The sequence below is a fragment of the Bradyrhizobium sp. Arg816 genome, from assembly GCF_029989365.1.
GTDB lineage: Bacteria > Pseudomonadota > Alphaproteobacteria > Rhizobiales > Xanthobacteraceae > Bradyrhizobium.
Genome location: NZ_JAPRAQ010000029.1, coordinates 1 through 99,977 on the forward strand (window position 1 = coordinate 1; position 99,977 = coordinate 99,977).

The window sequence follows — 99,977 nt, forward strand, 5'->3', positions numbered from 1 at the left end:
TGACCGGTCTCGAACAGCATGGTCAGCATGCGACGCCAGAGGTCGCTCGCGCGCACGGTCTTGAAGACGCGCATGCCGCCGGCTTTCGCCCTGGCCTCATAGGCCTCGTAAGCCGACTTGAACGCCTCGCCGTAGAGATCGTGCAAATCGGGCGTCTCGTCCGGCGAAAACAGCGTCCATTCGCCATCGGCATCGACGCGCTGCATGAACAGGTCCGGCACCCAATTGGCCGTGTTCATGTCGTGGGTACGGCGGCGGTCGTCCCCGGTGTTCTTGCGCAGGTCGAGGAATTCTTCGATGTCGACGTGCCAGGTCTCCAGATAGGCGCAGACTGCGCCCTTGCGCTTGCCGCCCTGGTTGACGGCAATTGCGGTATCGTTGGCGACCTTCAGGAATGGAATAATGCCCTGGCTCTCGCCGTTGGTGCCCTTGATGTGGGCGCCGAGGCCGCGCACCGGCGTCCAGTCGTTGCCGAGGCCGCCGGAATATTTTGCCAGCAGTGCGTTGTCCTTGATCGACTTGAAGATGCCGTCGAGATCGTCGGAAACGGTCGTGAGGAAGCAGGACGACAATTGCGGACGCAGCGTACCCGAATTGAACAGCGTCGGCGTCGAGGCCATGAAGTCGAACGACGACAGCAGATCGTAGAACTCGATCGCCTTGGCCTCTCGGTCGATCTCGCGAACCGCAAGACCCATCGCGACGCGCATGAAGAAGGCCTGCGGCAATTCGATCCGCTTGCCGCGGACGTGCAGGAAATAGCGGTCGTACAGCGTCTGAAGGCCGAGAAACTGGAAGTTCAAGTCGCGCTCGGGCTTCAGCGCCGCGGCGATCCGGCCGAGATCGAAACGGGCCAGTTCCGGATCGAGCAGTTCGGCGGCGATACCGGTCTTCACATAGGCCGGGAAGTATTCGGCATAGCGGGTCGCCATGTCCGCCTGCGAGGCGGATGTCGGCAGGCCATGGACGTAGGACAGCACCTCGCCACGGAGTTTGTCCAGCAGCAGGCGCGCGCTGACATAGGCGTAGTTCGGCTCCTGTTCGACCAGCGTGCGAGCGGCCATGATCGAGGCCAGCGCGAGTTCGTCCTGGCTGATGCCGTCGTAGAGATTGCGGGTGGTCTCGGCGAGCACGGGTGCCGCGGAGACGCCGTCGAGACCGGCGCAGGCTTCGCCGATAATCAGCGCGAGCCGCTTGGTGTCGAGACCAACGCGCGAACCGTCGGCGAGCGTGACATGAAGTGCCGGCGCGACGGCGGACGTCGCTTCCGCGGCCGCCTCCTCGGCGCGCCGGCGCGACCGCTCCTCGCGGTACAGCACATAGGCGCGTGCGACCTTGTGGTGCTCGCTCCGCATCAAGGCGAGTTCGACCTGGTCCTGCACGTCCTCGATATGGAAGGTGCGTCCCTCGCCTGCCCGCCGCATCAACGCAGCGACGACTTCGGCCGTCAGCTGCTCCACGCTCTCGTGGACGCGACGCGAGGCCACCGCGCTGGTGCCTTCGACCGCAAGAAACGCCTTGGTCATGGCGACCGCGATCTTGGCGGAATCGAACGGCGAGACTTTTCCATTGCGACGGATGATCTGCATGGCCGGCTCGCTCGAAGCAGGCGCAAGCAATTGTGGACGCAAATGAACGATGGGTGCGGAAGCGGTGTCCGCGTCGTGCAGGTTCAGTGACATCAAAGGGCCCCGTGATGCGCGCGTTGTGTTTGAACGGGGCTGTAAGGAAGGACGCTGCTGAAACGCCGGCGGCAGAGTTGCCGGGCGGTGCATGCAAGCGACCGCCGGACACCCCGCCCGTGGACGTTCAGATTGTCGCGGCAGGTCTCCTGGCTCGCAGGTCGTCGCCCACTTCCCGTCTTCCCGGCGCGAAAGGCACCAGTGACAATTGTTCGGAAGCAGCTCGCTGCTGACAGTTGCGGGGGCAGCGCCGGAATTCCACGCTCTCGCGCGGTTCACCGGCTTCCCTCTTAGCCACTAAATCTTGCGATCCAGCGGAACCGTGACGCCCACATGTGGTGACATATGCAGCCGGGTGTCAACGATTCGTTGCGGGCCGGAAGCGGTGATCCCTGTGGAATGCGGGAATTCCCGCCCGGCGCGCGCAACCCTAGGGATGACGCACATCCAGCATTACGCGTTCCGCATCGCGCGCCCGAACGGATCGACCAGGCGGACGATCTCGCAGGCGGCGACGAGGCCGGCGAGCCAGACGGCGCTGGTCAGCCCGATGCGCGTCACGATGGCCGCAGTGAACGCGCCCTCTCCGCCAAGGAACGGCGTCGCGGCAAGCAGCGCGAGCTCATAGGCGGCGTAGGCGGCGACGAGCGCGATGGCCAGCATCAGCGGCATGCGCCCCTGCGGCAGCATACGAAGCACGGTCGATGCCGCCACGGTCGACAGCAACGCGGCAGCACCGATGACAAAGCCCCATGCGATGGTGCTGCCATCAATGGGATAATGCAGCACGCCGAAGCCGATGGTCTGGTTCACGAGCCAGGCGCCGGTGACGACGAGCAGCGCCGGACGTATCGGCAGCATTGCGGCGGCGACGACGGCAAACGCCGCAAACGGCGTCGCGCAGGCAAGGGCGAAGCTCGCGAGCGCGCATGACACCGTCAGCAGCGCAAAGCAGAACATCGGCGCGAGGCGCGACGCGACCGGGTGAAGGCGGAAACGGTCGGCGTGGGGCGGCAGGATAGTGACAGTCATGGAACGATCTCCTTGTGGGATTTGTAGCACATTTTTGCTGGAACGCGGCATCACGTCTGACTCAGTGAAGGGCGTCCATGGGATCTTCAGTCTCGGCTGGATCGCGCCGGTCGTGGGCGGCAAGCCAGGCGGCGAGTGTCGCGGCGTGCGGCTCCATGGCCGCCAATTGGCGCAAGGCCACGCGAACGGCGGCGCGCGCCGTGCGATCGGATGGAAACGTCACCGTCTCAGGTCCCCGCCCCTTCGCGACCGCTTCGACCACGGCGCCCTTGCACGCCGTTAGCTCCGGCAGCCCATAGAGGTCGAGCAGCGCCTGGAAGGCTGCGTGATGATCCGGCCGAAACGCGCGCTTGCGGCCGAGCTGATCGCGCAGCGAATGGGCCGGATAGAGATGCGCGCAGGGGATCCATCCCGCAGGCAGCGGCTCGGTCGCAGAATGGGTGCGGCGATGCGCGAGCAGCTTTGGCAGGACGTGGGTGTGCGGGCCGTCAGGGCTTCGCCCACCCGGCGGCGGGATCGGCTGGAATACCTCGGCGCGCCCGATGCGGCTGATGAAGACGCGGTGCGGATTGGCGGCCAAAATGATCCGCATGGCGTCGCTTTCGGGCGCGAACACGGATTGGCCCGTGCGGCTCCTGAGCGCGGCGACGGCATCGGCATCGCTGACGCGGATGCAGGCGTCGATCTGCAACGTTCCGAGGCCAAGGTCGAACAGGATGCCGCTGCGATCCCTCGTCAGGAGCGCCTCGATATCCGGACCGAGCTCGGTCAGCACGGTACGACCGCTCATGGCGCTGGCTTCACGCGGGAGACACAGCGCGATGCGGTGGCTCCAGCTCTCCGTGGTCGGCGATTCCGATGCGATCAGGCGCAGATCCGGGTGGGAGACAACGCGCATCCCACCCTTCTGTGTCACAACGCTGCCCCCGTTGCGCGACTGCTCCATGTCGAGGTCCTCACCGGGCTCGCGTGTGAACTCGGCAATGGCACCGAACGTGCCGATGCTCCAGCCGGCCTCAGCGTCGGCAAGCTGGCTTGCGATCAGGTCCATGAGCGGATCGGCCGTCGTCATGAGGCTTCTCTCTCTCGCTATCTGACGTCGTAATTCGCCAGGCGAATGCCGCCATAGACGCCCAGTCCCGGCTGCAGAAAGCCGGTCGGATTTTGATAGTGCACATCGGCGAGATTATCGACCCGGCCAAATACCTTCACCTGGTCGGTGACCAGATATTCGGCTGCGACGTTGACGACGGTGTAGGCCGGAGCCAGCAGACGCGGAATGCTGAAGTCGCGGTTACCATCGACGAAACTCCCGACGTGCAACACTGTTGCGGACAATGTGAGCGGGTCGATCGGATTCCAGATGACATTTGCGCTCCACTTCTCCTTCGGACGCCTCAGCAGCTCCAGTCCCGCCGTCGCATCCACCGCGCGGGTAAAAGTGTAGTCGGCACGAACGCGAAGCCGGTCAGTGATCGCAGCCGCGACGAAGCTCTCCGTGCCCTCCGTGATCGCCTTGCCGATATTGGTGTTGGTGCTCGTGAATGTCACGGGATCGAACGTGCTCTGGATCAGGTCCGTGATGTTGTTGCGGAAGTAGGTCGCCCCGATGCGAACGCGATCGCCAAACAAGGGTTGCTCGAAGCCGGCGTCGTATCCGACGCTTTCCTCGGGCCTGAGGTTGGGATTTGCAAAGAAGAAGAACGCGGGAAAGCTGACGTAAAGCTGGTTGAGCGTCGGCGCCTTGAACCCGGTGCCGTAGCTACCCTTGAACTTCGTATCCGTGACCGGCACGATCACGGCAGACGCCAGACGAAAGGTCGGATGCTCTCCAAACCGCTCGTTGTCGTCCTGCCGGACGTTGGCCGTGAAGAAGACGCGATCCCGGAACTGGGACTGCAGCTCCATATATCCGGCCTTGTTGACGTTTTGCGCCGAGACCGTCGCCGTTTGCAGTGTTTCGGTCTCATGCTCCGCACCAATGATGACATTGTTGTTGGGCGCGAGCTGGGTCGTGGTGTGCCAATCATACTTGACGCGATCGCCGGTCGTGATCGTGGGCATCACGTCGCCGGGCGAGACGTTGTGGTTCCAGTGGTTGGTGTAGTTGACGCCGAAATAGCTTTTCATCCGGTCGTCGAGAGCGGACCAAACCGCCTCCCCGCGCGTGAAGAGCTGGTGCACCGTCTGCGTGCTTTGCGCGGCCGCGGGAAAGCTCGCGAATGCGACGGGATCGAAGGTGTCTCCGGTAAAGCGCAGGGTGGCGTCAGTGTAACGCGCGACGCCGTTGAGCGTCAGGTTTTCGGTCAGTTCGGCGCCAAGCTTCGTCGAATAGGTCATGTTGTCGTAATAGTTGCCGATCGCCTTCTGCCCCGGCGGCAGCAATTCGACCGGCGTCACCGGCACGTCGTTCGCGCGGAAATGCGCGACGTTGAAGGCATAGTTGAAGTGGTCCTGTGAACCGCTCAGGCCTGCGGTTTGATTGAACGTTCCGAACGAGCCTCCCTCGACCGAGCCGGTCGCGCGAGCGGGACCGTCACCCTTCTTCGTTACGACGGAGATCACGCCACCCAGCGCATCTGCGCCGTAGAGACCGCTCTGCGGGCCGCGCAAAACCTCGATCTGCTGAATGTCGGAGGTGAGCAACTGGCCGAAATCGAACGAACGGTTCGGGTTGCCGGGATCGCTGACGTCGATGCCGTCGATCAGGACCTTGGTATGGTTGGAATTCGTTCCGCGCATGAAGATCGACGTCTGTCCGCCGGGACCGCCGGTCTGCACGAGGTTGAGGCCGGGAACCGCGCTCAGCGCATCGGATGCGGTCCGGCGCTGATCGCGCTCGATGTCTCTGGCGGTCAGAACGGTCACCGAGCTCGCAACCAGATTGGTCGGCGTGACAACGCCCGTCGGACTGACGACGACCGTCGGAAACAGGTTGGCGGCGGATACGCCGGCAACAGGGGGCGACGCCGGCAACAGCTCGGGTTTCGGCATGCGAGCCACGCGCCGCTGCTCGGGCTGGTCGGGCGCACGCCGCGCGACTTGCGGCTTCGTCGCACGTTCGGTCGGCGCAACCTCGACCGGCGGCAGCAGATCGGGCGATGCCGATTGCTGGGCCTGGGCAATGGACAGATCGAGCGAATACAGGGAAACGAACGCGACAAGGCCGGCGCAGAAGCGCCTGGCGGCAAAGACAATACGGGACACTCTTGTAACCTCGGTATGACGTCAGTGGCACGTCACAGCGAACGAGGTTTCACGGCGGAGCGATCGATTGCTCCGGTGAAGCTAATGTCTGTACTCCCCGACCGACATCTTCGCGTGTGACCACGGCTGACGGCAGGTCTCCTGGCTCGCGGGTCGTTACCTTACGTCGCCTTCCCAGGACCGAGATTCCCAGTGGCACATGACGAAAGATTCACCGCTTACAGTTGCGGGGGCAGCCGTGGCGTTGAGAATATCCCGGTATCGGGAAAACCTCGCACCACGTTCCCTTTTGATCTCCGTGAGGAGAACCGTCACCGGCCAATCTACGGGGCGGGCACGCGGAGAGTCAATCGGACGGTTGCATCACGGTCAGCGCGCCGCACCGGAGATTGAGCTGGCGCAATCAGGCCGGCTCCCGCTCCGAACGCGTCCTGATCATCGCCCGCTCGCCGGCATCGACGAGTTGGCCGATGCCGGTGCGGCCCGTGAGCGCGCAGCGGATGATGTTCTCGGCAACGGACCTGCGAAAGCAATGGTCCTCGCCGACCGGGCGATTGCGGCAGACCCGATCCAGCGCCAGCTTCATGTTGATCCGGGTGCGGGTGTCGAAATGCTCGCTGATCATTCGCAGGGCCTCGATGCGTTGATGTCGGAGCGGAAACGCGTGGGCGTAGGCCGGGTTCCAAAACCAGACCGCGCAGGGCGTTGCGCAGAGCTGACTAGGCCCGCCCTCTTGGTCTTGTGACGGGCGGGCTACGCCCGACCTCTTGGCCGCTGGGCCTGAGCCCAGGCCGCGGTGACGTCGCGCAGCGGAGCATCGCTCCGCCGGATCGGGGTCAGCTCACCGGAGGCCGAGATGATGGCGGTCTCCTCGCGGCGGCAGCGCGAGCATACGAAGCGGACCTCATGCGGCGACGCCGACCAGCTCGAACGTTTGACGTTGGCCGCCATCGGCCATGCATCGCAATGCGAGCACGACACCAGGAACCGACCGGGATCGAGCATACCCATTCCATAGGACTCCGCGTCCTGCCTGCCGCTTCAATGACTAACCCATGTGAATCGTTCCGGTGCCCGAGCACCGTCAGCCCGTCAGCTCCAGGCAGCGTCGCCGCTCAGTGGGCGCCCTTGAGGGTGCATGACGTGGAGCAGGTAACGGTGTTGCCGTGGTCGCACGCCTTGCAGGCGGCGACGCATTGGTTCATGTCGCGGGGATTGTAGGAGCTGTAGCTCCGCATCGCGCAGACCGGGGTCGAGCCGGTGATGTCCTGCTCCTGGTTGCAGGCGGCCGTCATGAGCGCGAAGATGAGGACTGCGACAAGGCGCATGGGATTGCCCTGGTAAGGAGCGGCAAAGCGACGTCAGCGAGATGCGCCGCACCGCAACGGATCTCGACATTCCCACCGCGAGCAATCATGGATCGTGACGCTCGCATCCCGAAGGATGCCCGCCAAACATTAAGAACGGATTGCAGCAGGCGTCAGGCCGCAGCCTTGGTCGCGATCACCTTCCGCATATCCACCGCCAGCTGACGATACTGCTCCGAGAGTCTCAGATAGAACTCGCGCTTGGTGCTGTCGGTGGCGAGCTTGGCAATCAGCTCGCATTCGGCGGTGAGCGTCTCGAACCGTTCCAGCCTGTCATGAAGTTCTGTCATCGGCGTGTCCCCGTCAAACGCCTCAAGGGACGACAAACCTAAGCCTGAGAAATAGGTCACGGCGAACATCGTTATCGAGTAGAAGCGTTTTTTCCGGCGAGGCCGGTGCCGGCCCGGCAACGACGGCTATTTCTGCTCCAGCCGCCAGGCGCCGTCCCAATTGGCGTCCGGCGGATTGGCCTCGAACTGCGCGATGCGGCCGAGCAGCGTGCGCGAGGGGCCGTCGCCGGGCACCGCTTCGAGCGCTGCATTGAACGCGGCGCGAGCCTCGTGGAAGCGCTGCGCGCGGTAGGCGGCGAGGCCTTCGGCGTAGCGCGCGCGCAGGCTCTCCTGCGGGACGCTGAGCCCGTGCGCCTTGCTCATCACCTCGAAAATGGCCTGCGGCGCGCTCTGGCCGGCCACTGCGAGACGATCGATCTCGCGCAGCTCGAGGTTAGAGCCGATCGCGTCCGCCGTCGCCTGCGCGATCAGGATCCGCGTGCCGTAGATCTTGTTGACCAGTTCGAGCCGCGAAGCGAGGTTCACGGCATCGCCCATCACGGTGAAGCTCATCATCAGCTCGGAGCCGATGCTGCCGGTCAGGACCTCGCCGGTGGCAATCCCGATGCGCAGATCGCAAGGGCCTGGCATGGCGCGGATACCGAGCAGGTCAGGCAATTGCTTCTGCAACGCCGGCACCTCATCGGCCATGTCGATGGCGGCGTAGCAGGCGAACAGCGCCGGCTCGTCCTCCTCGATGAAGGGAGGCCCCCAATAGGCCATGATGGCATCGCCGATATATTTATCGATAACGCCGCGATGGCTCCGGATCGGCGCGGACATCACCGTGAAATAGTGGTTCATGACCTTGACGAGGCCGCGCGGGGTCATGCCCTCGCTCATCGAGGTGAAGCCGCTCATGTCGGAGAACATGATGGTCATCACCCGGCGCTGGCCGTCGATGGCGACCTCCGGGCGGTCGATCAGCCCCTGCGCCACCTTGGGATCGATGTAGCGGCCAAAGGTCTCGCGGATCCGCTCGTTGTGCCGCAGCTGCTCGATCATGCGATTGAAGGCGGCGGCGAGTTCGCCGATCTCGTCCTGGGTCGAGACCGTGATGGTCTTGTCGAAGCGGCCCGCCTCGACCTCGCGGGTGCCGGCGAGCAACAGCCGCACCGGCCGTGTGATGCCGCTGGAGACGAGGAGCGCGAAAGCAAATCCGACGATCGCCGCGAGCAATGTCACGACACCCGAAATGATGATCGCCTGCCGCTGGCGACTGATCACCGTTGCTGTGCTGGCGAAGACCTGCTTGAGCATGTCGGCGCGGATCGCATCGATCTTCTGGTTGAACTGGTCGCGTATGGTGTCGAGATGCTCCAGCGTGCCGCGCGCCTCCGTCATCTGTTTGGCGTCGACCTCCTTGAGCAGCTTGGCGTGATCCTCGTTCATCGCCTGCCGCAGCTCGGTGAGGACGGTTTCGATGCGGGTCTCGATCCGCGCCAGCCCGGCATTGTCGGAAGGCGTCCTCTTGTCGTCGATGATCGCGTTGATGTGCGCGCGCGCGGCCTCGGCCTCCTCGTCGATCTTCCGATCGGCCTCCTCGAATTCGCGCAGGCGCGCCGCGTAGGCCTCCTCCTCCGAGGGCGCCTGCATCTTCATCATGACCATCCGCCGCAGCGCCACCGACCGCTCCAGCGAGCGGATGTTGGCGCGCGCCAGATGGCCGTAGGCCGGAATGTAGCGATCGGTCAGCTCGTCGAGCAGGACGCCGACCTGGCTCGACATCACCATCGAAAGAATCGCAGTGACCAGCATCAGGACGATCAATCCGAGGGCGATCCCGACGATCTTGCGCCTGATCGACTGGTTGAAAAGTGGCATGAGCGGTGGGGGTAAGAGCTGAAAGGACCGGTTGGGAACTCAATACACCGGTTTTGGCGGCAGGAACACGCGCAATCTGGCCCTTGCGACGCCCCTGACCGCACGCAACCGTCGCGCGAGCCCCGTTCGTTAACAAAGCTTAAAGACGCTCCCCTTTCCGCCATTTCGGAAGTTCTCGAGTTCCCATCGGTATTTTGCCGCATTGTTGAAGGAGCGTGAGGACTGCGAAACGATGTCGTGGCATCGTTTTGGGTGTCGTCTTTGATTCTCAAGCCGCATGTCGTCGCGGACCTTGGTTTGTAGTGGTTTCGCAGGGGGACCATCGAATGAACCAGTGCCTACGCTCGCTCGCGTGTGTCATTGCCGTGGCCGCTTTGGCCTTGATCCCAACCGAGCTGGCAGCGAAGAGCAGTCACAAATCGTCCGCGTCGAAGAAGACGCATGAGGCGAAAGCCGGCAAGCCGCGCCATGCTGCGGTCAAGTCGCGCCATGGCAAGCACGCCGAGGCCAAACGCAAGCCGAAGAAGGACGACGAGCCCTCGGACAAGCAGGCAGCCCCGCCGCTCACCGGCGACCTCGCCGCGCTGAAGGACGCCATCGATCTCGCGCGCAAGGGCAAGACCGACGATGCCAGCGCGGCGCGCGACCGCATTGCCGATCCGGCCGGACAGAAGCTCGCCGACTGGTTCATGCTGCGCCATTCCGAGAGCACAGCACCTTTCAAGCGCTACGCCGGCTTCCTCGCCGTCAATCCGGACTGGCCGAGCAACGCCCTGCTCCGCCGCCGCGCCGAAGCGCGGCTGTGGCAGGAGAAGAGCGACGCGGCGACCGTGCACAAATTCACGATGGACCGGCCGACCAGCGCCAAGGGCAAGTTCGCGCTCGCCCGCGTGCTCCTGAGTGAAGGCGACAATGACAGGGCTACGCGTCTGGTGCGCGAGGCCTGGCGTACGGACGAACTAACCGAGCGCAGCGAGGAGGATTCCTACGAGGCGTTCCGCGACCTCCTGACCGCTGACGATCATCGCGCCCGCATGGACAAGCGCCTCGGCGCCAAGGACTACGCCGCCGCAAGACGCGCGGCCAAGCGGCTCGGCGAAGATGCGCTCGCGATCGTCAAGGCCTGCTCGGCGGTCACCGGCAAGGCCAACAAGGCCAAGGATTACCTCGAGGACGTCTCGACCGAAGCACGCCGCGATCTCGGCTATGTCCTGTGCCGCGCGCAGTGGCATCTGCAGAACGACCGCATCGACGACGCCGCCGAGGTGATCCTGGCCGCCGCGCCCGACACGATGGCGGCCCAGGACACCGATGCCTGGTGGCGCGAGCGCCGCCTGCTCGCGCGAAAGCTGCTCGACCAGGGCAAGTTCAAGACCGCCTACGACGTGGTGCGTGCGGCGGCGGTGCCCGCAATGGAAGTCTATCGCGTCGACTACCACTTCATGTGCGGCTGGATCGCGCTGCGCTATCTCGACGATCCCAAGGCGGCCATGGTGCATTTCGCCGCGATCGATGAAGGCTCGGCCAATCCGATCGCGCTGTCGCGTGCGCACTACTGGCGCGGCCGCGCGGCCGAGGCGATGGGGGCGACGGCGGATGCGCGCATGAGCTATCAGGCCGCTGCGCGCTATACGACCGCCTATTACGGCCAGCTCGCACGTGCCAGGCTCGGCCTCGACGGGATCGAGCTGCGCCCGCCCTCGCCCGTGCTGGCCGCGGCCGACGCACAGCCCGCGGACGAGCGTGTGCGCGCCGCCGAGATGCTCTACGGCGTCGGCGAGCGCGACATGGTGTTCTATTATGCCGAGGATTTTGCCAAGGAGAGCACCGACGTCGCAGCGCTGGAAGCGCTCGGCGAGCTCGCCGGCCGGCGCAACGATGCGCGCGTGATGCTGGAGGTCGGCAAGTCGGCGCTGGCGCGCGGGCTTGCGCTCGACCATTACGCCTTCCCGACCATCGGCATTCCCGAGCACAAGCAGGTCGCGCCCGCGATCGAGACCAGCGTGATCTATTCGGTGGCACGCACCGAAAGCTCGTTCGACCAGCGCGACAAGTCACCCGCCAACGCGGTCGGCCTCATGCAGGTGACGCCGGAGGCGGGCCGCGATACCGCAAAGCGCTTTGGCCTGACCTACGACTGGGACAGGATGGTGTCAGATCCCGTCTACAACACGCAGATGGGCGCGGCCGAGCTCAGCGCGCTGCTGTCGGAATATCGCGGCGACCAGATCATGACCTTCGCCGGCTACAATGCCGGCCGCGGCCGGGTGCGCGAATGGGTGCAGACGCGCGGCGACCCGCGCGACCCCAAGGTCGATCCGGTCGACTGGGTCGAGCGCATCCCGCTGTCGGAGACACGCAACTACGTCCAGCGCGTGATTGAGAATGTGCTGGTCTACCGCGCCCGGTTCGAGGGCAGTGGCACAGCCACGGCGAAGTCCGAGCAACGCGTCACGACGCACGAAGTCAGCGCGACACCTACGGCAGCGGCCGCAGCCGCCGCGCCCTAGCTTCGCAACGCCGGGGCTGGACGCGGCGCGAAGCTGGATGCAGTGACTGCGGCCGACCACTCTGCGCGGCTCGCATCGTCAGGCTAGCCGTCACCTCCTTCCGTGGTCAGAAGGTTCGTGCGCGCGCAGAAATGCTTCCGTCAGGGCGCCCGAGAGCGCGCCGAATTGCATCATCCAGCTCCAGCTCGAAATGGCCGCGAACACCGTGATCACCTCGAGCGAACTGCGGTAAGGCCAGAGCGCTTCCATGCTCGTCGGCTGATATCGGCGGTAGCAATCATACTCGCAGTACTGCCGTTGCGTGGACACATGCCGGACGTAGCTCGAGCCCAGCGGCCGGGCGCACGCGCTGCAGGTCACGCCATGGCGCGGTTGGCCTTGATTGACGAGCATGAATTTCAACGTCCTGTCCTCCCCTGCCAGCAGCCGCATCAGCCGATGCGCCTCGCCCACCCGCCTGCTCAAGACGCCGCTTGCGCTCGCCTCTCGATCACCGGCGCCGCTTCGTGATGGAGCGCGTAACACGCGTAGCCGCAATAGGGCAGCAACGTCTTCGCGTCGCGCAGATAACCGCCGCTGATCTCCTCGCAACACCATAGACAAAATGTCTTGCGGAAAGGGGTCCTGCCGTTCACCAATATGAATCTCACGTGGCACCTCCCAACGCGAAGCAGTAGACCGTGTCGACCAGAGAGGCGGACGGCGGCGGCGCGCAAAGATGGTTGCGGCCGTCGGGATTGTCCCTGTTTCGCTCGACCTTCTGGGATGGAATGAGGATGTACTTGCCGTCTTCCCGGCGTCGCGCAAAGATCCGGCCGTCGACGTATCGCACCTCGGTCGGGTAGCAATCCGCGCTGTTGCAGCAGCTGAGCACAGGATTGTCGGGCATGTGCCAGCTGGAATAGAACTTCTCGTGCAGGAGCTGATCCTGGAGCGGATGATGACGGTGTGCACCATCCTGTCCGAGCTCGTCGGCCTTCACTCCCGCCATCAACGGAAGCGGCAGCGCGATCATCAAGAGGAGCTTGCAAGCATGGTTCAGCACGCAGCCTCCGGTTCAGAATTGCCGAATGGAGCCGATCGAAGGGTTAATCCTCATGCCGCCTGAGATCGAAACAACCATCGGCGGTCGCGTTCGCGGCGCGCCCTGAAGCGATCGACACATTTTCTGGAGCACAGCGGCGTTCGCCAGGAATAATATCGGATCAGGCCAAACTTGCCGCTACAGACAGCGCAGGCTTTTGCAGCAGGACCACGCTCGGAGTGTTCAGGCGTATCGCACATAATTCTCCTCCCGGCTCTCATGGTCGTGGCTTCGCGCGTGCGCTGACGCACGGCCATCCACGCTCGTCAGTGAAAAATGCGGTCTCTCAATCGCGACCAGCCAATCGTGCGGCAGGTCGGGCAATGGACGCAGGCCTATCGGCAGCACATCGAACTAATCGCCGGCTTGTGGCCTTGCACATCGCGTCCCCTCGATGGTTGTGAGACTAATCCGCATGCAACGGACGACTCAATTGTACGGAGGTAAATGTGCGCTATGACTTGGGATGCGCGAGCTATACGTAGGTTTGTCCCGTAGTTTTTCGGGCCTTCGCCACACATCGCAACGATACGGCGCAAGGCCGGCAGGCTGCACGGCTGCCGCGAGTTTCGGAGCGTAGTTCTACTTTGGTCGGAGGGAATTGCTCCCCTGGTTGCAAAGTGCTCTACTTGCTTCGGCTCCAGCGAGCCGGGACGCCCGCGATGATGCCTGGCCAAATCGCGAAATTTGGGAATTCGGCGGCGCAATTGCTGCTCGGCGGCCTCGCGGCGCTTCGATCTTTCGGCACCGGCGAGAAGGACAGTCCCGCGGTCGGCGGTGACTCGCGACAAGACATCGTCGACCTACGCGACGCCGTGAAGCAGTGGCGCGAGGTGTTCGAGCACAATCCGGTCATGTATTTCATGGTCGATCCGGCTGGGACGGTGCTCAACGTGAACACGTTTGGCGCCGCACAATTAGGCTACACGGAGGCCGAGTTGACCGGCCAATCCGTGCTGAACGTCTTTTTCGAGGAAGACCGCGACTTCGTCCGTCAATGCGTCGGATTGTGCCTGGAAACCGTCGACGAGTCGCACACCTGGGAGATTCGCAAGATCCGCAAAGACAGCTCGGTTCTCTGGGTCCGTGAAAACGCCAAGGCGATGCTGCGCGGCGACGGCACGCCGGTCGTGCTGGTCGCCTGCGAAGACATCACCCAGCGCAAGGAGGCGGAGGATGCGCTGCGGCAGAGCGAGGCCTACCTCGCCCAGGCGCAGGAACTGAGCCGCACGGGCAGCTTCGGCTTGAGCCCCGCGACAGGCGAGATCTTCTGGTCGAGGGAAACCTTTCGCATTTTCCAATGTGACCCGGCAATGCAGCCGAACCTGGGCTTCGTTTTTCAGCGCATCCATCCGGAGGACCGCGATGCGGTCCGCAAGACCCTTGATCGAGCCTTCCGCGAAGCGGAGGATTTCGACCATGAATATCGCCTGTTGATGCCGGATGGATCGATCAAATATCTCCATTCCGTGGCACGCGCGGTGAAACGTGCATCCGGGCGCATCGAGTTCGCCGGCGCTGTCACCGATGTCACGATTGCAAAGGAAACAGAACAGAGGCTGCGCCGCAGCGAGGCCTATCTGGCCGAAGCCCAACGCCTCAGCCATACGAGCAGCTGGGCCTGGGACGTGCGTCGTCAGGAGTTTGCCTACCGATCGGCTGAACTCTACCGCCTGTTCGGATTTGAGCCGGAGCAGACCAATGTCCCGGCGCGGGCTTTCCAGCAACGGATCCTCGCCGATGACTTTCGACGAATTGCCGACGTGGAACGCCGCGCAATCCACCAAGGGGAGCCCTTCGAAGTCGACTTTCGGATTGCGCGTCCGGACGGTTCGATAAGACGTGTCCATACGGAGGGACATCCTGTGAAGGGCGGCGATGGCGATGTGATGGAAATCATCGGCACGCACGTGGACGTCACCGAGCAGTTCGCCGCAAAAGAAGCACTGCAAAAGGCCTTTGACGAGCTCAAGCAATCCGAGCAGCGATTCCGCGACTATGCCGAAACCGCATCGGACTGGTTTTGGGAGACCGGGCCGGATCACCGCATCACCCGGATATCGGAACACGCCGATACGGCCAGTCCGGTGCCGACGGGCTTGATCGGGCTGACCCGTTGGGACATTCCGCCCGATGCCGAGTTCGAGCCCGAGAAGTGGGAGCAGCATCGCGCTGCGCTCGATGCCCACCTTCCGTTCCGCGACCTGGTTTACCGCAGCAAGGATCGCAACGGATCTCCGATTTACGTGCGCACCAGCGGCAAGCCCTTCCATGACGAGAATGGTAACTTCCTCGGCTATAGGGGCGTCAGCAGCGACGTGACGGCGGCGATCCGCACCGAGCAGGCCGAAGATGCCCTGCGCAAAGCGCAAGCCGAGCTCGCTCACGTCACGCGCATCACGACGCTCGGCGAGCTCACCGCCTCGATTGCCCACGAAATCAACCAGCCTCTTGCCGCTGTCATTTCCAATGCGGACGCCTGCATCGGTTGGCTCGGCCGCGACCCGGCCGATCTCGACGCTGCGCGTCGTTCAGTGGAATGGATCGTCGAGGACGCCAATCGGGCGAGCGAGGTGATCCGCCGGATTCGGGCGCTCGCGAAAAAGACCGAGATCGAGATGGTCCCAGTCGACATCAATCAGGTCGTAAGGGAGGTGATGGCCCTCGTTCGGCGCGAGCTCGCCACCCATGCCGTGTCGGTGCGGATGGAGTTGTCGTCCGGCCTGCCCAACATTTGCGGCGATCGGATCCAGCTCCAGCAGGTGCTGATCAACCTCGTCATGAACGGGATCGAAGCCATGCAAGCCAATGTCGAGCTCCCGCGCGAGCTGGCGATTCGGTCCAGTCGGGACGGCGACGGGCACTTGCTCCTTACCGTGACAGATCGCGGTGTCGGCCTTGACAGCGACGTGACAGACCGCATCTTCATGCCGTTCTTCACGACAAAGTCGAGCGGCCTGGGGATGGGACTATCAATCTGCCGATCGATCATCGAGGCTCATGCGGGCCGGCTTTCGGCATTTCCAAATGAGGGAAGCGGTGCAACATTCCAGATTGCCCTGCCCTTCCCACACGAGGCCGCGTCGTGACTGACCAGGCCAAGCCAACACAGGCGCAGGCACAGGCGGCGGCCGATGATCCGATCGTCCTGATCGTCGATGACGATCCGTCGATGCGGCGTGCGCTCACCAATCTCTTCCAATCGGTCGGCCTCAGGGTGGAGGCCTTCGGCTCGGCGGCGGAGGTCTTGGAAGCCAAGCCGCCGGTGGTCCCCAGTTGCCTCGTGCTCGACATCCGCCTGCCCGGCTCGAGCGGCTTCGACCTCCAGGCGGACCTCGTGAAGGCCGACATTCGCACGCCCATCATCTTCATCACCGGTCATGGCGATATCCCGATGACCGTCAGGGCCATGAAGAGTGGCGCCATCGATTTTCTGACCAAGCCGGTGCGCGACCAGGACATGCTGGATGCAGTCCAGGCTGCGATCGAACGGGATCGCAGGCGGCGCGATGCCGAGAAGTCGGTATCAAGCGTGCGCGCTCGCTTTGAGGGCCTGACGGCGCGTCAGCGCGACATTCTCGCCCTGGTTGCGTCCGGCCTGATGAACAAGCAAGTCGCGGCCGAGCTTGGATTGGCTGAGATTACCGTCAAGATCTATCGCGGGCAGATCATGCGGAAAATGGGCGCGAAGTCATTGGCCGATCTCGTCAGAATGACCGAGACGCTCGGAATCCCGCGCCCAAGGGGAAAGGTGCAAACCTAAGTATGCTTTTCAAGCTCGCCCCGAGGGCTCACCCTCCGGTGGGTGCTGCACCATGATCGGCGGCTCCCCGATCAGGAGCGATCATCTTGTCAGTCCTCTCGGTCATTTCCATCATTGACGATGATCCATCAGTCCGCCTTGCGACGAACAATCTCCTGACGTCGCGGGGATACACCGTCTGCATCTTTGGCTCTGCCCTCGAATTTCTCCAGTCGGCCGAACTGAAGACGACGTCCTGCGTGATCGCGGATGTGCAGATGTCGGTCATGGGCGGGGTTGATCTTTTGATGCATATGCGCGGCCTTGGTCACCGCACGCCGTTCATCTTCATGACCGCCTTTCCCGACGATGCCGTGCGCGACCGCGCGCTGAAAGCCGGCGCCATCTGCTTTCTCGCGAAGCCGTTTTCCACGCCGGCTCTGATCAATTGCCTGGAGCAGGCCCTGTCGAAGCACAGCGAAGCCAAGACGTAACGCGGCGCCGCGTGAACCTGATTGCTCCACAGGGTGCGGCGACTTGACGTTGTGGCCGCATCCGAAGAGGCAAGCCGCCTCAATCCACCTTGATGTCGGCAGCCTTGATAATCGGCCACCATTTTGCGATCTCGGCCTTCTGGCGGGCGCCGAGCGCTTCGGGCGTGAGCTGATCCTTGGGCGTCATCTCGAGGCCCTGGCTTTCGAGCTGCTTCTTCACGGCGGGATCGTTCAGCGCTTCCACGGCGGCCGCATTGAGCCTGGTGACGATCTCCTTCGGCGTGCCCTTCGGCACCCACAGGCCCGACCACAAAGTCATGTTGAAGCCTTTCAGCCCCGCCTCGGCAGCCGTCGGAATGTCCGGTGCCGACGAGAGCCGCTTGTCGTCGGTGATTGCATAGGCGCGGATCGTGCCGGCGCGGACCTGGTTGATGGAGTTGGAGGTCTGATCGATGATGACGTCGATCTGGCCGGCGATGAGATCGTTCAGCGCGGGCGCCGTGCCGCGATAGGGCACGTATTGCAGCTTGATGCCGCTGACGCTCTCGAAATAGACACCGGCGATATGGCTGCCGGAGCCCGCGCCGGCGGTGCCGGCGGTGGGCGGCGACGGCCGCGACTTCAGCCAATCGATGAGCTCCTTCAGCGAGGTCGCGGGCACCGCGTTCTTGCTCACCACGATCATCGGATTGCTCGGCAGCAGCACCACCGGCTCGAGATCGGCGACGAGGTCGTATTTGAGCTTGTAGACGGCGCCGTTGGCAACATGGGTGCCGAGATGCCCGAAGGAGATGGTGTAGCCGTCCGGCGCCGATTGCACGGCGCGCCCGACGCCGATCGAGCCGCCCGCGCCGGTGACGTTCTCGATCACCAGCGGCTGGCCGAGCGTCACCCGCATGCGCTCGGCGAGCACGCGCGCCATCGCGTCCGACGGGCCGCCGGCGGCGAAGGGAACGATGACGGTGATGGGATGCGAGGGATAGTCGTCGGCGCGGGCGACGCCGGTGAGAGCGAGGATACCGAGCAGCCCGGCCCAGATGGCCTTCTTCATTGTCTTCTCCCCAGCGATGTCTCTGTGTTTTTCTTCACCTCGCCCCGCTTGCGGGGAGAGGTCGAATTCGTGCGCAGCGCGAATTCGGGTGAGGGGATACAGGTCTCACGAATATTTCATTCGCGGAGAGAGGCCCCTCACCCACCTCTCCCGTAAGAACGGGGAGAGGGAGAGATTTCTAGAACTGCGTGTAGTCGATCGGCTTGTGGCGATCGAGCGTGCGGGTCACCGGCGGCAGCGGGTATTTCAGGCCGGTCGCGCAGTTGAACAGCATCACGCGGTCGGTCTTGCTGACGCGGCCGTCGGCGAGGCTGTCCTTGTAGGCGGCGTAGGTGGCGGCGCCCTCGGGACATAGCAGCAGCCCCTCCTCGCGCGCGACCTCGTTCAGCGCCGACGAGATCTTGTCGTCGTCGACCGCGATGGCAAAACCCTTGCTCTGACGCACCGCGCGCAGGATCAGGAAGTCGCCGATCGCCTGCGGCACGCGGATGCCGGACGCGATCGTGTGGGCGTCTTCCCAGCGCGTCGCATGCTCGGTGCCGGCATCATAGGCCCGCACCATCGGCGCGCAGCCCGACGCCTGCACCGCGACCATGCGCGGGCGCTTGGAGCCGATGAACCCGATCTTCTCCAGCTCGTCGAAAGCCTTCCACATGCCGATCAGGCCAGTGCCGCCGCCGGTCGGATAGAAGATCACGTCGGGCACGTCCCAGCCGAGTTGCTCGGCGAGCTCCAGGCCCATCGTCTTCTTGCCTTCGATACGGTACGGCTCCTTGAGCGTAGACGTGTCGAACCAGCCGACTTTTGCCTTGCCCTCGCCGACGATCTTGCCGCAATCGTCGATATAGCCGTTGACGCGATAGACGGTCGCGCCCTGAAGCTCGATCTCGCTGACGTTCACTTCCGGCGTGTCGGCCGGGCAGAAGATCGTGGTCTTGATGCCGCACGACGTGGCGTAAGCTGCGAGCGCCGCGCCGGCATTGCCGTTGGTCGGCATCGCCATGTGCTTGATGCCGAGCGCCTTGCCCATCGACACCGCCATCACGAGGCCCCGCGCCTTGAACGAGCCGGTCGGCAGGCGTCCCTCGTCCTTGACGATGATCTCGCCGCCGCCAAGCTTGGCGCCGAGCTTCGGCAGCCGGATCAGCGGCGTCGTGACCTCGCCGAGCGAGACGATGTCCTTGCATTTGCGCACGGGCAAGAGCTCGCGGTAACGCCACATGTCGCCGGGACGCTGGGCAAGCGCATCCTTGGTCAGCGCCTTCTTCACGCCCGCGAGATCGTAGCGCACCAAGAGCGGCTTGCCGGCCTTGGAGAGATTGTGGACCTGGTCGGCGGCGTAATGATCGCCCTCCATCGCGCATTCGAGATGGGTGACGAAGGTCGGGCGTTCGATGGTCAGGTTGTCGTTGTCGTGCATGGGTTGGTTTCCTTCTTATTTTGCAAACGGCTCTCTGCTCGTCATTGCGAGCGCAGCGAAGCAATCCAGAATCTTTCCGCAGAAGCCGTCTGGATTGCTTCGCTTCGCTCGCAATGACGACGGCGGGCGGCGATGGCGCCCATCAAATATTCAAAACCCTTCCATATGCATCGAGCACGGCTTCCTTCATCATCTCCGACAGGGTCGGATGCGGGAACACCGTATGCATCAGCTCTTCCTCGGTCGTCTCCAGGTTCATGGCGACGACGTAGCCCTGGATCAGCTCGGTGACTTCCGCGCCGACCATGTGGGCGCCGAGGAGCTGACCTGTCTTCTTGTCGAAGATCACCTTGACCAGGCCCTGGTCCTCGCCCAGCGCAATCGCCTTGCCGTTGCCGACGAACGGGAAACGCCCGACGCGGATCTCTCGGCCGCTTTCCTTCGCTCTGGCTTCGGTGAGGCCGACGGAGGCGACCTGCGGCTGGCAATAGGTGCAGCCCGGGATCAGGTCCTTGTCCATGGGATGCGGATGCAGGCCCTTGATGGCCTCGACGCAGATCACACCCTCATGCTCGGCCTTGTGCGCCAGCATCGGGGGACCGGCGACGTCGCCGATGGCGTAGATGCCGGGGACGTTGGTCTTGCCGTAGCCGTCGATGACGATACAGCCGCGATCCGTTTTGACGCCGAGCTTTTCGAGACCGAGATTCTCGATATTGCCGACCACGCCGACCGCCGAGATCACGCGCTCGAACTCGGTGGTGACGGGCTTGCCCTTGCCATCGTCGATGGTGGCGACGACGCTGTCGGCCTTCTTCTCCAGCTTCGTGACCTTGGTCGAGGACATGATCTTGATGCCCTGCTTCTCGAGGCGCTTGCGGGCCAGGCCGGCGATCTCGGCGTCCTCGACGGGCAGGATCTGCGGCAGCACCTCGACCACGGTGACCTCGGAGCCCATGGTGTGGAAGAACGAGGCGAACTCGATGCCGATCGCGCCGGAGCCGACGACCAGCAGCGACTTCGGCATCTTCTCCGGGACCATCGCTTCGAAATAGGTCCAGATCAGCTTCTTGTCGGGCTCGAGCCCGGGCAGCACGCGCGGCCGCGCGCCGGTTGCAATAATGATGTGCTTGGCCTGGTAAGCCCCCTCGCCCAGCGCACCCTTCGGGCCCTCGACGTCGGACTTCTTCACGGTGACCTTGCCGGGCGCGTCGATCGAGGCCGCGCCCCAGATCACGCTGACCTTGTTCTTCTTCATCAGGAAGCCGACGCCGTCATTCAGCCGCTTCGAGACGCCGCGCGAACGCTGCACCACCGCCTTCGGGTCGAACGAGACCTTCTCCGCCGACAGACCGTAATCCTTGGCGTGCTGCATGTAGTGGTAGATCTCGGCGGAGCGTAAGAGCGCCTTGGTCGGGATGCAGCCCCAGTTCAGGCAGATGCCGCCGAGATAGGACTTCTCGACGATGGCGACCTTGAAGCCGAGCTGGGCGGCGCGGATCGCGGTGACATAGCCGCCAGGGCCGGAGCCGATGATGATGACGTCGAAGGATGTATCGGCCATGGCGGCTCCCGTTCAACTCAAGCGGTCGTTGCGCCGCGGGCGCGGCGATTGCGGATGTAGGTTCTGATCAGCCATTCCGAGAGAATGGCGGCCGCCATGACGGCGAAGATGGTGAGCGCGATCGGCGCCCAAATGTTGCGCGACAGCGCCTCGCCGGCGAAGAAGGCGGAGTCAACGATGTCGCGGCCGAGCGGGCTGAGCGTGAGGATCAGCGAGACCAGCATCGAGATCCAGGGCCAGCGCGTCGTCATGCGCCATCTCAGACCATCATCATGACGGGATTTTCGATCAGCTGCTTGAACGCGCCGATCAGCTCGGCGCCAAGCGCGCCGTCGATGGCGCGGTGATCGCAGGACAAGGTCACGCTCATCATATGCGCGATCTCGATCTTGCCGCCACGGACGACCGGCCGCTCCTCGCTGGTGCCGACCGCCAGAATGGTTGCATGCGGCGGGTTGATCACGGCGGTGAAGTGGCTGATGCCGAACATGCCGAGGTTGGAAACGGCCGTGGTGCCGCCCTGGTACTCTTCCGGCTTCAGCTTGCGCGAGCGGGCGCGCGCAGCAAAATCCTTCATCTCGTTCGAGATGGTGGAGAGCGTCTTGGTCTCTGCCTTGCGGATGATCGGCGTGATCAGGCCACCGGGCATCGCCACGGCGACACCGACGTCGGAATGGTGGTGCTTGACCATGCCGCTTTCGGTCCAGCTGACGTTGCAGTTCGGGATTCTCTGGAGCGCAACGGCCATCGCCTTGATGACGAAGTCGTTGACCGAGATCTTGTAGAGCGGCTTCTTCTCCTTGTCCTTGGGAGCAGCCGCGTTGATCTCCTCGCGCGCGGCGAGCAGCTTGCCGATGTCACAGTCGATGGTGAGGTAGAAGTGCGGGACGTTCTGGATCGACGCAGTCAGGCGCTGCGCGATCGTGCGGCGCATGCCGTCATGCGGGACGATCTCGTAGGAGCCGGGCTCGAACAGCGACAGGATCTGCTTGTCCGACATGGTCGGCGCGATCGAGGGCGCGCCGGACGGCGCAGCGGCAGGCGCCTTCAGGCCCTTGCCGGACTTGGCCTGCTCGACGTCCCGCGCGACCACGCGGCCGTGCGGGCCGGTGCCTGTGACCATCGACACGTCGATGCCGGCATCCTTGGCGAGACGGCGTGCGAGCGGTGATGAGAACACGCGGCCGCCATGGCCGTTGCTCTGCGCGGCTGGAACTGCGGCTTGCGGCGCCGGTGCGGCGGCAGGCGGCGGCGCAGCCTTGGGCGCGGCAGGCGCAGCTGCGGGAGCCGGCGCGGCGGCGGGCGCTTCAGCGGCTTTCGGAGGTGCGGCCGAAGCGCTGGGCTTGGCGGCACCAGCCGCCTTCACGTCCTCGCCTTCGCCGGCGAGCACGGCGATCACGTCGTTGACCGGGACGTCCTGCGTGCCCTCGGGCACGAGGATCTTGGCGATCGTGCCTTCGTCGATCGCCTCGACCTCCATGGTCGCCTTGTCGGTCTCGATCTCGGCGATGACGTCGCCGGATTTGACCTTGTCGCCTTCCTTCTTCAGCCACTTGGCGAGGTTGCCCTTCTCCATTGTCGGCGAGAGAGCGGGCATCAGGATGTTGATGGGCATGCTGACCTCAAGAAGAACTTTTCAATACGTCGTCTCCGACAGCGAAGACGACCAGGTTTAGTTGCCGATGTCGCCCTGCCACAGGCGCTCGTTGGCAGGGATGGAACGCCAATTCTTCATCATGGTGATGGAGCGGTCGTCGGCAAGGTCGATCCAGGGGATGTCGAACTTGTCGAGGATGTCCTTGGAGCCCGGGAAGGTGACGGATTCCCCGATCACCACCAGCTTCACCTTGAACAGAGCGAGTGCGCCAGCACACATCGAGCATGGCGACAGCGTGGTGTACATGACGGTGTCGTGGAACGAGATCACGCCGGCTTCGCGCAGGCAGCTCATCTCGCCGTGGAGAATGACGTTCTTTTCCTGCACGCGGTTGTTGTGGCCGCGGGCAATGATCTCGTTGCCGCGCGTCAGCACGGCGCCGATCGGCAGGCCGCCCTGCGCGATCGAGGCCTCCGCCTCGCGGATCGCCTCCAGCATGAAATCGAAATGATGGGCTTCGATCGCCACGATCAGTGCCCCTTCCCGCGCGGTGTCGTCGTGCCCGTATCGGTTGGCCGTTCAATCTCCGCCTGGAACATCTCGAGGATCCGGCTCAGCGCGTCCTCCTCGGTGTATTCGCTCTCGCGCGCATAGGCGCGCGCCGCGTGGCGGGCGAGATCGACGAGCAGGAGGCCCCACATGTCGGGCTCCTCGAAGGCGCGCTGGAACGCCATCGACAGCCCGCCGTCCAGCACGAATACGCGCAGGATCTCGACCGCATCGTCGCGGGCGAGGACGTCGGGTGGCAATGGCTGCTCCTTCGGGCCCGCCATGGTCTACCTGTAGCAGACGGCTTTGGCGGCCTCGACCACTTCGGCTGCCGACGGCAGCGCGAGCTTCTCCAAGTTCGCCGCATAGGGCATCGGCACGTCCTTGCCGGAGACGCGCGCGACCGGCGCATCCAGATAGTCGAAGGCGTTCTCCATGATGCGCGCGGCGATCTCGGCGCCGACGCCGCTCTGCGCCCAGCCCTCTTCCACCGTGACCGCACGACCGGTCTTCTTGACGGAGTTGACGATGGTCTCGGTGTCCATCGGCCGCAGCGTGCGCAGATCGATCACCTCGGCCTCGATACCGTCCTTGGCGAGTTCGTCGGCAGCTTTCAGCGCATAGGTCATGCCGTTCGACCAGGAGATGATGGTGACGTGGCTGCCCGAGCGCACGATGCGCGCCTTGCCGATCGGGATCACGAAGTCATCGAGCTTCGGCACTTCGCCGGTATGGCCGTAGAGCACCTCGTTCTCGAGGAAGATCACCGGATTGGGATCACGGATCGCAGCCTTGAGCAGGCCCTTGTAGTCCGCTGCGGAGAACGGCGCGACCACCTTGAGACCGGGGACGTTGGAATACCAGGACGAGTAGTCCTGGCTGTGCTGGGCAGCGACACGTGCGGCGGCGCCGTTCGGGCCGCGGAACACGATCGAGCAGCCCATCTGGCCGCCGGACATGTAGAGCGTCTTGGCGGCCGAGTTGATGATCTGGTCGATCGCCTGCATGGCGAAGTTGAAGGTCATGAACTCGACGATCGGCTTCAGCCCGGTCATGGCGGCGCCGACGCCGATGCCGGCAAAGCCGTGTTCGGTGATCGGCGTGTCGATGACGCGCTTGGCGCCGAACTCCTGGAGCAGGCCCTGCGTCACCTTGTAGGCGCCCTGGTATTCGGCGACCTCTTCGCCCATCACGAAGACGTCGGCGTCGCGGCGCATCTCTTCGGCCATCGCGTCGCGCAGCGCTTCGCGGATGGTCTGCGTCACCATCTCGGTGCCGGCGGGCACTTCGGGATCGGGTTCGGCGACGGCCGGAGGGGCAGCCGCAGCCTTCGGCGCCGAGATCATCGGCTTGCCTTCGCCGACCGGCGAGCGGGATTCGGCGACTTCCCGCGCGACGCTCGGCGCGGGCGCGGCCGGCGCCTTGGCGAGATCGGCGGCGCTCTCGCCATCGGCGAGGATGGTCGCGATCGGCGTGTTGACGGCAACGTCGGCGGTGCCCTCGGGGATCAGGATCTTGCCGAGCGTACCTTCATCGGTCGCCTCGACCTCCATGGTCGCCTTGTCGGTCTCGATCTCGGCGATGACGTCGCCGGACTTGATGGTCTCGCCCTCTTTCTTCAGCCACTTGGCAAGGTTGCCCTTCTCCATCGTGGGCGACAACGCGGGCATCAGCACTTGAATTGGCATATCGACTCCAAAAGAAAGCTTGCGCGCGTTCAGCGATAAATGTCGGTCCAGAGCTCGGCGGCATCCGGCTCGGGATCATGCTGGGCGAAGTCGGCGGACGCATTGACGATGTCGCGGACCTCGGCGTCGATCGCCTTGAGATCGGCCTCGGTCACCTTGGCCGCGAGCAGTCGGTTGCGCACCTGCTCGATCGGGTCCTGGTCGTGGCGGACTTTTTCGACCTCTTCGCGCGTTCTGTACTTGGCCGGGTCGGACATCGAATGGCCGCGATAGCGGTAGGTCTGCATCTCCAGGATGAAGGGGCCCTTGCCGGCGCGGCACCAGGTCGCCGCCTCCTCGCCCGCGGCCTTCACGGCGCGGACGTCCATGCCGTCGACCTGCATCCCGGGAATGTTGAAGGACGCACCGCGCTTGGAGAAATCCTGTTGCGCCGAAGCGCGCGACACCGAGGTGCCCATGGCGTAGCGGTTGTTCTCGATGACGTAGATCACCGGCAGCTTCCAGAGCTCCGCCATGTTGAAGCTCTCGTAGACCTGGCCCTGGTTGGCCGCGCCGTCGCCGAAATAGGTGACGCTGACATTGTCGTTACCACGATAGTGGTTGGCGAAGGCCAGACCCGTGCCGAGCGAGACCTGGGCGCCGACGATGCCGTGGCCGCCGTAGAAGTGCTTCTCCTTGCTGAACATGTGCATGGAGCCGCCCTTGCCCTTGGAATAGCCGCCGCGCCGGCCGGTGAGCTCGGCCATGACGCCGTTGGCCTCCATGCCGGTGGCAAGCATATGACCGTGATCGCGATAGCCGGTGATGACCTGATCGCCCTGCTTCAGGGCCATCTGCATGCCGACCACCACGGCCTCCTGGCCGATATAGAGGTGGCAGAAGCCGCCGATCGCGCCCATGCCGTAGAGCTGGCCGGCCTTTTCCTCGAACCGCCGGATCAGGAGCATGTCGCGGAGCGCCTTGAGCTCCTGCTCTCTGGTGAATTCCGGGGGCGAACCGCCGTCGGTCTTGTCCTGTGGAGTGCTTGCGGCGGCTTTCTTGGGTGCGGCCATGGGAATTCCGGGTCAGAGAAAACTTCAGCCCTCTCTAACCCAAGTCAAACGCCCTTGGAAAGGACCGCGGCGGCATGGCGCGACTTTCATTATGCCGCACTGCAACGTGACCGAAACTTTGCAAAACCTTTGGCGCCGATCGGGCAACTTTAGCTCACCGGTCAGCAAAGGGAACGTGAGCAGGCAACGCAGAGAAATCGGACGCGGTGTTTTGTATCCGAAATCCCACGCGCGTCCGATTCGCCGTGCCGGCCTTACCAGCCCAACTCGCGCAAATACGTCGCACGGGCGGCAACGCCGGTATGCGTGAAGTCGCTGAAGACCCCATCGACGCCGAGCCGGTAGAATTTGAGATATTCAAGGCTCGGGTCGCCGCGATAGTCGGCGGCGAGATATTTCTTCTCGTTCCGAAACGTGAAGACATGCACGAAAAGACCGAGCTTGTGCGCGTCCGCGACAAGACTGGTCGCGTCCTGCGTCGAAGCCTCCGGCGTCGATCCCTTGTAGGGCGTGCCATCGGCGTTGCCGTCCTTCCACGGCGCGATCTTGAGCGGAACGATATAGGCCTTCCACGGACCGATGCCCTCGGCATAGGTCTTGATCTCGGCAAGCCCATCCGGGGTCAACATCGCATCGTACAAGCGCGCATCGCCCGCAACCGTCCAGTCGAACGGGCGCGAATTCGTGATGTTGTTGAGGAGGACCTTGCCGGTTTTGAAGTCGATTCCGTTGCCGTCGACGAGTTGGACCTGCCGCGTCTGAAGGCCGTGGCTGCGCATATATTTCAGGCTGCCGGGTTCGAAGCTCTGGACCAGGATGGGAGCGTCCTTGGTGTTGAGGCCGTTATCCCTGATGATCTTGATCAGGGCATCCTCGAGCGGACGGCTGCCGGCCACGCCGCAGCCATTGGCGATCGCCTGGGCATTGTTCCAGGTCGGGTTCTTGGTTTCGGGATAGACGAGGATGGACCGCCCGGTCTCCTTGCTCTTGACCTTGGCGATGTCGATGACGTCCTGGAAGCTGATGATCGGGAGCTTGCCGTTGAAGACTTTCGGCCGCTCGTTGGCCGCGTCATAGGTGGTGCCGCCGATCCATTGCTTCAGCTCGGCCATGGTGAAGTCGCTGATCGACCAATCGTTGGTATGATCCTCGCCGTCCACAATCAGCGACTTCAGCACCGATTTGGGATCGGCCGGGTCGCTCAGATCCGTCAGGTAATCGGCAGGCACGCCGGTGGCCGACGGGGCCTTGACGCGCACACCGGGCACGGTGCGCTTGCGGGCGGCGACGGCCGCATTGGTCTTCGCCACCTCGGCAATGTTGGTGTTGTCGCTCAGCCAGGGGTTATGACGCACGACCAGAACGCAATCCTTGGTCAGGTGCAAATCCTCTTCGAGCGCATCGGTCCCGAGCGCCGCGGCGAGGTCGTACGACGCCTCGGTCTCTTCAGGTACCAGGCCCGGCAGGCCGCGATGTCCAAGGACCAGTGGCGCCTTTCCATCGACGGTCAGGAAGGGTTTGGCGCCAGCCGGCGCCGGGCCGGACTGTGCAACTGCCATCGACAAGGGCAGCACCGCCGCGCCGAACAGCATCGCTGCGACACCCATTGTCCGTCCCGAACGACTGTTCCGCATCACCAAGCCTCCGTCTTTGCCCGGCATCGCTTCGAATGCCGCGGGCGCCGAACCGAATACGGTCGGCGCTGTCGTCTTGTCTCAAGACTCTGACAGACGGATGACGACGGAGGGGGCGGCGCAAGGTTGCGCCGCCCTCTCCTGCCCAATCAGATCTTGCCCGATCAGATCTTGCCCGATCAGAAGAAGCCAAGCTTCTTCGGGCTGTAGCTGACCAGGAGATTCTTGGTCTGCTGGTAGTGATCGAGCATCATCTTGTGGGTCTCGCGACCGACGCCCGACTGCTTGTAGCCGCCGAACGCGGCATGCGCCGGATACGCATGGTAACAGTTGGTCCAGACCCGGCCGGCCTGGATGGCCCGGCCGAAGCGGTAGCAGCGGTTGGCATCGCGACTCCAGACGCCGGCTCCCAGGCCATAGAGCGTGTCGTTGGCGATCGCGAGCGCTTCGTCATCAGTCTTGAAGGTCGTGACCGAAACGACGGGACCAAAGATCTCCTCCTGGAAGATTCGCATCTTGTTGTGGCCCTCGAACACCGTCGGCTGGACGTAGAAGCCGCCGGAAAGATCGCCGCCGAGCTCGGCACGACCGCCGCCGGCCAGCACCCTGGCGCCCTCCTGCTTGCCGATGTCGATATAGGAGAGGATCTTGGCGAGCTGCTCGCTAGATGCCTGCGCGCCGATCATGGTGTCGGCCGCACGCGGGTCGCCCTGCTTGATGGCGGCGACGCGCTTCAGCGCTCCCTCCATGAAGCGGTCATAGATATCGGCATGGACCAGCGCCCGGCTCGGACAGGTGCAGACCTCGCCCTGGTTCAGCGCGAACATCACAAAACCTTCGATCGCCTTGTCGAAGAAGTCGTCGTCCTCGGCGGTGACGTCGTTGAAGAAGATGTTCGGCGACTTGCCGCCGAGCTCGAGCGTGACCGGGATCAGGTTCTGGCTGGCATATTGCATGATCAGCCGGCCCGTCGTGGTCTCGCCGGTGAAGGCGATTTTCGCGATCCGCGGGCTGGACGCGAGCGGCTTGCCGGCTTCGAGGCCAAAGCCATTGACGATGTTGAGGACGCCGGGCGGCAGGAGATCGCCGATGATCTCGGCCCAGACCATGATCGAGGCCGGCGTCTGCTCGGCGGGCTTGAGTACGACGCAATTACCGGCGGCGAGCGCCGGCGCGAGCTTCCAGCACGCCATCAGCAGCGGGAAGTTCCAGGGGATGATCTGGCCGACCACGCCGAGCGGTTCGTGGAAATGATAGGCGATGGTGTCGTGGTCGATCTCGCCGATCGAGCCTTCCTGTGCGCGCACCACGCCGGCGAAATAGCGGAAATGATCGATCGCGAGTGGCAGGTCGGCGGCGCGGGTCTCGCGGATCGGCTTGCCGTTGTCCCAGGTCTCGGCAATCGCAAGGCGCTCCAGGTTCTCTTCCATCCGGTCGGCGATCCGGTTCAGGATCGCGGCGCGCTCGGCGACGCTGGTGCGTCCCCAGGCGGCCTTGGCGGCGTGCGCCGCATCGAGGGCGGCCTCGACGTCCTGCGCATCGGAACGCGCGATCTTGCAGACGATCTGGCCGTTCACCGGCGAGGCGTTGTCAAAGTACTTGCCGGAGATCGGCGCGACGAATTTGCCGCCGATGAAATTGTCATAGCGTTCGGCGAAGGGAACTTTTGTGACGCCGAGGAACTCCACCTTGTTCATTGATCACTCCCGATGTTTGCTGTTTGCGCAATTCGTCGCGTGTTCACGACTTGCGCCGACGATGTCGCGGGAGCGTTTTCCTGTCAGCCCGGGCGGGAGCGATGGCCGGGGTAACCTGTCGCAGTTCTGCGACAGTCATGGGCGAGGCGAAGGCTAAATGGAGTGCTCGCGGCATCCACATCGTCAATGCGAAAGCAGCGAAGCAATCCAGACTGTTCCCGCGGAAGGATTCTGGATTGCTTCGCTGCGCTCGCAATGACGAAGGAAGCTCAGTGCTTAACCTCGAACCGCTTCAGCTTCCGGTGCAGCGTGGCGCGACTGACGCCGAGCGCATTTGCCGCGGCCGACACATTGCCGCCGGCCCGCAGCAGCGCCCGTTGCAGCACCGCGCGCTGGCCGCCGGCGAGATGGTCATGCGCGATATCGCCGCCGAGCAGGTCAGCCGCGGGCACCGGCTGCAGCGCCCTGCCCGGCGCAATCCCGAGCCCCACCCGCGCGGAGCGGGTCGCGCCGATCACGAGATCATCCGCATCGACCGCGACGAGCCCGGTCGACTGGCCGTCGGCGCCTTGCGTCAGCACGATGCGGGCATGGGCGAAGGCGCGGCGAAACAGATCAGCCTCGATGCGCCTCGCCGCCTCACCTGCCGCGAGCGCGATCAGATTGGAAAACGCGTCAGTCCGGTCGGCGCGGCAGGAGGAGACATCGAGCACGCCCGCAAAGGCCGCCTCGTGGTCGTAGATCGGAACGGCGGTGCAGCTCAGAAGCGTGTTGCGGGTGAAGAAATGCTGGTCGCGGTCGATCGTCAGCGAGCGCTGCTCGACGACGCAGGTGCCGATGCCGTTTGTGCCTTCATGCTCCTCGCTCCAGAGCGCGCCGGTCCACAGGCCCCAGGATTGGAACGTCGCATCGTCCACCGCTGTGCCGCGGCGGTCGACCGGCACGCCCGCACCGTCGGCGAGCAGCACGCAGCAGCCGCTCGCGCCGACCGCCTGATAGAGCCGGTCCATCGCGCCTTGCGCGGCGGCGAGCAGCGGCGCGACGCGCTCGCGCGCCTGCCGCAACTCGACATCACTCAGCCGCATCGGCGCGCTGCGGCCGGCGGGATCGAGATGATGCAATCGGGACGAACGGCGCCATGAGGCCACCAGCGCCGAGCGTGCGGCCTGGCCTGACGCAATGGCGGCCTCGACGCGGGCCGCGTGATGCCGGGACATTGGCCCATTCATCACTGTTTCCTCCGGGTGGCAGTCTAGGCTGTGCCGGCGCGGCCCGGTTGATCTGCGTCAACTCAGGCCGACGACGGCAGAAGCCATGGGGCCGTTGGCGCGTTGCCGTCAAGGCGGCAGCCCGGTTCCAAGCCTACGACTTTCGGTAGAATTGCTACGGATTTCTGTAGCGGCTTTCGATGCTGGTTTCGAATGCAGCGGAAAGCGCTACTTCGCCGGGATCATCCGAACGAGATCGTGCGGATTGACATAATCGAGCTGATAGCGCGCCCGCTCGTCCAGCATGTCAGGATCGATCCGCGACGTCCGCAGCAGCGACACGCGCTGCTCGCTCTTCGCGCGCTCGCGCTTGAGCTGGGCCAGCTCGCTCGTCAGCGCGATGATCTCCTGGTCGAGTTCCTGACGGGCGTTGAGACCGTATTTGCCGGTGTAGGCGTTGACGCCGAAATAGCCGACGATAGCGGCCGCCATCGCATAGAGGGCAAGGCCGGTCAGGATCGATTTCAGACGCGCGCGGGAGACCATCTTGGGAAGATGCGGCAGGTTGGTTAAGGGAGTGCTAATCGCCTCCCCCTTCGCGTTCCAATCCCTGCCCCCGGCCGTCATGCCCGGCCTTGTGCCGGGCATCCACGTTCTTCATCACCACGGGCTAAGGCGTCGATGTCCGGGACATCTAGCGCGAAGACGCGCTTCGCGCTTTTGCCCGGCCATGACGAAGAAAAACCTCAGCCGTGGTGCTTGGCCACGTGCGCAGCAAACGCGTCGATATAGGCCTGGAGGACGGGCTTCAGGGATTCCTTGGTCAGGTTCCCCTCCGCATCGAAGGCATCGCCGACCGCGTTCAGATAAATCTCCGGCTGCTGCAGGATCGGACCGGCAATGCCCGGCAGGATATTCTGCAGCGTCTTGGCGGCGCTGACGCCACCGAGCGGGCCCGGCGAGTTCGAGATGATGCCGACGGGCTTGCCGTTGAACGAGCTCTTGCCATAGGGGCGCGAAGCGACGTCGATGGCGTTCTTGAGCACGCCCGGGATCGCGCGGTTGTATTCGGGGGTGACGAAGATGACGCCGTCCGACTTCTGCAGCTTCTCGCGGAAGGCCAGCCAGTCCGCAGGCGGCGCGCCCTCGAGGTCCTGGTTGAAGAACGAGATGCCTGCCAGCGTGACGACCTCGAGCTTGAGCGAGGCCGGCGCGAGCTTTGCGAGCGCATTGGCGATCTTCAGCGAAAAGCTGTCCTTGCGCAGGCTGCCGGCGATCACGACGATGTTGTAGGCCATGGATTGTCCTTGAGGGCTTGAGCGGAAGTTCCGGGCGGCACTTAAGCGATCCCGACCGATGGATGCAAGTGCATGAACCGGTCCCATTTGGAAACGCTGAGTTTCTCGAAAGCAGATGGTCGCCACGATCCAAAAACAATCAGGCCGCCCGAGGGCGGCCTGATGTTTCTCGCACACCCCTAGCCCTATTCAGATCGTCGGATTCCACGCCGACGGGATCAGGCGGTATTTCGCGCCATCCTTCTCGACATGCCCCACCGAGGGGAAGGTGAAGTGGAATCCGATCACGGTCGCTTTCTCGGCTACTACCATGTCGTAGAATTTGTGGCGGGTGGCCTGCGCCAGTGCCGGATCGTTGTCGAACGCCACGTGCCAATCCGGATTGCGCAGGAAGAACTCCGGAATGTTGGTGACGTCAGACTGGATCAGCACCTTCTTGTCGCCAGAGGCCACCGCGAACGAGGTATGACCCGGCGTATGGCCGGGCGTCGCGATCGAGGTGATGCCCGGCGCGACCTCCTTGCCCCACTCGTATTTCGTGACCTTGGATTCGAGCCCGGCAAAGGTCTTCTTCACGTTGGCGAAGTAGTTCTTCGTCATGTCGTTCGGAGCCTTGGCCGCGTTCTCGTCGCTCGCCCAGAACTCCCAATCCTTCCCCGGCACCATGATCTCCGCATTCGGGAAGGCCAGCGCGCCGTCGGCGAGACGAATGCCATTGGTGTGATCGGGATGGAGATGCGACAGCAGCACGACGTCGATGCTCTTGGGGTCGACGCCGGCGGCGGCGAGGTTCTGCAACGTGCGGCCGACCGCGCCCTTGCTCGGCTCTAGATTGGCAACGCCGTTGCCGGTGTCGATCAGGACCAGCTTCGAGCCGGTGTTGATAAGCTGCGGATTGAACGGCACCGTGACCATGCCCTTCGGCATGTAAGCCGCCTCGCCCGCGGCCAGCGCTTCCTCCTTCGGCAGGTTGACGACGAACTTGTCCGGCATCGGGAAGGTGCGCGCGCCGTCGTTGATCGAGGTGCACTCGTAGCTGCCGACCTTGTAGCGATAGAAGCCCGGCGCCTGCGCCCCGCTTTGCGGCACCGAGGCACTGGCAGTGGTCGGTCCAAGTCCGGTTACGGCCGCCGCGCCAATAGCCGCCGCGCCCGCGAGCAGGTCGCGGCGATTCAGATCAGTCATGGAAGTGTCCCCTTCTATGCTTTGCGGTTGCCCCGCTTTCAATTGCGGCGCGAATGTTCCCGCGCTTCGCTCAGAAGGCAAGTCCTTCTTTGGATGGTGTGCCGCGGCACATCACGAAGATTTATTCGGGTTGATGAGGAATTTTTCGCCGGTGGCCCGTTTGGCGTAGACCGCGATGTTGGCGGGATCGAGCGCCTCCTGAAGCGACACCACCTTGGTGTAGTGGCTGGCGAAGGTCGTCTTCAGTTCGTCGACGACGCGCTGGCGCAGCCTGGCTCCGTCCGCCTGCCCGATCTTCATCAGGAACGGAAACAGCAACCAGCCGCCGACGCCCCAGGCCATGCCGAAGCCGCGCGGCAGCTCGATCGGGCGGATATCGAGCGCGCCGTAGACGTAGACCTGCTTGTGCACGTTGGAGCCGTAGCGGCTGTATTCCTTGGCGGTCTTGTTGATCGCGGCTTCCATGCAGTTGAGGATGTCGCCGGCCAGCTTGCCGCCGCCGATGGCATCGAAGGCGATGGTGGCGCCGGTCTCGACCAGCGCATTGGTGAGATCGCCGAGGAAGCTCGGTGCGGTGGAATCGACGACGTATTTGGCGCCGATCTTGTGCAGGATGTCGGCCTGCTCCTTGCTGCGCACGATGTTGACCAGCGGAATGCCGTCCTTGATGCAGATCTTGTTCAGCATCTGGCCGAGATTGGAGGCGGCCGCGGTGTGCACCAGCGCCTTGTGCCCCTCGCGCCGCATGGTCTCGGTCATGCCGAGCGCCGTGAGCGGATTGACGAAGCAGGAGGCGCCTTCGGCCGGCGTGGTGCCCGCCGGCAGCGGCAGGCACTCGCGCACTTTCAGCGTGCGGTACTGCGCGTACATCGCGCCGCCGATCACGGCGACGGTCTTGCCCATCAACGCTTTCGCGGCATCGGACGAGCCGGTCCTGATGACGACGCCCGCGCCTTCGTTACCGACCGGCATGGATTCGTCGAGCCGGCCAGCCATCGCCCGCATCGCGCCCTCCGGCACCTTCGCGGTGATGACGGGAGCGTCCTTGGTGCCGGACGCCTTCGCCGTGCTCATATCGGCCGCGCCGACGAGGAGGCCGAGGTCGGACGGGTTGATCGGCGCTGCCTCGACGCGGACGACGACCTCGTCCGCGGCGGGCTCGGGAGTCGGCACGTCGACGAGCGAGATTTCCAGTTCACCGCTCGTCTTGATCAGCGAACGCAGTTGCAGTCCGGTCTTGCCGTCGCTCATGTCGATCCTCCCCTGTCCTAGCTGGAGCGCCGGCTTATGCCAGCGCCTTCAATGCCGCCTTGCCGCCGTAGAGCGCCTGCTTGCCGAGCTGTTGCTCGATGCGCAGGAGCTGATTGTATTTGGCGGTGCGGTCGGAACGCGCAAGGGAGCCGGTCTTGATCTGCCCGCAATTGGTGGCGACCGCGAGGTCGGCGATGGTGGAATCCTCGGTCTCGCCGGAGCGGTGCGACATCACCGAGGTATAGCCGGCCTTGTGCGCCATCTCGACGGCCGCGAGCGTCTCGGTCAGCGTGCCGATCTGGTTGACCTTGATCAGGATCGAATTGGCGCGACCGGCCTTGATGCCTTCGGCCAGGCGCTTGACGTTGGTGACGAAGAGATCGTCGCCGACCAGCTGGCACTTCTTGCCGATGAGGTCGGTGAGCTCCTTCCAGCCGTCCATGTCGTCTTCCGACATGCCGTCCTCGATGGTCACGATCGGATAGCGCGACACCAGGTCTGCGAGGTACTTGGCCTGCTCGGAGATCGAGCGGGTCTTGCCCTCGCCTTCGTAGACGTACTTGCCGTCCTTGAAGAACTCGGTCGAGGCACAGTCGAGGCCGATCACGATGTCGGTGCCGGCCTTGTAGCCGGCCTTGCCGATCGCGTTCATGACGAATTCGAGCGCGGCGTCCGCCGACGGCAGGTTCGGGGCGAAACCGCCCTCGTCGCCGACATTGGTGTTGTGGCCGGCCTTCTTCAGCTCGGACTTCAGGGTGTGGAAGACCTCCGCGCCGTAGCGCAGGCCCTCGGCAAAGGACGACGCGCCCACGGGGAGGATCATGAACTCCTGGAAGTCGATCGGATTGTCGGCATGCACGCCGCCATTGATGATGTTCATCATCGGCACCGGCAAGAGACGCGCCGAGGTGCCGCCGACGTAACGATAGAGCGGCATGTCGAGCGAGTTCGCGGCTGCCTTGGCGCAGGCGAGCGAGACGCCGAGGATGGCATTGGCGCCCAGCCGGCTCTTGTTCGGTGTGCCGTCGAGATCGATCATGATCTGGTCGATCTGGGCCTGCTGCTCCACATCGAGGCCGCTCAGGGCCTCGAAGATCTCGCCATTGACGGCGCCGACCGCCTTGGTGACGCCTTTGCCGAGATAGCGGGCCTTGTCGCCATCGCGCAGTTCCACCGCCTCATGGGCGCCGGTGGAGGCACCGGACGGCACCGCGGCACGGCCGAGCGCACCATCTTCCAGCACGACGTCGACCTCGACGGTGGGATTGCCACGGCTGTCGAGAATTTCGCGGCCGATGATGTCGATGATGGCGGTCATGATGTGCACTTCCGTTCGTTAGGGCTGATCGGTGCCGGGGGTCTTACACGGGCCGCAAGCAAATGTGAACGCTTGGACGGCGTGCTTCGACTGACGCGTGAGCGGGCTCGGACTATCCTTGAAGTCGCCTGCTCTGCGCGTCCAACCTCAATCTGAAACAGTCGGGGTAACGCCATGAACCGCCGCCAGTTTCTTGCCTCGAGCGCCGCCCTCCTCGCCGTCCGCCCAAGTTTTGCGCAGGAAGGCCCGTTCCGGGCAAAATACTTCCCCATCAGCGCCGGCATCGGCCTGCACGACCTCGCGCCCGCTCGCGACGGCACGGTCTGGTTCACGGCGCAGGGCAAGGGCATGCTGGGCAGGCTCGACCCCCGGGATGGCAGTTTCAAGACAGTCAGCCTCGGCCAGGGCGCCGCACCGCACGGCGTGACGATCGGCCCCGACGGTGCCCCCTGGATCACCGAGGGCGGCCAGAACGCGATCGCCCGGGTCGATCCCGGCGATCTCAAGGTCACGCTATTCCGCCTGCCCGAAAAATTCGCCTACGCCAATCTCAACACCGGCGTGTTCGACAAGGACGGTACCTACTGGTTCACCGGCCAGTCCGGCTATTACGGTCGGCTCAAGCCGGGATCGGGCGAGATGGACGTGTTCAGGGCACCCAGGGGTGTTGGCCCCTACGGCATCGCCGTGACGCCCAAGGGCGAGGTCTGATACGCCTCGCTGGCCGGCAGCCATATCGCGAAGATTGATCTTGCGACCGGCAATGCCGCCATTGTCGAGCCGCCGACGCCGAGCCAGGGGTCGCGGCGGGTCTGGTCAGATTCGCAAAGCCGGATCTGGGTCAGCGAGTGGAACAGCGGTCACGTCTCGGTGCACGATCCCGCCAACAGCTCCTGGAAAACCTGGAAGCTGCCGGGCGATCGCCCCCGTACCTATGCCGTCTATGTCGACGACAGGGACAAGGTCTGGCTCACCGATTTCTCCGCCAATGCCATTGTCCGCTTCGATCCCACGACCGAGCGGTTCAACGTTTTCGCCAGCGACAAGGCCAATGCCAATGTGCGCCAGCTCGACGGCCGCCCGGGCGAGCTCTGGGGCTGCGAGTCCGGCAACGACCGGATCGTCGTGATCCAGACGATCGCGGCTGGTTGACGACGGCGACATTTGCGTCCATCCCGACACCCTCTGGAGCGCGATCTTATCGCGCTCCGGTTTTTTAGTTGAGCATGATCTTTCGGAAAACCGGTGCCCACTTTGCGCTAACGCGGCCCTCCGGATCCGGATCATGCTCGAACAGGATGTGACGACGATGGCGAAAAAATCCCTCCAGCTCGGGCGCGCGGTCGAATGGCCGCACACACCGGAAGAAGCCCAACTCGACCGCGTGCCCAATCCGCAAAACGGCACGGACTATCTGGTGCGCTTCACCGTGCCGGAATTCACCTCGCTCTGCCCGGTCACGGGACAACCGGATTTCGCGCATCTGATGATCGATTACGCCCCCGGCCCGTGGCTGCTGGAGTCGAAGTCGCTCAAGCTCTACATCGCGAGCTTCCGCAATCACGGCGCATTCCACGAGGATTGCACCGTCATGATCGGCAAGCGCATCGCAAGCGAGATCAAGCCGAAGTTCTTGCGCATCGGCGGCTACTGGTATCCGCGCGGTGGCATCCCGATCGACGTGTTCTGGCAGACCGGCCGCGTGCCGAAGGGATTGTGGGTGCCGGAGCAAGGCGTCGCACCGTATCGCGGACGGGGTTAGTTGGAGACGAATGACGATGACATCGATATCAGCAACATTCCGCAACATTGCCTTCGGCGTTCTAACCGTCCTGTGGCTGACCGGCGCGGCCGAAGCTGCCGAGGTCCATGTGATGATCTCGGGCGGATTGACGGCTGCCTACAAGGCGCTCGTGCCGGAATTCGAGAAGGCCACCGGCAACAAAGTGCTAACGGAATATGGGCCGTCGATGGGGACGACCACCAATGCGATCCCGGTCCGGCTGGAGCGCGGCGAACCCGCCGACGTCCTGATCATGGTGGGCTATGCCCTCGCCGACCTCGCCGGCAAGGGCAAGGTCGAGGCCGGCAGCCAGGTCGATCTCACCAGATCGCCGATCGGCGTTGCCGTGAAATCGGGTGCGCCGAAGCCGGATATCGGCTCGGTGGAGGCGGTCAAGCGCGCGCTGCTGGCGGCCAAGACGATCGCCTATTCCGATAGCGCCAGCGGCGTCTACGTCTCGACCGAGATGTTCGACAAGCTCGGCATCGCCGACGTCATGAAGGACAAGGCACGCAAGATTCCCGCAACACCCGTCGGCGAGATCGTCGCGCACGGCGAGGCCGAGCTCGGCTTCCAGCAGATCAGCGAGCTGAAGCCCGTGAAGGGCATCGACATCGTCGGACCGCTACCGAACGAATTGCAGAAGATCACGATCTTCTCGGCCGGGATCGCGGCCGGTTCGAAGGAGCCCGAGGCCGGCCGTGCCTTGATCCAGTTCCTCGCCTCACCCGCAGCCAGCGAAGCGATCATCGCGAGCGGCATGGAGCCGATCGCGGCTGGTGGAGCGAAATAGCGCAGCGCTCCGCTGGACCGGCTCAACCAGGTGAGTTCGGTGCGCGCGTTACGTCACCGCCCCTCACCTTGCTGATGAAGCCGTCGACCTCCGACGTCAGCGAGGTCGACTGGCGCGACAGGTTGGCGGCGGCCTTCAGCACGCCGGACGCGGCGCGGCCGGTCTCGTTCGCCGCTGACGACAGGGTTCGATACTCCCGTCAGACCCGCGCGTCCGAGGGTGCCCGCGGCTTGAGCAGCCGGGCACAGACGAGGCCCAGCACCACCATGATCGCAGCGCTCGCGAGCAGGGTCGGCACCTTGCCGCCGTGCTGGAGGCCAAGGCCATAGGCGATCGGGCCAACGGTCTGCCCCATGAAGAAGAAGAACGAATGCAGCGACATCGCCGTTGCCCGCGCCCCGATCGACAGCTCGCTGGCAAACACCTGCAGGCAGCCGTGGATCATGTAGAAACCCCAGCCCATCGCCAGCATGCTGGCGAATTGCAGCTTCCATCCGGGACCGAAGGCGAGCACGCCGAGTTGCAGTCCGACGAGGCCCGCGCCCGCAATCATCATGCCCTTGACGCCGAGCCACGGCAGGAAGCGTGAGACCGTGAAAGTGTAGAACAGTCCGCCGATCGCAAAGCCCGCGATCACGATGCCCGCGATCGACGGCGACTTCTCGCCGAGATCGAACAGCAGCGCGGCGATGAACGGAAACAGGCCGAATACGCAGCAGCCCTCGACGAAGACCGCCGAATAGCAGTAGCGCGTGTTGGGGTTGGCGAAGATGGTCCGGTAGCCCTGCCGCAAGGCCTTCAGATCGGTCTTCGGCTGCGCCGTCAGCGCGGCACCGCGAAAGCCCGCGGCCACCGCAACGGCCGCGATCAGGCCGAGCGCGCCAAGCATCATGAGCACACCGCGCCAGCCGATGAGTTCACCGATGATGCCGGAGGCGGTCGCACCGAGCAGATTGCCCGTCATCGATCCCGCAAGCGTGCGGCCGATCGCGACCTGCCGCTTGGCGGGCGCTACGAGGTCGGCGGTCAGGCCGAGAGCGACCGGAAACACGCCACCGGAGGCGATCCCGGCGAGGATGCGGCTCGCGAACAGGCCCGAGAAGGTGGTCGCGACCGCGCCAAGAATGCAGGAAACGCCAAGCAGCGCCAGGCACAGTGTCATCAACCGCGCCTTGCCGAACAGATCGGCAGCCGCTCCGATCACCGGCTGAACCAGCGCGTAGATCAAGGCATAGCCGGCCGCGATGCTGGCGGCCGTCGTAATACTGATCGAAAAATCCTCAGCGACATGCGGCAGGACGGGATCGAGCGCACGCGTGGACAACGCCGCCGAGAAGCTCGCGAGCGCGATGATATTGATCGCGGGCGGAAACTTCTGGTCGGACGACGGCCCGATCGCAGGCTGGGACATCAGCGCGTTGTGCTTTTCGTCACCGCGTCGAATGCCATCAGCGTGCGGATCAGTCCTTCGAAATCGCGCAGCGGCACCATGTTGGGCCCGTCCGAGGGCGCGCGATCAGGGTCGGGATGGGTCTCGATGAAGACGCCGGCAACGCCGACCGCGACGGCGGCGCGCGCCAGCACCGGCACGAACTCACGCTCGCCGCCCGAGGACGTCCCCTTCCCGCCCGGCTGCTGCACTGAATGGGTGGCGTCGAAGATCACGGGCGCGCCGGTGGTGCGCGCCAGGATCGGCAGCGCGCGCATGTCAGAGACCAGCGTGTTGTAGCCGAACGAGGCGCCGCGCTCGGTGACGAGCACATTGGGATTGTTTGCGGTCGTGATCTTGGTCACGACATTGGCCATGTCCCAGGGCGCGAGGAATTGCCCCTTCTTGACGTTGACGACCTTGCCCGTCGCGGCGGCCGCCAGCAGCAGATCAGTCTGCCGGCACAGGAAGGCCGGGATCTGGAGGATGTCCACGGCTTGCGCCACCTCGGCGCACTGCGCGGCGTCATGCACGTCGGTCAGGACCGGCAAGCCAAGGGAGGCGCGGATCTCGGCGAAGATCGGCAGCGACTGTGCGAGCCCGAGACCGCGTGCTGCGGACGCGCTGGTGCGGTTGGCCTTGTCGAACGAGGTCTTGTAGACGAGGCCGATCTTCAGCCGCGCGGCGATCTCCTTCAGCGCGGAGGCCACCTCCAGCGCATGCTGGCGGCTTTCGAGCTGGCAGGGTCCTGCAATGATCGAGATCGGCAGATCATTGCCGAACTTGACCGTGCCAATGGTGACGACCGGCGCTGCTGAATTCGAAGAGCTCAAGGCAAATTCCCTCGTTTCGCCGCGACCATAGCGGCGATGAGGGGCGGATCAACCCCATCCGGCCCGGGCCGTTCGAATATCAGGGTTGCGCCAAGGTTCCTCGAAAGGCTCCCTGTGCCGGGAATGCCCTACTTCACCGACGAGAAGGCGGTCGGCGTCAGGATCTGGCTGACGATGTTGCCGACGATCTGGCCGTCGGCTTCCGACTTGGCCCGCGCCTCCATCCAGTCCGGATCGGTCATGAAGCTGCCCCACTTCTTCTCGCGCTCGGCGAGCGACTCCCACGCCAGGAAATAGGTCAGCTCCTGGTTGGAGTCGCCGATCAGCGTGGTGAAGAACCCGGCCTGGCGGATGCCGTGCTTCTCCCAGAGCTTCAGGGTTACCGTCTCGAACCGCTTCAAGAGCGCCGGCAGGCGGCCGGGCACGCAACGGTAGATGCGCATTTCATAGATCATTCCTGTTCCTCCCTGATGACGTCGGGCGTTATAGCGGCTGGCCGTGACGGTGTCTCCGGCCCTGCCCGATGCGGCCCGCGGCGTCTGGCGCATGGCTGCCGGCCCCGATCGCACCCGGTTCCCGCAATGCTGCCGCAATGATACTGCCGCTACAATGCTTAGGTTGAGGCTCAGGTGCGGATCATGCGGATTTTGCTCGTCGAGGATGAAGCGGAGATGGCCGGAGCGCTGGCCTCGGCGCTCAAGCGGTACGACATGATCGTCGATCACGTGCCAACGCTCGCCGAGGCGGAAGAGGCGATTTCCGCCGACGTGCACGCCGCCGTGCTGCTCGATCGCCAGCTGCCCGACGGCGACGGTCTTGCCCTGATTCCGAAACTGAGAGCGCGCGCCGACGGTGTGCCGATCATCGTGTTGACGGCGCGCGGCGAGCTCGCCGATCGCGTCGCCGGGCTCGACCGCGGGGCGGATGATTATCTGGCCAAACCATTCGCGGTGGAGGAACTGCTGGCGCGCCTGCGCGCGGTGTTGCGCCGGCCCGCCGGGCTTCAGCCCGACATCATTCGCGCCGGCCGCCTCGCCTTCGACTTCGGCCATCGCGAGGCGAGCGTCGACGGGACTCCGCTCGAACTGCCGCGGCGGGAGCTCCTTGTGCTGGAAGCCCTGGTCCGCCGCATGGGCCGGACCGTGCTGCGATCGGCGCTGGAGGAAGCGGTCTACAGTTTCGACGACGAAATCCAGTCGAACGCCCTCGACACGCATGTCTCGCGGCTGCGCCGCAAGCTTGCCGAAGCCGACGCGCACGTGGAGATCCACGGCATCCGCGGCGTCGGCTATCTCCTGAAGAAACTGCCGTGAGCAGGCACGCCGACCCATATTGCCTGCGCTCTCGGCTGAGCTGGCGCCTGCTTTCGCTCCAGGCCGCGCTGTTCGTCGCTTTGGTCGTCGTCATCATCGGCGCGCTGTGCGCTACGGGCTTCGTGCTGGTCCAACGGGACGAAGATCGCGTGATCGACGTCGTACAGAGCGCGCTCGCGCGCGACGCAGCGGGCGGCCTGGCGCTGCGGCCGACGGCTGAGCTGAAAGCGTTGCGCGAGGAGACCCCCGACCTCTGGCTGCTGGTTCGCGACAGGCAGGGGCATTCGCTCAGTGAAGGCTCCGTGCCGGCTGAATTCGCCGGGATCGGCGGCGCCCTCGACCAGATCAGCCAGGCGCGGCTCGGCTGGCAGCTCTTCGAGGACGACCCACGCAAGCCGGCGGCGCGGTTGAAGCGCATCGACACGGCCGCTGGCAACGTGCAGGTCATCACGGCGACGCAGGGGAAACTCAGCGGCGCCAAGGCGGTGTTCACGACGTCGCTCGTGTTGCTGGGCATCGCGCTCCCCGGCCTGCTGTTGATGGGGACCGCGACGTTCATCGCGACGCCGATGGTCGTGCAGCGCGCTTTCAGAGGATTGGACGCGACGGCAGACCAGGCCCGGCGGATCGATATCCATCAGCGCGGCGCGCGGCTGTCGGTGGAGCACATTCCGCTCGAAGTCGTGCCGCTCGTGGCCGCGGTCAATGACGCTCTGGCGCGGCTCGATCAGGGTTACGCCCGCCACAAGCGCTTCGTTGCCGACGCCGCACACGAGCTGCGTACGCCGATCGCGATCCTGAACACGCGGCTGGAATCGCTGCCGTCAGGACCGGACAAGACCCGCCTGATCGAGGATGCGGCGCGGCTCGCGACGCTTGCCGAGCAATTGCTGGATATCCAGCGGCTCGACCGTTGCGGGCATCCATTCGTGGCGGTCGACCTGGTCTCCGTCGCGCAAGGCGTTGCCGCCGACCTCGCACCGCTGGCGATCGCGGCTGGCTATGAGCTGTCCTTCGACGCACCGGCGGCGCGGATCGACGTGCTCGGCGACGCGGCCGCGCTCGAACGCGCGCTGACCAACCTCGTGCAGAATGCCATCCAGCACGGCCCTCGCCGCGGCACGATCGTCATTCGCGTCAGCCGCCCCGCCAGCATCGAAGTCACCGACGAGGGCGCGGGCATTCCGCCCGATCAGCGCGAGCTGATCTTCGAGCCGTTCTACCGGCTCACGCCGCTCGATCGCGGCGCAGGCCTCGGCCTCAACATGGTGCACGAGATCATGCTCCTGCATGGCGGTCACGTTTCGGTCCTGGACGGACCGAACGGCGGTGCGTGCTTCAGGATGACGCTGCCACCCCTGCAACAGGGCTGATTCAATTCGTCTCTGCGTCTCAAGCGCAATGCTGTCGCAATGCGCTCAGGCGACTCTTCGACCGCCTCACCTCTGATTTGCGAGGCGCAATCGAAATGCCGGAGTGCGCATGCCCAATGATTTCCTCTCATTCTTCCTGTCCTGGATGTCGGCCCCGCGGCGGGTCGGCGCGATCGCGCCCTCGGGCGCTGCCCTAGCCGATCTCATCACCCGCGAGATCACCGCAACGACCGGCCCGATCCTCGAGCTCGGCCCCGGCACCGGCGCTTTCACCTACAAGCTCCTGAAACGCGGCGTGCGCCAGCAGGATCTCACGCTGATCGAATACGGTTCGGACTTCACGAAGCTCCTGCAAATACGTTTTCCTGGCGCGCGCGTGTTGTGGATGGATGCAGGGCGGCTCACGACGGAGCGGCTCTATGACGGCGCGCCGGTCGGCGCCGTGGTCAGCGGCCTGCCGCTGCTCAATATGTCGACGCGCAAGGTCGTCTCCATCATCGGCGGTGCGTTCCGTCACGTCCGCCCGGGAGGCGCGTTCTATCAGTTCACCTACGGGATGAGCTGCCCGGTGCCGCGGCCAGTGCTCGACCGGCTGGGTTTGCGCGCAAAGCTGGTGGATCGCGCCTTGCTGAACGTGCCGCCGGCCGCCGTCTACAAGCTGACGCGACGGCCGCAGATGAAGATCGTCACAGAATCGTTTGCGCCTGATGCTTCAATGCCGGTCGCGCCGGCGCCGATGCACCTCGTGCGCGACTACACCGCCGCGCCCTGAGGCATCACACCAGCCGCGACTGCACCATCGCCGCCTGAATGAACGAGGCGAAGAGAGGATGAGGCTCAAACGGCCGCGACTTCAGCTCGGGGTGGAACTGGACGCCGATGAACCAGGGATGATCCTCGTACTCGACGATCTCCGGCAGCACGCCGTCGGGCGAGAGGCCGGAGAATTTCAGCCCGTGCTGCTCGAGGCGGTCCTTGTAGGCGGTGTTGACCTCGTAGCGGTGGCGGTGGCGCTCGGAAATCTCGGTCGCGCCGCCATAGACCTTCGAGACGCGGCTGCCGCGGTTGAGCGCCGCGGGATAGGCGCCGAGACGCATCGTGCCGCCGAGATCGCCGGCCTTGGAGCGCTTCTCGAGCTCGTTGCCGCGCAGCCATTCGGTCATCAGGCCGACCAGCGGCTCCTTGGTCGGGCCGAACTCGGTGGAGTTGGCGTCCTCGATGCCGACGAGGTTTCGCGCGGCTTCGATCACCGCCATCTGCATGCCGAAGCAGATGCCGAAATACGGCACATCGCGCTCGCGCGCGAACTGCGCCGCGCGGATCTTGCCTTCGGCGCCGCGCTGGCCGAAGCCACCGGGCACCAGAATGCCGTTGACATGCTCGAGGAACGGCGCCGGATCTTCCTTCTCGAAGATCTCGCTCTCGATCCAGTCGAGATTGACCTTCACCTTGTTGGCGATGCCGCCATGCGAGAGCGCCTCGATCAGCGACTTATACGCATCCTTCATGCCGGTATATTTGCCGACGATGGCGATGGTGACGTTGCCCTCGGGATTGCGGATGCGCTCGTTGATCTGCTGCCAGCTCTTGAGCTCCGGCGGGATTCGCGATCCGATGCCGAAGGCGGCGAGCACTTCGTCGTCGAGGCCCGCCACGTGGTAGGCTTCGGGCACCGCGTAGATGCTGTCGGCGTCGCGCGCCTCGATCACGGCGCTCTCGCGCACGTTGCAGAACAGGCCGAGCTTGCGCCGCTCTTCCTTCGGAATCTCGCGGTCGGTACGGCAGAGCAGTATGTCCGGCTGGATGCCGATCGAGCGCAGCTCCTTCACCGAGTGCTGCGTCGGCTTGGTCTTCAGTTCACCCGCGCTCGGGATGTAAGGCAGCAGCGTGAGGTGAATGTAGATGGCGTGATCGCGCGGCAGTTCGTTCTTGAGCTGGCGGATCGCCTCGAAGAACGGCAGCCCCTCGATGTCGCCGACGGTGCCGCCGATTTCGACCAGCACGAAGTCGTAATCGTCATTGCCGGAGAGGACGAATTCCTTGATGGCGTTGGTGACGTGCGGAACCACCTGGATGGTCGCGCCGAGATAATCGCCGCGGCGCTCCTTGGAGATGATGTCCTGGTAGATGCGCCCGGTGGTGATGTTGTCCTGCTTGGTCGCAGGCCGGCCGGTGAAGCGCTCGTAGTGACCGAGATCGAGATCGGTCTCCGCGCCGTCATCGGTCACGAACACTTCGCCGTGCTGATACGGCGACATCGTTCCGGGATCGAGGTTGAGATAGGGGTCGAGCTTGCGGAGGCGGACCTTGTAGCCCCGGGCTTGCAACAGGGCACCGAGTGCCGCTGAAGCCAGACCCTTGCCGAGCGAAGAAACCACGCCGCCGGTGATGAATATGTACCGCGCCATGGGACCTAACCTCTAATCCCTCGAATTCGATTCGCCAAAGCGATTCGTATTCCGCCCGAAATATTTCGCGGGCCTGTGGGTGAGCCAAAACTAAGAGTGGTGACAGTGTCTTGATGGGGATTATTGATGCAGGACGGTAGCGGCCGCCCTGCATGGCCCCCCTGCTTTATTGCGAGCGAGGCACCTGCGGGCCGGTCGGAGCCGGGGCCTGCTGCTGCTCGTCCGCCTTCTTCAGCGAATCCAGAATGCCGCCTGAGGTCGGCGGGGCGATCGGCGATCCGCCGGCCGGCTGCCCCTGCGACGCCGGTGCGCCGATGATCGACGAAGGTGCACGGCTGTAGCCGGCATGCCAGGACAGGAACAGGCTGGTGAGGAAGAAGCCCGCAGCCAGGATCGCGGTGGTCCGCGTCAAAAGGTTCGCGGTGCCCCGGCTCGACATGAAGCCCGCGCCGCCGCCCATGCCGAGGCCGCCGCCTTCCGACTTCTGGAGCAGGACGGCGCCGATCATGACGGCGACGATCATGAGGTGAATGACGATGACAACAGTCTGCATAGTGTCCTTCCGTCACAAGCCGACAGCGCCGAGACGGCGGCCGATCGCGCTTCGCGGGTTTTCCTGAAGTTGCGCGGTGTTACACGATCGGAAGAGGCATTGCCACCCCCCGATCGGCCACGGCCGCGCTTTGAACTTAGCTAGGGGCAGCCCTTCGCAATCGCAAGGAAATCGGCCGCTTTCAGGCTGGCGCCGCCGACCAGCGCGCCGTTGACGTTTTTCACGGACATCAGCTCGGCCGCGTTCGATGGCTTGACCGAGCCGCCATAGAGGATGCGCATCCTGGCCGCCCTGAACCGGGAGGTCAGGAGTTCCCGGATAAAGCTATGAATCTGCTCGACATCCTGGGCCGTCGGGGTCAGGCCGGTGCCGATCGCCCAGACCGGCTCATAGGCCACGACCAGGTTGGCGGCGGTCGAGCCGTCCGGCAGCGAGCCGTCGAGCTGGCCGCGCAGGATGTCCAGGGTCTGGCCGGCATCGCGCTGGCCTTGGGTCTCACCGATGCATACGATCGCCGTGATGCCGGCGCGCCAGGCGGCCTCGGCCTTCTGCCGGATCAGGGCATCGCCCTCGCCGTGGTCGGCGCGACGCTCGGAATGGCCGACGATGATGGCGGTCGCACCGGCATCGGCCAGCATTTCGGCAGCGATATCGCCGGTATGGGCGCCGGAGGCCTTGGGGTGGCAATCCTGTGCCCCCACTGCGACCTTGCTGCCGCGCGCCTTGTCGGCGAAGGCCGCGATCAGGGTCGCCGGCGGGCAGACCAGCAAATCGGCCTTGGCGGCCACATCTGCCGCGCCCTTGAGCATGGCGTCAAATTCGGCAGCCGAGCCCTTGAGGCCGTTCATTTTCCAGTTGCCGGCGATCAGCGGTCGGATGGCGTCGGTCATGTCAATTTCCAGCAAAATGAGGTTTGTGCATGCGCTAGCAGAGCTGTCGCGGCAGTTCCAGAGAGCTAAAGGGCTTTTAACCGCAGCGTCGAAGGACCGCGCCGCCCAAGGCCCGAGGTTGCGGGGGGAAAGCCGCCACTTTATGATGATTGATCAATTTGGTGACGCGCTTTTGCGGAATCTGCATTAAGACGCGCTCCCGTTCCCCTCCTGCCAAACAAGTTGGACCAAATGCTTCGAGGAATGCGCAAGGCCTCATCAAACTGGCTCGGCAAAACCATTATGGCCGTGGTGATGGGCGTGTTGATCATCAGTTTCGGCGTTTGGGGCATCGCCGACATCTTCAAAGGCTTCGGGCAGTCCACGGTGGCCAAGGTCGGCAGCACCGAGATTTCGTTGAACGAGTTCCGGCAGACCTATACTGACCGGCTGCAACAGATCAGCCGCCAGTTCGGCCGGCCGCTGACGCCTGACCAGGCGCGTGCCTTCGGCCTCGACCGCCAGGTGCTCCAGCAGACGATCGCGGAAGCCGCCCTCGACGAAGAAGCCCGCCGGCTCGGGCTCGGCCAGTCCGACGAGCAGATCCGCCAGGTCATCATGAACGACCCCAACTTCAAGGGCGTCGGCGGCGCCTTCGATCCGAACCGCTTCCAGGCCGTGATCCGCAATTTCGGCTATACCGAGCAGCGCTACGTCTCCGAGCAGCGCAAGGTGTCGCTGCGCCGGCAGATCACCGGCACGATCGGCGCCGGCCTCGAACCGCCGAAGGCCATGATCGACGTGCTGACGCGCTTCCAAAGCGAGCAGCGCGCGATCGAATTCGTCAGGCTCGACGCCGCGCAGGCCGGCACCATCGACGCTCCCTCGCCCGAAGCCCTCGCCGCCTATTTCGAGGATCACAAGGTCCAGTTCCGCGCGCCCGAATATCGCAAGATTTCCTTCGTGGTGGTCTCGCCGGAAGAGATCGGCAAGTGGAGCGAGGTCTCCGACGAGGACGCCAAGAAGGTGTTCGACCAGCGCAAGGACCGGCTCGGCACGCCGGAGAAGCGCCAGATCCATCAGATCGTATTCCCCAACGTCGCCGAGGCGCAGGCGGCACGCGAGCGTCTCGCCGGCGGGATGTCGTTCGAGGACCTCGGCAAGGAGCGCGGGCTGAGCAGCTCCGATGTCGACCTCGGGCTCGTGACCAAATCGTCGCTCGATCCCGCGGTCGGCGATGCCGCCTTCGCGCTTCCCGCAGGCGAGATCAGCCAGCCGATCCAGGGGCGTCTCGGCACGTCCATCGTGAAGGTCGACAAGATCGAACCGGGCAGTGAAGCGAACTACGCCAGCCTCGTCGGCGACATCAAGCGCGAGATCGCCACCGAGCGCGCCCGCGTCAAGGTCAGCGATCTCCGCGACAAGATGGAAGACGAGCGCGGCGGCGGCGCCAGCGTGATCGACGCGGCGCAGAAGCTCGGCCTCGCTGCCGTGACCATCGACGCTGTCGACCGCTCCGGCCGTGCCCCGAACGGCCAGTCCGTCACCAGCATCCCGCAGGGCCTCGACGTGGTGTCGCAGGCCTTCAATACCGATGTCGGCGTCGACAACGACGCAATCTCGTTCAAGGGCGGCTATGTCTGGTACGACGTGCTCGCCATCACGCCCTCGCGCGACCGCAATCTCGACGAGGTGCGCGACCAGGTCGAGGCGCGCTGGCGCCAGGACCAGATCGCCGCCAAGCTGAAGACCAAGGCGACCGAGATGGTGCAGAAGCTCGAACAGGGCGGCAAGCTCGCTGACGAGGCCGCCGCGATCAACGCCAAGGTCGAGACCGCCTCCGGCTTCAAGCGCGACGACTCGCCCGCCGGCGTGCCCGCCAACGTCGTTGCGGCCGCCTTCCGCACCGCCAAGGACGGGGTCGGACAGACCGCCGTAAGCGGCGGCAGCGAGGTGATCGTCTTCCGCGTCACCGACATCGTCGAACCCGCGGTCGACGCCGCGTCCGACGCGGTGAAGAAGCTGAAGGACAGCCTCGACCGCGCGCTGACCGACGAGCAGGTCGCCTCCTACGTCAACAAGCTTGAAACCGACATCGGGACCACCATTAATCAGGCCGCCTTCGCGCAGGTGACCGGCGCGAACCAGTGAGTTGAAAGCACGCGATGGACGACCTGAAATCGATCATTGGAAAAGTGGCGACCGGCGCCAGCCTGTCGCGTGACGAAGCGGCTTCCGCCTTCGACGCCATGATGTCCGGCGAGGCCACGCCGTCGCAGATGGGTGGCCTCCTGATGGCGCTGCGGGTGCGCGGCGAGACCGTGGACGAAATCACCGGCGCGGTCTCGGCGATGCGCTCCAAGATGCTCACAGTCGACGCGCCCGCGGACGCCGTCGACATCGTCGGCACCGGCGGTGACGGCTCCGGCTCGGTCAACGTCTCGACCTGCGCGTCCTTCATCGTCTCGGGCACCGGCCTGCCGGTGGCCAAGCACGGCAACCGTGCGCTGTCGTCGCGGTCGGGCGCCGCCGACGTGCTGGCGTCGCTCGGCGTGAAGATCGACCTCAGGCCCGAGCAGGTCGGCCGCTGTGTGCGCGAATGCGGCATCGGCTTCATGTTCGCACCTGCCCACCATCCGGCGATGAAGAACGTCGGCCCGACCCGGGTCGAGCTCGCGACACGCACGATCTTCAATCTGCTCGGCCCCTTGTCGAACCCGGCCGGCGTCAAGCGCCAGATGGTCGGCGTGTTCTCGCGGCAATGGGTGCAGCCGCTGGCGCAGGTGCTGAAAAACCTCGGCTCGGAATCCGCCTGGGTGGTGCACGGCTCCGACGGCCTCGACGAGATCACCCTCACCGGCCCGACCTTCGTCTCCGCGCTCCACAATGGCGAGATCCGGAATTTCGAGGTGACGCCGGAGGACGCCGGCCTGCCGCGCTGCGATCCCGGTGCGCTCAGGGGCGGCGACGCCGACGCCAATGCGATCGCCTTGCAGAGCGTGCTCGACGGCAAGCCGAGCCCCTATCGTGACGTCGCGCTGATCAACGCCGCCGCTGCGCTGGTCGTGGCCGGGCGCGCCAAGGACCTCAAGGAGGGCGTTGCGATCGGTGCGAAGTCGCTCGACAGCGGCGCGGCGAGCGCGCGGCTGAAGCATCTGATCGCGGTCTCGAACGGCTGAGCCTGACATGTCGGACATCCTGACCAAGATCGAAGCCTACAAGCGCGAAGAGATCGCAGCCGCCAAGCGCGCGCAGCCGCTCTCGGAAGTCGAGGCCAAGGCCAAGGCGCAAGGAGCCCCACGTGGCTTCGTGCGCGCGATCAAGGCCAAGCACACCAACGGCGACTACGCGCTGATTGCCGAGGTCAAGAAAGCCTCGCCGTCGAAGGGGCTGATCCGCGCCGATTTCGATCCGCCGCTGCTCGCCAGGGCCTATGAGGCTGGCGGTGCGGCCTGCCTGTCGGTGCTGACCGACACGCCCTCGTTCCAGGGCCATCTCGACTTCATGGTGGCGGCGCGCGCGGCGACGTCGCTCCCGGTGCTGCGCAAGGATTTCATGTTCGACACCTATCAGGTGATCGAAGCGCGCGCGCATGGCGCCGACTGCATCCTGATCATCATGGCCGCGCTCGACGATGCCACCGCCAAGGATCTCGAGGACGCCGCCCTCGCCTACGGCATGGACGTGCTGATCGAAATCCACGACCGCGCCGAGCTCGACCGAGCGCTGAAGCTGCGTTCGCCGATGATCGGCGTCAACAATCGCAATTTGCGCACCTTTGAGACCACGCTCGCGACCAGCGAGACGCTGGCGCCGCTGATCCCTGCGGAACGGCTGATGGTCGGCGAGAGCGGCATCTTCACGCCCGCCGATCTCGCCCGGCTCGAGCGCGTCGGCATGTCGACCTTCCTGGTCGGCGAGAGCCTGATGCGCCAGGCCGACGTGACCGCCGCCACCCGCACGCTGCTCGCGCGCGAGAACGCGCCGCGCGCGACGGGTACGCGCTGACATGGCGCGCAAGTCCGCCAAGACCAGGCAATCCAGGACGAAAGCCGGCCCTGCCCTCACCCATATCGGCGCCTCCGGCGAGGCGCGGATGGTGGACGTATCGGACAAGCCCGCGACCGAGCGGCTCGCTGTCGCCGAAGGCCACGTCATCATGACCAAGGCGACGCTTGATCTCATCGTCTCGGGCAACGCCAAGAAAGGCGACGTGCTCGGCACCGCGCGCATCGCCGGCATCATGGCGGCCAAGCGCACCTCGGAGCTGATCCCGCTCTGTCATCCCCTCGCGCTGTCGAAGGTCACGGTCGACATCGAGCCCGACGCGAAACTGCCAGGCTGCCTCGTCCGCGCCAGCGTGAAGGTGACGGGCCCGACCGGCGTCGAGATGGAGGCGCTCACGGCGGTGTCGGTCGCCTGCCTCACCATCTACGACATGATCAAGGCGGTCGAACGCGGCGTGCGCATCGAAGGCATCCATCTGGTCGAGAAGCTCGGCGGCAAGTCGGGGCACTACCGCGCCTGAGCGCCCCGTGATCTATTTCGCCTCGCGCTGCCGCTCGCGATAGGCACGCGTCTTCATCCGGTTGCCGCACAGCGTCGACATGCACCACCGCCGCGTCGATGGTTTCGACCGGTCGAAGAACACCCGGCGGCATTCCTCCGACGCGCACATCTTCAGCCGATCCAGCGCTCCCACAAGCGTTGCGTCATGAAGCTCGATCGCGATGGTCGAGAGGCCTGCGAGCGCATCCTCGCGCGCGGCCGACAGCATCGCGCCACGGCCTGCGCGCGCCTCCACCCGCAACGGAAACGGCGCGAGCGCCTCATTGAGAGTGCCGAGAACGCTCCTGTTCCGGGGCCGCTCGATGGGCTCACATTGCAGATAGGCGCGCAAGGCGCCGCGCAGTCTTAGCGCGGTCTCAAACATCGCGGGCGTAACACGCCCGCCCTCGGCGCCAAGGCCGCGTTCCCGCATCCAGTCCGCAAGTTCCTTCGGCCCGCCAAGCTCATCGCTCTCCGGATGCTCCACGCCGAAATGGGTGAAGTGGCGAACATCGAGCGTGTTGGCGAAATCGTAGACGTTCGCCAGCGTGTCGGGAACCTGGAATTTGCGTGACTCTTTCGACATCGGAACACCAAAGATTGGAACACCAGTAAAACAGATTTACTGGTTGACAGCAAGCGACACCTGTATCCTAATTATACTGGTGTCGAATCCTTCGGGATCGAGCACCCATTGCGATCACCAGACCGGAGACCACGCGCCGATGACCGACGCCCTGCACTATCTCGAACTCACCGCGCTCGCAGCACGCCTCAAGGCGCGCGACATCTCCGCGCTGGACGTGACGCGCGCGCAACTCGACCGTATCGACGCCATGGACCGGGATCTCGGCAGCTACGTTCATGTGATGGCGGAAACGGCCATCGCCGAGGCAAAAGCCGCGGACGCCGAAATCGCACAAGGCCGGTATCGGGGCCCGCTGCATGGCGTGCCGATTGCGCTCAAGGACCTGTTCTGGACCAAGGGCATTGCGACGGCGGCCGGCACCACGCTTCACCGCGACTTTCGTCCCCGCGCAGACGCAACCGTCGTGCGCCGGCTCAAGGACGCAGGTGCCGTGATACTCGGCAAGCTGCAACTCACCGAGGGCGCCTATTCCGATCACCATCCGTTGGTGACGCCGCCGAAGAATCCGTGGAATGCGAGTTACTGGCCGGGCATTTCGTCCAGTGGCTCGGCGGTCGCAACCGCTGCCGGGCTTTGCTTCGGCTCGCTCGGCTCCGACACCGGCGGCTCGATCCGCTGGCCCTCCGCCGCCAACGGTCTGACTGGATTGAAGCCGAGCTGGGGTCGCGTCAGCCGACACGGAGCGTTCGAGCTGGCCGCGACGCTCGACCATGTCGGACCGATCGGCCGCAGCGCGGCCGATGCGGGCGCGCTGCTCGGCGTCATTGCCGGACACGACCCCAACGACCCGACCTCGCTGTTCGATCCGTTGCCCGACTATCTGGCCGCGGCCACACAGGACGTGCGGGGCTTGCGGATCGGCGTCGATGCCGCCTGGAACAGCGACGACGTGGACGTTACGACACAGCACGTGCTGGCAGACGCCATCGATGCGTTCCGCGCGCTTGGCGCCGACATCGTCGATGTCGGATTTCCCGACGTAAAGCAGGCAATTGCCGACTGGACACCGAATTGCGCGGTGGAAGCTGCGGTCGCGCACGAGGCGACCTATCCTGCCCGCAAGAACGAGTATGGCCCGATGCTCGCCTCGCTGATCGAGGCCGGTCGCGCGCACTCCGCTCTCGATTATCAGAAGATCCTGCTGCGGCGGCTGGCTCTGCGCGGCCGCGTCACCGCGTTATTCGAGACCATTGACCTGCTGCTGATCCCGGTACACCCGTTCCCGCCGGTGACGCTCGCCATGATCCAGACGCTCGGCGAGCAGCCGGATCTGATCGCGAAGCTGCAGCGTTACACCTGCCCGTTCGACATGACCGGTCATCCCACGATCACGCTACCGGGTGGTGCATCGGCAGACGGACTGCCGATCGCGTTTCAGCTCGTCGCCGCTCATCTCGACGAGGCCATGCTCGTGCGCGCCGGCGCGGCGTTCCAGCGGGCCACGTCCTGGCATCGTCGCCATCCTTCCATCAGCTCGCGGAGGCAGCATTGACCATTCAATCCACGCTCGCTCAGCGCAGCATTTTCCATGGCTGGTTCGTCGTCGCGGCGGCATTTGCCGTCATGTTCGTCGGCTTCGGCTCCGCCTACACGTTCAGCGCATTTCTGGAGCCGCTCCAGCGCGATTTCGGCGCCTCGCGCGGTTCGATCTCGCTCGTGTTTTCGATTGCGGGCTTTCTGTACTTCGCGCTCGGGCTCGTCAGCGGTCCGCTCGCCGACCGGCTCGGCTCGCGTCCGCTGGCCATAGCCGGCATGATCCTGATCGCGGTCGGACTTGCGGCGGCGAGCGCGGCACGTTCCCTTGTCGAGGTCTATCTAGCCTACGGGCTGGGCGTCGGCCTCGGCCTCGGCTGCGCCTATGTTCCCGCGATCGGCGCGGTGCAACGCTGGTTCGTCAAGCGCCGCGGCTTCGCCTCCGGGCTCGCGGTGAGCGGCATCGGGCTCGGTACGCTGGCGATGCCGCCGCTCGCCTCATTGTTGATCGCATCGGTGGGCTGGCGCGGCGCCTATCTGGTGCTGGGCGTGATCGCACTGGCGCTGGGCGGCGGAGCGTCGCTGCTGATCGAGAACGATCCGAAGCACCGCGGCCTCGGACCCGACGGCGATCCGCCTCGCGAGGCCGCGGGCGCAAGCAATGCCGGCGGCGCTTCGGTGCGCGATGCTGTCCGGTCGACGCGGTTTGTCGCCCTCTACGTGTCGTGTCTGGTCTGCTCGTTCGGCGCCTTCGTCCCGTTCGTCCATCTCGTGCCTTACGCGCGCGACCACGGGGTCGCGGCGTCCTCTGCGGTGCTGCTGCTCGGCGTGATCGGGGCCGGCAGCACCGCAGGCCGCTTCTTTCTCGGCGCGCTCGCCGACCGGATGGGCCGCGATCGCTCGCTCATCATGGTCCTGGTCGGAATGGCGTTCGCGATGGCGATCTGGGCCGTCGCCGACGATGTTTGGACCCTCGCCGCTTTTGCCTTCGTCTACGGCGTGTTCTACGGCGGCTGGGTCGCGGTGCTGCCCGCTGTGGTCATGGACTATTTTGGCGGACGCAACGTCAGCGGCATCATCGGCATTCTCTACACCAGCGTGGCGTTCGGAACGCTGGTTGGCCCGAGCGCGGCCGGCTTCGCCTATGACGTCAACCACAGCTATACGTTGCCGATCCTGATCAGCGCCGCCGCGAACGTCGTCGCGGCGCTGATCGTGATGACGATACTGGCGCGCAGCGGAGCTCGCGCGATCAGCGCAGCGAAGAGCTGATCGACCCGAATTTGGCGTTGAGCTTGGAGCCCATGCCGTTCACGACGGAAATGATGGCCAGCGCGATGCCGGCGGCAATCAGGCCGTATTCGATCGCGGTTGCACCACGCTCGTCGGCGAGGAAGCTCTTCAAGGTGTTTGTCATCGTCCAGTCCTCTCTGTGTCGTTGGCAGGCATGTTCGCAAATCACGTGCCAATGCCGACGTGTGGATCGCCAACATCTTAGATGGTTAAGCCTTGGTTGACCGTGGCACGACCGGCAGGAATTGACCGGCATCGCGAGAGCTTCCGGCAATTCCTGCACGTCTTGCGTCGCGCGCATCGATTGCTTTTGTACACGGCCGTTCATGTCGCATTAACCGCGCTTCCTAACTCCGCCTCCACACCGTTTCCGTAAACCAACGGATGTTCTCGGGATCAAGACTCGATCCTGACGTGTGCGCGGCAACGATCGACAAGATGACGAAATACGGCAGTCGCCTCTTTGACCAGGTCTTCGTGCGCAGCGGACCGATCCGCTGGCTGGTGGTGGGCGGCACGCTGCTGATCGCGGCCATCGCCATTGGCTCGGTCCTGATGGCGCAGAATTTCCGAGAGCGTGCGCTGCGCAACAGCGGGCGCGAGCTGGAAAACACCGTCCTGCTGCTCGCTCATCATTTCGATCAGCAGTTGCAGGATTTCGCGGTCATCCAGAAGGATTTCGTCGACCACGTCCGCGCAACCGGCATCGCAAGCGCAGAGGACTATCGCAAACGCCTCTCCGGCCAGGACGTCCACCGGATGCTGCGCTCGAAGATCGAGGCGCTGCCCTACATGGGCGGCGTCAACATCATCGATGCCGAAGGCAATCTGATCAACTCCTCGACGGCGTGGCCGGCCCCCAAAGTGAACGTCGCCGATCGCGCCTATTTTCGCACTTTCAAATACGATCCTTACTCGCCGAACGTGCTGATCGAGCCGGTGCACAGCCGCGTCTCCGGCGCCTGGACCATTCTGATCGTGCGCAAGATCGTGGGACCGAACGGCGAGTTCATGGGCGTGGTCGGACGCGGCATCGAACCGGCCAATTTCGAGAAGTTCTTTGCCTCCGTCGTGCTCGGCGAAGGCGCCTCGATCTCGATGCTGCATCGCGACGGCACGCTGCTCGCTCGCTATCCCCATTCCAGCGAGCAGATGGGCAGGAATTTCAAGACCGGCCCGTTCGAGCAGCAGAGGATCTTCGGGCTCGATCACTTCGCCGGCCGCATCATGAGCCCCGTCGATGGAGAAGACCGGCTGATCTCCTCGCGCGCCCTGCCCCACTTCCCGATCCTGATGATGGCCACCACGACGCGCGCGGCGGCGCTGACCGACTGGCGCGAGCAGATCGGCATCCTGATCTCGGTTGCGGGCGCCTCCGCGCTCGCCATCGCGGGCGTGCTGATCGCGATCGTGCGCAAGCTGCTGGAGCAGCACCGCGCCTCCCGCGAGCGGCTGACGCTGGAGAAGCAGCGCCTCGACCGCGCCGTCAACAACATGACGCAGGGCCTGCTGCTGTTCGACGCCGAGCGGCGGCTGGTGATCTGCAACCAGCGCTACATCGAGATGTACGGCCTGTCAGCTGAGGTGGTGAAGCCCGGCTCCAGCTTCCACGACATCATTGTCCACCGCAAGGCGACCGGCTCGTTCAGTGGCGACATCGGCGACTATGTCGTCCGTGTGCTGCGCGACATCCATGTGCGTAACTCCATGGTGGTCGACACCTCCGACGGGCGCTCGATCCACATCCTCAACGAGCCGCTCGCGGACGGCGGCTGGGTGGCGACCCACGAAGACATCACCGAGCGCCGGCGCATCGAGGAGCGGATCACCCACCTCGCCCACTACGACGCGCTGACCGACCTGCCCAACCGCACCATGTTCCACGAGCATCTGCGCGCGGAGCTCGCCGCCATCGCCGAAGGCGAAGAGATCGCGGTGCACTACATCGACATCGACGAGTTCAAGGGCGTCAACGACGCGCTCGGCCATCTCGTCGGCGACGAGCTGTTGAAATCGATCGCGACGAGCCTCAGCCAATGCGCAGGTCCTGCGGACTTCGTAGCGCGGCTCGGCGGCGACGAATTCGCCATCGTACAGAGCGCGGTGACGTCGCTGGAGCAGATCAACGAGCTCGTCGCGCGGATCTTCCAGGCCATCCGCGCGCCGTTCGACTGCATGGGCCATCATCTCACCACGGACGCCAGTATCGGCATCGCGCTGGCGCCACGACACGGCACCGCGCTGGACCAAATCCTGAAGAACGCGGACATGGCGATGTATGCCGCCAAGGCCGCCGGACGCCGCACCTATCGCTTCTTCGAGCCGGAGATGGACGCCAAGGTCCGCGAGCGGCGGCAGCTCGAGATCGATCTGCGCCACGCCATCGCCCAAGGCGGGCTCGAAGGCGGGCTCGAGGTCTACTACCAGCCCTGCCTCGCCCTGAAGGACGACCGCATCACCGGCTGCGAGGCGCTGGTGCGCTGGCGCCATCCCGAGCGCGGCATGGTCTCGCCGGCCGAGTTCATCCCGATCGCCGAAGACACCGGCCTGATCAACGAGATCGGCGAATGGGTGCTGGCCACGGCCTGCCGCGATGCCGCCAACTGGCCCGACGACATCCGCCTCGCCGTCAACGTCTCGCCGGTGCAGTTCAAGAGCGGCACGCTGGCACTGAAGATCATGGCGGCCCTTGCCGCCTCAAATTTGCCGGCGAGCCGGCTCGAGCTCGAGATCACCGAGGCCGTGCTGATCCGTGACGACGACACCGCGCTTGCGATCCTGCATCAGCTCCGCGCCATCGGCGTGCGGATCGCGCTCGACGATTTCGGCACCGGCTACTCCTCGCTGAGCTATCTGCACCGCTTCCCGTTCGACAAGATCAAGATCGACCGCTGCTTCGTCAGCGACATCGCCGGTCCCGACGGCTCCGCCAGCATCGTGCAGGCCGTCGTCAACCTAGCTGCCGCCCGCCGCATGACCACCACGGCCGAGGGCGTCGAGACCGAGGAGCAGCAGCGCCTGCTCCGTGCGCTCGGCTGCTCCGAGATGCAGGGCTATCTGTTCAGTGCCGCAAAACCGGCCGACAAGGTGCTGGAGCTGTTCGCGCTGCACCGCAGCCGCCTCGCCCAGCGCGGCGGCGAGGAAGGCCGGCGCCGCGAGGCAAGCTAATTAGGGCGGTCTTCCCAACAATTGGAAGCGTCACCGCACGAATTCACCCGGGAGCGGTCATCCGCTCCCGGACAATATCCGGACGTCGTAGGGCTTTAGTTCGGCACCGCTGCCTTCGGCGCGGGCTTGGCGGCGACCGCATTCGCGGTCTGGCCGTGCAGGAAGTCGTAGGCCGTATGCAGGGCCTTGTCGTCCTTCTCTTCCGGCGGGACGTAGGACTGCGATCCGGTCTGCTCGGTGCCGTCAGCAGCCTGCAGATGGCCGCGCATCTGGGACTCCGCCATGGTGTCCATCCGGCCCTTCAGCTCCGGCGGAATATCCTGGAGGATCTCGATATCGGGCGCGATGCCCTGGGCCTGGATCGAACGGCCCGACGGCGTGTAGTAGCGCGCCGTGGTCAGCGCCAGCGCGCCGTTGCCGGCGCCGAGCGGAATGATGGTCTGCACCGATCCTTTGCCGAACGAGCGCGTGCCGATGATCGTGGCACGCTTATGATCATGCAGCGCGCCAGCCACGATCTCCGAGGCCGAGGCCGAGCCGCCGTTGACCAGCACGACCAGCGGCTTGCCCTTGGTGAGATCGCCGCCATGCGCAGTGAAGCGCTGGGTTTCCTCCGGATTGCGGCCGCGGGTCGAGACGACCTCGCCGCGCTGAAGGAAAGCGCTCGACACCGAGACGGCCTGGTCGAGTAAGCCGCCCGGATTGTTGCGCAGGTCCATCACGTAGCCGACCAGCTTCTCCGGCGGGACCTCCTTGGAGATCGACGCGATCGCCTTCTTCAGGCCGTCGGTGGTCTGCTCGTTGAACGAGGTGACGCGGATATAGCCGATGTCGCCGTTCTCGACGTGGAAGCGCACCGGACGCACATGGATGATCTCGCGCTTGATCGCGACGTCGAGCGGGGCGTCGGCTCCCTTGCGCACGATGGTGAGCTTGGTCTGGGTATCGACCGGCCCCTTCATCTTGTTGACGGCCTGCTCGAGCGTCATGCCCTGCACGGCATCGCCGTCGATCTTGCTGATGAGGTCGCCGGACATGATGCCGGCCTTGGACGCCGGCGTGTCGTCGATCGGCGAGACGACCTTGACCAGGCCGTCCTCCATCGTGACCTCGATGCCGAGCCCGCCGAACTCGCCGGAGGTGGTCTCCTGCATCTCGGTCCAGGCCTTGTCGTTCATGTAGCGTGAATGCGGATCGAGCGAGGTCACCATGCCGGTGATCGCGCCCTCGATCAGCTTGGAATTGTCGGGCTTCTCGACATAGCTCGCCTTCACCCGCTCGAACACTTCGCCGAACAGATTGAGCCGGGAATAGGCATCATCCGCGCTCGCTGCCGCCCGCGCCGCCCATACTCCGCCGTGCGGGCTGGCAACCAGAAGGGTCAGACACGCTCCCGTGAGTGCGCCCAGGGGGAACAGCAGATTTTTCCGCATGGATAGGCTTGCCTTCTTGCTTGGAGCTTTGCTTGGGGCTTGGGAGGCGCCATGCAAATGGCGATCCAGCCCGCTGTTCACAATACCATTCTGGTTTCTTCAAGGCCGGGACGCCACGCCGGCGGGTACACCGTAAAAATCCCTTCGCCCGGGCCTAAACTTTTGGCAACGTTCCGACCGTTTCGCGCAAGGCCGGAATCGGCCGGCCGGCCCACGCCTCGCAGCTATGCGATTTTAGGATGGTTTTGGAGGGCTGGACACGATAGGCGATGACAATAAGGCTTCAAATTCTCGGGAGGACAACCATGAACGACGCGCCCCGCATCCGGCCGGAACGGAACGTCGAACTCGGCGCCAGCGCCGAGCCATTCCAGAACCTGCACGAATTCATCCGCAAGGCGCGCGCCAACCTCAACCAGAACGCCTGGGACTATATCGTCGGCGCCGCCGAGACCGAGACCACGATGCGCCGCAACCGCATGGCGCTCGACGAGATCGCCTTCAGGCCGCGCGTGCTGCGCGACGTCCGCGAGGTCGATGGCTCGGTCGAGCTGTTCGGGCGCAGGATGCGGCTACCGGTGGTGCTCGCCCCTGTCGGCGCACTGGAGATCTTCGATCCTGATGGCGCGGCGAGCGTCGCCCGCGCCTGCGGCACCTTTGGCGCGGCGCATATGCTGAGCTCGGTGTCCGAGCCCGGCCTGGAGAAGACCGCCGAGGCCGCTCCTGATGCGCTGCGGCTCTATCAACTCTACGTGCGCGGTGATGACGACTTCGTCGCCGATGTCGTCAGCCGGAGCGAGAAGAACGCCTACGCCGCGTTCTGCCTGACCGTTGATACCGCCCATTACAGCCGTCGCGAACGTGACATTGCCAAGCGCTATGTTCGCGAGAGCCGCCTGCGCGCCACCGGCGGCGATTATCAGAAGGGCCTGGAGTGGCGGACCGTGAAGATGATCAAGGACAAGTTCAAGATCCCGCTCATCCTGAAGGGCATCGCCACCGCCGAGGACGCCCAGATCGCGGTCGATCACGGCGTCGAGTGGATCTACGTCTCCAACCATGGCGGCCGCCAGCTCGATCACGGCCGCGGCGCCATGCATGTGCTGCCCGAGATCGTCGAGGCCGTGAAGGGACGCGCCAAGATCATGGTCGACGGCGGCTTCTGCCGCGGCACCGACATCGTCAAGGCGATCGCGGCGGGCGCGGACATGGTCGGCATCGGCCGGCTGCAATGCTGGGCATTGGCGGCGGCCGGCGAAGCCGGCGTGAGGCGAATGCTGGAGCTGCTCGAGGACGAGGTGCTGCGCTGCCTCGGCCTCTTGGGCGCCACCTCGTTCGCCGAGGTCAACAAGTCCTGCCTGCACCAGGCGACCGCAACGAATGCGCCGAGCGTGTTCAGCGCGTTCCCGCTGTTCGACCACGACCCCTATCGATATTGAGTGAAAGGATGCAATGAGCTCGCTCTCCCCCGGCAGCGCGGACGCGCTCCTGTTCGATCTCGGGCGCGTCGTGCTCGACATCGATTTCTCCAAGGCGATCGCCTGCTGGGCGGGACATGCCGGCTGCAAGCCGGAAGCCATCGTCGCGCGCTATGTGCGGGACAGCGAAGCCTACCGGCTGCACGAGGTCGGCAAGATCAGCGACGAGGCCTATTTTGACTCGCTGCGCGTCTCGCTCGGGATCGGCATTTCGGACGCGCAGTTCCTGGAGGGCTGGAACGCGATCTTCGCCGGCGAGATGCCCGACATCGCCGAGCTGCTGCCGCGTGCGGCAAAGCAGATGCCGCTCTACGCCTTCTCCAACACCAACCGGCCGCATGTGGACCACTTCTCGAAGGAATATGCCGGCCTGCTCGGCCATTTCCGCGAGCTGTATCTGTCGTCCAGCATCGGCCTGCGCAAACCGGATGTGGAGGCCTTCGACCATGTCGTGGCCGCGATCGGCGTGCCGGCGAACCGCATCGTGTTCTTCGACGACCTTGCCGAGAACATTGAAGGAGCGCGGTCGCGCGGCCTGACCACGGTCCACGTGACCTCGCCCCGCGACGTCGGGAACGCCCTCAAGGCGCTCGGACTCTGATCTCTGGCCGGCAAGCCGACGGGCCGCGAATGGAACTATTTTGCCCCGGGGCGAGGAACCAAGTCCCTTTGTGCATTTTTATACGGAGTTCCCGGAACGATTGCCCCTCTCGGGACTCATGAGTCCGTTGGGAATTCTACATCGGATCAATCGTCGTGTTGGGCAAAACCTACCTCACCAAGCAGGCGTCTCTGCTGATGAAATTCGCCAGAACCACCTCGGATTCTGACCTATCCGCAAAGCTGATCAGCAAGGCCGCCGACCTGAAATCCCAGGCCGACCCGCTGCCTGACAAGGATCAGGGCCCCGCAGCGCCGGACGTCAGTCCGTACAAGCAGCCGGGGGGCTGACCGATGCTGGCCGTGGCTCTCGTCCTTCTCGTCCTCGCCATGGCCATCCTCGTACCGGTCTGTCTCGCCTTCTGGATCATGCCGCGGCGAACGTGAGTTCACTTAGGCGTCGGAGTGTTCGCGGTCCCGCGCCGGATGCTGGATCGTAAGAATGACGACCTCGCCGGCCTCCTCGTCCAGCGTGTAATAGACCAGATAAGGGTATCGACGCGTCACCAGCTTGCGTACGCCGGCGACGTTCTGCGGTCGCCCAAGACCTGGAAAGCGAACGAGATTCTGTAGCGATTCAAGGATTGCAGCGCGCACGCGCAATGCGCCTTGCGGGCTGTGCTCACGGACATAGTCGGCAAGGCTGATCAAATCTTGGGTCGCGCGCGGTGTGAACCGAAGCTTCATCGCTCAAAGCGACGGAACGCAGCCTCGACCTCGGCGTCAGACGCAAACTGGCGCAAGTTGGCTTGTGCAAGCCCCTCAAGGACCGCCGCAAGATTCCCGGGGTCGATCTCCTCAGGCTCCCCTGCGTTGCCGCTCAAAGCCAGCATCGCACGCGCAATCTCGTCCTGGCTATCCGCAGGGAGCTGCCGCACGGCCTGGAGCGCTTTTTCGAGCAGTCTTGTCATCGACAGAAAGATAGGCCGGGCCGCCGCCGAATGGAAGTGTGGGCTCGCGCGCCTTTGGGGAGCCCCTTTTGCTTCAGGCCCTCCGCTCGGCTAGAACCTTGCCGACCGAGTCCTTCGATTTGTTGCGGGAGTTCGCCGTGGCCCTGATGCCGGTATCCGATGCGCTCGCCGCGGTGCTGGCGGGCGCAGAGCCGCTGCCTGAAGAGATGATCGCGCTCGACGCGGCCTTCCATCGCGTGCTCGCGCGCGATGTCGCCGCGCGGCGCACGCAGCCGCCGCAGGCGATGTCGGCAATGGACGGCTATGCGGTGCGCGCGGTCGATGCGGCGAAGACCGACTCCCAGCTCACCCTGATCGGCGAGGTCGCGGCGGGCCGCCCGTTTGCGGGATCGGTCGGCGCCGGCGAGGCCGTGCGTATCTTCACCGGCGGTGTCGTTCCCGATGGCGCTGATGCGGTCGTGATCCAAGAGGATACGGTCGCGGACTGCAAGCGCATCACCATCAAGGAAGCCGCCGTAACGGGGCGGCACATCCGCCCCGCCGGCGTCGACTTCTCGGAAGGCGACGTGCTGCTGTGCAAGGGTATCAGGCTCACCGAGCGCGACCTCGCGCTCGCCGCCGGCATGAATTACCCGCAATTGCCCGTCCGACGACGCCCGAAGGTCGCGATCCTCGCGACCGGCGACGAGTTGGTGATGCCGGGTACCACGCCCGGTCCCGGCCAAATCGTCTATTCCAACGGCTACGCCCTGCACGCGCTCGCCCGCAGCGAGGGCGCCGATACCGTCGACCTCGGCGTTGCCGCCGACACGCTGGCGGCCACCACGGCCGGCATCGGCCGCGCGCGGGAGAGCGGCGCGGACATCCTGATCACGACCGGCGGCGCGTCGGTCGGAGACCACGATCTGGTCCAGCAGGCGCTGAGGGACGAAGGTATCTCGATGGCGTTCTGGAAGATCGCGATGCGGCCGGGCAAGCCGATGATGAACGGGCGGCTCGGCGCGATGCGCGTGATCGGCCTGCCTGGCAATCCCGTGTCATCCTATGTTTGCGGCTTCCTGTTCATGGTGCCGTTGATTCGCGCGCTTTCGGGCCGTTCGATGATTCATCACCGCCGCGAACGCGCGGTGCTCGGCCGCGATGTCGGCGCCAACGACCAGCGCGAGGATTATCTGCGCGCACGCCTCGAACTGCGCGACGACGGCACGCTCGTCGCCGTTCCGGTCAATCACCAGGATTCCTCGCTGCTTGCGAATCTCGCTGCGGCACAGGCACTTCTCGTGCGCGCGCCATTCGCGCCGAAGGCCGAAGCCGGCACGCCTTGCGAGGTCTTGCGGCTGCCCGTCTGATCGCTTCGTTCGCGTGCGTTCCGCGAACTTTGTCGCGTTCACGGTAAATTAAGCAGTTGCGGAACATGTATCGAACATATAGTGTCCGTTCATGATTTGTTTCGAGCATGTAGCGGCTTACTGCTGAATTCAGCGTCTCGGAATCGAACGACATCAACCGGGGGATTTTGGTCGAGATGTTAACGCGCAAACAATACGAGCTCCTGCGGTTCATCAGCGAGCGGCTGAAGGAAAGCGGCGTGCCGCCCTCCTTCGACGAGATGAAGGACGCGCTCGACCTGCGCTCGAAATCGGGCATCCATCGCCTGATCACCGCGCTCGAGGAGCGCGGCTTCATCCGGCGCCTGCCCAACCGGGCCCGCGCCATCGAGGTGATCAAGCTGCCCGAGCTTCAGGCCGCCGCCGGCAGCCGCCGCGGTTTCACGCCGAGCGTCATCGAAGGCAATCTCGGCAAGGTCCGCACGACTTCCAGCCCGCCGGCGGATGAGGGCGAGCGTCCCGTGGCGGTCCCCGTGATGGGCCGCATCGCGGCCGGCACGCCGATCGAGGCCTTGCAGACCCGCAGCCACACCATCAGCGTACCGCCTGACATGCTCGGTTCAGGCGAACATTACGCGCTCGAAGTGCGTGGTGATTCCATGGTCGAGGCCGGCATTCTCGACGGCGACATGGCGCTGATCCAGCGCAACGAGAGCGCCGACACCGGCGATATCGTGGTGGCGCTGATCGACGACGAGGAAGCAACCCTGAAGCGCTTCCGCCGCCGCGGCGCCTCGATCGCGCTCGAGCCCGCCAACGCAGCCTATGAGGTCCGCATCCTCCCGCCCAACCGGGTGAAGATTCAGGGCAAACTGATCGGGCTCTACCGGAAGTACTGATACCGGACGCGCCGGGATCGGTTATTTGGCGCCCCGCGCGCTTTAGATCGGCATCGCCGATCCGAGATTGGAGCGGACGATTGTCCGCTTCCGCTGGATAGTCTTTCTGGTTTCGCGCAGATTATCCGGCCCCTCCTCTGGCGGTAAATCCTCGGCACGCCGCACGAAGCAGCCCTGCTTCGCGGCCTTCAGGTTCGAGGAGAAGTCATGCGCCGGATCGTTCAGATCCCAGTTGCTGTGGCGCTGATCGCAGCATCAGCGTCGCAAGCCTTGGCGTCGCGAGCCTTGGCGTCGAAAGCCTTGGCGTCGAAAGCCTTGGCCGCACAATCGCGACCCCATGTCCGCAACGACACCGCCGTGAGCGAGCGAGCCCGCAAGGCCCGCAACGCCGTCGAGCAACCGTCGCGGCCGGCCTGGCAATATTCCGGCTGGTCGGCGCCTGCGGGGCGCTGACACGCGCCTGCAGAATGCATAGGGGCGGGCTTTGTTCCTAGTGGATGCGGGAAAGATAATGTGATTGCGGCTTGCTGCGGCGAGCCGTAGATTTGCCTACAACCGGGCAGAACCTTTCACATTTCCACTCTGATAGAGGCCTGCGCCTCGATTGAGAGACGTGGGTCGCTATCCCTGCATGAGGAGCACCCGATGTGTGACTATAGCCTGCATGCCGTCGCGTCGCGTCCCGCCGAAGTCGGCGAGACGGTCGTCACGACAACCTTCCGCGGCACCTCGACGCGCGGCTTTGCCTCCGCAGCCGATCCGACCGTCGCGGTCTGCCTGCTCCCGGGAACGGAGCTCGCTTTCGCCGACAACGTCCGCTACGACAATCGCTGGATCTGGACGCGTACCGTCAATTCGCGCGTCGGCAAGTTCGGCAAGATCGATCCGCACATTCCCGATCGCCATCATGATGCGATCGAATTCCCCGACGGCAAATCCGTGCTGGTGACGCAGCTGGTCGAAGGCCAGCGCGCGACCGTGCTGCAACTACCGGTGACCCAGCCGCTCGGCGAGCGCGAGCACAAGCCGCAGATCATCACCGACAGCCGGCCGACCATCACCCGCCTGCCGATCGGCTGACATAGCCATTCCCGGCCGGCAGGTCGGGCCAGGATTGAAAATCGCCATCGCCGGCCGAGGCCGGCGAGATGGTGTCGTTCGTGTCCCGCGAAACTCCCTCGGGCGGACCAAGCCGTTGCGCCTCCCACCGCACGAAGTTTGCGCTGTCCTGCCTGAATTTTGAACGTCCGTTCCGCAGCCAAATGGCCGATGCTTGGTGCGGCTTGAGACGGCGGACACGTTCAATGAAGACCTTCATTCGCGTCGTTGAACTCTGGGTGCCTGACCGCACACGCATGCGGCTGGAATTCGGCGGCAGCCTCTACGGCGAAGGGCTGTCCGCGTTCAGGGCCGTGAGCGAAGATCTGCACTTCGGATATGACGAGGGGCTTCCCGGCAAGGCCTGGGCCAGCGGCCACCCCGTGATCCTCACCAGATTCACCGATTCCTATTTCAAGCGGACCGATCAGGCCATCGCCGCCGGGCTGACATGCGGCGTGGCAGTGCCGGTGTTTTCAGGCGAATTCCTGCAAGCCGTCATGGTGCTGTTCTGCGGCGACGACGAGGCCCATGTCGGCGCGATCGAGCTCTGGCACAACGATGCCGAAACCTCCCACGAGATGGCGCTCGTCGACGGCTATTACGGCACCGCCGAAATGTTCGAATTCAACTCCCGCCACACCAGATTTCCGCGTGGCTTCGGCCTGCCCGGCCGCATCTGGAAAGCCGGCCTGCCGCTGGTCATCAAGGACCTGTACGATGCCAGGAGTTTTCTGCGCTGGGAGGACGCCGCCAAGGTCGGAATCAATCTCGGGGTCGGCGTTCCCTATCGGACCGGCACCGATCAGACCTGGGTGCTGACGTTCCTCTCGGCGCAGGCGACCCCGATTGCACGACGCTTCGAGATCTGGGTCCCGGACGAGGCCCGCTCCGCGCTGGTCTTCCGCGCCGGCGATTGCAGCGCGCAGACCGACCTCGCCGCGCTCTATGCGACGAAATCCATCGCCAAAGGCGAAGGCAGCATCGGCGGGGCCTGGGCCACCGGCATGCCCGCGCTCAACGACGATCTCGCACGTGACGGCTCGGCCGCGGCCTCGCAGGCCTGCGCCTCTGGACTGAGCCAGATGGTCGTCCTGCCGGTGATCGGCAACGCCAGGCTCGATGCCGTGCTGGCCTGGTATCTGTAACCCGTCCGCTCAATCCTCGGCCTGCAGGTCGGCTTCCGATGGCGTCGCATCGCGGTTGCGGGAAGCCGCCGCCTGCGGCCCAAGGCTCGCGCCGAAATCCGCCTCGCCGGCAACCGCCGGCGACCACGGACGGTCCGCTCCCCTTGCCTTCGCCGCCTGAACCACAAAGCCGTCGCCGCTTCGCGTCAACGCCAGCGCGCCCTGCCTTGCGAGACGCTGACGGTCGACAACCATCGCCGCGCAATCCGGCGGCGCCGGCCGCGCCGTCACCACCAGCGCGGAGCGGCTGCAATCGTCAGCCAATGAATCGATGCGCAAGGCCAGCGCGACCAGGCGCCCGTCGGCAAGCGGCGTCACGCAGCCGGCCTCGTCGCACGACACGCCGGCGGCCAGTGAGGCACTGCCGGCGTCGCGCGGATCGGCGTCTCCGGCGAGCCATTCCTTCAGAAGAAAACCGTCCTTGCTCGACCTGATCAGATGCAGGTGTCCATCCCTGCCCCGCACCGCGACGCTCTGGCCGTCACCGGCGATCAGGACATCGGGCTGCCGCGCGCACAGTCCCCAGAGGATCGCGGCTAACAGCACCACCGCGCCGGCCCAGCGCAACGGCGTGCGCAACAAGCCCATCACGATGATTCCCAAGCTTGCAGCGATCAGCGGCGCGATGCCGAAGGCCGAGATGCGGCCGACCGCGCCCGGCAAATCGGCCACCCAGCGCGACACCGCAACCATCCAGTCGATGCCGATCCCCATCAGCCACCAGAACGGACCATCAAGTCCGAACGGCGCTGCAATCAAACCCAACAGGCCCGCGGGCATCACCAGGGCCGAGACCACCGGCATCGCCCCGAGGTTGGCGAGCACGCCGAACGGGGTGACGCGGTGGAAGTGGTAAGCGGCATAGGGCGTGGTCGCGAGCCCCGCGATCAGCGAGGCCAGGAACAGCATCGCGATTTCGCGCCCGCCCCACATCGCAATCCGCGCGGTCGCCGAATGATCGGGCGACGCAAACAGGTTCGGCATGCCGATCTGCACCAGCGCCACCAGTCCGAGCGTCGCGGCGAAGGACATTTGAAAACTCGGATGCACAAGTGCCTCCGGTGCGACCGCGAGCACGATTAACGCGGCCACCGCCAGCGTGCGGAAGGTGATGGCGCGGCGATCGACCATGACCGCGATCAGCACCACCGCGGTCATGAAGAACGATCTTTGCGTCGCGACCTCCGCGCCCGACAGCAGCAGATAGAACGCGGCTGCGACAAGTGCGGCGGCCGCCGACCATTTCTTGATGGCAAAGCCCGCCGCCATTCCGGGGATCAACGCCAGCAGCGCGCGCACCGCGAAGAACACGACGCCGGCGACGACCGCCATGTGATAGCCGGAAATCGAGAGCACATGGCCGAGCCCCGAGATGAACATGGCGTCGTTGACGGGCGTGGTAATCGCATCGCGCCGGCCCGTGAGCAGCGCGGTCGCGATCGCCCGGTTGTCGCCCTCGAGCGTGACGCGGATGCGCGCGTCGATCGCATCGCGCAGACCCTGCATGAAGGCGGCATAACGCAGCCGCAAGCCACCGGCATCCGGCGGCACCGATGCCGCAATCGTGCCCATCACGAAGCCGGAGGCGCCGATGCCCTGGAAGAACATGTCGCGCGAAAAGTCATAGCTGCCGGGCCGCACCGGCGACAACGGCGGCAACAGCCGCGCCTTCAACTGCACGAAGCTGCCGACTTCGGGCGCAGTCCCCTTGCGCACGGAGAGGCGCACGCGCTCGAGCTTGACGTCGCTGCGCTGCGCCTCCATCGCCGTGACGCGCAGCACGAAGCGGTCGGTGCGCTCGCGGATGTCGCGGGTCTCGACGAAGCCCGACAGCGAGACGGAAGCTTTGCCAGCACCGTGTGCGCGATCCGCGCTGTCTTCCAGGTCGCCGTGGCAAGACCGGCCGCGACCGCCGCGATCATGATCGCCGGCGCAAACAACCGGCTCCGCCGCAACTGCACGGCGCCAAGCATGAGTGCGATGGCCGTTGCGGCAACGACCCACAGCACCGGCTCATGATCGGCGGCAAAGTAGAGCGCGATACCGCCGCCGAACGCGACCGGCATCACCCACGGCAACAATCGCCCGGCGCCGGCCTCGGCGCGCGCCCATTCGCGCAGGGTCCCGGCCAGCGACGTCCAGAGGTCGAACCCTGCCGGCACGAGGCCGCCCGCGGATGCAGCTCGGCCGACGGGCCAAGTCCCCGCAATCCAAGTCCCCGCGATCCAAGTCCCCGCGATCCCCTGGGACCGAACTGGCCGGCCCGGCTCCGCCATTCCCTGCACCTTACGATACGCGACAGGCCTGGAGGCTACCGGAACGTGCAGGCAGGCGAATGGGAATTATAACCTTGACAAAGCAGGTACAGAATCTAGGTATAGAGCCTGCCGCCACTGATTTGGCGGCTGGCGCGCCCGAACTACCCGAACGTATTTATTCGAAACCGCAAATCCTCGGCGAGTATTTCCGTCTCGTAGTCTTGCAGTTCCGTTTTCAAAGGAAACTCCAACAGCCTATCTTGCCTCATCCAAAAAGATCTCTTAGGGGGCCAGATCCGCTCAAGTTGAGAGCCCTCCAGCGCTATGCTGTAACTCTGTATTGGAGTGCTTGCTGGGCCGCTAAAAATGTGGGCAAGCAGGCTGCCGATTCCCATCGTGCTAACCTGGGTATTGTACCGGGGGCGTCCGTCCGCCGTGTGTGGCACAGCGTCGATAGATGAGATGCCCTCGTACATTAAGAAATTGTGGTAGCTATAATGCTTCCTCCACTTCGGTCCAGCGCTTCGCGCGACATAGATATGAAAATCTTCCGGCGGCAGTCGGCGTTTTTTCAAGTGAAGGAGCGCTGCCCGCTTGATTGTCGGGTGATGGTTATTGGCGTATTCCGCGAGCGTTGCGATCAATGCAAGCCAACCGGCGAGTGATTTCTGCTGCTGCTCTGTAAGTCTTATCGTGGCGTCCTCTAATAAGATTGGCTTTAGGAAGATGACAACCTCATCTTCGAACTGCCTCATCCATCCATTGTTACAGGCTTCACATGCAAGAAGCGGATCGCGCGAAAACAAGTCTCGCTTAAACTTTTGAGACGATATCGCGCGTTCCTTCTGTTCGTCTGGATGAAAGGCTCGGGCTACTGTGCTAATATAGTTTTTCTCGCGAGGAAGGACTTTCCGTAGCCAGTTGGGCCAGATGTGAGTTTCAGTTAGCGGTGCGTCACCACAGACTATGCATGTTTCGTAGGATGGGGGAATGTGAGCTAAATCGTGCGGCATTTTTTCGGTGTGCAACCTAGATATGACCAAGGACAAACCAAAGGTGGAAATCGAACTTCATCCCGATGCGTGGGAACGCTTCGAACGCGCTGCGGAGGTGGTCGGGAAAAGCCCGCCCCAGCATCGCGATTCAAAAGAGACGAAGCCTCCGCGCAAGAAGGAAAAGAACGATGACAGGTGACGAGTTGGCAGGGGCTGGCCAGCCGGATGGGAGCCAGCCCCGCGTAGTTGTTGTTATTGTGGGTGGTGCGCTGAGCAGACCACAAGCAACCACCGAACAGGACCTTGCCTATCTGCGGGGTGCAGGTGATGATTCTGCGGGGGCAACGGAGCGCCCTCGATAGAGGTGCACTCATATCCGCATGTCGTGCAGCGATAGATGCCGGAGTTCATAGTACGTGAACCCGGCTCAACGATTGCATCGAATGCAGCGTGATCTTTCTGCGTGAGAAACTGCGGATATTTATAGTAAGCCATGATGGCCCTTTCGAGTAAGGGCCCTGAAAAACTTGACAGCGAGTCGATTTCACGTAGTGTGAATTTGCTAATCGAACTGCGCCGCAAGCTTCTCAGGGCATTTGCGGTGATGAAATGGAAGCCAGACCTTTTGCCGAGGTCTGGCTTTTCCATTTGATGCACGAATCATTTCGCGCACTAGGACGGATGGGAACAGTCTCGCTCGCAAGAGTCGAGTCCGTGAGTTTACGGAGCGCGGGTCTTCCCCAGCTTCGCGCGCCAGCGCAGGAAATGCGCCGCAAGCTTCTTAATTCGACGGGGTGTCTTTTTTGCTGTTAGGCCGTCGATAGGTCAGGCGCTTGCCGACGATGCCCTTAGCGGCGATCTCGGCGCGGGTGTAGTCGTCAACGCCGAGCGCGGTGCGGTTGGAATAGCGGAAATCAAACTCCGCCAAATAGCGGTGAAGGTGCTTCTCGCCGCAATGCTGATAGACGCCCTTCATGCCGCGCTTGAAGATGCTGTAGTAGCCTTCGACCGTATTGGTGGAGATGACCTTATCGCCATCACGGCGGACGTATTCGTCCTTGCTATGCTTGACGCTGGAATGGTCGAGCCCTTCGATGTCGGCAATGATCTTGTATGAGGCGGCTTCGTCGGTCATCAACTGAGCTTCACGGCTCAGGTTCTCGCGGATGATCGGCAACAGGTCGCCAGTGCGCACGCCGTCAACGTGGAAGCTGCGGGCAGAGCCGCCGCGCTCCACAAGCGTCATGACAACATTCTTATGAGCCCACGCGGCTTTGCCTTTCTTCTGGCCTTCGAGACGGCCGAAGAAAGTTTCGTCAACCTCAACGGCCTTGCCACCTTCGCCCATGGGCGGGAGAAGGCCGCCAGTACGCAGCGCTTCACGGAGGCGATGCATCATGAACCAAGTCGATTTGTAGCTGATACCCAGCATGCGGTGCATCTGGTGGGCCGAAATGCCTTTCTTGGATGCAGTGAGCAGGAACAGCGCGGCAAGCCACTTCGAGAGCGGAATTTTGGAGCGCTCGAAGACGGTCTTGACGGTCACGGTGAACTGCTCGCGGCAAGCCGCGCACTGATACAGGCCCGGACGATGAGCCTTACCCTGAAGCGCCTTGATCTTGTCCTGATCGACGTTGCCGCAGTGTGGGCAAGCCGGGCCGTTCGGCCAAACCCGAGCTTCCAGCCATTCGCGGGCCTTGGTCTCGTCGGTGAAGATCGGGTTCTGAAGGTTGGACATGGCAAGTAGCTCCTATGGGCTCCACTCTACCCATAGGTGCTGCTTTGTCAAGGTTATAATCGCCAGGCGAATAGCGGTACGGATCAGGAACGGAGCGAAGGTCCCCCTACTTTTCCTCTTCCATCGTCACGGCGACGTCCGCCTTGGCCGAGAGCCGGACCTTGTTGCCCTCGACACCGGCGACGAGGCCCTTGTCGATGAAGTGATGGTGGCCCTTGTGGCTGCCCTCGCCGCTGTCCTTCTTGGTCAGCTTGATGCGGTTGCCCTCGACCTTGTCGACCGTGCCGATGTGGACGCCATCGGCGCCGATGACTTCCATATGCTCTGCGATGTTCTGCATGGTGGGTTCCTTGTTGGACCCACCCCAACGCGCGGGGGCAGCGTTCGTTGCTATCGCCGCAATGACGATGCCGTGGGCGGCAGCAACATCAGATCAACGGCGCACGCGACGAGGCATGGTGATTGACGATCTTCCAGTCGCCGTGCTCGCGGAGGATGACCCAGCTCATCTTGACCGAGAACTCCGCCCTCTCGCCGGCGAGGTCAAACGACACGATCGCGGCCATGTTGATCAGGTCCGGGCTGGCTTGCGCGGCGCGCACCTCGGAAAACGCAGCACTCGGCTGGCGCCAGCGCGGCAGGCCGTTGAAGTAATCGGCGACGCCGTCCCTGCCCCGATAGAGCTTTGGATTGGAGCCGAAGAAGAACGCGTTCTTCGCATAGAGCGACGACAGTGCAGCCGCATCGAGTGTCGCGAAGCCGGCGCACCATTTCGCGATGATGGCGGAAACGATGGCGTCGGCCTCACTGTTCATATGCCCGATCCCCTCAGCCCTTGGCGACTTCCTTCGCGAACGTGTCGCGCAGGCCGATGGTGCGCGAAAACACCGGCTTGCCCGGCGTCGAGTCCTTGTCGCGCACGAAATAGCCCTGACGCTCGAACTGCATCGGCTCGGTCGAGTTGCTCTCCGCAACCGATGCCTCGATCCGCGCGTTGGAGAGGATCTCCAGCGACTGCGGATTGAGATCGGCCGCGAAGTTCGAGGCGTCCGGGCTAGGGTTGGAGAACAACTGGTTGTAGATGCGGATCTCCGCCGGCACCGACGTCGCCGCCGGCAGCCAGTGCATGGTCGCCTTGACCTTGCGGCCGTCGGGCGCGTTGCCGCCCTTGGTCGCGGGATCGTAGGTGCAGCGCAGCTCCACCACTTCGCCCGCTTCGTTCTTGATCACGCCGGTGCACTTGACGAAATAGGCGTAGCGCAGCCGCACCTCGTTGCCCGGCGACAGGCGGAAGAACTTCTTCGGCGGGTTCTCCATGAAGTCGTCCTGCTCGATATAGAGCTCGCGGCCGAACGTGATCTTGCGCGTGCCGGCCGAGGGATCGTCGGGATGGTTGATCGCCTCGAGCTCTTCGGTCTGCCCTTCCGGATAGTTCTCGATGACCACCTTGAGCGGCCGCAGCACGCCCATGCGCCGCTGCGACGTGCGGTTCAGCTCCTCACGGATGCAGAATTCCAGCATGCCGACATCGACGACGCTGTTGGCCTTGGCAACGCCGATGCGCTTGACGAATTCGCGCAAGGCTGCCGGCGGCACGCCGCGACGGCGCATCCCCGCGACAGTCGGCATGCGCGGATCGTCCCATCCGGCGACATGGCCGTCGCGGACGAGCTGGGTCAGCACGCGCTTGGACAGCAGCGTGTAGGTCAGGTTGAGCCGCGCCATTTCGTACTGGTGCGGCTTGGACGGCACCGGCAGCTTTTCGATGAACCAGTCGTAGAGCGGCCGATGGTCCTCGAACTCCAGCGTGCAGATCGAGTGCGTGATGCCCTCGATCGCGTCCGACTGGCCGTGCGCATAATCGTAGCTCGGATAGATGCTCCACTTGGTCCCGGTGCGCGGATGGTGCGCATGCAGGATGCGGTACAGCACGGGGTCGCGCAGGTTGATGTTGCCCGCGGACATGTCGATCTTCGCCCGCAGCACGCGCGCGCCGTTCGGGAATTCACCGGCCTTCATGCGGCGGAACAGGTCGAGATTCTCGTCCACACTGCGGTCGCGGAACGGCGAGTTCTTGCCGGGCTCGGTCAGCGTGCCGCGCGCGAGGCGAATCTCCTCCTGGGTCTGGTCGTCGACATAGGCGAGCCCGTCGCGGATCAGCTTCTCCGCCCATTCGTACAGGCGGTCGAAATAGTCCGAGGCGAAGAACAGGTTCTTGCCCCAGTCGTAGCCGAGCCAATGCACGTCGGCCTGGATGGAATCGATGTATTCCTGCTCTTCCTTGACCGGGTTGGTGTCGTCGAAGCGCAGATGGCAGCGGCCCGGAAACTCCTGGGCGATGCCGAAATTGAGCGCGATCGACTTGGCGTGGCCGATATGCAGGTAGCCGTTCGGCTCCGGCGGGAACCGGGTCACGATCTCCGTGTATTTGGCCTGATCGAGGTCGGCCTGGATGATGTCACGAATGAAATCGCGCCCAACCTCAGTCGCCACCGGTTCTGTCATTACGAAAATCCTGTAGGGAAATCAGCGGTCCTTCTGCCAAATTCGCTTGGCTGAGCCAAGAGCTTAGCGGTCCGCTGCCGGGCTTTAGTTATGCTCCGGTCCTGTTATATACCACCGCCTCCAATGCATGGGCCCTGCCAAGAATGACCGATTCCGTCGTCACCCGCTTTGCTCCCTCCCCGACCGGCTTCCTCCATATCGGCGGCGCCCGCACGGCGCTGTTCAACTGGCTCTATGCGAAGAAGCACGGCGGCAAGATGCTGCTCCGGATCGAGGACACCGACCGGGAGCGCTCCACCGAGGCTGCGATCGGCGCCATCCTCGACGGCCTCAAATGGCTGGAGCTCGGCTGGGATGGCGACGTCATCTACCAGTTCAGCCGCGCCGCCCGTCACCGCGAGGTCGCCGAGCAACTGCTCACCGACGGCAAGGCCTACCGTTGCTACGCCACGGCCGAAGAGCTCACCGCGATGCGCGAGAAGGCGCGCGCCGAGGGCCGCACCCGCCTCTATGACGGCCTGTGGCGCGACCGCGACCCGGCAACGGCGCCCTCCGACGTCAAGCCCACGATCCGCCTGCGCGCGCCGCAGACCGGCGAGACCGTGATTGAGGACCAGGTCCAGGGCCGTGTGGTCTGGCAGAACGAGAACCTCGACGACCTCGTCCTGCTGCGCGGCGATGGCAATCCGACCTACATGCTCGCTGTGGTGGTCGACGACCACGACATGGGCGTCACCCATGTCATCCGCGGCGACGACCATCTGATCAACGCCGCCCGCCAGAAGCAGATCTACGACGCCATGGGCTGGGCGCTGCCTAGCATGTCCCACATCCCCCTGATCCACGGCCCGGACGGCTCGAAACTATCGAAGCGCCACGGCGCGCTGGGCGTCGATGCCTACCGCGCCATGGGGTACCTCCCTGCCGCGCTCCGCAATTACCTCGTCCGGCTCGGCTGGAGCCATGGCGACCAGGAGATCTTTTCGACCGAGGAGATGATCGCCGCGTTCGACCTCGCCAGCGTCGGTCGCGCCGCCGCCCGCTTCGATTTCGCCAAGCTCGAAAACCTCAACGGCCACTACATCCGAAACGCTGACGATCAATCACTCGTGAAGATGTTCGAGGACGTGCTCGACCACGTTGTGCCCAGCCGCGACGAGCTTAAGGCCAAGTTAAACGACACCACGCGGGCGCAGCTTCTCAAGGCCATGCCGGCCCTGAAGGAGCGCGCCAAGACGCTGATCGAGTTGATCGACAGCGCCTATTTCATCTTTGCCGACCGGCCGCTGGAGCTCGATCCCAAGGCGGCAGCGCTGCTGACGCCCGAGAACCGCAAGCTGATCGGCCAGCTTCATTCCGCGCTGGAGAAAGTCGAGACATGGAGTGCGGCGAATGCGGAGGCCGCGCTGCGCGCCTTTGCCGAGGAAAATAGTCTCAAGCTCGGCGCCGTCGCCCAACCGCTGCGGGCGGCGCTGACGGGGCGGTCGACATCGCCTGGTATATTTGAGGTTTTGGACGTGCTGGGACGCCAGGAAAGCCTGGGCCGGCTTGAGGATCAGGCCAAGGAGTAGGCTACGACGTAAGTCGACCATGCGTGCGGCGATCTTGCAGCGCACACAGCAATAATATACCCATCTCACCCGTACCTTCTGGAATATCCGGCCTGCCCCAACAAGTCATTGGGGCCTTCCGGGTCCGGCCCGTTTCACCACACATCGGGGACCTCTGATGGACGCAAAAGCAAGCAATAAGACCGCCACGCTGACGGTCGGAAACAAGAACTACGATCTCCCGATCCACAGCGGCAGCGTCGGGCCTGATGTCGTCGATATCGGCAAGCTCTACGCCCAGTCCGGGCTGTTCACCTACGATCCCGGCTTCACCTCGACCGCAAGCTGCGAGTCCAAGATCACCTATATCGACGGTGACGCCGGCGTGCTGGAATACCGCGGCTACCCGATCGAGCAGCTCGCCGAGAACGGCGACTTCCTCGAGACCTGCTACCTCCTGCTCTACGGGAACCTGCCGACCGCCGCGCAGAAGAAGGATTTCGACGAGCGCGTGATCCATCACACGATGGTGCACGAGCAGATGGCCCGCTTCTTCCAGGGCTTCCGCCGCGACGCCCATCCGATGGCGGTGATGGTGGCTTCCGTCGGCGCGCTCGCCGCGTTCTACCACGACTCCACCGACATCAACGATCCGAAGCAGCGCATGATCGCTTCCATGCGCATGATCGCGAAGATCCCGACGCTGGCGGCGATGGCCTACAAGTACACGATCGGCCAGCCCTTCGTGTATCCGAAGAACTCGCTGAAGTTCGCCGAGAACTTCCTGCACATGTGTTTCGCGGTGCCGTGCGAGGAGTACAAGATCAACCCGGTGCTCGCTGACGCGCTGGACAAGATCTTCATCCTGCATGCCGACCACGAGCAGAACGCCTCGACCTCGACGGTGCGCATCGCCGGCTCCTCCGGCGCCAACCCCTTCGCCTGCATCGCCGCCGGCATCGCCTGCCTCTGGGGCCCGGCGCATGGCGGCGCCAACGAAGCCGCGCTCGCGATGCTCGCCGAGATCGGCTCGGTCGACAAGATTCCGGAATTCATCGCCAAGGTGAAGGACAAGAACAGCGAAGTCCGCCTGATGGGCTTCGGCCACCGCGTCTACAAGAACTACGATCCGCGCGCCAAGATCATGCAGAAGATGTGTCATGCCGTTCTCAAGGAGACCGGCCATGGCGACGATCCGATGCTGAAGGTGGCGCTCGAGCTCGAGAAGATCGCGCTCAGCGACCAGTACTTCATCGACCGCAAGCTCTACCCGAACGTCGACTTCTATTCGGGCATCACGCTGAAGGCGATGGGCTTCCCGGTCTCGATGTTCACCGTGCTGTTCGCGGTCGCCCGTACCGTCGGCTGGATCAGCCAGTGGAGCGAGATGATCGAGGACCCTCAGCAGAAGATCGGCCGTCCGCGCCAGCTCTACACCGGCGTCACCCGCCGCGACTACGTCGCGATCAAGGATCGGAAGTAAGTCTCAGCCACTACGGCTTTCGGAACGGCGCCATCTTCGGATGGCGCCGTTTTTGTTTGTGCATGCGTCGTAGGGTGGGCAAAGCGTAGCGTGCCCACCACCTGTCCGTGGGCACGCTTCGCTTTGCCCACCCTACGAAACTGATCGGATCACATCCCGTCCTTGCTGCCACGCACAACAACAAGTCGACTCATCGCGCCCGCAATCGCTTGACAGTCGAAACGCTCCGCGCGCAAATTCTTACACTAAGTAAGAATGACGACAGGGATGGAAATGCCGGAGCAGCCGAGAAGTCGGCGGCAGACGCGCGCTGCCATTTTGACTCATTTGCTCCAGTCCGGCGGCTCGTTCCGGCCGCCGCTGGCCAAGGCCGTGCGCCTGTCCGAGGCGAGCCTGTCGCGCATCCTGTTTGATCTGAAAGCCGAAGGCCTGATCGAGGAAGTGCGGCGCCCTGCCCCCTATGTCGGCGGTCCGACAGGCCTCGTGTCGCTCGATGGCTCGGTGGCGCTCGCGGCCCTCGAGCTGACCGGCCAGTGGCTCAGCGTGGGCGTTGGCAGCCTGTCAGGCGAAATGCACTACACCGAGCGTGTTCCGTTGCTGAAGAAGCCGACCGTCGAGACCGTCGGCCGGGTGTTCCGCGAAGCCCTCACCTTGCTGCGCGATTGGACGCGCCGCCGCCGCATCAGTCTCGCGCAGATCGGCATCACCATTCCCGGCCTCGGCCGCCTGAGCGTCGCGGGCAATCCGATCATTCCGTGCGACGTCGAACGCATCGGCGACATGCTCGGCGGGATGTTTGCTGGTGTGCCGGTCGAGTTCACCAACTCGGTCGTCGCACACGCCATTTTTCACTGCTGCCGTACGCAAAACTATCCCTTCAGCGGCGCACATCTCTTCGTCTTCGTCGGCCAGGGCGTTGCCGGCGCCTGGATGGACGATCCGCTTGAGGCCGATGCCCTGCAGCCGGTCGAGCTCGGCCATATGGTGTTCAACGCCGACGGACCGCGCTGCCGCTGCGGTCACCATGGCTGCGTCGAAGCCTACACGTCGCTTCCAGCCCTCGCCGAGCTCCTCGGCGTCACCGAGGCCGAATTGCTCCAGCTCGGCAGCGAATTTGTGAGCACGATCCCGCGCTCGTCGCGAATGCGCCAGGAGTTGCGTCAGCGCCTGTTCCGGCTGGGCCTTTCGATCGGCAACACGCTGAACGTGAAGCCATGCAACGGCGTCGCGATCAGCGGCTGGCCGTCGCTTCTTTCCGAAGAGGATCGCAAGGCTGTGGTCGATGGGATCGACGCCTGCCTTCTCGGCGGGCGGAAACTGGCGCAGGTCTCGTTCGCCTTCGTGCCGCCCTCGAACGGCAACGATCCGCAAGCAGCTCTCGCCTTCGCCGCCTTTTGTCTCGCCAGCCGCGGCGGGATGCCCGCGGCTTCGACGGAGGCCGCCTGACATGCCCTGAGCCGCGTGGCTCAGCGCGCCAAGAAAGTTCACACCGGGAGGAACTGCCATGCCGATCACGACAACAAGGCGCCGTCTACTCGCTGGATCCGCGGCCGCGCTCGCATTGCCGGCCTTCGCCCGCGCGCAAGGCGCGGTCAAGCCGCGCCTGACCGCGATCTCGCAATGGTCCGCAGGCAGCGATGGTGCGGCCATCACGGCGCTCGGCAAGAAGTTCGAGGAGAAAGGCGGCACTTGGCAGCACTCGCCCGTTCCGGGTTTCACCACCGAGATGATGAACAAGCTGCGCGCCCAGATCATCGCCGGCGATCCGCCGGCCTGTTCGCAGCTCAAGGGCCCCGAGATTGCGGCCTGGTCCAAGATTGCCCCGACCGTCGATCTCGACGCCGTCGTCGCGGCCGCCGGTTACGAAAAGGTCGTCGCTCCGGACCTTGCGAAATTGCACAAGCCGGGCGGCAAGTGGATTGCGCTGCCGTTGCAGATCTACAGCACCAACATGCTGTTTCTCTCCAAGCGCGCGATGGACAAGGCCAAGGCTGACAAGATCCCCGTCACCTGGGCCGACTTCAATGATCTCGCCGAAAAGATGAAATCCGGCGGCGTCGCCTATCCCGTCGCCAACGGCGGCACCCGCCCCGATGACGGGCAGAAGTTCGAGGCCGCTTTGGCGGGCATCAGTCCCATCTCTTACCGCGCGGCCATCATGAACCTCGAAAAGAAGGCCTTGGAGGGCCCCGAGATCAAGGCGGCGTTCGCACAGGTCCGCAAGATCGCCGACTGGATGGACCCCAACGTCGGCGCCCAGCACTTTTCGACCAACCTGAAACGTTTCGTCGACGGCGACATGGGCATGATGATCATGGGCGGTTGGGCGCAGGGCGTATTGCGCAACGCCGGCTTCAAGTTCGACGACTTCATGATCGCCCCGGGGCCGAGCGACAATGGCAAGCCGGTTTTCCTGTTGAATGCCGATGCCTTCATCTTCTGGCAGCGCAAGGAGCCCGACCTGCAAGCCGGCCAGACGCTGATGGCCCAGCTCGTCATGGATCCGGCGATCCAGACGATGTATTCGCAGATCACGGGATCGATCCCCGTGCGCACCGATGTCGATCTTTCCGGTGAAGGCTGGTCGGACGGTCAACGCCGGACCGCAGCAGCTCTGAAGGACTCTATCGCCAGCAATCAGGCCGTCCTCAGTCTTGCGCACAACATGGCGCAGGAAAACGGTATGACCGCAGCGATGATCGACGTGATCACGGAGTACGTGAAGAACAAGACGATCAAGCCGGAGCAAGCGGCCACTCGCCTCGCCGAGGCCGTCGAGGGCGCACGTTGACCATCGCCGTCTCGACAGGACCGGGCCGGCCGGCGACTTCTGACCGGGTGCGCCGGCTGCCCGAATATCTGGCGATCTGGGTGCCGCTGCTGTTGTCCGCCGCGCACCTCATCGCGTTTTCGCTATGGACGATCTGGATATCGTTCACACCATCCACGCTGATCCCTGTTACGGGCTGGGTGGGTCTGCGCAACTATTCCGCGGTTGCGGCATCGCGGAACTGGCAGATCGCCCTGGACAATCTGCTGCTGTTTGGCAGCGCCTTCGTGTTGCTGAGTCTGGCGACCGGCCTCATCCTTGCCATCCTGCTCGATCAACGCATTCGCGGCGAGAACGTGCTGCGATCCATCTTCCTCTACCCCCTGGCGGTGTCGTTCGTGGTCACCGGCACGGTCTGGAGCTGGCTGCTCAATCCCGGCCTTGGAATCCAGAAGCTGGTCCACGACCTTGGCTGGACCTCCTTCCGGTTCGACTGGCTGATCGACCGCGACATGGCCATCTGGACCATTGTCATCGCCGCGATTTGGCAATCCTCCGGCTTCGCCATGGCGCTCTTCCTCGCCGGCCTCCGTTCCGTCGATGCCGACCTGATCAAGGCCGCGCAGATCGACGGCGCCGGACCTGTCAGGATGTACCGGCGCGTCATCCTGCCGACGCTTTGGCCGATCACCATCACCGTCATCGTCATCCAGCTGCAGTTCGCGATTTCGACCTTCGACCTCGTTCGCGCGCTCACCAATGGCGGGCCCGGCATAGCGACCCAGCTTCCGGCCCTCGTCGTCTATGACCTGATGTTCCAGCGCAGCCTGCTCGGACGGGGAGCGGCGGCGGCAGTCCTCATGTTGCTCCTTCTTCTCGCAGTTTTGCTGCCGTATGCAGCGTGGCGTTATGTCCAGCGGCGGCGGGCGATCCATGCGTGACCGAACCTTCGCCCCAAGCCGGATTCTGATCTATCTCATCGTTTCGCTGATCGCTGCAGCATGGCTCGCGCCCCTGGCTGTCGTCGTGCTGAACTCGCTCCGTTCCAACGAGGAGATCGCGCAAGGTTCGATGATCGGCTGGCCGCAACACCTGGCCTGGAGCAACTACGCCGCCGCCTGGAGCGGTTTCTGCGTCGCCGAGACGTGCGCCGGCATCCGGCCGTACATGCTGAACTCCGCGCTCGTGACCATTCCCGCGACGATCTTCTCCACCCTGCTTGGTGCGGTCGCCGGTTACGCGGTTTCGCTCTGGCGCTTTCGCGGCGATAGCTGGATTTACGGTATCGTCACGCTCGGCATCTTCCTTCCGCAGCAGATGCGTTTGCTGCCCTGGACCATCGTGCTGCGCGATACGGGCCTGATGAACACGCTGACGGGCCTGGTCCTGATCCACACGATCCAGGGGCTCTCCTTCACCACCTTGTTCTGCCGAAACTACTACGTTGCCATCCCGCAGGAGTTGATCAGAGCAGCGCGCATCGATGGCGCAGGTTTCTTTCGCATTTTCTGGCGCATCATCCTGCCGCTCTCGCCGCCGATCCTGGTCGTCACCGTGATCTGGCAGTTCACGCATATCTGGAACGAGTTTCTCTATGGCGTGACATTCACGACCGGTCAGCAGCAGCCGGTCACCGCCGCGCTGATCGCGCTATCCGCCGCGGTCGCCGATATCCCGCAGCACGGCGTGCAAAGCGCAGCCGTAATGATCGCCGCCCTGCCGACCCTGCTGATCTATCTGATCGGCGGCAAGTACTTCGTACGCGGCCTCACTGCCGGCGCCGTAAAATGATGGAGTTTTCATGGCCGCGTTGAGCATTCGCACCCTGTCGAAGCGCTACGCCAATCTGGAGGTGCTGAAAGGTATCGATCTCGACATCGAGAGCGGCGAGTTCACCGTGCTGGTCGGGCCATCCGGCTGTGGCAAGTCCACCCTGCTCAACATCGTCGCCGGGCTCGATCGCCCCAGTGCAGGCACCGTCGAAATCGGCGGACGCGTCGTCAATGATGTTCCCCCGAAGGATCGCGACATCGCCATGGTGTTCCAGTCCTATGCGCTCTATCCGTCGATGACGGTGCGCCAGAACATCACGTTCGGCATGGAATGCCGTCATGTGCCGAAAGCTGAGCAGGAGAAAGCGCTGGCGAATGTGGCTCGCCTCCTCCAGATCGAGCCGCTGCTCGGCCGCAAGCCGTCGCAATTGTCCGGCGGCCAGCGCCAGCGCGTGGCGATGGGGCGGGCGCTGGTGCGCGATCCCCTGCTCTTCCTGTTCGACGAGCCGCTCTCCAATCTCGATGCGAAGCTGCGCGTCGAGATGCGGATGGAGATCAAGCGGCTGCATCAGCGCATCGGTGCCACCATCATCTATGTCACGCACGATCAGATCGAGGCGATGACGATGGCAACGCGCATCGCCGTGATGCATAGGGGCGTGGTGCAGCAGTTTGCCGATCCGGACACCGTGTACCGCTATCCGGCCAATCTGTTCGTCGCCCGCTTCATGGGCTCGCCGCCGATGAACACGATGCCAGCGCGGCTCGAGGCCGACACCGGCGGGCCAGTGGCCGTCATTGGAGCCGGGCGGCCGGACGAAGTCCGTCTTCGCCTCCAGGACTACGACGACGCGGCGTCCTATGTCGGCCGCGAGGTGGTGCTCGGGATCAGGCCGGAATGCATCGCCGAGGGGAACCGGGCGTTCTCCGGTGCGACGGGCGCCCCCGTCATCGTCACCGCGCCGGTCGAGATGGTCGAGCCCACAGGGGCCGAGACCATCGTGCTGCTGCGGCTTGGCGGCGAGCCGGCGCAGGCGCGCGTCTCGCCTGATGTCCGGCCCACGCCGGGCTCCCCCGCCTCCTTCGCGCTCGACACGCGGCGCATTTGCCTGTTCGACCCCGAGACGGAGCGGCTGATCGCATGACCCGGACCATCTATCCCAGCCTTGCCGGCCGCGTGGTATTGATCACCGGTGGCGCCAGCGGCATCGGCGCCGCCTTCGTGCGCGCCTTCGCGACCCAGGGCGCCCGCGTCGCCTTCCTCGACATCGATGCGAGCGCCGGCGAAGCGCTGGCGCGGGACGTCGCAGCCACATCCGGCTCCGCGCCCCTGTTCGTGCCCTGTGACCTCCTCGACATCGACGCCTTGCGCGCTGCGATGGCACGGGTGCACGGATCGCTCGGCGATGCCGTAGTCCTCGTCAACAACGCCGCCAACGACCAACGTCAGATGCTGGCCGAGGTGACGCCGGCCGAATTCGACTGGACGATCGGCGTCAATCTCAAGCACGTCTTCTTTGCGGCCCAGGCGGTGGTGCCGCAGATGCAGGCGCGCGGCGGCGGCTCGATCATCAACATGTCGTCGGTGGCGTGGATCCGCGGTGCGCCGGCGTTGCCGGTCTATGCCGCGGCGAAGGCGGCGATCGTCGGCTTCACCAATTCGCTGGCCAGGTCAGTCGGCCCCGACCGCATTCGCGTCAACGCGATCGCGCCCGGCATGGTGATCACCGAGCGCCAGCGCCGGCTCTGGTTTCCGGACGAGCAGAAGATCTCCGAGCTGCGCACCCGCCAGGCGGTGCCCGATGCGGTGACGCCCGAGGACATCGCCAGCATGGCGCTGTTTCTCGCATCCGACGAGAGCCAGCGTATCACCAGCCAGTGTTTTCGGATCGACGGCGGCTTGGCTTAGCTCCGCCTCCCCTTCCGCATCGTCGCGAGCACGATGTCGGCGGCGAGCACGCTCGGCGATTTGTTGCCGGTGGACATGATGGTGTCGAGCCGGGCGATCGCTTCGACCTGTCGCTTGCGCAGCGGCGTGTCCGTGAGCAGCTCCGTCAGCGCCGGCGCCAGCTTCTCCGGTACGCAATCCTCCTGCAAGAACTCCGGAATGACATCCTCGCCGATCACGAGATTAGCGAGGATCACCGAAGAGACGCGGATCGCGCGGCGCAGGATGAAGGCTTCGATCGCGCCGACGCGATAGGCCGTGACCATCGGAATGCCTGATAGCGCGAGCTCCAGCGTCACGGTGCCGGATTTGGCCAGCGCCGCGCGCGCGAATCGGAACGCGGCGCGCCTCTCGGTCTCGCCGACCACGATTTGCGGCTTGACCGGCCAGCTCGCGATGCCTTCGCGGATGGTGGCTTCGAGATGGGGCATGGTCGGCAGCTTCAGTTCGAAGGCGCGGCCTTCGGCCTGGAGCCGTCCGAGTGTCGCGCCAAACACGTCAAGATGGTGCCTGATCTCGCTGCGGCGACTGCCGGGCAGCACCAGCAGAACCGGCGGCTCGCCGTCGCGCCGCCGCTGCTCCTCCGCATTTGGCCGCAGCGACGGCAATTGCTCGATCAGGGGATGGCCGACATAGCTGCATGGCGGCCCGCCGAGCTTGCGGTATTCCTCCGGCTCGAACGGCAACAGGCCGAGCACATGATCGACGTAGCCGAGCATGGTCCGCGCCCGTCCCGGCCGCCAGGCCCAGAGTTGCGGCGAGACATAGTCGACGACCGGGATCGCGGGATTCTTCGCGCGCACGCGGCGGGCAACGCGATGGGTGAAATCGGGGCTGTCGACGATGACGAGCGCGTCGGGCGCGGCCTCCAGCACGGCGTCCACGGTCTGGCGGATCAGCCGCAATATCTTCGGCAATTGCTGCACCACCGCGGCAAAGCCGACGATCGACAGCTCCTCGATCGGAAACAGCGTCTCGAGCCCCTCGCGCGCCATGGTCCGGCCGCCGACGCCCACGAACTGCACGCCGTCGCCGAGCCGCTGGCGCAACACCTTCATCAAGGCGCTGCCGAGCCGGTCGCCGGATTCCTCCGTCGCGATCAGGAAGATCTTTCGCTTGGGATCGCGGCTCTGCATCACGCCGGCAGGCCGATGACGAAGAGATATTTGGTGTCGGCGAGCGAGATCATCGCCTGCGGCTCGGCGGCGATGGTGTTACCGGCGACGACGGCGATGCCGGCCAGCCCGGCGCGAGCGACGCCCTCAAGGGTACGCGGGCCGATCGTCGGCAGGTCGAAGCGCAAATCCTGTCCGCTCTTCGGCACCTTCACCAGCACCCCGCGTCCTGTCGCAGCGCGGATGCGACCTTCCTCGCGCAGGCGTGCCACGCGCGCGAGCAGCGCGTCGGTGCCCTCGATATCCTCGATCGCCACCACATGGCCGTCGATCACGACCGCGGCCTGGCCGATGTCGAACGGGCCGAGCGCGGTCAGCACCGCGCGGCCGCGCTCGATGTCGGCCTTGCTGTTGTCGTTCGGCCAGGCGCGGCTGATGCAGCCCTCGGGCATCAGCAGATCCGGCGCGACATCCTTGATGCCGACCATGCGAAAGCCGCCTTGCTCGAGAATGCGCCCGACGCCGGACAACAGATGATCGTCGCCGCCGCGGAAGGCGCGGATGACGTTGCCGAGCAGGCGCAGTGTCGTGACGTCGAACCTTATTTCGGACAGCGCGGGCCGCACCAATGTGCCGATGAAGATCAGGTCGCGGCAGCCCTCCTCGCGGAACAGCCGCATGGCGCGGCCGAGCTGGCCGACCGAGATCCAGCGATGGCGAAATTTCTCCACCCGCGTCGGATCGCAGGCACCGCGCAGCGGGAACAGCACCGGCGTGATGCCGCGGGCGGCAAGCGAGTCGGCGACCGCGAACGGCATGGCGCCGCCGCCGGCGACGACGCCGACCGGCGATGAAATCTCTGAAGCCGCCGATGTCATGCCCGCGGCCATCCCGAAATCACTTCTCGATGGCGGGAAGACAGATCGGGCGATGCTTGCGCTTGCCGATGAAGTCGAGGATCTCGGCAATCGCGGGGTCTTCGCCCGCGAGCGGCTGGGCCGCCGCGAGCCGCTCGGCGAACGTGCCGGGGCCGTGGAAGACTTTCTGGTAGAACGATTGCACGGTCGCGCGCCGCTGCTTGGTGAACTGCCGCCGCTTCATGCCGATGAGATTGAGGCCTTCCAGCGCCGCATATTGGCCGTTGGCGAGGCCGAACGGAATGATGTCGTCGCGCACGCCCGAGAGGCCGCCGACCATCACATAGGAGCCGATGCGGGTGAACTGATGCACCGCCGACAGCCCGCCGATATAGACGGCGTCGCCGATCTCGCAATGGCCGCCGAGCGTCGCCGAGGTCGCGAAGATCGCGTTGTTGCCGACCACGCAGTCATGGCCGACATGGCTGTTGTTCATGAAGTAGCCGTTGTTGCCGACGCGCGTCTTTCCCCCGCCCTTGACGGTGCCGACATTCATCGTCGCACCCTCGCGGATGGTGTTGCCGGAACCGATGTCGAGCGTGGTCGGCTCGCCCTTGTAGCTAAGGTCCTGCGGCGCGCCGCCGAGCACCGCAAAGGGCGAGATCACGCAGCCATCGCCGATCGAGGTGTGGCCGATGACGGTGACCTGTCCAAGCAGCTTGCAATTGGCTCCGATCCGGGCGTTGCGACCGATGATGCAAAAGGGTCCGATCTCGGTACCCTCGCCGATCACGGCGCCGTCCTCGACCCGTGCGGTGGGATCAATCTTACTCATCAAGCAATCTGACTCATCAAGAAGGTCTGATTATGTGTTGAAGTCGCTCGGTTTTCCGGTGGTTAGCGCGACTATGCCCGATCTGTCCAGTGACGTATCATCTCGGCCTGTTTCAGGCACCGGATGAGCCGGCCGTCCTAAAGCACGATGAGATTGGGATGAATCGTCATCGCGCTTCAGGCTATTGTTTGAGCATGATCCTTTCGGAAAACCGCTGCACACTTTTCCGGATCATGCTCCAGCCCTTCAACGCCTTCATGTGGAGCTTGAAGTCATCGTGGTCAGGGCCCTGGCAGTTCTGCTCGCACAGCTCGCGGCCGCCCCGATCGTCTCCGAGACGGTCGAGACCTGCGAACGCCGCTTCGTCGATCTCGGGACGTTCGAGTGCCGCGATATCACCCGCAGCACGGTGCTTCAGCGGGTCTGCTACGACCGCGCGCGGCAGGCCCTCATCGTCGCGATCGACGGCCAGTATGACCGCTATTGCGGGGTCGCGGCCGAGACAGTCGACAGCCTGCTCGGCGCACCGTCCATGGGCCAGTTCTTCAACCGGAATATCAGGCGCGAGACGGCCGACAGCCGTTACGGCTGCGGCGCATAATCCATTTCCGCTGGCTTGAGCTGCTCAGTCCGTCAGCATGGCGCCGACGTCGGCTTCCGCAACGATCTGGCCGTTGACCTTGGCGTCGCCGTGAAACCACCACATCGCCTTGCGGCGGCCGATCGAACGCATGTGATATTCGATGGTGTCGCCGGGCAGCACCGGCTTGCGGAACTTGCATTTGTCGATGGTGAGGAAATACACCGCGCGCGGCTTCTCGGTGCCTTCGACCGAGGTGATGCCGATCACGCCCGCGGTCTGTGCCATCGCTTCGATCATCATCACGCCGGGATAGACCGGGCGTTCCGGGAAATGCCCCTGGAAGGCCGGCTCGTTGAAGGTGACGTTCTTGATGCCAATGCCGCTGTAATCGGCGCGGATATTGATCACCCGGTCGATCAACAGCATCGGGAAACGGTGCGGCAGCGTCCGGAGGATCGCGTTGATATCCACCAGCTCGAATTTAACAGGTGATTCCTCCGTCATTCCCGTCCCTCGTTCTTCGGATCGGCCCTGCTGTCGCGTACCAGGCGCTCCACCGCGATAATTTCCTTGAACCATTGCTTGGTCGGCTTGGCGAAAAAGCCGCCCCAGCGTCCGTTCGGCGGGATGTCATCCTTGACGCCGCTCATCGCGGTGACCTGGGCCCCATCGCCGATCTTGAGGTGATTGTTGATGCCAACCTTTGCTCCCAGCGCCACGTTGTCGCCGATCGTCAGGCTGCCTGCGAGCCCGATCTGGGCCGCCAGCAGGCAGTTCCGACCGATGGTCACATTGTGGCCGATCTGGACCTGGTTGTCGATTTTGGTGCCCTCCCCAATCACGGTGTCGCGCAGGGAGCCGCGATCGATGGTGGTGCCGGCGCCGACTTCCACATTGTTCTGGATCAGCACGCGGCCGGTCTGGGGCACCTTGAGATGGCCCTCGGGGCCGAAGAAGATGAAGCCATAGCCGTCCTGGCCGATCGAGCAGCCGGGATGGATCAGGACGTTGTTGCCGATCAGCGCGCACTGGATGGCCGTGCGGGCGCCGACATTGCAGTCCCGGCCGATCTTGACGCCGGGACCGATGACCACGCCGGCCCCGATCACGGTGCCGCTGCCGATCTCGACGTCAGGGCCGATGACGGTCAGGGGATCGACGATGACGTCGTCCTCCAGCCGGGCCGAAGGATCGATAATGGCCGACGGCGCGATGCCGTCATTGCCGACCCAGGACTGCGGGCGCAGCGCATCGCCGTGCCATTCCCGGGCGAGCCCGACAAAGGCGCGGAACGGCTGCGCCACCCGCAGCACGGCCACATGCGCGGGCACCTGGGCCTCGAAGCGCGGACTCACCAGGCAAGCCCCGGCCTTGGTCGCCTTGAGCTCGTCGGCATATTTGAGGTTGTCGAAGAACGCCAGATGCATCGGGCCGGCTTCGTCGAGCGAAGCAAGACCGGTAATGACGTGACCGCCCCTGGCAGGGTCGACGAGCTGCGCCTTGGTCAGCGCTGCAATGTCAGCCAGCGCCGAGGCCGGCGGCTTTTTGAAGAAGGTCGGCTGCGCCATTCCACCCCATCGCGGTCCGGCTTCGGCATGAAGCGGTCAGGCCGCATCATGCCTTATCTCACGGATTGAGCACGATCTTTTTGGAAACCGGCCCCAACAAGGGGCCGGCTCATGCCCTGCTGATCGAATTAGAACGAGGTGCCGCCGCCGAACCGGAACTCCTGGGTACGGTCGTACTTGCCCTTGGTGAGCGGCACGGCGTAGTCGAAGCGCAGCGGTCCGAATGGCGACTGCCAGATCAGGCCGACACCAACCGACGAACGGACGACGTTGCCGTTGTCATACACCAGGCCGGTACAGGTTCCAGCGGTGGACGGGTTGATGGTCGACGGCGTACAGTTCGAGTTCCTGGTCGTGGTCATTTCGTTGGTCAGCGACCACGTCGTCGGGCCCTGATAGTCGAACAAACCACCGGCGTCGGCGTAGACCGCGCCCTTCAGACCCACTTCCTTCGGCAGGAACCAGAACGGCATCTGCAATTCGAACGAAGCGCCCCAATATTTGGTACCGCCAAGCGCGTCTTGCGTGCCGAAGGGATTCAAATCGCGCGGACCGATGCCGTTCGGAGCAAAGCCGCGGACCAAGTTCGGGCCCATCTGGAACTGATCCAGCATGCGGATATCGTTGTTGCCGATCTTGTTCAGCATGCCGCCCTGAAGGTGAACGAGGCCGACGATGTCGGACACCAGCGGAGCGTAGTACTTCGCATCGACGACGGACTTCAGGTAGGTGACGTCGCCGCCCACGCCGGCGAAGTCCTGCCGGAAGTCGACGAGCAGACCGTCGGTGGGGTTCTTGTTGTTGTCCAGCGTGTTGTAGGTCAGCGTGTAGCCGAGCGCCGAGGTCAGGGTCTTGCCGCCGGCAAGCTCCTTGCGGACCGGCAGCGAGGCTTCGCCGTCGGAGTAGCAGCCGAGACCGCCGGTCGATGGGGCGAGGGCGATACCAGTTGCATTGGCAAAGGCCGGGCTCGGGTTGAAAGCCGGATTCGGCGTCACGCCATCCGCCAGGAACTGATTGTTGTTACAGTTCGCCAGGGAGGACGGCAGAGTGATTTCCTGCTGGTAGATCGAGTAGCGCAGCTGGAGCGCCAGATCTTCACGCAGGGAGAAGCCAAGGCGCGGCGAGAAGCCGAGCGTCTTCGTGCCGTAGGAGATGTAGCTGTTGGACAGCTGTTGGCGCTGATAGAGGTCGAGACCGAGCGCGACGCGGTAGTCGAGCAGATACGGCTCGACGAACGACAGCGAATAGCCGCGCGCATACTGGCCGTAGGTCACCGACGCCTTGGCGAACAGGCCGCGGCCAAGCAGGTTACGCTCGGAGATCGAGACTTCGGCGAGCGCGCCGTCGGTGGTGGAGTAGCCGCCCGAGACCGAGAAGTCGCCGGTCGATTTCTCTTCGAGATCGACGATCAGGACCACGCGGTCGCTGGAGGAGCCCGGCTCCGTCGTGATCTTCACGCTCTTGAAGTAGTCGAGGTTCTTCAGGCGGCGCTCGGCACGGTCGACCAGCGCGCGGTTGTAGGCATCGCCCTCGGAGATGTCGAACTCGCGGCGGATCACGTAGTCGCGCGTGCGGGTGTTGCCGCGGACGTTGATGCGCTCGATATAGGTGCGCGGGCCCTCGTCGATGTTGAACACGACGGCGACGGTGTGCGCCTCGAAATTGCGGTCGCCGCCGGGACGGACCACGGCGAAGGCATAGCCGCGACGCGACGCCTCGATCTGCATTTCCTCGACCGACTTCTCGACCGATTCGACGTTGTAGAGCGCGCCGACATTGACGCGCGAATAGTTGCGCATCGTGGTCGGATCGAAGTTCGGAATGGAGGAGCGGAAGTCGACGGTGCCGACGCGGTACTGCGAGCCTTCCTCGATCTTGAAGGTGACGTTGAAGCCCTTCTTCTCCGGATCGTATTCGGTGAGCGCGGCGACCACCTGGACGTCGGCGAAACCGTTCTTGAGATAGAAACGGCGAATCAGGTCACGGTCGGCCTCGACGCGATCGGGATCGTAGAGGTCGTTGCTGGCGAGGAAGCTCAGCAGGTTCGATTCGTGCGTCTTGATGACGTCGCGCAGGCGGTAGGACGAGAACGCGTTATTGCCGACGAACTCGATCGACTTGACGCCGGTCTTGGCGCCCTCGTCGACCGTGAAGATCAGGTCGACGCGGTTATTCGGCTGCTCGATGATCTCGGGCGTGACGCGGACGTCATAGCGACCCGAGCGGCGGTAGATTTCGGCGATTCGCAGGGTGTCGGACTGCACCATGGCGCGGGAGAAGGTGCCGCGCGCCTTGGACTGGACTTCAGCGGTGAGCTGCTCGTCCTTGATCTTCTTGTTACCTTCGAACGCGATGCGACCGATCACCGGGTTTTCCACCACGGAGACGATGATCTGGCCACCGGAACCGCGATTGATTCGCACGTCCTGGAACAGGCCGGTCTCGATCAGGGCCTTCAGGCCGTCATCGATGGCGCCCTGATCCAGGCGGCCACCCGGGCCAGGCTTGAAATAGGAGCGGATCGTCTCCACCTCGACACGGCGATTTCCTTCGACGGAAATCGACTGGACGGTCTGAGCAAGCGCAGACGAAGACACAAAACCAGCCCCAACCGGGGCAAGCACCGGCGCGCCGAACAAGATCAGGGTTGCGAGCAAGCCCCCCCGGAGTCGCAGTCCAAACTTCATTGCGCAACGCGCCCTTATCAGTACCAGACCCAACCCCAACGCCGGTCCGGGAGATTCCCCAAGTTCGAAGCCGCTTGTAGCCAATTTCCCCGGTGTCGCAAACGGCCGCGGACACCGCAATTTCAATTTCATTCCAAGACGTTGCTCATAAGCAACGCCACAAAAAAGCCCGTATCAGGATGCTGCCATCCTCAGGATGTCGTTGTAGGTGGCAAACACCATCAACATCAGCACCAAACCGAGCCCGATTCGGAACCCCATCTCCTGAGTCCGCTCGGACAAGGGCCGGCCCCGGACCACTTCCGCCGCGTAGAACATCAGGTGACCGCCATCGAGCAGCGGGATCGGGAACAGGTTCAACAGCCCGATCGACACCGACAGCACCGCGCACAGATTGATCACGAACTGGAAGCCGGCACTGGCCGCCTGCCCCGACATCTTGGCGATGCCGAGCACGCCGCTGACCTCGTTGGGATTGCCTTGTCCGACGAACAGCGAGCCAAGGAACTTGAAGGTGCTGGTGATGATGAACCAGACCTGCTCGACCCCGATCTTGAGCGCTTCGCCGACGCCGACCGGCGTGGTCGAGGCCTCGCCGGCCTGAGACTTGTGCTCGACGCCGAGCACGCCGAGGCGGTGGCTGTTGCCAAAGGGATCCTTGCGCTCGAGCAGCGCCGGGGTCGCGGTCAGGGAGACGATGGCGCCGTCCCGCTTGACCTGGAAGGCAAGCGCCGAACCGGCATTCATCGCAACGATTCGCTGCATGTCGGCAAAGCTCTCGATCGGCTTGCCGTCGATCTGCACGACGACGTCGCCGATCTTGAAGCCGGCCGCGGCCGCAGCGCCGTCGGCGACGACGCCGTCGACACGGGCGATCGTGCTCGGCTTGCCGTAATAGAACGCCATGGCGGCGAAGATCAGCGCGCCCAGAATGAAATTGGCGATCGGTCCGGCCGCGACGATGGCGGCGCGCGGGCCGACCTTCTTATGATGGAAGCTGCCGGCGCGCTCCTCGGCCGTCATGGCCGCGAGCGTCTCGGCCGACGGGGTCGAAGCTTCGCTTTCGTCGCCGAAGAACTTGACGTAGCCGCCGAGCGGGATCGCCGAGATCTTCCAGCGGGTGCCATGGCGGTCGTTGAAGCCGACCAGCTCCGGTCCGAAACCGAGCGAGAAGGTGAGCACCCGAACGCCCGCCCAGCGCGCGACCAGGAAATGGCCGAGTTCATGGAAGAACACGACGATCGTCAGGACGAACAGGAAGGGAACCGCGTAGCCGAGGAGCCCATGGCTCAACGCATTGAAACTATGGACGAAAAAGTCGATCATCGAATTCCCTCATCCAGCGCCGCAAGGCCCTGGCCCCGTGCCATCTAGGATGCCTTTAAGGCAATTTGAGGCAATAGGGCGGCAGCTCTATTTCGCGCAACATGGTCAACAGAGATGGCATCATCGGCGGACGTCAGGGGAGCCTGGTTCCCGCCACGGATCCAATCGTCCAGCGTCGCCTCGACCAGCCGCGCGATCGCGCCGAACCGGATCTTGCCGGCGATGAAGGCGGCGACCGCAACCTCGTTGGCGGCGTTGTAGACGGTGGTCGCCCCCTTCCCGGTCCGGAGCGAATCGAAGGCCAGCCGAAGTCCAGGGAAGCGCTCGAAATCCGGCGCCTCGAAGGTCAGCTGGCCGATCTTGGCCAGATCGAGCTTGGCCGCCGGCCCCTTGATGCGGTCGGGCCAGCCGAGGCAGTGCGCGATCGGCGTGCGCATGTCGGGAGAACCGAGCTGAGCCACCACCGAACGGTCGGAGAACTCGACCATGCCGTGGATGATCGACTGCGGATGCACGAGGACGTCGATCTCGTCGGGCGAGAGCGCGAACAAATAGGATGCCTCGATCACCTCGAGGCCCTTGTTCATCATCGAGGCGGAATCGATCGTGATCTTCTGGCCCATGCTCCAGTTCGGATGCTTCAGGGCCTGCTCGAGCGTCGCCTGCTCGATGTCGGCCGGCTTCCAGGTCCGGAACGGTCCGCCCGAGGCGGTGATGATGACGCGGACGAGCTCGTCGCGATTGCCTGAGCCGAGCGCCTGGAACAGCGCATTGTGCTCGGAATCGGCCGGCAGGATGCAGGCGCCCGCTTTCGCCGCGCGCTGCATGAAGAAATCGCCGGCGCAGACGAGACATTCCTTGTTGGCGAGCGCGACATGCGCGCCGCGATCCACCGCGGCCAAAGCTGGCTTCAGTCCGGCGGCGCCGCTGACGGCGGCCATCACCCAATCGGCCGGACGCGCGCCGGCTTCGATCACCGCGCTTTCGCCCGCGCCGCATTCCGTGCTCGTTCCCGCAAGCGCAGCCTTGAGTTCGGCGAACTTGGATGTGTCGGCGATCGCGACGTAGCGCGCGGAAAACTCCTTGGCGAGCTTGGCCAGCGCCTCGACATTGCCGTTCGCCGTCAGGGCTTCGACGCGATAGCGCTCGGGAGAAGCGCGCAGCAGATCCATCGTGCTGTCGCCGATCGAGCCGGTGGCGCCGAGAACCGTGACACTGCGGACGCTCGACGCCGCAGCCTTGTTGTTACGCAATGGGACCGCGCTCATATCCTCACCAAACCATAAGACCGCTTCCGGCGCTATGCACACCATGGCGGAGAAAGCCGATAATCCATGCCATCAGGATGGCAGCAACAAAACCGTCCAGACGGTCCAGTAGCCCGCCATGGCCGGGAATTAAGTGACTGGAATCCTTGACGCCGAAGCGCCGCTTCACTGCGGATTCGAACAGATCGCCCGCCTGCGATACCACCGACAGGATGGCGCTGACGAGCAGCAGTGGAACCGCCTTTCCGATCCCGCACGCCGCAAAGCCGGCCGCAACCAAAAGGCTCGCCGCGAAGCCACCGAGCGCCCCGGACCAGGTCTTCTTAGGGCTCACGCGCGGCCATAATTTCGGCCCGCCAATGCTGCGTCCGGCGAAATAGCCGCCGATATCGGTCGCCCACACCACCAGCAGCACGAACATCAGCGCTGCGAAGCCATTGACGAGATCCTGCCGCACCAGGATCGAGGCCAGCAGCGCCGCCGATGCGTAGGCGAAGCCGGTGGCCGCCCAGATGAATTTGCCCCGCGCGATCAGCATCACGATCGCGCCGCCGATGAGGCCGGTGATGATTGCGGTCTTGAGCGCGCCGAAGGCGACGCAGGCCCCCATCATGGCAATGACGATGGTCCCCGCCCCGGTCAGTGCGGCAGACCCCGCGCCCACCACCATCAGCCATTCCGCGAACAGCCCGATCGACACCAGCGTGACGAGAAGCGCCCACAGCCAGCCGCCGGCGTAGGCCAGCGCGATGGCGAGCGGCGCCAGCACCAGCGCCGCGAGGACTCGCATCACCAGATTGCTCGGGGCAGGCTTCGCGCCCGCCGATGCGGCGTCGGGTTCGCTCACGAGGCGTTTTTCGCGACCAGACCGCCGAAACGGCGCTCGCGTCTGGCGAATTCGGCGATCGCGCCTTCCAGCGCCGCCTTGTCGAAATCGGGCCAGTGGATCGGCACGAAGACCAGCTCGCTGTAGGCGGCCTGCCACATCAGGAAGTTGGACAGCCGCTGCTCGCCGCTGGTGCGGATGATGAGATCGGGATCGGGGATGTCGGGCGCATCGAGATGAGCCCCGATCGTCTCGGCGTCGATCGTTTCAGGGGCGCGCTTGCCGTCTGCGACTTCCCGCGCGAGCTTCTGGGCGGCTTTCGCGATTTCCTGCCGCGAACCGTAATTGAAGGCGACGACCAGCGTCAGGCGCGTGTTGTCGCGCGTCAGCTCCTCGGCCTCGTTGAGGAGTGCGCAGATGTCGCTATCGAGTCCGTCGCGCTCGCCGATGATGCGGACCTTGACGCCGTCGCCGTGCAGGCTCGCGAGATCGTTGCGGATGAAGCGACGCAGGAGACCAAACAGATCGCCGATCTCGCTCGCCGGACGCGACCAGTTCTCCGAAGAGAAGGAGAAGATGGTGAGATAGCGGATGCCGAGCTCGTGCGAGGCACGCACCACCCGGCGCAGTGCCTCGACACCGCGGCGATGCCCTTCGGCCCGCGGCAGGCCGCGCGCGGCCGCCCAACGCCCGTTGCCATCCATGATGATGGCGACATGCGCAGGCGCGTCGGACCGGTCGGGTCCTTCGGTTGCTGGCGCGGCGGCGTTGGACATGGAAGTGGCCTTAGACGGTCAGGATTTCTTTTTCCTTGGTGGCCAGCAGCTGGTCGATCTCGGAGATCGTGCCGTCGGTCGCCTTCTGCACCTCGTCGGCGTGACGCTTCTGATCGTCCTCCGACATCTCGTGATTCTTCTCGGCCTTCTTGAGGACGTCGAGGCCGTCGCGGCGGACATGACGCGCGGCGACCTTGGCCGCTTCCGCGTATTTGTGTGCGACCTTGACGAGTTCCTTGCGACGCTCCTCGTTGAGCTCGGGGATGCGCAGGCGCAGCACCTGGCCTTCGGTCGCAGGCGACAGGCCGAGATTGGAATCGACGATCGCCTTCTCGACCGGCTTGACCATCGACTTGTCCCAGACCTGCACCGAGATCAGCCGCGGCTCCGGCACGCTGACGGTGGCAAGCTGGTTGAGCGGCATGTGGCTGCCGTAGGCCTCGACCTGCACCGGGTCGAGCATCGAGGCCGACGCGCGCCCCGTGCGCAGGCCGCCAAGCTCGTGCTTTAGGGCCTGGACGGCGCCCTGCATGCGACGCTTCACTTCGTTGAGGTCGAAATTACCCGTGGCCATCACGTTTCTCCTTCAAAATCCCGGCGACCCCTTCCGCCCCCTTTCAGGCGCGACCGACGAGCCGTCAGCCGGCGACGACGGTTCCGTGGCCGCCGCCACGCAGCACAGCGCCGATCGAACCCGGCTCCGCGATCGAGAACACGATGATAGGCAGCAACGTCTCGCGGGCAAGCGCGAAGGCGGTCGCATCCATCACCTTGTAGCCGCCCTCGATCGCCTGCGAATGCGTCAGCCGGTCGAACCGCTTGGCGGTCGGATCCTTTTTCGGGTCGGCCGAGTAGACGCCGTCGACATTGGTCGCCTTCAGCACAGCCTCGGCTCCGATCTCTGCCGCCCGCAGCACCGCGGTCGTATCGGTGGTGAAGAACGGATTGCCGGTTCCGCCCCCGAGCAGCACGATCCGGCCCTCGGCGAGGTATTTGTGCGCTGCGGTGCGGGTGAACAGCTCGGAAATCTCGGGCATGACGAAGGCCGACAGCGTACGTGCCGGCGTGCCCTTGCGCTCGATCGTCGCCTCCAGCGCGAGGCAATTCATCATGGTGGCGAGCATGCCCATGGTGTCGCCGGTGGTGCGCGACACCCCCTGCGCGGACACTTCGACGCCGCGCACGATGTTGCCGCCGCCGATCACCACCGCAACCTCGGTGCCGAGCTGGCGGGCGGCGATCAGATCGTCCGCAACCCGGTCGAGGGTCGGCTGATCGATGCCAAAACCCTGCTGTCCCGCGAGATACTCGCCGGACAGCTTGATCACGACGCGACGATAGACCGGATCAGTCATGAGCACTTTCCCCGTCCGGGCGCCGCTTCCGGCGGCAAGCCGGAAGGAACGTACCGGCGCTTACTTCTTGCCGCTGGCCGCTGCGACCTCGGCCGCGAAGTCGCTTTCCTGCTTCTCGATTCCCTCACCGAGAGCATAGCGCACAAAGCCCGCGATCTTCACCGCGCCGCCGACCTTGCCTTCGGCTTCCTTCACCGCCTGCGCCACCGATTTGCCGGTGTCGTGGATAAAGGCCTGCTCGAGCAGGCAGACTTCCTTGTAATAGGTCTTGAGGCCGGACTCGACGATCTTCTCGATCACGTTCTCGGGCTTGCCCTGCTGGCGATATTTGTCGGCGAGCACGTCCTTCTCACGCTTCACGACCGCCGGATCGAGGCCGGACGGCTCGAGCGCGAGCGGGTTGGTGGCCGCAACATGCATCGCGATCTGGCGAGCGAGGGCAGCGAGCTCGTCGGCTTTGCCGGGCGATTCGAGCGCGACGATCACGCCCATCTTGCCGGCGCCTTCGACGACGGCGCCGTGGACGTAGCTCGACACGACGCCCTGCTTCACTTCGAGCGAAGCTGCGCGGCGCAGCGTCATGTTCTCGCCGATGGTGGCGATCGCGTCGTTGATTGCGGCTTCGATCGTGACGTCGCCGACCTTGGCGGCCTTGATCTTCTCGACATCGGCACCGACGTCGAATGCGACCTGGGCGACCATCTTGACGAGGCCCTGGAACTGGCCGTTGCGCGCGACGAAGTCGGTCTCGGAGTTGACCTCGACCACGACGCCCTTGGTGCCCTTGGTGAGCGCGCCGATCAGACCTTCCGCAGCGACGCGGCCGGACTTCTTGGCAGCCTTCGACAGGCCCTTCTTGCGCAGCCAGTCCTGCGCCGCTTCCATGTTGCCGTCGTTTTCGGTGAGCGCGGCCTTGCAGTCCATCATGCCTGCGCCGGTGGACTCGCGCAGATCCTTGACCATCGCAGCTGTGATCGTTGCCATCGTTGAAAATCCTTCTTGCCTGCCGGTTTGCCGCGGCGTGGCATCAAACAGCCCCGCCGCGGTCCATCTCAGGAATTCGCGTCAACTGAAATGGTGGCCGGACTTATATCCGGCCAACCCATCGCTCTTTTTGACTATTCCGCTTCCGCGGTCAGCGCCTTGGCCTTGGCCACCCAGGCATCCGCACGGCTCGGCAGACCGACTTCTTCGCCGATCTTGTGCGCGGTGTCGTGATCGAGCTCGGCGAGCTGCCAGAAGTGGAAGATGCCGAGGTCGTTGAACTTCTTCTCGATCGCGCCCGACACGCCCGGGAGCTTCTTGAGGTCGTCGGCGGTGCCGCGCGGACCGGCAAGGCCCTGGAAGCCGCTCGAGGAAGCGGCCGGCAGCTCTTCGGCGACCGGACGAGCCGAGGCGCCGATGTCGATGCCCGAATCGCCCTGGGCGCGCGAGATGCCGTCGATCGCCGCACGTGCGATCAGGTCGCAATACAGCGCGATCGCGCGGCCGGCGTCGTCATTGCCCGGGACCACATAGGTGATGCCCTTGGGATCCGAATTGGTGTCGACGATCGCGGCGACCGGGATGTTGAGCCGCTGGGCTTCCTGGATCGCGATGTCTTCCTTGTTGGTGTCGATCACGAAGATCAGGTCGGGCAGACCGCCCATGTCCTTGATGCCGCCGAGCGAGCGATCGAGCTTGTCGCGCTCGCGCTGAAGCGTCAGGCGCTCCTTCTTGGTGTAGGAGCTGGCGTCGCCGCCGGACAGCACGTCATCGAGATGACGCAGGCGCTTGATCGAAGCCGAGATCGTCTTCCAGTTGGTCAGCGTGCCGCCGAGCCAGCGCGAATTGACGAAATACTGCGCGCAGCGCTTGGCAGCGTCCGCGACGCCGTCCTGCGCCTGGCGCTTGGTGCCGACGAACAGGATGCGGCCGCCCTTGGCGACGGTGTCGCTAACCGCCTGCAAGGCGGTGTGCAGCAGCGGCACGGTCTGCGCGAGGTCGACGATGTGGATGTTGTTGCGGGCGCCGAAAATGAACGGTGCCATTTTCGGATTCCAGCGGTGAGACTGGTGACCAAAGTGCACGCCAGCTTCGAGGAGCTGACGCATGGTGAAATCGGGTAGCGCCATAGTTTCAATTCTCCGGTTGGTTCCTCCGGAAACGTGTGAGCAAAACGGAGCGTTCTCGCCCCGGTTGCCACCGGACGGCCTTGTGAGCCATGTTTCCGTGTGAGATGGGGCGCTATATAGCGCCATTTCGGCCAGAAGCAAGGAAATAAGGGCCTTTCGGGGGCGGTTTTCGTCCCCCGAAGGCCCTCTTCCGTAAAGACCACGCCAGTCCGCAAAGACCTAGCAAAGACCTAGCATTTGGGCTGGTTCGGCGGGCACTTTTTCGCCGCCGGCGGTGGCGCCGCTGGGCGCGGTGGAGGTGCCGCCGGACGCGGTGGGGGCGGTGGCGCGACGGCCATCCGCGGCGGCGGCGGTGGAGCCGGCCGGGCGACCGGCGGTGGCGGCGT

The 99,977-nt window shown here is 64.5% G+C and carries 90 protein-coding genes, 2 pseudogenes and 2 riboswitches; of the genes and pseudogenes, 34 read left to right on the plus strand and 58 right to left on the minus strand.

Translation table 11 applies throughout. From position 1 onward, the window contains the following. The 9 genes from OWC48_RS39640 to OWC48_RS39680 all read right to left on the minus strand — a co-directional run. Positions 1–1,682: ATP cone domain-containing protein (locus OWC48_RS39640; RefSeq protein WP_282524874.1), on the minus strand; the 1,682-nt coding region annotated here is incomplete at its 3' end. A gap of 121 nt (positions 1,683–1,803) precedes the next feature. Then, positions 1,804–2,022, minus strand: a riboswitch (cobalamin riboswitch). A gap of 113 nt (positions 2,023–2,135) precedes the next feature. After that, positions 2,136–2,714, minus strand: coding sequence for a hypothetical protein (locus tag OWC48_RS39645; RefSeq protein WP_282524875.1), 579 nt, complete (start codon positions 2,712–2,714; stop codon positions 2,136–2,138). Between the two features lie 61 nt (positions 2,715–2,775). Then, complete coding sequence (locus OWC48_RS39650) at positions 2,776–3,786, minus strand: DUF6925 family protein (protein WP_282524876.1); 1,011 nt, start codon at positions 3,784–3,786, stop codon at positions 2,776–2,778. Between the two features lie 17 nt (positions 3,787–3,803). Then, complete coding sequence (locus tag OWC48_RS39655; protein WP_282524877.1) at positions 3,804–5,921, minus strand: TonB-dependent receptor domain-containing protein; 2,118 nt, start codon at positions 5,919–5,921, stop codon at positions 3,804–3,806. A 113-nt stretch (positions 5,922–6,034) separates the two neighbouring features. Next, positions 6,035–6,249: riboswitch (cobalamin riboswitch) on the minus strand. Between the two features lie 75 nt (positions 6,250–6,324). Further along, complete coding sequence (locus OWC48_RS39660; RefSeq protein ID WP_063986347.1) at positions 6,325–6,546, minus strand: hypothetical protein; 222 nt, start codon at positions 6,544–6,546, stop codon at positions 6,325–6,327. Positions 6,547–6,674: 128 nt separating this feature from the next. Beyond that, positions 6,675–6,932, minus strand: a complete 258-nt coding sequence (locus OWC48_RS39665) for a hypothetical protein (protein WP_282524878.1) — start codon at positions 6,930–6,932, stop codon at positions 6,675–6,677. 104 nt (positions 6,933–7,036) lie between these two features. After that, a complete protein-coding gene (locus OWC48_RS39670; RefSeq protein WP_282524879.1) occupies positions 7,037–7,249 on the minus strand; it encodes a hypothetical protein in 213 nt (70 codons plus the stop codon). A 152-nt stretch (positions 7,250–7,401) separates the two neighbouring features. Continuing rightward, positions 7,402–7,578 (minus strand): hypothetical protein, encoded by a 177-nt coding sequence (locus OWC48_RS39675; protein ID WP_282524880.1) that lies wholly within the window; start codon positions 7,576–7,578, stop codon positions 7,402–7,404. Positions 7,579–7,704: 126 nt separating this feature from the next. Beyond that, the gene (locus tag OWC48_RS39680; protein WP_282524881.1) at positions 7,705–9,441 is read right to left on the minus strand and encodes an adenylate/guanylate cyclase domain-containing protein; all 1,737 of its coding nucleotides are present in this window, start codon (positions 9,439–9,441) and stop codon (positions 7,705–7,707) included. A 326-nt stretch (positions 9,442–9,767) separates the two neighbouring features. On the opposite strand from OWC48_RS39680, the gene OWC48_RS39685 reads away from it, so the two are divergent. Further along, positions 9,768–11,951 carry a lytic transglycosylase domain-containing protein gene (locus OWC48_RS39685; RefSeq protein WP_282524882.1) on the plus strand — a complete coding sequence of 728 codons (2,184 nt, stop codon included), beginning with the start codon at positions 9,768–9,770 and terminating at the stop codon, positions 11,949–11,951. A gap of 90 nt (positions 11,952–12,041) precedes the next feature. On the opposite strand, the gene OWC48_RS39690 is transcribed toward OWC48_RS39685, so the two are convergent. Together OWC48_RS39690 and OWC48_RS39695 are read right to left on the minus strand one after the other, a co-directional pair. Then, the gene (locus tag OWC48_RS39690; protein WP_282524883.1) at positions 12,042–12,404 is read right to left on the minus strand and encodes a hypothetical protein; all 363 of its coding nucleotides are present in this window, start codon (positions 12,402–12,404) and stop codon (positions 12,042–12,044) included. A 193-nt stretch (positions 12,405–12,597) separates the two neighbouring features. After that, complete coding sequence (locus OWC48_RS39695; RefSeq protein WP_282524884.1) at positions 12,598–12,996, minus strand: hypothetical protein; 399 nt, start codon at positions 12,994–12,996, stop codon at positions 12,598–12,600. A 701-nt stretch (positions 12,997–13,697) separates the two neighbouring features. On the opposite strand from OWC48_RS39695, the gene OWC48_RS39700 reads away from it, so the two are divergent. The 3 genes from OWC48_RS39700 (at position 13,698) to OWC48_RS39710 (ending at position 17,271) form a co-directional block, all read left to right on the plus strand. Further along, positions 13,698–16,124: a PAS domain S-box protein gene (locus OWC48_RS39700; RefSeq protein ID WP_282524885.1), complete on the plus strand. Its 2,427-nt coding sequence runs from the start codon at positions 13,698–13,700 to the stop codon at positions 16,122–16,124. Beyond that, positions 16,121–16,798, plus strand: a complete 678-nt coding sequence (locus OWC48_RS39705) for a response regulator transcription factor (RefSeq protein ID WP_282524886.1) — start codon at positions 16,121–16,123, stop codon at positions 16,796–16,798. The genes OWC48_RS39700 and OWC48_RS39705 overlap by 4 nt, the downstream gene beginning before the upstream one ends. Positions 16,799–16,884: 86 nt before the next feature. Next, entirely contained in the window at positions 16,885–17,271 is a 387-nt protein-coding gene (locus tag OWC48_RS39710) for a response regulator transcription factor (protein WP_282524887.1), read from the plus strand. Between the two features lie 79 nt (positions 17,272–17,350). Here the strand turns inward: OWC48_RS39710 and OWC48_RS39715 are convergent, their stop codons facing one another. The 17 genes from OWC48_RS39715 to eno all read right to left on the minus strand — a co-directional run bounded on the left by OWC48_RS39715 (position 17,351) and on the right by eno (position 35,783). Further along, on the minus strand, positions 17,351–18,322 hold the full coding sequence (locus OWC48_RS39715; protein ID WP_282524888.1) for a tripartite tricarboxylate transporter substrate binding protein BugD: 972 nt from the start codon (positions 18,320–18,322) through the stop codon (positions 17,351–17,353). Between the two features lie 178 nt (positions 18,323–18,500). Next, the gene (locus OWC48_RS39720) at positions 18,501–19,742 is read right to left on the minus strand and encodes a threonine synthase (protein WP_282524889.1); all 1,242 of its coding nucleotides are present in this window, start codon (positions 19,740–19,742) and stop codon (positions 18,501–18,503) included. Between the two features lie 142 nt (positions 19,743–19,884). Then, on the minus strand, positions 19,885–21,306 hold the full coding sequence (gene lpdA / locus OWC48_RS39725) for a dihydrolipoyl dehydrogenase (RefSeq protein ID WP_282524890.1): 1,422 nt from the start codon (positions 21,304–21,306) through the stop codon (positions 19,885–19,887). A 17-nt stretch (positions 21,307–21,323) separates the two neighbouring features. Beyond that, entirely contained in the window at positions 21,324–21,557 is a 234-nt protein-coding gene (locus tag OWC48_RS39730) for a hypothetical protein (protein ID WP_014495017.1), read from the minus strand. Positions 21,558–21,565: 8 nt separating this feature from the next. Further along, the gene (locus OWC48_RS39735) at positions 21,566–22,921 is read right to left on the minus strand and encodes a pyruvate dehydrogenase complex dihydrolipoamide acetyltransferase (protein WP_038933084.1); all 1,356 of its coding nucleotides are present in this window, start codon (positions 22,919–22,921) and stop codon (positions 21,566–21,568) included. Positions 22,922–22,978: 57 nt separating this feature from the next. Further along, positions 22,979–23,431, minus strand: coding sequence for a nucleoside deaminase (locus OWC48_RS39740; RefSeq protein ID WP_282524891.1), 453 nt, complete (start codon positions 23,429–23,431; stop codon positions 22,979–22,981). Between the two features lie 2 nt (positions 23,432–23,433). Further along, positions 23,434–23,736, minus strand: a complete 303-nt coding sequence (locus OWC48_RS39745) for a DUF5076 domain-containing protein (RefSeq protein ID WP_028149595.1) — start codon at positions 23,734–23,736, stop codon at positions 23,434–23,436. A 3-nt stretch (positions 23,737–23,739) separates the two neighbouring features. Continuing rightward, the gene (locus OWC48_RS39750; RefSeq protein WP_282524892.1) at positions 23,740–25,140 is read right to left on the minus strand and encodes a pyruvate dehydrogenase complex E1 component subunit beta; all 1,401 of its coding nucleotides are present in this window, start codon (positions 25,138–25,140) and stop codon (positions 23,740–23,742) included. Between the two features lie 29 nt (positions 25,141–25,169). Continuing rightward, complete coding sequence (pdhA, locus tag OWC48_RS39755; protein ID WP_282524893.1) at positions 25,170–26,192, minus strand: pyruvate dehydrogenase (acetyl-transferring) E1 component subunit alpha; 1,023 nt, start codon at positions 26,190–26,192, stop codon at positions 25,170–25,172. Positions 26,193–26,446: 254 nt separating this feature from the next. Continuing rightward, entirely contained in the window at positions 26,447–27,826 is a 1,380-nt protein-coding gene (locus tag OWC48_RS39760) for a glycerophosphodiester phosphodiesterase family protein (protein ID WP_282524894.1), read from the minus strand. 179 nt (positions 27,827–28,005) lie between these two features. After that, a complete protein-coding gene (gene adh / locus OWC48_RS39765) occupies positions 28,006–29,523 on the minus strand; it encodes an aldehyde dehydrogenase (protein WP_282524895.1) in 1,518 nt (505 codons plus the stop codon). A 269-nt stretch (positions 29,524–29,792) separates the two neighbouring features. Then, positions 29,793–30,752 (minus strand): GAF domain-containing protein, encoded by a 960-nt coding sequence (locus OWC48_RS39770; protein WP_282524896.1) that lies wholly within the window; start codon positions 30,750–30,752, stop codon positions 29,793–29,795. A 207-nt stretch (positions 30,753–30,959) separates the two neighbouring features. Then, on the minus strand, positions 30,960–31,277 hold the full coding sequence (locus tag OWC48_RS39775) for a septum formation initiator family protein (protein WP_028149600.1): 318 nt from the start codon (positions 31,275–31,277) through the stop codon (positions 30,960–30,962). Between the two features lie 200 nt (positions 31,278–31,477). Further along, positions 31,478–32,029, minus strand: a complete 552-nt coding sequence (locus tag OWC48_RS39780; protein ID WP_282524897.1) for an NADPH-dependent FMN reductase — start codon at positions 32,027–32,029, stop codon at positions 31,478–31,480. Positions 32,030–32,218: 189 nt separating this feature from the next. Then, positions 32,219–33,214, minus strand: a complete 996-nt coding sequence (locus OWC48_RS39785; protein WP_282524898.1) for an MBL fold metallo-hydrolase — start codon at positions 33,212–33,214, stop codon at positions 32,219–32,221. 111 nt (positions 33,215–33,325) lie between these two features. Continuing rightward, entirely contained in the window at positions 33,326–34,465 is a 1,140-nt protein-coding gene (locus OWC48_RS39790; protein ID WP_282524899.1) for a zinc-binding dehydrogenase, read from the minus strand. A gap of 34 nt (positions 34,466–34,499) precedes the next feature. Then, positions 34,500–35,783, minus strand: a complete 1,284-nt coding sequence (gene eno, locus OWC48_RS39795; RefSeq protein ID WP_028149603.1) for a phosphopyruvate hydratase — start codon at positions 35,781–35,783, stop codon at positions 34,500–34,502. A gap of 174 nt (positions 35,784–35,957) precedes the next feature. On the opposite strand from eno, the pseudogene OWC48_RS39800 reads away from it, so the two are divergent. The 3 genes and pseudogenes from OWC48_RS39800 to OWC48_RS39810 all read left to right on the plus strand — a co-directional run bounded on the left by OWC48_RS39800 (position 35,958) and on the right by OWC48_RS39810 (position 38,359). Then, positions 35,958–36,935: pseudogene (locus OWC48_RS39800) on the plus strand (SMP-30/gluconolactonase/LRE family protein). Positions 36,936–37,068: 133 nt separating this feature from the next. Next, positions 37,069–37,545 carry a preQ(1) synthase gene (queF, locus tag OWC48_RS39805; RefSeq protein WP_282524900.1) on the plus strand — a complete coding sequence of 159 codons (477 nt, stop codon included), beginning with the start codon at positions 37,069–37,071 and terminating at the stop codon, positions 37,543–37,545. A 16-nt stretch (positions 37,546–37,561) separates the two neighbouring features. Beyond that, positions 37,562–38,359 (plus strand): substrate-binding domain-containing protein, encoded by a 798-nt coding sequence (locus OWC48_RS39810; protein ID WP_282524901.1) that lies wholly within the window; start codon positions 37,562–37,564, stop codon positions 38,357–38,359. Positions 38,360–38,558: 199 nt separating this feature from the next. On the opposite strand, the gene OWC48_RS39815 is transcribed toward OWC48_RS39810, so the two are convergent. From OWC48_RS39815 to OWC48_RS39825, 3 genes are all read right to left on the minus strand, one after another. Beyond that, on the minus strand, positions 38,559–39,770 hold the full coding sequence (locus OWC48_RS39815; RefSeq protein WP_282524902.1) for an MFS transporter: 1,212 nt from the start codon (positions 39,768–39,770) through the stop codon (positions 38,559–38,561). Continuing rightward, positions 39,770–40,621, minus strand: a complete 852-nt coding sequence (gene kdsA / locus OWC48_RS39820; protein WP_282524903.1) for a 3-deoxy-8-phosphooctulonate synthase — start codon at positions 40,619–40,621, stop codon at positions 39,770–39,772. Before kdsA ends, OWC48_RS39815 begins: the two co-directional genes overlap by 1 nt. A gap of 128 nt (positions 40,622–40,749) precedes the next feature. Then, complete coding sequence (locus OWC48_RS39825) at positions 40,750–41,076, minus strand: NIPSNAP family protein (protein ID WP_282524904.1); 327 nt, start codon at positions 41,074–41,076, stop codon at positions 40,750–40,752. Positions 41,077–41,259: 183 nt separating this feature from the next. Between OWC48_RS39825 and OWC48_RS39830 the strand changes: the two genes are divergently transcribed. The 3 genes from OWC48_RS39830 to OWC48_RS39840 all read left to right on the plus strand — a co-directional run bounded on the left by OWC48_RS39830 (position 41,260) and on the right by OWC48_RS39840 (position 44,079). Then, the gene (locus tag OWC48_RS39830) at positions 41,260–41,934 is read left to right on the plus strand and encodes a response regulator transcription factor (RefSeq protein WP_282524905.1); all 675 of its coding nucleotides are present in this window, start codon (positions 41,260–41,262) and stop codon (positions 41,932–41,934) included. Continuing rightward, positions 41,931–43,307, plus strand: a complete 1,377-nt coding sequence (locus OWC48_RS39835; RefSeq protein ID WP_282524906.1) for a HAMP domain-containing sensor histidine kinase — start codon at positions 41,931–41,933, stop codon at positions 43,305–43,307. The genes OWC48_RS39830 and OWC48_RS39835 overlap by 4 nt, the downstream gene beginning before the upstream one ends. 109 nt (positions 43,308–43,416) lie before the next feature. Beyond that, positions 43,417–44,079 (plus strand): class I SAM-dependent methyltransferase, encoded by a 663-nt coding sequence (locus OWC48_RS39840; RefSeq protein ID WP_282524907.1) that lies wholly within the window; start codon positions 43,417–43,419, stop codon positions 44,077–44,079. Positions 44,080–44,083: 4 nt separating this feature from the next. Here OWC48_RS39840 and OWC48_RS39845 read toward each other — a convergent pair whose 3' ends face one another. From OWC48_RS39845 to tpiA, 3 genes are all read right to left on the minus strand, one after another. After that, positions 44,084–45,715 carry a CTP synthase gene (locus OWC48_RS39845; protein WP_282524908.1) on the minus strand — a complete coding sequence of 544 codons (1,632 nt, stop codon included), beginning with the start codon at positions 45,713–45,715 and terminating at the stop codon, positions 44,084–44,086. Between the two features lie 166 nt (positions 45,716–45,881). Then, positions 45,882–46,268 carry a preprotein translocase subunit SecG gene (gene secG / locus OWC48_RS39850; RefSeq protein ID WP_282524909.1) on the minus strand — a complete coding sequence of 129 codons (387 nt, stop codon included), beginning with the start codon at positions 46,266–46,268 and terminating at the stop codon, positions 45,882–45,884. 140 nt (positions 46,269–46,408) lie between these two features. After that, on the minus strand, positions 46,409–47,158 hold the full coding sequence (gene tpiA / locus OWC48_RS39855; protein WP_282524910.1) for a triose-phosphate isomerase: 750 nt from the start codon (positions 47,156–47,158) through the stop codon (positions 46,409–46,411). A gap of 231 nt (positions 47,159–47,389) precedes the next feature. On the opposite strand from tpiA, the gene OWC48_RS39860 reads away from it, so the two are divergent. From OWC48_RS39860 to moaC, 4 genes are read left to right on the plus strand one after another with little or no spacing between them, the layout of a single operon-like run. Continuing rightward, the gene (locus OWC48_RS39860) at positions 47,390–49,288 is read left to right on the plus strand and encodes a SurA N-terminal domain-containing protein (RefSeq protein ID WP_282524911.1); all 1,899 of its coding nucleotides are present in this window, start codon (positions 47,390–47,392) and stop codon (positions 49,286–49,288) included. A 14-nt stretch (positions 49,289–49,302) separates the two neighbouring features. Next, positions 49,303–50,316: an anthranilate phosphoribosyltransferase gene (trpD, locus tag OWC48_RS39865; RefSeq protein WP_166341966.1), complete on the plus strand. Its 1,014-nt coding sequence runs from the start codon at positions 49,303–49,305 to the stop codon at positions 50,314–50,316. A 7-nt stretch (positions 50,317–50,323) separates the two neighbouring features. Continuing rightward, a complete protein-coding gene (gene trpC, locus OWC48_RS39870; RefSeq protein ID WP_282524912.1) occupies positions 50,324–51,145 on the plus strand; it encodes an indole-3-glycerol phosphate synthase TrpC in 822 nt (273 codons plus the stop codon). Position 51,146: 1 nt separating this feature from the next. Next, on the plus strand, positions 51,147–51,665 hold the full coding sequence (moaC, locus tag OWC48_RS39875) for a cyclic pyranopterin monophosphate synthase MoaC (protein ID WP_282524913.1): 519 nt from the start codon (positions 51,147–51,149) through the stop codon (positions 51,663–51,665). Between the two features lie 12 nt (positions 51,666–51,677). On the opposite strand, the gene OWC48_RS39880 is transcribed toward moaC, so the two are convergent. Continuing rightward, the gene (locus tag OWC48_RS39880; RefSeq protein ID WP_282524914.1) at positions 51,678–52,271 is read right to left on the minus strand and encodes a CGNR zinc finger domain-containing protein; all 594 of its coding nucleotides are present in this window, start codon (positions 52,269–52,271) and stop codon (positions 51,678–51,680) included. A 139-nt stretch (positions 52,272–52,410) separates the two neighbouring features. Between OWC48_RS39880 and OWC48_RS39885 the strand changes: the two genes are divergently transcribed. Together OWC48_RS39885 and OWC48_RS39890 are read left to right on the plus strand one after the other, a co-directional pair. Next, positions 52,411–53,826, plus strand: coding sequence for an amidase (locus OWC48_RS39885; protein ID WP_282524915.1), 1,416 nt, complete (start codon positions 52,411–52,413; stop codon positions 53,824–53,826). Next, positions 53,823–55,079, plus strand: a complete 1,257-nt coding sequence (locus tag OWC48_RS39890) for an MFS transporter (RefSeq protein ID WP_282524916.1) — start codon at positions 53,823–53,825, stop codon at positions 55,077–55,079. Before OWC48_RS39885 ends, OWC48_RS39890 begins: the two co-directional genes overlap by 4 nt. Here OWC48_RS39890 and OWC48_RS39895 read toward each other — a convergent pair. Continuing rightward, on the minus strand, positions 55,060–55,224 hold the full coding sequence (locus OWC48_RS39895) for a Flp family type IVb pilin (protein ID WP_248877797.1): 165 nt from the start codon (positions 55,222–55,224) through the stop codon (positions 55,060–55,062). The two genes, OWC48_RS39890 and OWC48_RS39895, sit on opposite strands and share 20 nt — an antisense overlap. 314 nt (positions 55,225–55,538) lie before the next feature. Between OWC48_RS39895 and OWC48_RS39900 the strand changes: the two genes are divergently transcribed. Further along, a complete protein-coding gene (locus tag OWC48_RS39900; RefSeq protein WP_282524948.1) occupies positions 55,539–58,268 on the plus strand; it encodes an EAL domain-containing protein in 2,730 nt (909 codons plus the stop codon). A gap of 95 nt (positions 58,269–58,363) precedes the next feature. Here the strand turns inward: OWC48_RS39900 and OWC48_RS39905 are convergent, their stop codons facing one another. Further along, entirely contained in the window at positions 58,364–59,701 is a 1,338-nt protein-coding gene (locus OWC48_RS39905) for a S41 family peptidase (RefSeq protein ID WP_282524917.1), read from the minus strand. 305 nt (positions 59,702–60,006) lie between these two features. On the opposite strand from OWC48_RS39905, the gene OWC48_RS39910 reads away from it, so the two are divergent. From OWC48_RS39910 to OWC48_RS39920, 3 genes are all read left to right on the plus strand, one after another. Next, on the plus strand, positions 60,007–61,140 hold the full coding sequence (locus OWC48_RS39910) for an alpha-hydroxy acid oxidase (protein ID WP_038943051.1): 1,134 nt from the start codon (positions 60,007–60,009) through the stop codon (positions 61,138–61,140). Positions 61,141–61,153: 13 nt separating this feature from the next. After that, complete coding sequence (locus OWC48_RS39915; protein WP_282524918.1) at positions 61,154–61,780, plus strand: HAD family phosphatase; 627 nt, start codon at positions 61,154–61,156, stop codon at positions 61,778–61,780. A 155-nt stretch (positions 61,781–61,935) separates the two neighbouring features. Further along, on the plus strand, positions 61,936–62,130 hold the full coding sequence (locus OWC48_RS39920) for a hypothetical protein (RefSeq protein ID WP_063983049.1): 195 nt from the start codon (positions 61,936–61,938) through the stop codon (positions 62,128–62,130). A 102-nt stretch (positions 62,131–62,232) separates the two neighbouring features. Here OWC48_RS39920 and OWC48_RS39925 read toward each other — a convergent pair whose 3' ends face one another. Continuing rightward, positions 62,233–62,526: a type II toxin-antitoxin system RelE/ParE family toxin gene (locus OWC48_RS39925; RefSeq protein WP_282524919.1), complete on the minus strand. Its 294-nt coding sequence runs from the start codon at positions 62,524–62,526 to the stop codon at positions 62,233–62,235. Positions 62,527–62,887: 361 nt separating this feature from the next. Here OWC48_RS39925 and glp point away from each other — a divergent pair, with 361 nt between their 5' ends. From glp to OWC48_RS39945, 4 genes are all read left to right on the plus strand, one after another. Continuing rightward, a complete protein-coding gene (gene glp, locus OWC48_RS39930) occupies positions 62,888–64,099 on the plus strand; it encodes a gephyrin-like molybdotransferase Glp (protein WP_282524920.1) in 1,212 nt (403 codons plus the stop codon). Positions 64,100–64,275: 176 nt separating this feature from the next. Beyond that, positions 64,276–64,977 carry a transcriptional repressor LexA gene (lexA, locus tag OWC48_RS39935; RefSeq protein WP_014494969.1) on the plus strand — a complete coding sequence of 234 codons (702 nt, stop codon included), beginning with the start codon at positions 64,276–64,278 and terminating at the stop codon, positions 64,975–64,977. A gap of 645 nt (positions 64,978–65,622) precedes the next feature. Further along, entirely contained in the window at positions 65,623–66,057 is a 435-nt protein-coding gene (locus OWC48_RS39940) for a hypothetical protein (protein ID WP_282524921.1), read from the plus strand. A gap of 224 nt (positions 66,058–66,281) precedes the next feature. Further along, entirely contained in the window at positions 66,282–67,223 is a 942-nt protein-coding gene (locus OWC48_RS39945) for a GAF domain-containing protein (RefSeq protein WP_282524922.1), read from the plus strand. A 9-nt stretch (positions 67,224–67,232) separates the two neighbouring features. Here OWC48_RS39945 and OWC48_RS39950 read toward each other — a convergent pair. After that, positions 67,233–69,538: pseudogene (locus OWC48_RS39950) on the minus strand (ComEC/Rec2 family competence protein). A 143-nt stretch (positions 69,539–69,681) separates the two neighbouring features. Continuing rightward, positions 69,682–70,275, minus strand: coding sequence for a hypothetical protein (locus OWC48_RS39955; RefSeq protein ID WP_282524923.1), 594 nt, complete (start codon positions 70,273–70,275; stop codon positions 69,682–69,684). A 280-nt stretch (positions 70,276–70,555) separates the two neighbouring features. Here OWC48_RS39955 and OWC48_RS39960 point away from each other — a divergent pair, with 280 nt between their 5' ends. Continuing rightward, entirely contained in the window at positions 70,556–70,714 is a 159-nt protein-coding gene (locus OWC48_RS39960; RefSeq protein ID WP_282524924.1) for a hypothetical protein, read from the plus strand. 582 nt (positions 70,715–71,296) lie between these two features. On the opposite strand, the gene OWC48_RS39965 is transcribed toward OWC48_RS39960, so the two are convergent. The 4 genes from OWC48_RS39965 to OWC48_RS39980 all read right to left on the minus strand — a co-directional run bounded on the left by OWC48_RS39965 (position 71,297) and on the right by OWC48_RS39980 (position 74,758). After that, the gene (locus OWC48_RS39965; protein ID WP_282524925.1) at positions 71,297–72,253 is read right to left on the minus strand and encodes an IS1595 family transposase; all 957 of its coding nucleotides are present in this window, start codon (positions 72,251–72,253) and stop codon (positions 71,297–71,299) included. A 106-nt stretch (positions 72,254–72,359) separates the two neighbouring features. Then, positions 72,360–72,593 carry a DUF2171 domain-containing protein gene (locus OWC48_RS39970; RefSeq protein ID WP_063194708.1) on the minus strand — a complete coding sequence of 78 codons (234 nt, stop codon included), beginning with the start codon at positions 72,591–72,593 and terminating at the stop codon, positions 72,360–72,362. A gap of 88 nt (positions 72,594–72,681) precedes the next feature. Then, on the minus strand, positions 72,682–73,068 hold the full coding sequence (locus OWC48_RS39975) for a nuclear transport factor 2 family protein (RefSeq protein ID WP_282524926.1): 387 nt from the start codon (positions 73,066–73,068) through the stop codon (positions 72,682–72,684). 13 nt (positions 73,069–73,081) lie between these two features. Beyond that, positions 73,082–74,758: a glutamine--tRNA ligase/YqeY domain fusion protein gene (locus OWC48_RS39980; protein WP_282524927.1), complete on the minus strand. Its 1,677-nt coding sequence runs from the start codon at positions 74,756–74,758 to the stop codon at positions 73,082–73,084. A 143-nt stretch (positions 74,759–74,901) separates the two neighbouring features. Between OWC48_RS39980 and gltX the strand changes: the two genes are divergently transcribed. The 8 genes from gltX to OWC48_RS40020 all read left to right on the plus strand — a co-directional run bounded on the left by gltX (position 74,902) and on the right by OWC48_RS40020 (position 84,242). Beyond that, positions 74,902–76,329, plus strand: a complete 1,428-nt coding sequence (gltX, locus tag OWC48_RS39985; protein ID WP_282524928.1) for a glutamate--tRNA ligase — start codon at positions 74,902–74,904, stop codon at positions 76,327–76,329. Positions 76,330–76,486: 157 nt separating this feature from the next. Next, the gene (gene gltA / locus OWC48_RS39990; protein WP_282524929.1) at positions 76,487–77,791 is read left to right on the plus strand and encodes a citrate synthase; all 1,305 of its coding nucleotides are present in this window, start codon (positions 76,487–76,489) and stop codon (positions 77,789–77,791) included. 267 nt (positions 77,792–78,058) lie between these two features. Next, positions 78,059–79,237 (plus strand): ROK family transcriptional regulator, encoded by a 1,179-nt coding sequence (locus tag OWC48_RS39995; RefSeq protein WP_282524949.1) that lies wholly within the window; start codon positions 78,059–78,061, stop codon positions 79,235–79,237. Between the two features lie 58 nt (positions 79,238–79,295). Beyond that, positions 79,296–80,582 carry an ABC transporter substrate-binding protein gene (locus OWC48_RS40000; RefSeq protein WP_282524930.1) on the plus strand — a complete coding sequence of 429 codons (1,287 nt, stop codon included), beginning with the start codon at positions 79,296–79,298 and terminating at the stop codon, positions 80,580–80,582. Beyond that, positions 80,579–81,502, plus strand: a complete 924-nt coding sequence (locus OWC48_RS40005; RefSeq protein WP_282524931.1) for a carbohydrate ABC transporter permease — start codon at positions 80,579–80,581, stop codon at positions 81,500–81,502. Before OWC48_RS40000 ends, OWC48_RS40005 begins: the two co-directional genes overlap by 4 nt. Beyond that, positions 81,495–82,352, plus strand: a complete 858-nt coding sequence (locus tag OWC48_RS40010) for a carbohydrate ABC transporter permease (RefSeq protein WP_282524932.1) — start codon at positions 81,495–81,497, stop codon at positions 82,350–82,352. Before OWC48_RS40005 ends, OWC48_RS40010 begins: the two co-directional genes overlap by 8 nt. Before the next feature lie 10 nt (positions 82,353–82,362). Further along, the gene (locus tag OWC48_RS40015; protein WP_282524933.1) at positions 82,363–83,478 is read left to right on the plus strand and encodes an ABC transporter ATP-binding protein; all 1,116 of its coding nucleotides are present in this window, start codon (positions 82,363–82,365) and stop codon (positions 83,476–83,478) included. Continuing rightward, a complete protein-coding gene (locus tag OWC48_RS40020) occupies positions 83,475–84,242 on the plus strand; it encodes an SDR family NAD(P)-dependent oxidoreductase (RefSeq protein WP_282524934.1) in 768 nt (255 codons plus the stop codon). The genes OWC48_RS40015 and OWC48_RS40020 overlap by 4 nt, the downstream gene beginning before the upstream one ends. On the opposite strand, the gene lpxB is transcribed toward OWC48_RS40020, so the two are convergent. From lpxB to lpxA, 3 genes are read right to left on the minus strand one after another with little or no spacing between them, the layout of a single operon-like run. Then, a complete protein-coding gene (gene lpxB / locus OWC48_RS40025; protein WP_282524935.1) occupies positions 84,239–85,420 on the minus strand; it encodes a lipid-A-disaccharide synthase in 1,182 nt (393 codons plus the stop codon). The genes OWC48_RS40020 and lpxB overlap by 4 nt on opposite strands. After that, on the minus strand, positions 85,417–86,274 hold the full coding sequence (locus OWC48_RS40030) for an LpxI family protein (RefSeq protein WP_282524936.1): 858 nt from the start codon (positions 86,272–86,274) through the stop codon (positions 85,417–85,419). Before OWC48_RS40030 ends, lpxB begins: the two co-directional genes overlap by 4 nt. A 19-nt stretch (positions 86,275–86,293) precedes the next feature. Further along, positions 86,294–87,088 (minus strand): acyl-ACP--UDP-N-acetylglucosamine O-acyltransferase, encoded by a 795-nt coding sequence (gene lpxA / locus OWC48_RS40035; RefSeq protein WP_282524937.1) that lies wholly within the window; start codon positions 87,086–87,088, stop codon positions 86,294–86,296. A 277-nt stretch (positions 87,089–87,365) separates the two neighbouring features. Between lpxA and OWC48_RS40040 the strand changes: the two genes are divergently transcribed. Beyond that, entirely contained in the window at positions 87,366–87,689 is a 324-nt protein-coding gene (locus OWC48_RS40040; protein WP_282524938.1) for a KTSC domain-containing protein, read from the plus strand. A 24-nt stretch (positions 87,690–87,713) separates the two neighbouring features. Here OWC48_RS40040 and fabZ read toward each other — a convergent pair whose 3' ends face one another. The 11 genes from fabZ to OWC48_RS40095 all read right to left on the minus strand — a co-directional run bounded on the left by fabZ (position 87,714) and on the right by OWC48_RS40095 (position 99,591). Further along, complete coding sequence (gene fabZ / locus OWC48_RS40045) at positions 87,714–88,175, minus strand: 3-hydroxyacyl-ACP dehydratase FabZ (protein ID WP_282524939.1); 462 nt, start codon at positions 88,173–88,175, stop codon at positions 87,714–87,716. Next, the gene (gene lpxD, locus OWC48_RS40050) at positions 88,172–89,239 is read right to left on the minus strand and encodes a UDP-3-O-(3-hydroxymyristoyl)glucosamine N-acyltransferase (RefSeq protein WP_085404573.1); all 1,068 of its coding nucleotides are present in this window, start codon (positions 89,237–89,239) and stop codon (positions 88,172–88,174) included. Before lpxD ends, fabZ begins: the two co-directional genes overlap by 4 nt. 128 nt (positions 89,240–89,367) lie before the next feature. After that, positions 89,368–91,926, minus strand: a complete 2,559-nt coding sequence (bamA, locus tag OWC48_RS40055) for an outer membrane protein assembly factor BamA (protein WP_282524940.1) — start codon at positions 91,924–91,926, stop codon at positions 89,368–89,370. Positions 91,927–92,100: 174 nt separating this feature from the next. Continuing rightward, positions 92,101–93,252: an RIP metalloprotease RseP gene (rseP, locus tag OWC48_RS40060; RefSeq protein WP_282524941.1), complete on the minus strand. Its 1,152-nt coding sequence runs from the start codon at positions 93,250–93,252 to the stop codon at positions 92,101–92,103. 44 nt (positions 93,253–93,296) lie between these two features. Beyond that, complete coding sequence (gene dxr, locus OWC48_RS40065; RefSeq protein ID WP_282524942.1) at positions 93,297–94,520, minus strand: 1-deoxy-D-xylulose-5-phosphate reductoisomerase; 1,224 nt, start codon at positions 94,518–94,520, stop codon at positions 93,297–93,299. Between the two features lie 4 nt (positions 94,521–94,524). Next, positions 94,525–95,367: a phosphatidate cytidylyltransferase gene (locus OWC48_RS40070; protein WP_282524943.1), complete on the minus strand. Its 843-nt coding sequence runs from the start codon at positions 95,365–95,367 to the stop codon at positions 94,525–94,527. After that, complete coding sequence (locus OWC48_RS40075; RefSeq protein ID WP_282524944.1) at positions 95,364–96,122, minus strand: isoprenyl transferase; 759 nt, start codon at positions 96,120–96,122, stop codon at positions 95,364–95,366. Before OWC48_RS40075 ends, OWC48_RS40070 begins: the two co-directional genes overlap by 4 nt. Positions 96,123–96,132: 10 nt before the next feature. Beyond that, on the minus strand, positions 96,133–96,696 hold the full coding sequence (gene frr, locus OWC48_RS40080; protein WP_282524945.1) for a ribosome recycling factor: 564 nt from the start codon (positions 96,694–96,696) through the stop codon (positions 96,133–96,135). A gap of 64 nt (positions 96,697–96,760) precedes the next feature. Next, a complete protein-coding gene (pyrH, locus tag OWC48_RS40085; protein ID WP_282524946.1) occupies positions 96,761–97,477 on the minus strand; it encodes a UMP kinase in 717 nt (238 codons plus the stop codon). Between the two features lie 60 nt (positions 97,478–97,537). Further along, complete coding sequence (gene tsf / locus OWC48_RS40090) at positions 97,538–98,461, minus strand: translation elongation factor Ts (protein ID WP_282524947.1); 924 nt, start codon at positions 98,459–98,461, stop codon at positions 97,538–97,540. 134 nt (positions 98,462–98,595) lie between these two features. After that, positions 98,596–99,591 (minus strand): 30S ribosomal protein S2, encoded by a 996-nt coding sequence (locus OWC48_RS40095; RefSeq protein WP_028151700.1) that lies wholly within the window; start codon positions 99,589–99,591, stop codon positions 98,596–98,598. Positions 99,592–99,977 lie beyond the last annotated feature (386 nt).

Coding starts and splice junctions, on each gene's coding strand:
- queF (WP_282524900.1), top strand. CDS start 37,069: ATGCTCGAACAGGATGTGACGACGATGGCGAAAAAATCCCTCCAGCTC.
- OWC48_RS39775 (WP_028149600.1), bottom strand. CDS start 31,277: ATGGTCTCCCGCGCGCGTCTGAAATCGATCCTGACCGGCCTTGCCCTC.
- OWC48_RS39665 (WP_282524878.1), bottom strand. CDS start 6,932: ATGGGTATGCTCGATCCCGGTCGGTTCCTGGTGTCGTGCTCGCATTGC.
- OWC48_RS39700 (WP_282524885.1), top strand. CDS start 13,698: ATGATGCCTGGCCAAATCGCGAAATTTGGGAATTCGGCGGCGCAATTG.
- pyrH (WP_282524946.1), bottom strand. CDS start 97,477: ATGACTGATCCGGTCTATCGTCGCGTCGTGATCAAGCTGTCCGGCGAG.
- adh (WP_282524895.1), bottom strand. CDS start 29,523: ATGAACAAGGTGGAGTTCCTCGGCGTCACAAAAGTTCCCTTCGCCGAA.
- OWC48_RS39955 (WP_282524923.1), bottom strand. CDS start 70,275: ATGAGGCAGTTCGAAGATGAGGTTGTCATCTTCCTAAAGCCAATCTTA.
- OWC48_RS39650 (WP_282524876.1), bottom strand. CDS start 3,786: ATGACGACGGCCGATCCGCTCATGGACCTGATCGCAAGCCAGCTTGCC.
- OWC48_RS39830 (WP_282524905.1), top strand. CDS start 41,260: ATGCGGATTTTGCTCGTCGAGGATGAAGCGGAGATGGCCGGAGCGCTG.
- gltA (WP_282524929.1), top strand. CDS start 76,487: ATGGACGCAAAAGCAAGCAATAAGACCGCCACGCTGACGGTCGGAAAC.
- OWC48_RS39760 (WP_282524894.1), bottom strand. CDS start 27,826: ATGCGGAACAGTCGTTCGGGACGGACAATGGGTGTCGCAGCGATGCTG.
- OWC48_RS39915 (WP_282524918.1), top strand. CDS start 61,154: ATGAGCTCGCTCTCCCCCGGCAGCGCGGACGCGCTCCTGTTCGATCTC.
- OWC48_RS39895 (WP_248877797.1), bottom strand. CDS start 55,224: ATGACAAACACCTTGAAGAGCTTCCTCGCCGACGAGCGTGGTGCAACC.
- OWC48_RS39970 (WP_063194708.1), bottom strand. CDS start 72,593: ATGCAGAACATCGCAGAGCATATGGAAGTCATCGGCGCCGATGGCGTC.
- dxr (WP_282524942.1), bottom strand. CDS start 94,520: ATGAGCGCGGTCCCATTGCGTAACAACAAGGCTGCGGCGTCGAGCGTC.
- fabZ (WP_282524939.1), bottom strand. CDS start 88,175: ATGACGGAGGAATCACCTGTTAAATTCGAGCTGGTGGATATCAACGCG.
- tpiA (WP_282524910.1), bottom strand. CDS start 47,158: ATGACCGACGCCATCCGACCGCTGATCGCCGGCAACTGGAAAATGAAC.
- lpxD (WP_085404573.1), bottom strand. CDS start 89,239: ATGGCGCAGCCGACCTTCTTCAAAAAGCCGCCGGCCTCGGCGCTGGCT.
- OWC48_RS39670 (WP_282524879.1), bottom strand. CDS start 7,249: ATGCGCCTTGTCGCAGTCCTCATCTTCGCGCTCATGACGGCCGCCTGC.
- gltX (WP_282524928.1), top strand. CDS start 74,902: ATGACCGATTCCGTCGTCACCCGCTTTGCTCCCTCCCCGACCGGCTTC.
- rseP (WP_282524941.1), bottom strand. CDS start 93,252: ATGATCGACTTTTTCGTCCATAGTTTCAATGCGTTGAGCCATGGGCTC.
- OWC48_RS39840 (WP_282524907.1), top strand. CDS start 43,417: ATGCCCAATGATTTCCTCTCATTCTTCCTGTCCTGGATGTCGGCCCCG.
- OWC48_RS39965 (WP_282524925.1), bottom strand. CDS start 72,253: ATGTCCAACCTTCAGAACCCGATCTTCACCGACGAGACCAAGGCCCGC.
- lpxA (WP_282524937.1), bottom strand. CDS start 87,088: ATGAGTAAGATTGATCCCACCGCACGGGTCGAGGACGGCGCCGTGATC.
- OWC48_RS39845 (WP_282524908.1), bottom strand. CDS start 45,715: ATGGCGCGGTACATATTCATCACCGGCGGCGTGGTTTCTTCGCTCGGC.
- OWC48_RS40020 (WP_282524934.1), top strand. CDS start 83,475: ATGACCCGGACCATCTATCCCAGCCTTGCCGGCCGCGTGGTATTGATC.
- OWC48_RS39885 (WP_282524915.1), top strand. CDS start 52,411: ATGACCGACGCCCTGCACTATCTCGAACTCACCGCGCTCGCAGCACGC.
- OWC48_RS39810 (WP_282524901.1), top strand. CDS start 37,562: ATGACATCGATATCAGCAACATTCCGCAACATTGCCTTCGGCGTTCTA.
- OWC48_RS39945 (WP_282524922.1), top strand. CDS start 66,282: ATGAAGACCTTCATTCGCGTCGTTGAACTCTGGGTGCCTGACCGCACA.
- OWC48_RS39780 (WP_282524897.1), bottom strand. CDS start 32,029: ATGGCCTACAACATCGTCGTGATCGCCGGCAGCCTGCGCAAGGACAGC.
- OWC48_RS39735 (WP_038933084.1), bottom strand. CDS start 22,921: ATGCCCATCAACATCCTGATGCCCGCTCTCTCGCCGACAATGGAGAAG.
- OWC48_RS39860 (WP_282524911.1), top strand. CDS start 47,390: ATGCTTCGAGGAATGCGCAAGGCCTCATCAAACTGGCTCGGCAAAACC.
- OWC48_RS39685 (WP_282524882.1), top strand. CDS start 9,768: ATGAACCAGTGCCTACGCTCGCTCGCGTGTGTCATTGCCGTGGCCGCT.
- OWC48_RS39750 (WP_282524892.1), bottom strand. CDS start 25,140: ATGCCAATTCAAGTGCTGATGCCCGCGTTGTCGCCCACGATGGAGAAG.
- OWC48_RS39680 (WP_282524881.1), bottom strand. CDS start 9,441: ATGCCACTTTTCAACCAGTCGATCAGGCGCAAGATCGTCGGGATCGCC.
- OWC48_RS40015 (WP_282524933.1), top strand. CDS start 82,363: ATGGCCGCGTTGAGCATTCGCACCCTGTCGAAGCGCTACGCCAATCTG.
- OWC48_RS39790 (WP_282524899.1), bottom strand. CDS start 34,465: ATGAGCGACGGCAAGACCGGACTGCAACTGCGTTCGCTGATCAAGACG.
- OWC48_RS40010 (WP_282524932.1), top strand. CDS start 81,495: ATGCGTGACCGAACCTTCGCCCCAAGCCGGATTCTGATCTATCTCATC.
- OWC48_RS39900 (WP_282524948.1), top strand. CDS start 55,539: ATGACGAAATACGGCAGTCGCCTCTTTGACCAGGTCTTCGTGCGCAGC.
- trpD (WP_166341966.1), top strand. CDS start 49,303: ATGGACGACCTGAAATCGATCATTGGAAAAGTGGCGACCGGCGCCAGC.
- OWC48_RS39825 (WP_282524904.1), bottom strand. CDS start 41,076: ATGATCTATGAAATGCGCATCTACCGTTGCGTGCCCGGCCGCCTGCCG.
- OWC48_RS39730 (WP_014495017.1), bottom strand. CDS start 21,557: ATGACGACGCGCTGGCCCTGGATCTCGATGCTGGTCTCGCTGATCCTC.
- OWC48_RS39940 (WP_282524921.1), top strand. CDS start 65,623: ATGTGTGACTATAGCCTGCATGCCGTCGCGTCGCGTCCCGCCGAAGTC.
- secG (WP_282524909.1), bottom strand. CDS start 46,268: ATGCAGACTGTTGTCATCGTCATTCACCTCATGATCGTCGCCGTCATG.
- OWC48_RS39975 (WP_282524926.1), bottom strand. CDS start 73,068: ATGAACAGTGAGGCCGACGCCATCGTTTCCGCCATCATCGCGAAATGG.
- eno (WP_028149603.1), bottom strand. CDS start 35,783: ATGACCGCCATCATCGACATCATCGGCCGCGAAATTCTCGACAGCCGT.
- bamA (WP_282524940.1), bottom strand. CDS start 91,926: ATGAAGTTTGGACTGCGACTCCGGGGGGGCTTGCTCGCAACCCTGATC.
- tsf (WP_282524947.1), bottom strand. CDS start 98,461: ATGGCAACGATCACAGCTGCGATGGTCAAGGATCTGCGCGAGTCCACC.
- OWC48_RS39815 (WP_282524902.1), bottom strand. CDS start 39,770: ATGTCCCAGCCTGCGATCGGGCCGTCGTCCGACCAGAAGTTTCCGCCC.
- OWC48_RS40030 (WP_282524936.1), bottom strand. CDS start 86,274: ATGACATCGGCGGCTTCAGAGATTTCATCGCCGGTCGGCGTCGTCGCC.
- frr (WP_282524945.1), bottom strand. CDS start 96,696: ATGGCCACGGGTAATTTCGACCTCAACGAAGTGAAGCGTCGCATGCAG.
- OWC48_RS39660 (WP_063986347.1), bottom strand. CDS start 6,546: ATGATCAGCGAGCATTTCGACACCCGCACCCGGATCAACATGAAGCTG.
- OWC48_RS39995 (WP_282524949.1), top strand. CDS start 78,059: ATGGAAATGCCGGAGCAGCCGAGAAGTCGGCGGCAGACGCGCGCTGCC.
- OWC48_RS39905 (WP_282524917.1), bottom strand. CDS start 59,701: ATGCGGAAAAATCTGCTGTTCCCCCTGGGCGCACTCACGGGAGCGTGT.
- OWC48_RS39645 (WP_282524875.1), bottom strand. CDS start 2,714: ATGACTGTCACTATCCTGCCGCCCCACGCCGACCGTTTCCGCCTTCAC.
- lpdA (WP_282524890.1), bottom strand. CDS start 21,306: ATGGCCGATACATCCTTCGACGTCATCATCATCGGCTCCGGCCCTGGC.
- OWC48_RS39925 (WP_282524919.1), bottom strand. CDS start 62,526: ATGAAGCTTCGGTTCACACCGCGCGCGACCCAAGATTTGATCAGCCTT.
- OWC48_RS39910 (WP_038943051.1), top strand. CDS start 60,007: ATGAACGACGCGCCCCGCATCCGGCCGGAACGGAACGTCGAACTCGGC.
- OWC48_RS39675 (WP_282524880.1), bottom strand. CDS start 7,578: ATGACAGAACTTCATGACAGGCTGGAACGGTTCGAGACGCTCACCGCC.
- OWC48_RS39785 (WP_282524898.1), bottom strand. CDS start 33,214: ATGACTGATCTGAATCGCCGCGACCTGCTCGCGGGCGCGGCGGCTATT.
- moaC (WP_282524913.1), top strand. CDS start 51,147: ATGGCGCGCAAGTCCGCCAAGACCAGGCAATCCAGGACGAAAGCCGGC.
- OWC48_RS39745 (WP_028149595.1), bottom strand. CDS start 23,736: ATGGCGGGCCCGAAGGAGCAGCCATTGCCACCCGACGTCCTCGCCCGC.
- OWC48_RS39880 (WP_282524914.1), bottom strand. CDS start 52,271: ATGTCGAAAGAGTCACGCAAATTCCAGGTTCCCGACACGCTGGCGAAC.
- pdhA (WP_282524893.1), bottom strand. CDS start 26,192: ATGGCCGCACCCAAGAAAGCCGCCGCAAGCACTCCACAGGACAAGACC.
- OWC48_RS39770 (WP_282524896.1), bottom strand. CDS start 30,752: ATGAATGGGCCAATGTCCCGGCATCACGCGGCCCGCGTCGAGGCCGCC.
- lexA (WP_014494969.1), top strand. CDS start 64,276: ATGTTAACGCGCAAACAATACGAGCTCCTGCGGTTCATCAGCGAGCGG.
- OWC48_RS40095 (WP_028151700.1), bottom strand. CDS start 99,591: ATGGCGCTACCCGATTTCACCATGCGTCAGCTCCTCGAAGCTGGCGTG.
- OWC48_RS39980 (WP_282524927.1), bottom strand. CDS start 74,758: ATGACAGAACCGGTGGCGACTGAGGTTGGGCGCGATTTCATTCGTGAC.
- OWC48_RS40000 (WP_282524930.1), top strand. CDS start 79,296: ATGCCGATCACGACAACAAGGCGCCGTCTACTCGCTGGATCCGCGGCC.
- OWC48_RS39720 (WP_282524889.1), bottom strand. CDS start 19,742: ATGCACGACAACGACAACCTGACCATCGAACGCCCGACCTTCGTCACC.
- trpC (WP_282524912.1), top strand. CDS start 50,324: ATGTCGGACATCCTGACCAAGATCGAAGCCTACAAGCGCGAAGAGATC.
- OWC48_RS40075 (WP_282524944.1), bottom strand. CDS start 96,122: ATGTCCAACGCCGCCGCGCCAGCAACCGAAGGACCCGACCGGTCCGAC.
- OWC48_RS39715 (WP_282524888.1), bottom strand. CDS start 18,322: ATGAAGAAGGCCATCTGGGCCGGGCTGCTCGGTATCCTCGCTCTCACC.
- OWC48_RS39960 (WP_282524924.1), top strand. CDS start 70,556: ATGACCAAGGACAAACCAAAGGTGGAAATCGAACTTCATCCCGATGCG.